This is a genomic window from Intrasporangium oryzae NRRL B-24470 (genome assembly GCF_000576595.1).
GTDB lineage: Bacteria > Actinomycetota > Actinomycetes > Actinomycetales > Dermatophilaceae > Intrasporangium_C > Intrasporangium_C oryzae.
In genome coordinates, this window is the sequence record NZ_AWSA01000019.1 from 1 (window position 1) to 81245 (window position 81245).

The window sequence follows — 81245 nt, forward strand, 5'->3', positions numbered from 1 at the left end:
GGTAGGAGTGGGTGGCAGTGGGGGAGGCTTGCGCAGGCAACGTGGTGCCGTCGCCGAAGTCGAAGGCGTAGGTCAGCGCCTGGCCCTGCGGGTCGCTGGAGGCGCCGGCGTCCGCGGTGACGGCCAGCGGGGTGAGCCCGGCGGACGGGGACACTCCCAAGCTGGCCACCGGCGCCAGCACCGGCACGGACGCGGTGACGGTCTGCTGTGCGGTCGCGCTCAGCCCGGAGGTGTTCGTGACGGTGGCGCTGACGGTGTAGGCGCCGGCCGTGGCGTAGGTGTGGGTCGCGGTGGGGGAGGCCTGGGCAGGCACGGTCGTGCCGTCGCCGAAGTCGAACGCGTAGGTCAGGGTCTGGCCCTGCGGGTCGCTGGAGGCGCCGGCGTCCGCGGTCACGGCGAGAGGTGCGGTGCCGGAGACGGGCGTCACGCTCAGCGCGGCGGCCGGCGCCTGGATCACTGGCGGGTCGGACACGGCAAGGGTGCTGGCAGCGCTGTCGGACAGGCCCGAGGTGTTCGTGACGGTGACGGTGACGGTGTAGGCGCCGGCCGTCGTGAAGGTGTGGGTGGCTGTGGGGAAGGCCTGAGCGGGCAGCGTCGTTCCGTCGCCGAAGTCGAACGCGTAGCTCAGCACCTGGCCCTGCGGGTCGGTGGAGGCGCCGGCGTCCGCGGTCACGGCGAGGGGAGCGGTGCCGCCCGTGGGGGTCACACTGAGCGCTGCGGCGGGCGGCTGGACCACCGGCGCGTTCGCGGCTGTGACGGTGGCGCTGGTGGAGCTGCTGAGGCCGGTGCTGCTCGAGACCGTCACCGTGACCGTGAACGTGCCGGCGCTCGGGTAGACGTGGTTCGCGGTCGCCGACGCCTGCGCCGGGAGAACGGTGCCGTCACCGAAGTCGAACGCGTAGGCGAGGGTCCCACCCTGCGGATCCGTGGAGGCCGAGGCGTCCGCCGTCACCGACAGGGGTGCGATCCCGTTGCTGGGCGTCACGGTGAGCGCTGCGCTCGGTGGTTGGACGACCGGCGGCGGAGCCGTGACGGTGACGGAGCTGCTGGCCACCCCGCTCACACCGGACGTGTTCCGCGCGGTGACCGTCACGGTGAAGGTACCCGCGCTCTGGTACGTGTGCGTTGCGGTCGGGCTGCTCTGGGCGGGCAGGGTCGTCCCGTCGCCGAAGTCGAAGGCGTAGGTCAGGGTCTGGCCCTGTGGGTCGGTGGACGCGGAGGCATCCGCCGTGACGGCGAGCGGCGCCGTCCCCTGCGTGGGTGTCAGGGCCAGGGCGGCCGTCGGGGGCTGGATGGGCGCCGGCAGGACCTCCGGCTGGAACTCGTAGGCCCCGAGGTCGTCATAGAGCCGTGGTCCCGCAGCGAAGGCGTTGCTCACGTTGGGGTCGCGCACCCGCGGGTAGCCGAGGATGTCGGTCGCCTGCTCGCCCGGTATGCCGCTGTCCGCGCGGTCCAGTGCGGGTGACCCCTCCTTGAGCTGCAGCGCCCAGCTGGCGGGCGAGACGAACTTCGGGTCGGCCTGGACCCCGGACGCCTCCTGGCCTGATGCCTTCTGCATCGCAGCCAGCGACGTGAAGGTCGTGCCCCAGGCATACATGACTCCGGACTTGGTCAGGTAGACGAGATTGTGGTCGACGAGGGTCGTGTTCTGGGCGCCGTCCCAGACCCCGATGTTCCCCGCCCGGCGGGCGCAGGCGATGCCGGCATACGCCGGATAGACGGCGTTGTCGACCGCGATGTTGTTGCCGATGCGATAGCTGCCCGACGTGGACCCCTCGAGGTTGACCCCCGTGGTGCAGTTGTGGAACACGGTGTTGCCGACGATCGTCCCCCCGGTCACGTTGAGGTTGTCGATGCCGTGGTCCCCGTTGTTGTAGGTGACGTTGAGCGTCACGAGGTTGTTGTTGGCCCCGGTGTAGAGCTGGATCCCGGAGTCCTCGTTGTCGTGGGTGACGTTGCGGATCACCGTGTTGCCCGGACTGGTGACGTTGATGCCGTTGGCGTTGCGCTGCCAGCCCTGCGCGTTGAAGCTCGACTGGTTGTCGCTCACCAGTGCCCCCGTGGAGGTGTTGGTGATGTAGATGCCCGTGTCGCTGTTGTGGTTCGTGTCGTTGTCGGACACGACCGCGTAGTTCGTCGCCCGGATGCTGATCCCCGGCGCGGTCGCGCCCTGGGCCTGCCGTCCGGCGTTGGTGACCGTGTTGCCCGTGACCGTGATGTGGTCGCTCTTCGTGACGTAGATCCCGTCACCCGTCGTCGCGGTGAAGGTGAGGTTGGCCAGGGTGATGTAGCTCTTGGCCGAGATGTACGCGCCGTTCGTGACCCCGGTGCCGATGACGGGGCTGCGACCGGGCCAGCTCGTGATCGTGATCGGAGCGCTCGCGGTGCCGGACGCCGAGGGCTTGATCGTCTCCGCGTAGGTGCCGTTGCCGATGTAGAGGGCGTTACCCGCCTGCAGGCGCGCAACGCCCTTGGTCAGGGTGCAGAAGGGCGCGTCGCTCGACCCCGTCCCCGAGTCGCTGCACGTCGGGCTCGTCCGGTCGACGTAGAAGTCGGTGGCGACGGGCAGCGCGGGAGGGGTGCCGATCACGTATTCGTCGATGACGCTCCCGGCGCTGCACGTCAGGTCCTCCCCGGACGTCGACTGGTCGCAGATCGCCTGGAGCCTGAGGCCGGTGTCGCCCACGTCCACCCGCAGGTGCGAGAGGTGCATCGTCCGCAGCGCCGTCCGGACATCGGTGCTGGTCCAGGGCTGCTCGAGGGACGACGGTGCGCCGACCGTGACGTGGGTGACGCCCTGGATCGGCTGGAACCGCTCGTAGTCGTGGGAGTGACCGTTGATGTTGAGCACGTACTTGCTGTAGGAGTCGCCGAACCCCCCGAGGATGGAGGCGAGCTGTGCCTCGCCGGCGTGGTAGCCCGTCGAGTACGCCGGGCGGTGCCCGTACGTCACGATGTACTTGATGGTCGGGTCGTCCTGCGCCTGCCGCATGAGCGGGCCGGCCTTGGACTGCCAGTCGCTCCAGGCGCCGGTCCAGGGCTCGGGGTAGGAGATGAACCGGACCGGCCCCGAGTCGAACCAGCCCCAGTCGTTGCCGCAGCACGAGATCGCCGGCGAGCCGGGCGAGGCCGCTGCATGTGGCATGAGCAGGCGACCCTTGTAGTTGCGCAGGTCGTCCGACCCGGCCACGTCGTACTCATGGTTGCCCCAGGCGGGCATGTAGGCGGACCGGTTGCTCCAACGCATGACGTCGTTGAAGTGCTGGTCGACTGCCGTGATGTTGCTGCTCGACCCGTTGGCGTACGTCAGGTCGCCGACCATCAGTACGAACGACGGGTCGTCGGCGCTGATGTTGTCGAGGGTCGTCGCGAGCTTGCTGAAGTGCGCCGTGTCCCCGACATCCCCGATGGCGTCGAACCGGAATGTCGACGTCGGCGGCGCGTGGAACGTGTAGTCGGGACCGCCCCCGATCGAGTAGTGGTAGGTGGCGCCGGCTGACAGGCCGCCGAGCTCCAGCTGCCAGAAGGGGCCGGAGGACGACCACGGGGTCCACGCAGGGGCGACGCCGGTCGCGGTCTGTCCGTACTCGGTCGTCGTCCCCCAGCGCACGTCGTTGGCGGCACCGCGCCAGTCGATGGCGACGGAGCTGGAGCCGGTGAAGGTGTAGTGGACCTCATCGACCCCTGTCGCCGCCGAGCTCACGGCCGGGCGAGCGCCGAGGGCGAGCAGCAGGACGGCCACGAGGCACAGCGCGAGGCGCAAACCTGGGTGGGCGCGATGGTCGGAGCCGGCTCCTGCCGCGCGCGGGCGCGCACTGTGCATGAGGATGACGGTAGGGCCGGCCGTCGACCGGGGGATCGGCCCGACGATCGAGCGGCCCTACGCCGATTAGGGGAGGAGCGGTCCGAGGTCAACCCGACGGACAGCGAGTGCCATGTCGCGGGGCGCTTCCCCTCAGAGCATGACCGCAGGACGTTGGGGCTCGAACGTGCGGATCTCATCCGCGCCTGGCTGGATGATGCCGACTGACGACTCCGGCACCTCACGCCACGCTCCGGGGAGGTCCCGGAGCGGCTCGGAGACCACGAAACGTGTGTCGACTCCCAGCCTCTGGAGCATCTCCACCTCGGGGTGCAGCTCGCGCAGGCGCGTCAGGGCGGTCGAGTGGAAGAGGCTGCGGCTCTGGTGCTGCGTCGAGTAGCGGAAGCACCAGACCGACTCGCCGTTCGTCGTCGCCATCGTCGCTTGGACGGCGTTGGGGATGCCGCGCCGCTCGGCGCGTTCTTCCACGAAGCCGACGGCCTTGGCGACCCCCTCGACCGGGTCCTCCTCGAGCCCGAAGGTGAGGGCGAGGAAGAAGAGCACCTCGGAGTCCGTCGAGCCCTCGATCTCGGGGTAGAGCGACGGATCGACGGCGAAGACGAGCTCGCGCCTCAGGTCGTGGAAGCCGTTGAGCACGCCGTTGTGCATCCACAGCCAGCCGTCGTGCCGAAACGGGTGGCAGTTGCTCCGCTGCACCTCTGTGCCCGTCGACGCGCGCACGTGGGCGAAGAGGAGCGGGGTCCGCACCTGGCTCGTCAGCTCGCGCAGGTTGCGGTCGTTCCACGCCGGGTCGACGCTCTTGAAGATCGCCGGGGTCGAGCCTTCGCCGTACCACCCGATCCCGAAACCGTCGCCGTTCGTCGTCGTCGCGCCCATCTTCGAGTGGAGGCTCTGCTCGATGAGCGAGTGCTCCGGCTTGAAGAGGAGGTCCTCCGCGAGGACCGGGTCACCTGAGTACACCATCCATCTGCACATCCCTCCACGGAACCAGCGGTGGCCGTCCCGGTCATCGTCCGCTGCGCATGAGTCGCGATGCCGGCCAAATCTCTGGTCCCGCGGGTCGGCTGCCGCGGATGCGTGCCATGGATGCACGTCCGTGGCCGATGCGCGATGGCTCCCTCGTCTTCCGCGAAGCGAGGGACGGCGACATCGAGCGTCTGCTGTCGCTCCGCAACGACCCCGTCGTCAATCGCTTCATGGTGCGCACCCACGTGGACCCCGAGATGTTCCGGAGGGAGTGGCTCGACGTGCCGGCGAGTGACACCGATTTCTCTTGCGTCGTCGAGGGTGCCGGCATGCGCCGTGAGCAGCATGCCGTCGAAGGCCTCTGGCACGCAGAGCTGGGGTGGATCGACGAGTATCAGTACGCGCTCCTGGGTCGCGAGTGGCGCGCTCTGGAGCCCAGCAGGCGCGCCCGCCCCGGAAGCCGATGGTGACGGTCCCGGAACCACCACCCGGTGGACCTCGTGCCGCGAACCGTGCCTCGGCGCGGGACGACCGTCTGCGGGTCCGCACGTCCTCACCGACGAGCCGCCCGCGTCGACCAGACTGAGAACCCGTCCACACCGTTCCACGGAGGAGAGCACTCATGATCTTCATCACCGCGAAGTTCCCGATCAAGCCCGAGCACGCCGACGACTGGCCCGAGATCTCCCGGGCCTTCACCGAGGCCACGCGAGCCGAGGACGGATGCCTGTGGTTCGACTGGTCCCGAAGCCTCGACGACCCCACCGAGTACGTCCTCGTCGAGGCGTTCCGTGACGACGCAGCCGGTGGCGCGCACGTCCAGAGCGAGCACTTCCGGACGGCGACCGCGGAGCTGCCCGCATACCTCGTGCGCACCCCGGCGATCATCAACGTCACCGTCCCCGGGACCGAGTGGTCGGAGCTGGGGGAGATGGCGGTTGCCGCGGACTGACCCCTTGCGGGCCGGGCCGGTCGCAGCCTGCGACAGTGGCCGGGCCGGCCCCCGAGCCCGCCGAGCGGCATACGGGATCGATGGAGGGGTAGGCCGCCACGAGGGACCGAACGGCCGTGACGCCAGCGGGTTTCGCGGATTCGTGCCTCATCCGCTAACGTCTCCCACGCACCGCGCGGAGAGCGCTCCGGTCGGTGCCCCGCGGACGTAGCTCAGTTGGTAGAGCGCAATCTTGCCAAGGTTGAGGTCGCCGGTTCGAGCCCGGTCGTCCGCTCTCGGGTCCCTGGTCGACAGGGGCACCCGGGCGATTGGCGCAGCGGTAGCGCGCTTCCTTGACACGGAAGAGGTCACTGGTTCAAACCCAGTATCGCCCACCACGCAGGAGCCAGGTCAGCCGGTCCCCTGCCGGCCTGGCGTTCTCGATGTCGGGCGACCGGCCGCGTGGGTATGCCGCGGCTCGGGATCAGGACCTTGGACCCGTGCGCGTGGCCCGGCGCACTCGCAGCATGAGGGTGAGCCCAGCGTCGCCCCGGCGAGACCGGCCATCGTGAACCGTCGAGGGGGAGGCGCGCCACACGGAGGAGTCACCATGGAGACCATCAAGCAGGCTGCGACCCACTTCCTGGGCCATCACCGCATCGCCGTCACCGGGGTATCCCGAACGCCGGCCGACCACGGCAGCAACGTCGTCTACAAGCGGCTCAAGGAGCGCGGTTACGAGGTCTTCGCCGTCAACCCGAACGCGGAGCAGGTCGAGGGCGACCAGTGCTACCCGGACCTGACGTCGATCCCGGGTGGGGTCGAGGCGGTGGTCATCGGCACCCGTCCCGAGCGCGCCCAGGGCACGGTCGAGGAGTGCGAGAGGCTCGGCATCAGCGAGGTCTGGATGCATCGCGCCTTCGGCATGGGGAGCGTGTCGCCCGAGGCCACGGCCTACGCCCGCGAGCACGGCATGACGGTGATCGACGGCGGCTGCCCGCTCATGTTCGACCCCACCGCGGACTCGGGCCACAAGATGATGAAGTGGGCCCTCACGATGAACCACCACGTCCCGCGGAGCGTGTGAAACCCACTGCCCGAGACACCGTCCGGGCGAGGCACCGTCCCGCCAGGCCATGAGTTCATGCTCGCCCCCTGTCAGCCTCCGGGGTCGAGTGGTGTCGGGGAGCCATGGACCCACGGCTCGGCGCGGTTAGCCTGATCGGGAGAGGTCGGGAGCCGACCGCTGCGACGGAGGAGAGGGCCATGGGAGTGCGCGAGACCTTCGGCACGGACGTGCTGCTGACCGGCTGGGGCCACTCCCGGTTCGGCAAGCTTGCGGACGAGACGTTGGAGTCCCTGATCGTCAGCGTCTCGCGGGAGGCCATCTCCAACGCCGGCATCGAGCCGGCCCGGGTCGACGAGATCTACCTCGGCCAGTACAACTCGGGGATGGTGCCGCTCGGCTTCGCCTCCTCGCTCGCCCTGCAGGTCTCCGACGACCTCGCGAACACGCCCGCGACGCGGGTCGAGAACGCCTGTGCCTCGGGCTCGGCCGCCGTCCAGCAGGGCGTGAAGTCCCTCCTCGCGGGAACGGCACGCACGGTGCTCGTCATCGGCGCCGAGAAGATGACGCACGCCCCGGCCGACCTCGTCGGGGCGGCGCTCCTCGGCGCGGACTACGAGCTGGCCGGCAGGGCCTCGAGCACGGGGTTCGCCGGCCTCTTCGCCGAGGTGGCCAGGCACTACGAGAAGCGGCACGGCCCGGTCGGCGACGCTCTCGGGCTCATCGCCGCGAAGAACCACCGCAACGGCGTGGACAACCCGTACGCCCAGCTGCGCAAGGACCTCGGCGCGCAGTTCTGCCAGACCGTGTCCGACCAGAACCCCATCGTGGCGGACCCGCTCCGCCGCACCGACTGCTCACCGGTCTCCGACGGCGCGGCCGCCGTGGTCCTGTCCACCGCACCCACCTCGGGTGCGGCCACGGAGCCGGTGCGCCTGACGGGCTTCGGCCACGCCAATGACTTCCTCCCGGCGGCCAAGCGCGACCCGCTCGAGTTCGCGGGCAGCGTCGCCGCCTGGCGGCGCGCACTCGACATGGCCGGGACCGCCCTCGACGGCCTCGACCTCGTCGAGGTGCACGACTGCTTCACCATCGCCGAGCTCGTGCTCTACGAGGTCATCGGCCTCACGCCCCGCGGCCAGGGACGTCGGGCCGTCGAGGAGGGCTGGGTCGACCGGGACGGCAGGCTGCCGGTCAACCTCTCGGGCGGCCTCAAGGCGAAGGGCCACCCGGTGGGCGCCACCGGCGTGTCGCAGCACGTCCTGGCCGCCATGCAGCTCTCCGGCACGGCGGGGGCGATGCAGCTGGGCGGTGCTCGTCGCGCCGCAGTACACAACATGGGCGGCCTGGCCGTCGCGAACTACGTCAGCGTGCTCGAGGCCGTCTGAGGCGCGGGTGCGCGCCTCGTCGGGGCCAGCCGCGCCCAGATGGCTCGGCCCCCTGGCCGAACGGTCGTGTCAGGCGCGGTCGCCCGACCGCATCCCGACGAGCTCGGCGGAGACGTCCCAGAGCCGAGCCGTGGCAGAGGCGTCCTGCGAGGCTCGGGACGAGCTCCTCGCCTTCCTGTTCGCGAAGTAGTGGCCGGTGACGCCCTCCACGTCGGGGGAGGACGCCAGGTAGATCGATGTCTCGGCGCCCCGGGCGGGGCTCTTCATCAAGGGCCGCATGACCGGCAGCATAACCCGCATCCAGGGGGCTGAGTCCTCCTGCCCGAAGCCGGTCCGGACGACGCCGGGGTGGAGGGCGTTGGCGGTGACGCCGGAGCCCTGCAGGCGCCGCGCGAGCTCGTACGTGAACATGACGTTGGCGAGCTTGGACTGGCTGTAGGCGCGTTGCCCGCTGTAGCGCCGCTCGCCCTGCAGGTCGTCGAAGTCGATGCGGCCCATGGCGTGTGCGCCGGACGACACGGTGACCACGCGCGCCGGTGCGCTCGCGCGCAGCGGGTCGAGCAGCAGGTTCGTCAGGAGGAAGGGCGCGAGGTGGTTCACCGCGAAGGTGCGCTCGAGGCCGTCCTCGGTGGTGTGCCGGCTCGCCCAGGATCCGCCGACATTGTTGACCAGGACGTCGAGACGCGCGTATGCCGCTCGCACCCGTTCCGCGAGCTGGCGCACCTCGCGCTGCGACGACAGGTCGGCCAGGAAGACGTCGACCTCACCCCCTCCGGCGCGCAGCCGCTGGCCGGCGGCCTCGGCCCGTGCGACATCCCGCCCGACGACTCCTACGCGGGCTCCGAGGGAGACAAGACCCTCGGCCGTGGCGAGGCCGATCCCGCCGGTGGCGCCCGTGACGAGAACGGTCTTGCCGGACATCGAGCCCATCGCGGTCCTCCGCCAGTCCTCTGAGTAGACAGATCTGTCTATCTGTCAGTGACCCACCCTACGGACGGGTTCGCGCCCCGGCAAGGGGGTGCCCCGGCAAGGGGCACGCAACGAGACCCCCGGGGCCACCCGAGGTGGTCCGGGGGTCTCGCTCCTGGACGGCGACGCGGGCACGGGGGTCACGCGCCGACGGGTCGTTCCGGCCCGGACTGGCGCCACCATCGGCCCGAGGCCAGGCCGGCACGTCGCGTGCTGTCGGAGCGCTCGGACCGCATCTCCGCGGCGAGCGACAGGCGGCGCTGCTCGGCCATCCACAACATGGTCGGGTCATACATCGTGTTCTCTCCCTGTCTCTGGTGTCGAGCTGACACCGGAACCGTCCCGTGGCCGCCTTCCGCGAGCCTTCCCGGGCGACAGCGCGCTCATCCGCGCCGCAGGGCGCTGCGGGAAGGCCGGGGAAGGCCGAGGGAAGGCGGCCTTCCTACGTTCCGGTCATCCAGCAGCGGCCGGGACCGTCCCGGCCTCCAGACAAGGAGAACGGCATGACCATCACCGCAGGCGCTCACCTCAACGGCGTCGACACCCCGACCCTCTTCGCGACGCTCGACGCCGTGAAGGCCCAGCCCGAGATCGCGAAGTTCCAGTTCCGCGCCGAGAACACCTGGCAGTCCGGCACCCACAGCCGCTCGACGATCTCCGGCTTCTTCGGGGCCGGGCAGGAGCTCGCCCACGAGAACCCGACGGTCGTCGAGGCGGACCACCCGGCCGTCCTCGTGGGCCGTGACCGGGGGCCGACTCCCGTCGAGTACCTCCTTCCGGCCCTGGCCGCGTGCCTGACCTCCGGTGTGGCCAACATCGCGGCCGCACGCGGTGTCGCGCTGACCAAGGTCACGTCCGTCGTCGAGGGCGACATCGACCTGCTCGGCATCCTCGGCCTCGGCGGTGGAGCGGTCCGCAACGGCTACGAGGGGATCCGCGTCACCTTCCACATCGAGGGCGACGCCGACGACGAGACCCTCCGCGGCATCGTCGAGCAGTCCCGCCGGCGCTCCGCGGTCTTCGACGCACTCACCAACCCGACGCCCGTCTCCATCGACGTGGTGACCGGCTGAGGCGCGACGGTCACGGACGCCCAGCCGGGTCCGGACGGTATACGGCCGACCGGACCCGGCGGGGCGAAGGAGGAGAGCAATGCACATCATCGACACCGTCGTCATCGGCGCCGGCCACGCGGGTCTCGCCGTCAGCCGCCTGCTGGCCCGGGAGGGCCGCGACCACGTCGTCCTCGAGCGGGGGCGCGTCGCGGAGAGCTGGCTGTCCGCCCGGTGGGACTCGCTCCACCTGCTGACACCCACCTGGATGACTCGACTTCCCGACTGGTCCGAGCCGGTGGGGGACCCGGACGGGTTCATGAGCGCGGGAGCGCTGGCCCAGCACCTCGAGGCGTATGCCGCGTCGTTCGGGTCGCCGGTCGCGCGCGGGACCGCCGTGGAGGAGGTCGCACACCGGGGCGGGCGCTACGTGGTGTGCACCGACCGAGGCTCGTGGGCGGCGAGCCACGTCGTCATCGCGACGGGACCGGGGAGCCGGCCCCACCTGCCACCCGCCCTCGAGCCGTTGGCCGGTGAGCTGCACGTCGTCGCCGCCTGCGACTACCGCAACCCCGACCTGCTCCCAGCCGGCGGGGTGCTGGTGGTCGGCGCTTCGGCCTCCGGCGTCCAGATCGCCGACGAGCTTCGTCGGGCCGGCCGCGAGGTCGTCCTGTCCGTCGGACGCCACACCCGACTGCCCCGGTCGTACCGGGGACTGGACGTCTACCGCTGGATCGAGCGGACCGGCCGGTCGAGCCGCACCATCGAGCAGGTCCGCGACCCGCGAGCGGCCCGGCGCGAGCCGTCGGCCCAGCTCGTCGGTCGCGGGCCGGGCGACGCGGGGGCAACCGAGGTGGACCTACCTGCCCTCCGTGCTCGCGGCGTCCGGCTCGTCGGGAGGCTGAGCGACTCCGACGGACGGCGCGTGTGCTTCGCCGACGACCTGGAGACGACGACCACCGACGCGGACCGGCGGATGAATCGTTTCCTTGACAGCGTGGACCGACAGGTCGACGCGGGCCTCCTTGGGCGGCGGGGCCGTCCGGCCGAACGCCCACGCCCCCTCGGCCAGGTCCGTACCGCCACGGCCCTCCACGTACGGGCCGAGCGGATCCGCACGGTCGTCGTCGCCGCCGGCTACCGGCAGGACCTTCCGTGGCTGAGGCTGTCGATCACGACGCCCGAGGGCGACATCCGGCACCGACGTGGCGTGACCCCGGCCCCCGGCGTCTATGTCGTCGGCCAGCGGTTCCAGCATCGTCGCGACTCGGCCATGATCGACGGCGCGCGGCACGACGCGGCGATGGTCGTCGCGCATCTCGTCGGGAGTTCCGGGCGAGGACCCGGATGGTTCAGAGCCGACGGCCCGGACCCGAGAGGCGGTGACCGACGTGAGCTCGCATGACGTCGTCGTCGTCGGCGGCCGGGCGGCCGGTGCTTCGACCGCGATGCTCCTCGCGCGCGCCGGCGCCCGAGTCCTTCTGCTCGAGAAGTCGGCCCACGGGTCGGACACGGTCTCGACGCACGGGCTGATGCGCGCCGGGGTGCTGCAGCTCTCGCGCTGGGGGCTGCTCGACACGATCGTCGCGGCGCAGACCCCACCCGTGCGGCGAACGGTCTTCCACTACGCGGGACGCGAGCCCGTACAGGTCACCCTCCGGGCCGGCCGAGGCGTCCCGGCGCTCTTCGCCCCACGGCGGCACCTGCTGGACCGGGTCCTCGCCGACGCCGCGGCAGCCGCCGGCGCCGACGTCCGCCACCGGGTGACCGTGACCGGGCTGACCCGTGATGCTCGCGGCCGGGTGTCGGGGGTGCGTGCGGTCGGCCCGGACGGTCGGTCGCTCGCAGCGACGGCCCGCCTCGTCATCGGTGCCGACGGCCTGCGCTCGACGGTGGCCGACCTCGTGTCGGCGCCGGTCGTACGGCGGGGGCGCGCGGGGGGCGCCATCCTCTACAGCTACTACGAGGGGGTGCCCGTGACCGGGTACGAGTGGGCCTACGGCGACGGCGCAGCGGCCGGACTCGTCCCCACGAACGAGGGTCTGACATGCATCTTCGTCGGCACGACACCGGACCGTCTGAGAGACGCCCGGCGGCACGACGGACCTGCGGCGTTCTCCCGCCTCTTCGCGGCGGCCGCCCCGGGCCTGACCGAACGCCTCGCCTCGGGCCGTCGGGCGGAGCGGCTCAGAGGGTGGTCGGGTGTGCCCGGGCAGATGCGCCGCTCCTGGGGCGACGGCTGGGCGCTCGTCGGGGATGCCGGGTACTTCCGCGACCCGATCACCTCGCACGGCATCACCGACGCCCTGCGCGACTCCGAGCTGCTCGCCCGGGCGGTCCTCGCCGGGCTCGACGACCCTGCGGCCGAGGCCCCCGCGCTCGCTCGCTACCAGTCGCGGAGGGACACCCTGTCCCTCGCGCTGTTCGAGGTGAGCGACCGGATCGCCGCGTACGACTGGGACCTGGACACGGTCCAGGTCCTGCTGAGACAGGTCAGCTCCGCCATGGGCGACGAGCTGAGCCTGCTCGAGGGCCTCCCCGGTGTCGAACCCCAGATGGCGAGCCGCCAGTCCGTCGGCTGACACCTGACACCTGACGCCGCAGGAGTCGCCCCCTACCGTGGCGTGACACCGTGGGGCGGGGGAGGGGTGTTGCCACGTGTCGTGACCTCGTCGTCCTCGGGCCCTGGGGAGTCGATCTCGCGCCAGGACACCGCGTTTCGCGGGAGGCCACCTCATCCGCTAAGGTCGTCCACGCACCGAGCGGCACTGCTTCCGGCGGTGTCATGCGGACGTAGCTCAGTTGGTAGAGCGCAACCTTGCCAAGGTTGAGGTCGCCGGTTCGAGCCCGGTCGTCCGCTCTCGATGAGGACCCCGGTCGCCGAGCGACCGGGGTCCTCGCACGCCCCGGCACACGTCACCTGGCGCCGCCTCATCCCCCGTGGATGATCAGCGCCGGACGCTCAGGCGTCGCGCTGCCCGGTTCCCTCACCTGCGGGGCCGAGGCGACGGATGTCCAGCAGGACGAGACCCCGGGCACGGAGCATCGCGGCGATCTCGAGGACGCCCAGCTCGGCGGGCAGGTCGACGACGAAGCGGCTGGTCGAGTGCAGGTGCTGGACGCCGGGGCCGGCGACGGCCGCAAGCTGGGCGGGACCGAGTCGCCCGGCCAGGGCGACCTGGTAGCTGCCGACGGCGGGCGTGGTGGGGCTACTCATCGCGATGCACCTTCCCGGGTCCTTCGACGTCGTCCATCTCTGCGATCTCGCCGACCTCGCCCACCCGCCTGACCTCGACCACGTCGATGCCGAGGCCCCGCAGCCTGGTGAGCAGCCCGAAGAGCGCGGCCTGGTCGGCCACGCCGTAGAGGACGGTGTCGACCGGGTCGGACTCGATGCGGACGGCCCGCATGTCATCCAGATCCTCGGCGGGCACCGTGCCGGCGACGCGGACCTCATACCTCGACTGCGCCATGATCCATCTCCTCCGGACGTCCGTGGCTTCGAGACTCGCAAGGTCCCCACGCGTGGTCGTCATCCCGGGTGGGTGATCGCGCCCACATCCACCGGCCTGCGACCGACCGCCGCGGCCGGTGTCTGTCGCACCTGACCCGGCCGTGGTTGCCGAGAACTCGTCAGCACCGCGGTCGCTGAAGCCGGGTCCCGGGCCGGCGCGGATCACCCCCCACGGACGAGGACATGGCGGGCCCGTGGAACGAGGCTTGCAGCGTCAGACCACGCGGTAGAGACAGGAGCTCACCATGTCGGACATCAGGTCAACACCAACCCCGGTTCCGTCCACCTCGCCGGACGGCAGGCCGGTAGCCACCCCACCGCAGGCCGAGTGGGCCCCCGAGCCGAGCGGCTGGGTCGGCTGGATCGCCTTCGGCGGCGTCATGATGATCATGCTCGGCGTCTTCCACGCCATCCAGGGCCTCGTCGCCATCTTCCAGGACACGTACTACCTGGTCGGCACGAACAAGCTCGTCGTCCACGTGGACTACACCGCGTGGGGCTGGATCCACATGATCATCGGCCTCATCGTCCTGTTCGCCGGCATCGGCCTGCTCGTCGGGCAGATGTGGGCCCGCGTCGTCGGTGTGATCGCCGCGATGGTCAGTGCGGTCGTCAACATCGGGTTCCTCGCGGCCTACCCCATCTGGTCGACGATCATGATCGCCATCGATGTTCTCGTGATCTGGGCCATCATGGTCCACGGCCGCGAGGTACGCCCGCCGGCCGAGTCACGCTGAGGTGATCGACGTGGCCGTCACCGACCAGGCCGACGAGCTCGAGCGACTCCGCCGCAGGGTGGCCGAGCTCGAGGCGGAGCGCGCGACGCCACCGACTCCGGAGGAGGGCCGGAGCCGGTGGCGTTCCATCGTGTCCTCGATCCTCATCGTCCTGTCCTGCCTTCTTGCACCTCTCGCGGTGACGGCCGTCTGGGCCCACAACCAGGTCTCCGACACGAACCAGTACGTCGAGACCGTCGCGCCTCTGGCGAGCGACCCGGCGGTCCAGGACGCCCTGGCCAACCGGGTGACGGCCGAGATCTTCGCGCGCGTCGACATCGAGTCGATCACGGCACAGACCCTCGCCGCGCTCGGCAGGCTCGACCTGCCTCCGGTGGCCGCGAGCGCCCTGCAGGGGCTCCAGGCGCCGATCGTCAACGGCATCGAGAGCTTCACCCGCACCCAGGTCGACAAGGCCCTTGCGAGTCCGCAGTTCGCCGCGGTGTGGGAGCAGGCGAACCGCGTCGCACACGCGGAGCTCGTGCGTCTGCTCTCGGGGGAGCAGGGCGGCGCGCTCAGCGCCCAGAACGGCACGGTGACCCTCAACCTCGCGCCGATCGTCGCGCAGGTCAAGCAGCAGCTGGTCGCGAACGGCTATGGCTTCGCGAGCAACATCCCGACGGTCAACACGTCGTTCACCCTCGTCCAGTCCAACGCCGTCACCAAGGCCCAGGGCCTCTTCAACCTGCTCAACACCCTCGGCGTGTGGCTGCCGATCATCACCCTGATCCTCTTCGGCCTCGGCGTGTACCTCGCGCGGGACCATCGGCGGGCCCTCATGCTCGGGTCCCTCGGGATCGTGGCCGCCGTGCTCGCCATCGGGGTCCTGCTCGCCGTCGCCAGGCCGCTCTACCTCGACGCACTTCCCTCGACCACGCCCCGCGAGGCCGCGGGGGACGTCTTCGACACGCTCGTCCGCTTCCTGCGGACCGGGCTGCGCACGACGGCCCTCACCTTCCTCGTCATCGCCCTCGGCGCGTTCTTCACCGGCCCCTCGACCTCGGCGGTCCGAACCCGGGAGGCGCTCGGCAAGGGCATCGCCTCTCTGCGCGGGGGCGCCGAGTCGAAGGGACTGCGCACCGGGCGCGTCGGAGCCTTCGCGTTCGCGCACAAGCGGGCGCTCGACCTCTCCGTCGCCATCCTCGGCGGACTGACCCTGGTCTTCTGGGACCGTCCCGACGGGAAGGTCGTCCTCGTGACGGCTCTCGTCGTGCTCGTCCTCGTGGGACTGATCGAGTTCATCGCTCGTCCGCCGGCCGTCGCCCTGTCGGTGGCGCCGAGCGGAGGAGACCCGCGGACTCCCGTCGCGTGACGGGCGGCCCGCTGGTCCCGCCGCCGGCTGCCCTCCCCAGAGGGTTCGCCGCGAGCAGACGCCACGAGCAGACGCCACCGTATGCCGCTCAGCTGGGCTGAGCGGCATACGGCCTGCCGGGTGCCCGGCGGACGACCGGGCTCAGACCGACGCAGCGGCCGGGAGCCGGCCGGACCCGATCGCGTCGACGAACGCGGCGTGGTCGCGCTCCGTCTGGTCGGCATACGTCTCTGCGAACCTGGCCATGGCCGTTGCGAACCCGTCGTCGTCACCGAGGTAGGCGGCGATCGCGATGTCGTCCCCGGACCGCGCGTGGGCCCGCGCCAGGGTCCAGGCGCAGTACTGGCCGTAGAGCGTCATCGTCGGCGGGTTCATCTGGTCTATGAGGGCCGAGCCCTTCATGTCGCGCAGCTGGCGGACATAGAAGTCCCGGCCCACACCGTCGATGCCCTGGTCGACGCGCTGCCAGCCGAGGAAGATGTCGCTCGCGGCCTGCATGAGCCGCTGGCCTTTGACGACACGCTCGCCCTGGTTGCCGAACGGTTCCGCGGGCCGCATCGCCGCCGGGATCGCTGCCTCGAGGACCGACGCCTCGGCCTCCTTGACCTGGAGGAAGAGGGGATCCTGGTCGTCGCGACCGCGGAGCAGGACGACCCAGCAGCGCGTCCCGACGCTGCCGACACCGACGACCTTGCGTGCGATGTCGAGGAACTCGAAGCGGTCGAAGAGCATCCTCCTGTCGCTCGGGAGGGTGCCGCGGTAGTGCTGCAGGAGGCCCAGCATGCGCGCGACGAGGTCGGCGCGGTCGTCCTCCGGGAGCAGCTCGCCGAGGGGCACCATGAGGGGCGGGTCGCTGCGCAGACGCAGCTCTCCATCGACGAGCTCCGTCAGCTTCGCGAGGGCCTTGAGGTTGCCGCTGCTGCGTGCCTTGCCGAGGTTCTTCTCCATGGTCTGCCGACGCTTCGCGCTCAGCTTGGGCAGGACTTCCCCTCGTAGCTCGTCCACGTCGGCGTGGGAGTACCAGACATCGAGGAAGCGCATGCCCGCGAACTGCGCCATGGCCTCCCGGTAGCGCTCGGCCGTGCCGAGCACGCAGGCCCGGCGCTGCTTGCCCGAGAACCCGTTCGCCCGGCCGGCGACGGCGATGCTCGCGACGAGCCGCATGACGTCCCACTCCCACGGGCCCGGGTGGGTCTCGTCGAAGTCGTTCACGTCGAAGAGGAGGTGGCGTTCGGGGGAGGCGAAGACCCCGAAGTTCGACAGGTGGGCGTCGCCGCAGAGCTGGACGCTGATCCCGGAGACGGGCCCGGGCGCGAGGTCGATCGCCATCCCCTTCGCGTGCCCGCGGAAGAAGGTGAACGGCGACACCGCCATCCTGGCATGCCGGATCGGGACGAGCTCGGGCACGCGAGTCCTCGCCTGGTCGGCGAGGACGTCGGCGACGCCGGGGCGGTCAGCTGCCGGCTCGAAGTCGCCCAGCTCTCCGGGCGGCACCGCGGACCGTGCGGCCAGGCCGCGGGCGACCCGCTCCTCCGGTCCGGGGTGGTCGTCGGGGCGCGGCGCGTGACCCGCCCCGCCGCCCGGTCGGTTCAACTGCTCCGTGGCCCCGGCCGTCCCGCTCTTGCCGCCTCGTGCGCCCATGTGCCTCACATCCTCGACTGCGTCCCGGGCGTCCTCGGGGAGAGGTCGTCCGCCCCCAGCGAACGCCCCCCGTGGCGCCGGGGCATCACCCGTGTCGGATGAGGCGGCAGGGCGCGCGAGCCAGGCCGGCCGTGGCGAGGACGGGACACCCCGCCGCGCGGGCGCGGTCTCACCAACAGCGGGGGAGGCCTCGACACCGCAGCTGCGCCATCGTCGGTACGTCGTCCGACGGCCTTCCCCGTCGAACCGCCACGTCATCGATGGCATCCATCGCCACGGCCGCACGGGCCGGCGACGTGGATGCCTGGCCAAGGAGCGCCATGGGCCCGAATACGTTCCTCGTCGTCGCGGCCCTCGTCTTCGCCTGGGGGATGGTTTCGGCGCGGCTGGAGCGGGCCGACCTGACCGCCCCCATCGTCTTCCTCGGAGCGGGCGCCATCCTCGGCCGCACGCTGGTGAGCGACCCCGCCTCGACGGCGACCAGCCTGCGTCCCGTCGTGGAGCTCACCCTCGTCCTCGTCCTCTTCGCCGACGCCGCGCGGGTCCGCCCCCAGGACCTCAGGGTCGAACTGGCGAACATCGCGCGACTCCTCGGCATCGGGCTGCCCCTGACGATCCTCGCCGGCTGGGGCCTGGCCGCCTGGCTCCTGCCCGGACTCGGCCCGTGGCCGGCGCTCCTCGTCGCCGCGGCGCTCGCGCCCACCGACGCCGCACTCGGGATCCCCGTGGTCACGAACCCGCGCGTCCCGGCCCGGGTCCGGCGCCTCATCACGGTCGAGAGCGGGCTCAACGACGGGATCGCCACGCCGGTCGTCCTCGTCGCCATCGCGGGAGCCGCGTCGGCGGAGGGGCTGGCCGACGCCGGTGGGCTGGGCGAGGCCCTGCTCGAGATCGTCGTCGGGGCGCTCGTCGGGAGCGCGGTCGGCGTCGCCGGAGGCTGGATCCTGCGGCGGGCCCGGCAGGCCGGGTGGGTGGCCGAGGACTTCGCCGGGATCGCGGTCCTGTCCCTCTCCGTCGCCGCCTACACCGCTGCCGTCACCCTCGGCGGCAACGGCTTCATCGCCGCCTTCATCGGCGGCCTCGCGTTCGGGGCGGTGGCCGGGAGGCGCGGCCTGGCCGAGCTCGTCCTCGTCGAACAGGTGAGCGGGCTCGCCTCGTTGCTCGTCTGGCTCGTCTTCGGTGCGATCGGGGTCTCGGCGGCGCTCTCGCACACGAGCCTCGCCACCCTCTGCTACGCCGTGCTCAGCCTCACGGCCGTCCGCATGGTCCCCGTCGCGCTGGCCTGCGTCGGGAGCGGCCTCGGCCGTGACACGGTCCTCTTCGTCGGGTGGTTCGGGCCGCGCGGACTCGCCTCGCTCGTCTTCGCCCTCATCGCCTTCGAGGAGCTCGGCCCCGACGCCCAGCAGCCCCTCGCCGTCATCCTGCTCACCGTCGTGCTCAGCGTCATCGTCCACGGCCTCTCTGCGGCCCCGCTCGCCGACCGCTTCGGCCGCGCCTCCGCCCGGGCCGGCGATCGCCGGGCACCGGCAGCGCCGGGCGCGGCCGAGCCCGGAGACCTGCCCGTCCGCGGGCTGCCCCGCCGGGCTCCCAGGCGGACCCGTCCATCGGCCGCGCCACCGGGCGCGAAGCGCACCGGTTGATGCTGCGGGGCACGAACCCGGCAGGGCGCGCAGTCCCGGCCCGGCGGCATACGGCCCCTAGAGTTGGTCCATGGCTGCGGCGTCGAGCAAGGCCCCGTCCGTCGAGCTCGAGGTGGGCGACCGCACGGTGCGCCTCTCGAGCCCCGACCGCGTCTACTTCTCCGAGCGCGGCGAGACCAAGCTCGACCTCGCGCAGTACTACCTCTCCGTCGGGCCCGGGATCGTCAACGCCCTGCGCGAGCGGCCGTGCATGCTCCACCGGTTCCCCAAGGGCGTCGACGGGCCGAAGGTCCACCAGAAGCGGCTGCCCGCCGGCGCGCCCCCCTGGGTCGAGACGGTGCGCCTGCACTTCCCGCGCTACGGGCTGCACGCCGACGAGCTCTGCGTCACCGAGCTCGCGAGCGTCATCTGGGCGGTGCAGATGTCGACCGTCGAGTTCCACCCCTGGAACTCCCGCCGCGCCGACACCGAGAAGCCCGACGAGTGGCGGATCGACCTCGACCCCATGCCCGAGTGCCCCTTCGACCGCGTGCGCCGGGCCGCGCTGACGACACGAGAGATCCTCGACGAGCTGGGCGCGGTCGGCTGGCCGAAGACGTCCGGGGGATCGGGCCTGCACGTCTACGTCCGGGTCAAGCCGGAGTGGGGATTCCAGGACGTGCGCCGGGCCGCGCTGGCCTTCGCCCGCGAGGTCGAGCGCCGGCTCCCCGACGACGTGACGACGACGTGGTGGCGCCGCGACCGGTCGCCGTCCGACCTCTTCGTCGACTACAACCAGAACGCCCGCGACCACACGATTGCCGCCGCCTACAGCGTCCGCGGCAACCCCCGCGGCACCGTCTCGGCCCCGATCACGTGGGACGAGGTCAGCGACGTCGAGCCGCAGGACCTCACCATCGCGACGATGCCCGACCGGTTCGCCCGCCTCGGGGACCTCCACGCGGGGATCGACGACGCCGTCTTCGACCTGGCGCCCCTTCTCGAGTGGGCCGAGCGCGACGAGCACGAGGGCGCCGTCGTGCCGCCCGAGTCGGAGGCCGACGCCTCCGCGTGACCGGAGGTCCAGGGTCCGTGGCGTCGCCCGACCGTATGCCGTCGAGCCAGGTGTGCGACGATGCGAGCCACCCCGACCTCGGCGTCCGACGACGCCGACGAGCCCCACCCAGGAGGAACCCATGGCCGTTCTCGGCGACTTCACGGCAACGACGCTCACCGGCGAGGAGCAGGCCCTCTCCGCCTATGCAGGCGACGTCGTCCTCGTCGTCAACACGGCGAGCGAGTGCGGCTTCACGCCGCAGTACGCCGGGCTCGAGGAGCTGTGGCGGACCTACCGAGACCGGGGCTTCACCGTCCTCGGCTTCCCGTGCAACCAGTTCGGCGCCCAGGAGCCGGGCACCGCTGACCAGATCAGCGCCTTCTGCTCCGCGAAGTACGACGTGACGTTCCCGATGTTCGACAAGGTCGACGTCAACGGCGACGACGCGCACCCTCTCTGGGAGTGGCTGAAGAGCGAGAAGGGCGGCGTCCTCGGCTCGAGGATCAAGTGGAACTTCACGAAGTTCCTCATCGGGCGCGACGGCGCGGTCATCGAGCGCTACGCCCCGAACGTCGAGCCGGCCGACATCGCCACCGACATCGAGAAGGCCCTCACCGACTGAGCGCGGTCGGAGGGGGCGGGCTCGTGCGAGTGGCCGTCCCACCTAGGATCAGGCCGTGGACCATGCCCGCTTCGCCGACCGGCAGGCCCGCGGAGTCATCGACGTGCGCCGCGGGCGCGACGCCCTCTCCGCGATCTCGGAGTCGGGGTTCTGGGCCGTCGTCGCGACGTTCGAAGGCGCGGTCACGGCCGTCCGGTTCGCCGACGTCGAGCCGCTCCCCTTGGTCCCCGGAGATCCAGTGCTGCTCGAGGGGGTCGACTGGGACCCGCTCGACCGCCACTGGCACAGCTCGCTCGACCGGGCGGCATACGTCTCGGCCGTCGAGGAGATCCGGCGGCGCATCGCCGCGGGGGCGGTCTACCAGGTCAACGTGTGCCGGGTCCTTCGCCACGAGCTCGACGCCGGCGCGGACCTCGACGGGCTCGACGCCCTGTTGCGACGAGGCAACCCCGCGCCCCACGCGGCGCGGATCCGATGCCGCGAAGGCGGGCTCGACGTCGTCGGCGCGTCACCGGAGCTCTACCTGTCCCGTCGCGACGGACGCCTCGTGACGAAGCCGATCAAGGGCACCGCTCCGACGGCCGAGCAGATGCTGCCCAAGGACCACGCCGAGAACGTCATGATCGTCGACCTCATGCGCAACGACATCTCGGCGGTCTGTGAGCCGGGCAGCGTGCGGGTCGACGAGCTGTGCGCCATCGAGGAGCACCCCGGCCTGGTCCACCTCGTGTCGACCGTCAGCGGGACGCTTCGCGAACGCGTCGGCTGGGACGCGATCTTCGACGCGGCCTTCCCTCCGGGGTCCGTGTCCGGAGCCCCGAAGTCGAGCGCGCTGCGGACGATCCACGATCTCGAGGTCGGTGAGCGGGGGCCGTACTGCGGCGCGATCGGGTGGGTCGACGCCGATCGCGGCGAAGCCGACCTGTCGGTGGGCATCCGGACCTTCTGGGCCGAGCACGATGAGGAAGGCCGGCGGTGGTTGCGCTTCGGCACGGGAGCCGGCATCACGTGGGCCTCCGACCCGGCGGGGGAGTGGGCCGAGACCGAGCTCAAGGCGTCCCGGCTCATCGGGCTCGCCGCCGGCACTGTGACACCATGACCACCCGGTTCGTCGCCGGACCCCAAGCTGCACGAAAGAGGCACCAGCAGGCATGAGCGAGATCACCCCCCGCGTCTGGGTCGACGGGGCCCTCGTCGGACCCACCGCGCCCGCCATCTCGGCGCTCGACCACGCGGTCACGGTCGGGGACGGCGTCTTCGAGACGGCCAAGATCATCCACGGTCGCCCCTTCGCCCTGAGCCGGCACCATCGCCGGCTCGAGCGCTCGGCTGCCGGGCTCGGCCTGCCCCCGCTCGACCTCGACCACCTCGGCCAGGGGATCGCCGCCGTCCTCGACGGCCCCACGATCGACTTCGGGCGGCTGCGCTACAGCGTCACGGGAGGCGTCGGCCCGCTCGGCTCGGACCGCCACGACGCCTCCCTCTCCTACATCGTCCTGGCCGCGCCGCAGCCCCTGCCGCCCGCGTCCGGGACTCTCACCGTGGTGCCCTGGACACGCAACGAGCGCTCGGCGGTGGCCGGTCTCAAGACCACGTCGTATGCCGAGAACGTCGTCGCGCTCGCCCGAGCCAAGCAGGTCGGCGCGATCGAGGCCGTCTTCGGCAACACGCGCGGCGAGCTCTGCGAGTGCACCGGCAGCAACGTCTTCGTCGTCGTCGACGGCGTGGTGCTCACCCCGCCCGCGGACTCCGGCCTGCTGCCCGGGATCACGCGGGAGCTCGTCCTCGAGTGGGGTCGGGCCGCCGGCGTCGAGATCCGCGAGGAGGCGCTGCCGCTCGACGTCATCACCCGGGCCGACGAGGTGTTCATCACGAGCTCGACGAAGGATGTCCTGCCCATCAGCGCGGTCGACGATCACGTCCTCCCGTCCGAGCGGCCGGTCACGGCCATGCTCCAGGAGGTCTTCCACACCAACGCAGCGCGGGATCTCGACCCGTGAGCCCGCGCTCGGGGGAGTGCGACGCCGGCAGGAGGGGCGGCGAGGTCGACTACTCGGATCCCGACGTCCTGCTCGACGCCGACGAGGACCGGTGGGCCTGGCGTGCCCGGCTGCGCCGCAACCGGGTCACGGCCGTCGTCTGGCGGGCCGCCATCGGCCTGGTCGGGACGCTCGTCACCGTCGTCGGGTTGATCATGGTGCCGGCGCCGGGGCCCGGCTGGCTCGTCGTCTTCCTCGGCCTGCTCATCCTCGCGAGCGAGTTCGAGTTCGCCCAGCGGTGGCTCGACTTCGCCCGCCACCACGTCGCCCGGTGGAACGACTGGATCATGGCCCAGGCGCTGTGGATGCGTGGCCTCGTGGCCCTCGGCACGCTGCTCTGCCTCTGGGCCGTGGTCTGGGCCTACCTCGCCTGGCAGGGGGTCCCTGCGTTCCTCCCGCAGTGGGCCGAGGAGCTTCTCGGGCGCCTCCCGGGCATCGACTGACCAGGGGTTCTCGGGGTCTTAATGAGCAGGACGCGGCTGCGGCGTCCACCCGGGGACGACACGCTCGGGGGCGATTACCGCGTTCGCGCGGGGGGCGCTATTGTTTCCCTCCGTCGCCCGCTTCATCTCGTCGCCGGCGCCCGGACGTGTAGCTCAGTTGGTTAGAGCGTTCGCTTCACACGCGAGAGGTCAGGGGTTCGAGTCCCTTCACGTCCACGAGATCACGAAGGCCCCCCCTGCGGAGACGCAGACCGGGGGCCTTCGTCGGCCCTGATCCGTGGTGTCTCACAGGAGGGGCTGGGACGGAACGTTGTACGGCGTGATGATGTTGATCTGGGACGGGATCGACTCGATCGGCCCGTCGAGCGCCCCGCTGGCTTGCATGATCACGCGGCACGCACGGCGCATGTCATGGCGCAGGTCGTGGTGAAGGACCGCGGTGATCTTCCGGTCCTGGATCAGCGACAGGTTGTCTCGGTCGAGATCGTGCGCGATGAACACTCGGCACGGCCTGCCCATGAGCTCGAACGCCTCGAGGATGGCCTTGTTGCCTCCACCGATGGAGTACACCGCGGTGATCCCGGGATGGTCGCGGAGAAGTGAGATGGTCTGGTCGCGGACGGCCGTGTCGATGCCGTCCGTATCGGTGGCCTCGATCAGGGTGCGTCCACCTGCTCGCTCGCGCATCGTGGCTCGGAAGCCCATCTCGCGCTCCTCCTCACCGCGAAACGCGCTCCGGCTCAAGGCCATCAGGACGGCGTCGTCGCCTGCGGTGAGCCACTGGTCGATGAGGTAGGCCGCGGTCGCGCCGGCGGCCCGGTTGTCCATGCCCACATACGCAACCCTCGGGCTCAAGGGGATGTCGGTGACCAGCGTGACCACCGGAATCCCACTGTCGTGCAGCCGTCCGATCGCGTCACTGATCTCGGGCTCGTCGGGTGCCTTGAGAATGACCCCCATCGAGCCACGGCGGCGAATGTCGTCGAGCGTCCTCACGAGCTCGCCCGGCTGTGCCGTCTCCCGGAAGTCGAACCTCGATCTCACGACTGCCGGCCGCAGCATGGGCAGCTCGAGCTCCAGGGCGGACCGGACGGCAGAGGAGAACCGGTCGGGAGTCTGCATGACGAGGTCGACGAGGAACGTCCGCCCGCTGAGACGCAGCTGGCTGCGCTGCCTGTCGAGATCGGCGATCGCCTGGGCGACGTTTGCGGCGGTGCTGGGCCGCACCCCGGGTCGCTTGTTCAGCACGCGGTCGACCGTCGCCTCGCTCAGTCCGGACTGACGAGCGATCTCACGGATCGGATACGGGTGAGGCATCTGCCCATTCTGATGGATTGCTGATGGCTCTGCAAGATTGCCCACGTGAGGAAGCTTGGCTGGCTGGAGCGATTCCGCGCAGGTTCCGCGCGGTGCAGTCGGCCGCGCGTGGCGGGAGATATGGATCTTGTCCGTGATGGGTTTTTGATGGATCCGTTTGCTTGACCCTTTGGACTCGTGACCGTCACGCTGAGGGGAACAGACCGCAGGTTGCGCGAGTGAACCCCCGCGGTCCGACATCAGTGTCGATGGACGGAGCTCAACGTGGAGATGTTGGTCGGTGGCCAGTGGGTCGGGGCCGTTTCGGGGCGTCGTGAGGATGTGACCTCGCCCTTCGACGGGGCGGTCGTCGGCTCGGTGTGCGTGGCGGGGCGCGACGATGTGGAGGTCGCTCTCGCCGCGGCCACCGAGGGGGCCCGGGTCTGGCGGCGAACCCCAGCCCACCAGCGGATGCGGATCCTGCTGGAGGCGGCCGCGCTGGCGGACGAGCGGGCAGAGCTAATCGCGCAGACCATCAGCGCAGAGGCCGGCAAGGCCATCACGGAAGCCCGTGGCGAGGCGTCCCGGTCCGGTGAGCTGATCCGGCTGGCGGCGTTCGAGGGAACGCAGCTCTACGGCGACTCGCTGCCGCTCGACGCCAACCCCGGGACGGGCTTCGACAAGGTCGGCTTCACGGTCCGCCAGCCGGTCGGTGTGGTGGTGGCCATCACGCCGTTCAACTACCCCTCACTCCTGGTGCTCCACAAGGTCGCACCGGCGCTGGCCGCAGGCAATGCAGTGGTGCTCAAACCGGCTCGCACCACACCGTTGACCGCCCTCGCGCTCGCCGCGTGCTTCGTCGACGCGGGCCTCCCAGAGGGGGTCCTGTCGGTCCTGACCGGCCCTGGCGGGGAACTCGGCGACGCACTCGTGGCCGACCCTCGCGTGAACAAGGTCTCGTTCACCGGCTCGACCCTCACCGGCACCCGCATCACCCAGAGGGCCGGGGTGAAGAGGCTGTCGCTCGAGCTGGGCGCGTCCTGCCCCGTGGTCGTGCTGCCCGACGCGGACATCGAGGCTGCGGCGCGGGCCGTCGCTCTCGGAGGTTTCGTGAACGCAGGACAGGTGTGCATCTCGGTGCAACGGGTGATCACCCACCCAAAGATCGCCGGTGACTTCCTCGACGCCCTCGTGCCTCGGGTGCAGAAGATCGGCACCGGGGACCCCGGTTCGGTCGATACGACCATGGGCACCCTGATCACCGAGCAGGAGGCGGAGCGGGTCGAGCGGTCGATCCGCGCGGCTGTCCAGGACGGCGCCACGGTGCTGACGGGTGGGGAACGGGATGGCGCCATCATCTCGCCGGCCGTGGTCTCCGATGTCGACCCTCGGTCACCATTCAGCCAGGACGAGCTCTTCGGACCCGCCGTCGCCGTATCCACCGCGGTGGACTGGCAGGCCGCGATCGCGCAGGCCAACGGGACGGCATACGGACTCGGCGCCGGGATCTTCACCTCGGACGTCTCGGGTGCGGTGCGGGCCATCCGTGAGCTCGACGCCGGCACCATCCACATCAACTGGACCCCGCTGTGGCGCGCCGACCTCATGCCCTACGGCGGTCTGAAGGGCAGCGGGATCGGCAAGGAGGGCCCGCGGAGCGCGGTCGCCGAGATGACCGATGTGAAGACCGTCATCCTGCACGGCCGGCCCTGGTAGAGCCCGGCCCCCTCCCGTTCTCCCTTGACCTCATTCCTTCCCCCAGAAAGAGCCCGGACGATGACCACGACGCCCACCATTCGACTGACCGTCGCCCAGGCGGTGGTGACCTACCTGTCCCGTCAGCACTCCGTCGCCGACGGGGAACGCCGCAGGCTGATCCCTGCCACCCTGGGCATCTTCGGGCACGGCAACGTCGCCGGTCTGGGCCAGGCCCTCGACCAGCTGAGTGAGACGATGCCCTTCGTCCAGGGTCGCAACGAGCAGGCGCTGGTCCATGCGGCGGTCGGCTTCGCCAAGCACTCGCGACGTCGGGCGACCCTCGCCGTGACCGCCTCGATCGGCCCCGGTGCGATGAACATGGTCACCGGCGCCGCGCTGGCGACGGTCAACCGGCTGCCCGTCCTCCTCCTGCCGGGCGACACCTACGCCACCCGCCACCAGGGCCCGGTCCTGCAGCAGCTGCAGCACCCCATCGATGCCGACCTGACCGTGAACGACGCCTTCCGGCCGGTCAGCCGGTTCTTCGACCGGATCACCCGCCCCGAGCAGCTGCTCACCGCGCTGCCGGCGGCAATACGGACCCTCGTCGACCCGGTCGAGACCGGTGCCGTCGTGCTGTCCCTGCCGCAGGACGTCCAGTCGCACGCCTACGACTTCCCCGCCGAGTTCTTCGCCGAGCGTGACTGGGTGATCCGCCGGCCCGCTCCCGACGCCGACGAGGTCGAGGCCGTCGCAGCACTTCTCGCCGGCGCCAAGCGGCCGATCATCATCGCCGGGGGCGGCGTGATCTACTCGGACGCCACCGGCGAGCTCGAGGTGCTCGCCGCCGCCATCGGGGCGCCCGTCGCGGAGACCTTCGGCGGCAAGGGAGCCGTGCAGACCCGTGCTTGGTGGCAGGTCGGCGGCATCGGCCTCGAAGGCACCCCGGCCACCAACACGCTGGCCAACGAGGCCGACGTCGTGCTCACGGTGGGCTCGCGGCTGACCGACTTCGCCACCGGGTCGCACTCGATCTTCGCCAACCCCGACGTGCGGTTCGCCAGCATCAACGTCAACGTGCACGACGCAGACCGGTTGGGCGCCCTCGGCGTCATCGGCGATGCCAAGCGCAGCCTGGCCGCGCTCGCCGAGGCGGTCTCCGAGCGCGGCAAGAGCCCCGAGCCGGCGTGGAGGAACCGGGTCGAGGAGCTCGCCGACGCCTGGGCGATCGAGCGGTCGGATGCGCTCGACCCGGACCAGCTCTTCGACAAGTCCGCGGTCTCGGCCGACTCCGACGTCGTCACCACCACCGACGCGGTTCTCACCCAGGGACAGGTCATCGGCATCCTGCAGGAGCAGGCCCGCGCGGGCGACGTCATCGTCGCTGCGGCCGGCGGTCCTCCCGGTGACCTGCAGAAGGTGTGGGATGCCACGGACGGGCGGACCTGCCACCTGGAGTTCGGCTTCTCGTGCATGGGGTTCGAGATCCCGGCCGCGATGGGGATCCGGATGGCGCACCGCGACCCATCGGCCCGCGTGACGGCGCTCCTCGGCGACGGGACCTTCCTGATGGCACCCACCGAGCTGGTCACGGCCGCGCAGGAGGGCCTGCCCATCACCGTGGTGATCCCCGAGAACCACGGCTACCAGGTGATCCACCGCCTCCAGATGTTCCGCAGCGGCCGGGAGTTCGGCAACGAGTTCCGCTACCGCACCGAGCCGCTCGAGCTCGCGGACGCCACGGAGGTCGAGAAGGCGGCGCGCCTGGGCGGCGAGTACCTGTCCGTCGACCTCGTTCAGATCGCGTCCGGGCTAGGGGCGAAGGCCCGGCGCGCCACCACCGCGGCCGAGCTGCGCGGCGCACTCGACGAGACCCGCGGGCACCGAGGAACCGTCATCATCGTCGTACCGGTGATCCCGCATGCTGACCTCCCCCCGGCGGGGGTGTGGTGGGACGTCGCCCCGGCGGAGGTCTCCGAGGTCCCGACAGTGCCCGCGCTCCGCGCGGAGTACGAGCAGGACCGTCAGACCCAGCGGTGGTTCGGATGACCGCCGACGCCTCCGGCCCGCTCAACCACGGAGCCCTGGCCCGGGCGGTCCGCAACGGGCAGGCCACGGTGGGAACCTTCCTGGGCACTGCCTCCGCCGTCACCGCCGAGGTGTGCGCCGCTGCCGGGTTCGACTGGCTGCTGCTCGATCTGGAGCACGGTGCCGGCGGCGAGGAGCAGGTCCGCGACGTCGTCCCGGTGGCCGGCGCCTACGGGGTGCCGACCGTGGTCCGGGTCGAGACCGATGCCAGGATCCGGATGGGTCGTGTGCTCGACAACGGGGCTGCGGGGATCATGCTGCCCCGGATGGACGATGCGCGTCAGGTCGGCGACGCCATGACCCACCTCCGGTTTCCTCCGCGGGGGGACCGCGGCGTCGCGACCTACAACCGGGCCTGCCGGTTCGGGCTCGACCCGGGCGCCCTGGACCGTGCCGACGAGGAGATCCTCGTCGTCGTCCAGATCGAGTCCGCAGCCGCGGTTGCCGCGGCCGACGAGATCGCCGCCATCGACGGTGTCGACGTGTTGTTCATCGGCCCCCGGGACCTCAGCCACGACCTCGGTGTCCCCGGCGACACCAGCGCCCCAGCCTTCGTCGAAGCGCTCCAGGCGGTTCTCTCCGCGGCCCAACGGCACGGCAAGGCCTGCGGCCTGCTCGTCAACGACGGGGCCGCCGCGGCTCAGCGTCTCGACCAGGGCTGGACCTTCGTGGCGATCGGCTCCGACTCGACGCTGCTCGCGGCTGCGTCCCGATCGGCGCTGCACCTCGCCGGGCGGCGCGACCGCGACTGAGGCGGGCCGCCCGACGGCCGGCTCACCCCCTCATCTACTTCCCTTCTCCTCAGAAAGCGACATCGACATGGCTGGACACATCACCGACAAGGGCATCACCGAGCTGGGAGTGGGACTGATCAGCGTCGGCTGGATGGGCAAGCTGCACAGCCGTGCTTATCAGGCCGTTCCCGTGGTCTACCCGGAGCTCAACATCCGGCCCCGGCTGGTGCACGCCGCGGACACGGCGCCCGATCGGGTCGAGTACGCCCGCAACGTCCTCGGCTACGCGAAGGGCACCACCGACTACCGGGACGTGCTCGCGGACCCCGAGGTCGACGTCGTCTCGATCTGCGCGCCGAACCTGCTGCACCGCGAGATCGGCGTCGCCGCGGCCGAGGCCGGCAAGTCGTTCTGGATCGAGAAGCCCGTCGGTCGGGATGCCGTCGACACCGCCGCCGTCGCCGCTGCCGCGGCCGCAGCGGGTGTCACGACCTCGATCGGCTACAACTACCGGCACGCCCCCGCGGTCGAACGCATCCGTGAGCTCATCGCGAACGGCGAGCTGGGACGGATCACGAACGTTCGCGCCGTCTTCTTCAACGGCTACGCCTCCGAGCCCAACGGGGCGCTGTCCTGGCGTTTCAAGAAGGACCTCGCGGGCAGCGGCGCGCTGGGGGACCTGCTCAGCCATGTCGTAGATCTGATGCAGTACGTCGTCGGCCCGATCAGTGACGTCAACGGGCTGCTCTCCACCGTGCACCGGCAGAGACCCATCCTGCCGATGGGCCAGGCCACCCACTTCGCCGTGATCGAGGACGGCGAGCTCGGCGAGGTGGAGAACGACGACTATGCAGCCGCTCTCGTCCGCTTCGCCGCGGACTCACCCGCAGCCGGCGCCGTCGGCACCCTGGAGGCGTCGAGAGTCATCGTCGGGCCCCAGTGCGGGCTGGGGTTCGAGGTGTACGGCACCGAGGGCTCAGCGTCGTGGAACTTCGAGCAGATGAACGAGCTCAAGCTGGCCCTCGGACGCACCGGTCCCAACCAGGGCTACACCACCATCCTGGGCAACGCGTCCCAGGGCGAGTACGCGGCGTTCCAACCGGGGCCGGGCAACAGCCTGGGCTACGACGACCTCAAGGTGGTCGAGGCCAAGAAGTTCCTCGTCGCCGTCACCGGGGGCGAGCAGCGCAACTCGACCATCGAGGAGGCCCTCGCCGACGCCGAGGTCATCGCCGCTGCGGCAGCGTCGGCGGTCGACGGGCAGTGGCACCACGTCCCGACGGTCCCGGGCGCCACCTTCGGTCACCGACGCGAGACGGTCGGCAGCAATGCCTGAGACCGCGGAGCTGCCGGTCGTCGTCGGCCTCGGACGAGTCGACCCGCACCTCGTGACCCCGGTACTCGGTGGCCAGTGCCGGTTCGTTCCGGAGCCGACCGGCACGGACCTGGCGCAGGCAGAGGGCGCCATCGCCCGCGCGGATGCGCGCGTGGACGCCGAGCTGCTGGACCGTATGCCGCGTCTTCGGGTCGTCGCGCGCACCGGGGTGGGCGTCGAGCGAGTGGACCTCGCCGCGGCCACGGCCAGGGGCATCGCGGTCGTGGTCACGCCGGGCGCCGGGACCACGGCGGTCGCCGAGGGTGCGATCGCCATGGCGATGCATCTCGTGAAGCGGTTCGGGCGGCTCACCACCCTCGTCAGATCCGGCCGCTGGTCGGAGCGCGACTCCGTTCCGGTGGGGGACCTCGCCGGGTCGGTGCTCGGTGTGGTCGGCTACGGCCGCATCGGGCGGCGGGCCGCGACCCTCGGCGCCGCCCTGGGCATGACGGTTCTGGCCTACGACCCCGTCAGTGAGCCACCGGCCGATGTCCGCTGTGCGGACCTGAACGACCTCGTGAGCCGCAGCGACGTCATCACGCTGCACCTCCCGCTGCTCGAGTCCACCCGTCACCTCGTCGGATCCCAGCTGCTCCGTCACGTCAAGACGGGAGCCGTGCTGGTCAACTGCAGCCGCGGCGCGCTCACCGATCTCGACGCGGTCCACGCTGCACTGCAGGACGGGCGGCTCGGCGGCGTCGGCCTCGACGTCTTCGACCCTGAGCCCCCGCAGCACCACCCGCTCTTCGACCACCCCGACGTCGTCCTCACCCCCCACCTGATGGGGCTGAGCCGGAAGGCCAGCGCAGCCACGTTCGTCGAGGCGGCGCAAGGAGTCCTCGACGTGCTGACCGGCCACCAGCCGGCCGCGGTGGCCAATCCGGGTTGGGAACCGGCGGCAGACGCGGCGACCACCCCCGTGGAGTCGACATGAAGGACCTGCTGACAGGCAAGGTGCTGCTGATCAGTGGCGGCACCCAGGGTCTCGGCGCCGGCATCGCACGGGCCGCCGCTCGGGAAGGTGCCCGCCTAGTGCTGGCCGGCCGCAACACCGAACGCGGTGAGCAGGTCGCTGCTGAGCTCCGGAGCACCGGGGCCGACGCCGTCTTCGTTCGCGCCGACATCGGCGATGTGCCGCAGGCGCGGGCCGCGGTCGTGGCGACGGTCGAGCGACACGGGCGGATCGACTGCCTCGTCAACGCGGCCGGACTGACGACCCGGGGCACCATTCTCGACACGACGCCAGAGCTGTTCGACCAGCACATCGCGGTGAATCTCAGGGCTCCCTTCTTCCTCATGCAGGCAGCGATCGCCGACATGGTGCGGCGGGGCGAACCCGGCACCATCGTCAACGTCATCTCCATCGACTCACACGGTGGACAGGCATTCCTCGCGCCGTACGTTGCGGCGAAGGCAGGACTGGCGGGGTTGACGAAGAACGCTGCCCACGCCCACCGCTGGGACCGCATCAGGATCAACGGCCTGAACATGGGGTGGTCGGCCACCGACGGCGAGGACGTCACCCAACGGCATGCGCACGATGCCGGCCCGGACTGGCAGCGGGAAGCGGCTGCCCGCCTGCCGATGGGCAAGCTCGGGCAGGTCGACGAGATCGCGGACTTCGTGGTCTTCCTGCTCTCCGAACGGAGCGGCGTCGTCACCGGCTCGGTCATCGACTGGGACCAGAACGTCATCGGCGGCCTCGGGTGACCGGGCTCGTCATCATCGTCAACCTCCAACTCGCATCGAGGAGAGAACCATGCGCCTTGGCTTGATCGGTCTCGGCAGGATCGGCTCGTTTCACGCCGACACCCTGTCCCGGCTTCCCGCCGTCGACTCCCTGGTCGTCACCGACGTCGTTCCCGAAACCACGAAGGCCGTCGCGGAACGGGTCGGTGCGGCGGTGGCCGACTCTCCGGAGGCCCTGATCCGTGGCGGGGTCGATGCCATCGTCATCGCTGCGGCCACCAACGCGCACACCGAGCTGATCAGGGCCGGGGTGGACGCCGGCATACCCGTGTTCTGCGAGAAGCCGCTGTCGGGCGACCTCTCGGAGGCCGCCGCGATCGCCCGGTACGTCAACGACAGCGGCATACCGGTGCAGGTCGGCTACCCACGCCGCTTCGACCCCGCCTTCAGTGCGGCTCGGGCGGCAGTGGAGTCCGGCGAGCTCGGATGGGTCCACACCGTGAGGTCCACCACCCTCGACCCCGCGCCAGCCCCGCGGGGGTACATCGAGACGTCCGGTGGGATTTTCCGCGACTGCAGCGTGCACGACTTCGACACCGTCCGCTGGGTCACCGGTCGCGAGGTCGTCGAGGTCTATGCCACCGGCAGCGCCAAGGGTGACGCCTTCTTCGCCGAGTTCGGCGACGTCGCCACGGCGGCCACGGTCCTGACCTTCGACGACGGTGCCACCGCGGTCGTGTCCAACACGCGCTACAACCCGCGCGGCTACGACGTCCGGCTGGAGCTGCACGGCACCGGCGACAGCGTCGCCGCCGGCTGGAGCGATGCCACGCCGCTTCGCAACCTCGAACCCGATGCCACCTGGCCCGCCGGGCCGCCGGCCACCTTCTTCATGGACCGGCTGGCCAGTGCCTTCCACGCCGAGCTCGACGCGTTCACCGCGGTCGTCGCCGGGCAACGGACGTCACCGTGCACCGTCGACGATGCCCTGGCCGTTGCCGTCATCGCAGAAGCCGCCACCCTCTCCCTCCAACAGCACCGCCCGGTGCAGATCAACGAGGTCCGACCGTCATGACCGATCCCAACCTGCACGCAGGTGCTCCTGCATCCGAAGCCGCCCTGAGCAGGATCGCCGGCGCACCCATCTCCTGGGGAGTCTGCGAGGTCCCGAACTGGGGCTATCAGCTCACCCCGGAGCGCGTGCTCGCCGAGATGCACGACGTCGGGCTCGCTGCGACCGAGCTCGGCCCCGAGGGGTTCCTTCCGAGCGATCCGCAGGAGATGGCCGCCGTGCTCGAGAGCCATCACCTGACCGCGGTGGGGGGCTTCACCCCCCTCCTGATGCACCAGGAGGGCCACGACCCACTCCCCGAGATCAGTCGGATCCTCACGGGCTACGACGCCACCGGCGCCGAGGTCCTCGTGCTCTCCGCGGTGTCCGGACTCGACGGCTACGACGCGCGGCCCATCCTCGATGATGCCGGCTGGACGCGGCTGCTGGACAACCTCGACCGCATCGCGCACCTGGCCGCTGAGCACGGTGTGCGGGCGGTGCTGCACCCGCACGTGGGCACGATGATCGAGTCCGGTCCCGAGGTGGAGCGGGTGCTCGAGGGATCCTCCATCGCCCTGTGCCTCGATACCGGTCACCTGCTGATCGGCGGGACCGATCCGGCCGAGCTGACCCGTCAGTCAGCGGACCGCATCGCACACACCCACCTCAAGGACGTGGACAGCACCATCGCGGACAAGGTGCGCGCCGGCCGCCTCACCTATACCGAAGGCGTCGTGAGAGGGATGTACCGCCCGCTGGGCACCGGGGACGTCGACATCGCAGCCATCGTCAACACCCTTCAGGGCGCCGGTTACACCGGGTGGTACACGCTCGAACAGGACACCATCCTCACCGAGGAGCCGCGCGGCGAGGGCCCCGTGCACGACGTCCGCATCAGTGCCGACCACGTTCGCGACGTGCTCAACGCCTCGTCGACTCCGATGCCGCGGTGAGCGGCATGGAACCGCTGAGGCTGGGCATCCTCGGAGCCGCCCGCATCACCGACCTCGCCGTCGTCAAGCCGGCCGCGATCACCGGTGCCCGACTGGTGGCGGTCGCTGCGCGCGACCCCGCGCGCGCCGCGGCCTACGCCGAGGCCCACGGCATCGAGAGAGTCCACGAGTCCTACCTCGACGTCATCAACGATCCCGAAGTCGAGGCGGTCTACAACCCACTGGCCAACAGCCTGCACGCGCCGTGGAACAAGGCCGCCCTTGCCGCAGGGAAGCACGTCTTCACGGAGAAGCCCTCTGCCAGCAACGCCGCCGAGGCCGAGGAGGTCGCGGCGGTGGCGAGCAGATCCGATCGCCAGTTCTTCGAAGGCTTCCATTACCTCTGGCACCCGCTCGTCGCGCGACTGCACGCCATCCTCGCCAGCGGCGAGCTCGGTGAGCTGCGGCACGTCGAGACCGTCATGGACATGCCGGCGCCGGCCGACAGCGATCCGCGATGGTCACTGGAGCTCGCAGGTGGTGCCCTCATGGACCTCGGCTGCTACAGCCTGCACTCGTTGCGCATGCTCGCCCCGTTCGTGGGCGGCGAGCCGGCCCTGGTCAGCGCGACCGGCGGCGAACGGCAGGGGCACCCCGGGGTCGACGAGTGGCTCACCGCCGAGCTGCGGTTCCCGAACGGCGTCACCGGAACCGCGGGGTGCAACATGGCCAGCGACCACCACCAGATGAGCCATCGCCTGATCGGCACCGCGGGGGAGGCGGTGATCGCCGACTTCGTCAATCCGCACAACGACGACCGGCTCATCGTCACGACGAGCAAGGGCAGCCGCACCGAGCACCTCGGCACCCGATCGTCCTACACCTACCAGCTCGAGGCCTTCACGACCGCGGTTCGCACGGGCGTGCCCGCCCCCACGGACGCGGCCGATGCGGTCAGGACGATGCGCCTGATCGACCAGTGCTACGAAGCGGTCGGTCTGCAGCCGCGGCCGGCCCACGCGGCCTTGGAGGGTGGTCTCCGATGAGCGCGTCGACGCATCCCACTCGCGACAGCGTGAGGTCGCACGGGGGTCCCAGCGACACCTCCGACGAGCTGCTCGCCACCTGCTGGACGACCGCAGGCGACGCCGCGTCGGACCGACCGGACCTGCGCAGCCCGCTGACCCTTCGCGACCGCATCGAGGCCGCCTCGAGGGCTGGCTTCCGAGGCTTCGGCCTGCTGTCCGACGACCTGCCCGCCGCCGTGGCGGCCTACGGGCTGGCCGGAATCCGCACCATGCTCTCCGACAACGGCATGGTGCACCTCGAGCTCGAGGGAATCCCGTACTGGTGGGACGCCGGAGCCCACCGTCAGGAGTCCGACCGGGTCCGCCACGATCTGCTCGCTGCGGCCGAGGCGCTCGGCGCCAGGCACATCAAGGTCACGCCAGACGGCGACGACGGCCCGTGGGACCCGGGCCTCTGGGCCGCGAGGTTCGCTGAGCTCGCGGCCCAGGCCGAGGGGGTCGGCACGAGGCTCGGGATCGAGTTCTTCCCCTGGTCGAACATCAAGACGCTGCACGACGGGCTGCGGCTCGTCGAGGACGCCGGACACGAGTCGGGGGGCGTGGTCATCGATACCTGGCACATCGCCCGGGGACACACGCCACCCTCTGATCTCGCGACCGTGCCGCTGCACCGCATCGTAGGCGTCGAGCTGAACGACGCCGACGAGCAGGTCATGGGCACGCTCTTCGAGGACACGGTCCATCGTCGCCGCTACTGCGGTGAGGGCACGTTCGACCTCACGGCCATGATCACGGCCCTGCGGACCGCCGGCTGGAACGGACCGTGGGGTGTCGAGATCCTGTCCGACGAACACCGGTCGCAGCCTCTGGACGAGTCTCTCCACCGGGCGACCGTGACCGCCTGGAGCGTGTTGGACCGCGCGCGGAGAGAGGCCGACGACGGGCGGTGACGCGCCGCGGGGCCGTCCCGTCGCCGCCCTCCGCGTCGCTGCCACGGCTCGGTTCGCGTCCGCTGACCAGGCACCCAGTAGCGTCCGGGCGGCTAGCGTGTGGTTCATGAACGCCACCGTCTCGAGCCTCTTCATCTATCCCGACTCCGACTCGCCGGGGCAGGAGCTCGACTCGGTCGACGTGACCCCGACAGGGCCGCAGGGCAACCGTGCCAAGAAGCACGCCGTGCACCTCGTGGCCGTCGAGGAGTTCGTCGAGACCCACCCGAAGGCCAACCTCGTCCTCGACATCGACCCGGCCGTGCTCGAGGGCCTCGTCGGTCGGGTCGTGCGGGTCGGCGACTGCGTGCTCACGATCACCCGCAAACCGGCCCAGTGCGCCGGTGTGTACGCCGACGTGCTCGAGCCGGGCCGCGTGTCGGTCGACGACATGGTCCTGGTCGCCCAGCCGGACAGCGCGTGACGATCCACTCCGAGCACCCGTTCCTGCCCTCCGACGACGACCGTGACCCGGTGCGCCGACTCCGGGGCCGCATCGGTGGGACGGTCTCGCTCTGGACGGCGGGGGAGGGGATCGAGCGGGTCGGGCTCACGGTGTCGTCCTACCTCGTCGCCGGGGGGAACCCTGGTCACATCGTGGGTCTGCTCCACCCCGACGCTGACCTTCTCGAACGCCTCGAGGAGACGGGGACGGCCGTCGTGTCGCTCCTCGAGTGGCGCCATCGGGACCTCGCCGACGCCTTCGCGGGGGTGCGGCCCGCCCCGGGCGGTCCGTTCCGGCTCGGCACGTGGGTGCAGACCCCGTGGGGACCGCGCCTCGAGCCCGCCGGCACCTGGGCGGGCGTCCGCCTCGACCGCGCCTCTCGCAGGCAGGTCGGCTGGTCCGTCCTCGTCGAGACGATGATCGAGCACGTCGAGGTGGCCGACACCGAGCAGCCGCTCGTCCACCGCCGCGGGCGCTACCAACGCCCCACAGCCTGACGACGACCGCGCCTAGGGAGCGTCGCCGACCCAGGGGGAGAGGCCCCGCCAGGCCAGCTCGGTGAGCAGCTCGACGAGCTCCTCGCGGGGCCGGCGGTCCGGCGACGCAAGCCAGTCGTCGGCAACGGCACGGACGGACCCGACGAGGGCGACCGCCCACAGCCGGGCTCGTCCCGAGTCGACCTCGGTGCCGCGCAGCGACTGCTCGAGGAGACGGGTCAGCCGGTCGGTGACCTCCCCGACCGTGCCCCCGACCGGGTCGTCGGGGAGGGGCTGGTCCACGAGAGGACGGTTGACGACGAAGCGGTAGACCTCGGTGTCGGACTCGACGAGCGACAGGTAGGCCTCGACCGTCGAGGCGATCAGGTGGCGCAGATCGTCGTCGGACGCCCGGGCCCGCGCCATCGCGTCGCCGACGTCGCCGACGACCCGCTGGTCGATCCGAGCCGCGACGGCCCGGTACAGGCCCGCCTTGTCGTCGAAGTGGCGATAGACCACCGTCTTGCTCGTGCCGGCCTCGGCGGCGATGTCGTCCATCCCCACCGCGGCCCCGTGCCTGCGGACGGCGCGGATCGTCGCGTCGACGATGGCGGCCCTGCGCTCCGAGCGGTGCTGCTCCCAGCGCGCGTCGCGACCGTCCCGAGCGGGCGCGACCCGCGGGGCGGGGCTGCCGCGGCGGGAGTCGTCGCGGGTGGTGTCGTCCATGTCCACGAAACTAACAGGTACTCCCCGTACCGACTACTGGCGGTATCGGTTATCTTGGAGCGAGATCGAGCTCGTGCAGGGACGGGTTCCGCACCCGCGATCTGCCCGCACCCGGCCTGCCCGGCCTGCACCCGGCCTGCCCGGCCTGCACCCGGCCTCGACCCACGGCTTCGACGACGAACTCAGGAGAGATCCATGGCCTCCCAGCCCCGTCCCCGGGCGCCGCGGCGCGCCGCCGTCCTCGGCGGCAACCGCATTCCCTTCGCCCGCGCCAACGGCCCCTACGCCAAGGCCTCCAACCAGGACATGCTGACGGCCGCCGTCGACGGCCTCGTGGCCCGCTTCGGACTCGCGGGGGAGCGGCTCGGCGAGGTCGTCGCCGGAGCCGTCCTCAAGCACAGCCGCGACTTCAACCTGACCCGTGAGACCGTCCTCGGCACCCGCCTCGACCCACGCACGCCGGCCTACGACGTCCAGCAGGCCTGCGGCACCGGCCTCGAGGCGGCGATCCTCGTCGCGAACAAGATCGCCCTCGGCCAGATCGACGCGGGCATCGCCGGTGGCGTCGACAGCGCGAGCGACGCGCCGATCGCCGTGAGCGAGGGCCTGCGCCAGACGATGCTTGCGGCCAACCGCGCCAAGACGCCGGCCCAGCGGGCGAAGGCGCTCGCAGGCCTGCGGCCCGGACACTTCGTCCCGTCCGTCCCCGAGAACCTCGAGCCGCGGACCGGGCTGTCGATGGGCGAGCACATGGCCCTCACCGCCGCCCAGTGGGGGGTCATCCGCGAGGCGCAGGACGAGCTCGCCGCCGCAAGCCACCGCAACCTCGCCTCGGCCTGGGACCGGGGCTTCTTCGACGACCTCGTCACGCCCTATCTCGGCGTCACGAAGGACACCAACCTTCGTCCCGACTCCACCGTCGAGAAGCTCTCCACCCTCAAGCCGGTGTTCGGCCGCGGCGAGGGCGCGACGATGACCGCCGGGAACTCGACCCCGCTCACCGACGGCGCCTCGGCCGTGCTGCTCGCCAGCGAGGAGTGGGCCGCCGAGCACCGGCTCACCCCACTCGCCTGGCTCGTCGACGCCGAGACCGCGGCCGTCGACTACGTCCACGGAGACGAGGGCCTGCTCATGGCTCCCGTCTATGCCGTGCCCCGGCTGCTCGCTCGCAACGGCCTCACGCTGCAGGACTTCGACCTCTACGAGATCCACGAGGCCTTCGCGGCAACGGTCCTGACGACGCTCAAGGCCTGGGAGGACCCCGACTTCTGCCGCGAGCGGCTCGGACTCGACGCGCCCCTCGGCGCCATCGACCGCGCCCGGCTCAACGTCAACGGTTCCTCCCTCGCCGCCGGGCACCCGTTCGCCGCAACCGGGGGGCGCATCGTCGCCTCGCTCGCCAAGCAGCTCAAGGACAACGGCGGCGGCCGCGGCCTCATCTCCATCTGCGCCGCAGGCGGCCAGGGCGTCGTCGCGATCCTGGAGGCATGATGAGCGACTTTCTCTCCACGCTGATCGGCTCGCCTGTCGCCAAGCGTGTCGGGGTCCCGCAGCCGACCCGCCTGCGCCGCTACGAGCCGGGCACCCCGCTCTGCGACAGCCCGGTGCTCGTCGCCGGCGAGGGTCGCTTCGCCGCGAGCCTCTCCGAGTCACTGCGGGCCGCCGGACTCGTGACCGTCGGATCCGTCGAGGAGGCGATCGACACGATCGGGGCCGTCGTCCTCGACCTCAGCTCGGCGACCGACCCTGAGGACCTCGACGCCCTCCGCGTCCTCGGCGCCCCGGCCGTCAAGCGCCTGCGGACCAACGGGCGGGTCGTCGTGATCGGCACCGACCCGGCGACCCTCACCGACGTCACCGAGGTCGCGACCCAGCGGGCGCTCGAGGGGGTCGTGCGCTCGCTCGGCAAGGAGCTGCGCCGGGGCGCCACGGCCAACCTCGTCCTGGCTCGCGGCGACGCCTCGGCCGGCGCGTGGTCGGCCGTCGGCTTCTTCCTCTCCGGCCGTTCGGCCTACGTCGACGGCCAGGTGGTGCGCGTCGACGCGGGGGCCGGCGTCGACGACGACCCGGTCAAGCCGCTCGACGGCAGGGTCGCGGTCGTCACCGGTGCGGCCCGCGGCATCGGTGCCGACATCGCACGCGTCCTCGCGCGGGACGGGGCGACCGTCGTCGCCGTCGACGTGCCCTCAGCGGGTGACGCCCTCGCCCGCGTCGCCAACGAGGTCGGGGGCACGGCCCTGCAGCTCGACGTGACGGCGCCCGACACCGGGACCCGCATCGTCGAGCATGCGGTCTCCCGCCACGGGGGCCTCGACATCGTCGTGCACAACGCGGGCATCACCCGCGACAAGCTCTTCGTCAACATGGACGAGGCCCGCTGGTCGAGTGTCATCGACGTCAACCTCCGCTCGATCCTGCGGATGAACGAGGCGCTCCTCGGCGAGGGCGCCCTCAGCGAAGGCGGACGCATCGTCTGTGTCGCCTCGATCGCGGGGATCGCGGGCAACCGCGGCCAGACCAACTACGGCGCGAGCAAGGCGGGGGTCATCGGACTCGTCACGGCCCTCGCAGACCAGGTGCGCGACCGGGGGATCACCGTCAACGCCGTCGCCCCGGGCTTCATCGAGACCGAGATGACCGCCCGGATTCCCTTCGCCACGAGGGAGATCGGGCGCCGCATGAACTCCCTCCAGCAGGGCGGCAAGCCCAAGGACGTTGCCGAGGCGATCGCCTGGCTCAGCCAACCCGGGGCCGCGGCCGTCACGGGCCAGGTCCTGCGGGTCTGCGGCCAGAGCCTCCTCGGTGCCTGAAGGAGGCGTGATGACGACGACCCTCTCCTTCGACACCGCCCCGGACCTCAGGCGCATCTACGCGACCGGCGCCCTACGCCGGGGGAGCGACAGCGAGACGCTCCCCGACGTGCGGGCGGTGCGTGACGGCATACGAGTGGACCTCGACGCTCTCGCCGCATACGTGCGCGTCTGCCGCTTCCCGCTCTCGAGCACCCTGCCGCTGACGTACCCGCACCTGCTCGCCTTCCCCCTGCAGATGGCGGTCATGAGCCACGAGGGCTTTCCCCTGCCTCTCCTCGGCGCAGTCCACGTGACGAACGCCATCACCCTCCTGCGCCCCCTCCTGGTGACGGACGAGCTCGCCCTCACCGTCTGGGCACAGGACCTTCGGCCGCACCGCCGCGGCCGGCAGGTCGACCTCGTCTCCGAGGCGCGCATCGAGGGCGAGCTCGTCTGGCGCGGCGTGAGCACCTACCTCTCGCGCGGGGCCGGCCACCCCGAGGCCCAGGTGTCCGACCCGCCGGGACTCGAGCCGCTCGCCGACGTCCCCGCCGGCCCCGTCTGGCGCCTCGCGGAGGGCACGGGACGGTCGTATGCCGCTGTCTCCGGCGACTGGAACCCGATCCACGTGCACGCCCTCGCCGCGCGACCCTTCGGCTTCCCGACCGCGATCGCCCACGGGATGTACCACTACGCGCGGGCGCTCGCGGCGCTCGGCCCGCGGCTGCCCGAGGCCGGGCTCACGAGCCGGGTGTGGTTCCGCAAGCCGGTGCGCCTGCCATCGACCGTTCGGCTGCGTTCCGCCTTCGAGCCGAGCCGCACCCTCTCGCGCCTCGAGAACCTCACGGGAGAGGTCGAGCACGCCGTCATCGAGAACACGTGGTGACCCGGCACGACAACGAGCCCGGCCCGACCGAATGCCCGTCGCAGCCGGTCGCGCGCTCTCGATAGGCTGAGACCGCCGCAACCCTGCGGCATACGACTCGATCCGGCCGGAAGAGGTCGGGTCCGCACTCCGAGGAGCACCAACCGTGTCTGCACAGATCACCGTCACCGTCGCCGGAAGCGAGCGATCGGTCGCGGAGCAGACGACGGCGGGTGAGCTCTTCGAGGGTGACCGCGCCGTCGTCGTCGCGCGGGTCAACGGCGAGCTGCGTGACCTCTTCCACGTCGTCGCCGACGGCGACGTCGTCGAGCCGGTCGCCATCGACAGCCCCGACGGCCTCGCCGTCCTGCGCCACTCCACCGCGCACGTCCTCGCACAGGCCGTCCAGTCCGTCAACCCCGAGGCCAAGCTGGGCATCGGTCCGCCCGTCCGGGACGGTTTCTACTACGACTTCGACGTCGAGAAGCCGTTCCACCCCGACGACCTCAAGGCCCTCGAGAAGGCCATGCAGCGGATCATCAACGAGGGCCAGACCTTCTCGCGCCGCGTCGTCACCGACGCTGACGCGCTCGTCGAGCTCGCGCACGAGCCGTACAAGTGCGAGCTCGTCGGTCTCAAGGGCGGCAACGCCGACGACGCCGCGGAGGGTGCAGGAGTCGAGGTCGGCGGCGGCGAGCTGACGATCTACGACAACATCCGCAAGGACGGCACCCGCGCCTGGGGCGACCTCTGCCGCGGCCCGCACATCCCCGACACCAAGCTCATCGGCAACGCGTTCAAGCTCATGCGCGTCGCGGCGGCCTACTGGCGCGGCTCCGAGAAGAACCCCCAGCTGCAGCGCATCTACGGCACCGCGTGGCCGACCAAGGACGACCTCAAGGCCTACCTCGACCGCCTCGCAGAGGCCGAGCGCCGCGACCACCGGCGCATCGGCGCCGAGATGGACCTCTTCTCCTTCCCCGACGAGCTCGGCTCGGGCCTGCCCGTGTTCCACCCGAAGGGCGGCGTCATCAAGCGCGAGATGGAGGACTACGTCCGTCGGCGGCACGTCGAGGAGGGCTTCTCCTACGTCGGCACCCCGCACATCAGCAAGGACGGACTGTTCCACACGAGCGGCCACCTGCCGTACTACGCCGACACGATGTTCCCGCCGATGGAGCTCGAGGGTGCGAAGTACCAGCTCAAGGCGATGAGCTGCCCGATGCACAACCTCATCTACCAGTCGCGGGGCCGGTCCTACCGCGAGCTGCCGCTGCGCTTCTTCGAGTTCGGGACGGTCTACCGCTACGAGAAGTCGGGCGTGGTCCACGGCCTGACCCGCGTGCGCGGTCTCACCCAGGACGACTCGCACAGCTACGTCACCCCCGAGCAGGCCCCGGGCGAGGTCAAGCACCTGCTCGACTTCGTGCTCGGGCTGCTCAAGGACTTCGGTCTCGACGACTTCTACCTTGAGCTGTCGACCCGCGACACCGAGGGCGAGAAGTCCTCGAAGTTCATCGGCTCCGACGAGCAGTGGGAGGTCGCGACCAAGGTTCTCGAGGACGTGGCGACGGCCTCCGGCCTCGAGCTCGTCCCCGACCCGGGTGGCGCGGCGTTCTACGGCCCGAAGATCTCGGTCCAGGCCCGCGACGCGATCGGGCGCACGTGGCAGATGTCGACGATCCAGTACGACTTCAACCAGCCCGAGGGCTTCGGTCTCGAGTACCAGGCTGCCGACGGGTCCCGCCAGCAGCCGGTCATGATCCACTCGGCGAAGTTCGGCTCGATCGAGCGCTTCCTCGGGGTCCTCGTCGAGCACTACGCCGGCGCGTTCCCCGTGTGGCTCGCGCCGGTGCAGGTCCTCGGAGTGCCCGTCGCGGAGGACTACGCCGACTACCTCCAGGACGTCCTCGACCAGCTGAAGCGCAAGGGTGTCCGCGTCGAGCTCGACGCGAGCGACGACCGCTTCCCGAAGAAGATCCGCAACGCGAGCAAGTCGAAGGCGCCCTACGTCCTCATCGCGGGGGAGGAGGACCGCGCCAACGGCGCCGTGTCCTTCCGCTACCGCGACGGCACCCAGAAGAACGGCGTCCCGGTCGCCGACGCGATCGCCGAGATCCTCGCCGCGATCGAGTCGCGCGCGCAGGTCTGACCTCGAGCGGTCTTCCAGAGCCGCCAGACGGCCGGAGTCGTATGCCGCTGGGCCGGGCTCGGAGCGCGCGCTCCGACCCCGCCCAGCGTGCGTCACGGGCGACACGCCGACGATTCGGCCCGACACGCCGTCGGCCGGGAAACAGCCGAGAATCGGCCGGCTGAACCCCTTGCGCCGGACGCCCCGTAGGCATACAAAGGAAGTACCGAATCGCTTCGGCGAAACGGTTTCTGATTCGCTTCGGCGAAGAAGAAAGAAGCCCCGGGAACTCATACTTCCCGGGGCTTCACCCTTCCGACCCGCCAGCTGCCGAGCAGCAGACGCGCTTCGGTGGGGAACGCCCCGGCCCTGCGGCTCTCACACCCGCGGGGCCGTTCCCTGTCCTGGGAGCGCGGGCAGCGGAAAGGGCCCTGCGATCTCACACACCGCAGGGCCCGTCTCCATTGAACCGGGTCGAGGGCCGATTCGGCCAATCGACACGCGTCCGGAGCACCCGGACGGGCGAGGGCCGACCGCTCCGATGCGGCGACCACACCCTAGGATTCCGACATGATCGAGACGCCCGAGCCGGAGTCGGCGCACGCCTTCGCCCACGTCGACGACGGCTTCGAGCGTCTCTGGACCCCGCACCGGATGGCCTACATCCTCGGTGATCGGCCGACCGACGAGCCGGGCCAGGGCTGTCCGTTCTGCGCGGCCCCAGGCAAGGCAGACTCCGAGGGTCTCATCGTCCACCGAGGCACGCACTGCTACGTGGTTATGAACCTCTTCCCGTACAACCCCGGGCACCTGCTCGTCTGCCCCTACCGCCACGTCTCGCTCTACATCGACCTCGACGAGGACGAGACGGCGGAGTTCTCGGCGCTCACCAAGACCGCCGTCCGTGCTCTCCAGGCGGCCTCGGGGCCACACGGCTTCAACCTCGGGATGAACCAGGGAGCGGTCGCCGGCGCCGGCGTCGCTGCCCACCTGCACCAGCACGTCGTGCCCCGCTGGAGCGGCGACTCCAACTTCCTGCCCATCATCGGGCAGACGAAGGCCCTGCCGGACCTGCTCGAGGACACCCGCGCGCGGATCGTCGCGAGCTGGCCGACCGCCTGACGCCGGCCGGCCGGCGCATCGGCCGCCCGCCAGGTTCCGGTCGCTCGTGCCTCACTGCGGCAACCGATCAGTAGGCTGTCCCCACCATGCTCAACAGACTGCTCCGTGCGACGATGACCACGATCCTCGCCCCGATCGCCCACCTGTTCCTCCGGCTGGGCATCAGTCCCGACATCGTCACCATCGTCGGCACCCTCGGTGTCAGCGCCGGTGCTCTCGTCTTCTTCCCGCGTGGTGACCTGTGGATCGGCGTCCTCGTCATCACGGCCTTCGTCTTCTCCGACACGGTCGACGGGATCATGGCGCGCGAGTCCGGCCGGTCGAGCAAGTGGGGCGCCTACCTCGACTCGACCCTCGACCGCATCGGCGACGCGGCGATCTTCGGCGGCCTCGTCATCTACTACGCAGGCAAGGGCAGCAACCAGGTGATGGCCGGTCTGGCCCTGGCGTGCCTCATCCTCGGCAGTGTCGTCTCCTACGCCAAGGCGCGGGCCGAGGGGCTCGGCTTCACCGCCAACGTCGGCATCGCGGAGCGGGCCGACCGGCTGGTCGCCGTCCTCGTCGCGGCGTTCTTCGCCGACCTGCTCGACTCGACGATCCTGCTCGGGGTCGTCCTCGCGCTGCTCGCCGTCGCCAGCTTCGTGACGGTGCTGCAGCGCATGCTGACCGTCCGGCGCCAGGCCCTCGCGAAGGGCGAGGTCGCCAGTTGAGCACCCCGTCGCCGCTGGCGCGCGCCGCCGACACCGTCAGCGTGCTGGGGTTCCGGCTCGGGTGGTCCACCGTCCGAGCGCTCCCGGAGCCGGCGGCATACGGCCTGTTCAACCGGATCGCCGACCTCGCCGTCCTGCGCAACGGCAAGGGGGTGCAGCGCCTGCGCTCCAACTACGCGCGGGTGCGCCCCGAGCTGACCGAGGCCCAGCTCGACGACCTCGTCCACGACGGGATGCGCTCCTACATGCGCTACTACTGCGAGGCGTTCCGCCTCCCGTCGCTCCGGCGCGACCAGATCGACCGCGCGGTCGTCGCGTACGGCGCCGAGGAGCCCACGGCCATCGCGGCCTCGGGGCAGAGCCCCGTGGTCTTCGTCGGGCACCTCGGCAACTTCGACCTCGCGGCCGCCTGGTCCGCCGACCACATCGCGCCCGTGACGACCGTGGCGGAGCGGCTGGAGCCGGAGGAGGTCTTCCAGGAGTTCGTCGCCTTCCGCAACGCCATCGACATGGACATCATCCCGCTCACCGGCGGGGAGGACCCCTTCGCGTCGCTCCTCGCACGCGCCCGTGCCGGGGGGCGCGTCATCGCCCTGGCGAGCGACCGCGACCTGACGAGGAACGGCGTCGAGGTCGACCTGCTCGGGCACCGCGCCCGGATGGCCAAGGGTCCGGCCGTCCTCGCACTCATGACCGGGGCGCCGCTCTACTGCGCCGCGATCCACTACGAGCCCGCTCCACGCGGCGAGGGCCTCGGGGGTCACCGGACCGTGATCGAGTTCAGCGAGCAGCTGGCGCCGCGTGTCGGCGGGACGACGGGTGACAAGGTCGCCGACCTCATCCAGCAGTGCGCCGACCACCTGTCCGGCACCATCCGCGAGCACACGCACAGCTGGCACATGCTCCAGCGCGTCTTCGTCGAGGACCTCGACCCGGCACGGGTGGGCGCCACCGAGGGCGTCTCATGAGGATCGGGATCGTCTGCCCCTACTCGTTCGACGTGCCCGGCGGGGTCCAGTTCCACGTCCGCGACCTGGCCGAGTACCTCATCGATGCCGGCCACGAGGTGTCGGTCCTCGCGCCCGCCGACAGCGACACCGAGCTGCCCGACTACGTCGTGTCCGCAGGGCGGGCGACCGCGGTTCGCTACAACGGGTCGGTGGCGCGGCTCAACTTCGGCCCGGTCACGGCGAGCAAGGTGGGTCGCTGGCTCGAGCACGGCGACTTCGACGTCCTCCACCTGCACGAGCCGGTCACGCCGAGCGTCAGCGTCCTCGCCCTCATGGCGGCCGACGGGCCCATCGTCGCGACGTTCCACACCTCGATGATCCGGTCGCGGACGATGCAGGCGGCCTACCCGATCTTCCGGTCGAGCCTCGAGAAGATCGCCGGCCGCATTGCCGTGAGCGAGGACGCCCGCCGGACCGTGACGACCCACATCGGCGGCGACGCCGTGGTCATCCCCAACGGCGTCAACGTCGACCGGTTCTCCAGCGCGCCGCACCGACCCGACTGGACGGGGACCCCCGAGCGCCCGACCATCGCCTTCCTCGGCCGGATGGAGGAGCCGCGCAAAGGCCTGCCCGTCCTCGCCGCCGCCCTTCCGGCGGTCCTCGCCGAGGTCCCCGGCCTGCGGGTGCTCGTCGCCGGCCCCGGCGACCCGAAGGAGGTCACCTCGGGGCTCCCCGAGCACGTCGCTGCGGCGTTCGAGTTCCTCGGGGCGGTGAGCGACGAGGAGAAGGCCTCGCTCCTCGCGTCCGTCGACGTCTACGTGGCTCCCAACACGGGTGGGGAGAGCTTCGGGATCATCCTCATCGAGGCCATGTCCGCCGGAGCCTGCGTCCTCGCGAGCGACATCTCGGCGTTCTCCCGGGTCCTCGACGGCGGCGCGACGGGGGAGCTGTTCCACAACGAGGACCCGGACGACCTCGCCAAGCACCTCCTCGCGCTCCTGCGCGACGGCGAACGTCGAGCCGACCTCGCGGCTGCCGGTCGCACGCGCGCCCGGCTCTTCGACTGGTCGGTCGTCGCCGACCGGATCATCGCCGTCTACGAGACGGTGATCGAGGGACGCATGGCCGCCCGCCCGGAGCACCACACGGGGTGGAACCGGTTCCTGCGCGGCGGGATCGGCCGATGAGCGGGGTCCTGACGTGGGTCTTCGCGGGCCTCTTCGTCCTCGTGATCATCGCGTGGTACCTCAGCTACACGGCAGCCCGGCTCGACCGTCTCCACGTCCGGCTGAGCGGCACGCTCGCCGCGCTCGACGCGCAGCTCGTGCGCCGGGCGGAGGCGGCCCTCGAGCTCGCGACGAGCGGCCTGCTCGACGGGGCCACCTCGCTCATCCTCGCCAACGCTGCCGCGGGGTCGCTCGAGGTGCCCGAGGAGCACGGCGAGAGCCGTGAGCTCGCCGAGAGCGACCTGACCGAGGCCCTCCAGCTCTCCCTCACGCCCCACGCCGTCGAGCTCGTCCGCGACGCGGGGGAGGCCGGCACCGACCAGCTGGGACGGCTCGGGTCCGCGTGCACCCGGGTCCAGCTCGCACGGCGGTTCCACAACGACGCTGTCACGGACGTCCGGCGCGTCCGACGCAAGTGGGCCATCCGCATCTTCCATCTGGCCGGCCACACGCCGATGCCGCACACGATCGAGTTCGACGACGAGATCCCCGAGCACCTCGCGGCCTGAGGACGATCCATCGGGGCGGTGAGGCCTTCCGTACGGTCCGCCGACTCCCGCCGCCTTCTCGCGCCCATTCGCGCCCGTCGCGCGCTGCCCGTTCGACCGTCGTCGCCTACTCCCAGGTCGCGGACCGGGTCGGAGCCGTCCAGCCGGGGGGCCTACCCTGTGAACAACCCACCACGAGAAAGCAGGACATCGTGAGCACTACCGAGACCACGGGCACCCCGTCCGCGGCCGACACCGCGGCCCACTCGTCCGCCTCGACCGGCACGGGGACGACCCGTGTCAAGCGAGGCATGGCCGAGATGCTCAAGGGTGGCGTCATCATGGACGTCGTCACCCCCGAGCAGGCGAAGATCGCCGAGGACGCCGGCGCCGTCGCCGTCATGGCCCTCGAGCGCGTCCCCGCCGACATCCGCGCCCAGGGTGGCGTCTCCCGGATGAGCGACCCCGACATGATCGACGGCATCATCGAGGCCGTCTCGATCCCCGTCATGGCCAAGGCCCGCATCGGCCACTTCGTGGAGGCGCAGGTCCTCCAAAGCCTCGGCGTCGACTACATCGACGAGTCCGAGGTCCTCACCCCGGCCGACTACGCCAACCACATCGACAAGTGGCAGTTCACGGTGCCCTTCGTCTGTGGCGCGACCAACCTCGGCGAGGCCCTTCGCCGCATCACCGAGGGCGCGGCGATGATCCGCTCCAAGGGCGAGGCCGGGACCGGCGACGTGTCCAACGCGACGACGCACATGCGCCAGATCCGCCAGGAGATCCGCCGCCTCCAGAACCTCCCCGAGGACGAGCTCTACGTCGCGGCCAAGGAGCTCCAGGCACCCTACGAGCTCGTCGCAGAGGTCGCCCGCGCCGGCAAGCTGCCCGTCGTGCTCTTCACCGCGGGCGGCATCGCGACGCCCGCCGACGCCGCGATGATGATGCAGCTCGGGGCCGAGGGCGTCTTCGTCGGCTCCGGCATCTTCAAGTCCGGCAACCCGGCCCAGCGCGCCGAGGCGATCGTCAAGGCGACGACGTTCTTCGACGACCCCGACGTCATCGCGAAGGTCTCGCGCGGGCTCGGCGAGGCCATGGTCGGCATCAACGTCGACGAGATCCCGCAGCCGCACCGGCTCGCCGAGCGCGGTTGGTGACCTCCGCCCGGCCAGCCACACGCTGACGTATGCCGCCGTGCCCGACCGGGCCCGGCGGCATACGTGCGTCTCGCCCCGCAACACACCGAGAAGCCGTCATCACCACGGTGGTGTGCCCGGCGACGTTGACGACTGCTCGGTGTGTTGCTTAGGCGTGGCAGCATCGGTCCCACGCGATGTCGCGCGACCACGACTGGGGCCTTCGCCTCACGGTCCTCGTGCCCGCCGACCTCGTGGCCGAGGTCGACGCGTACCTCGCGCGGTGGTTGCCCGACACCGTCGAGGGTCGGCCGACCCGCTTCGCCACCACCTGGGATCGGCAGGTCCGTCACCGCGTCGAGGTGTCCGACGTGGCCACGTTCGCGCGGTCGCGTCTCGGTGTCGACGCCACCCGGGACCTGACCGTCGCGGAGTGGCTTTCCCTCACGGGGCAGGCCGTCCTGGAGGTCACCGGCGGGGAGGTGTTCGTCGACCGGGTGGGTGAGCTGAGCGGCATACGCGAGCGGCTCGAGTGGTACCCCGACGACGTGCGGCGCCATGTCGTCGCCACGGACTGGGCGCGGCTGGCCCAGGAGCTGCCCTTCGTCGGGCGCACCGCTGAGCGCGGCGACGACCTCGGCTCCCGCGTCGTGTCCGGCCGCCTGAGCGGGGCGGCCATGCACCTCGGCCACCTGCTCGAACGACGGTGGCCCCCTACGCCAAGTGGCTCGGCACGGCTTCGCGCGCCTCCCGCGTGCCCGGGAGGCGCTCGGACCGCTGGAGGCCGCGCTGGCGGCGACGCGGTGGCCGGAGCGCGAGTCGGGCCTCGTCGACGCGCTCCGCGTACTCGGCCGCCTGCAGGCCGAGGTGGGCCTCCCGATGGTCGACGACCCGGTCGAGCCGTTCTGGGACCGGCCCTACCGCGGGGTGCGCGCCGCCTGCGTCACCCTCATCGAGGACAGCGTCACCGACCCCGTCGTGCGGGCCCTCCCGCGCGGGGTCGGGAGCGTCGAGCAGTGGAGCGACAACGTCGACGTGCTCATGCGCCCCGCATCGGCAACACACCGGGAAGCCGTCAACCGGGCGTGATGTGCCCGACGAGGACGACCGCTTCCCGGTGTGTTGGACGGGCGGTGTTGGACCGGCGCAGGCGCGTCAGGTGACGGCCCCGCGCTCGGCGAACTCGGGGCGCTCGTACTCGCGGCCGTCGAGCACGGCCTGGACGTGGGCGGCCGCGTTGACCGCGTCGACGTGCGTCACGTAGAGCGGGGCGAAACCGAGCCGGATGATGTCGGGCTCGCGGAAGTCGCCGATGACGCCACGGGCGATGAGCGCCTGGACGACCGCGAACGCCTGCGGATGGCGAAGCGAGACCTGCGACCCCCGTCGGTCCGGGTCACGCGGCGTCGCGAGGGGCAGGTCGACGCCGAGCGCGTCGAGCGCGCCGATGAAGGCCTCCGTCACGGAGAGGGACTGGGCGCGCACCTGGGCCGGCTCGAGCCCGTCGTATGCCGTCAGGGCCGCCTCGAGCGCGAGCATCGAGATCAGTGGGGGCGTGCCGACCCGACCGCGCGCGATCCCCTCGGCCGGCGCGTAGCTCGGGCCCATCTCGAACGGCCGGGCGTGGCCGTGCCAGCCGGTGAGCGGCTGGTCGAAGTCGGCGAGGTGGCGCTGGGCGACGTAGAGGAACGCCGGCGCGCCGGGGCCGCCGTTGAGGTACTTGTAGCCGCAGCCCACGGCGAGGTCGGCCCCGCCGGCGTCGAGATCGACCTCCATGGCGCCGGCTGAGTGGCAGAGGTCCCAGCAGGCGAGGGCCCCCACGGCGTGGGCGGCCTCGGTGATCGAGACGAGGTCCCACTTCTCACCGGTTCGGTAGTCGACCTGCGAGTAGGACGCGAGCGCGAGGCTGTCGCCGGCCTCGTGGATCGCCCGGACGGCGTCGCGCGGGTGCACGCGTCGGACCTCGAGCCCGGCGAGCCGTGCCGCGGAGTCGGTCATGTAGAGGTCCGTCGGGAAGGAGTCGGGGTCCGTCAGCACCACGGTGCGGCCCGGCCGCAGTCGCGCAGCACCCATGAGGGCCTTGAAGAGGTTGACCGACGTGGAGTCGGTGACGACGATCTGGCCGGTTGCGGCGCCGACGAGGCGTCCCAGGGCGTCGCCGATGCGGGTCGGGGCGCCCCACCAGTCGGCCTCGTTCCACGACCGGATGAGACGCTCACCCCACTGGCGCTCGAGCACGTCGTGGACGACCTCCGTGACGGCCGTCGGCAGCGCGCCGAGCGAGTTGCCGTCGAGGTAGATGACACCCTCGGGCAGCGTGAACCGGTCGCGGATCCCGGAGAGCGGCGCGTTCGCGTCGAGGTCGGCGGCCCGGGACAGGAGGTCGTCGAGGACGTGGCCGCCGGGCTGCTCCGGTGAGTGGCCGGGTGAGTGGTCGAACGTGTGGTCGAGGGTGTGGTCGCGGGCGTCGGTGCTCATGGTCCGGACCGTATCGCGACCCGATTCGGCCTCGTCAGTGCTTGGACGACACGCCATCGCGGCTCATCGATGCTTGCTGGGCATGGTTCCGACGGGGTCACGGTGAGGGCTCGCGTGGCCCCCGCCTAGGCTGTGGCGCGTGATGAGCAGTCCCCGCATCGGCGTCCTCGCCGTTCAGGGCGACGTGCGCGAGCACGTCGCCGCACTTCGTGACCTCGGCGCCGAGGCGACGACCGTCCGCCGCCCGGAGGAGGTCGAGTCGATCGACGGTCTCGTCATCCCGGGAGGGGAGTCGACGGTCATGGACAAGCTCGTCCGGGCGTTCGACCTCCAGGAGCCGCTCAAGCGCAGGCTCGCCGAGGGCATGCCCGCCTACGGGTCGTGCGCCGGGATGATCATGCTCGCCGACCGGATCGCCGATGCCCGCCCCGACCAGCAGACCCTCGGCGGCCTCGACATCACGGTGCGCCGCAACGCCTTCGGGCGCCAGGTCGACTCCTTCGAGCAGGACCTCGACTACGTCGGACTCGAGGGCACCGTGCACGCCGTGTTCATCCGCGCCCCGTGGGTCGAGGAGGCGGGGGAGTGCGTCGAGGTGCTCGCTCGGGTGAGCGAGGGTCCGGCCGCCGGTAGGATCGTCGCGGTTCGGCAGGGCAGCATCATGGCGACGTCGTTCCACCCCGAGGTGGTGGGAGGCGACCGCAGGATCCACGCCGAGTTCGTCAAGATCGTCAGTCAGCACCGCCGGTGACGCGCCGACGGAAACCGGAACGCGAGGGAACCTGAATGAGCGGCCACTCCAAATGGGCCACCACGAAGCACAAGAAGGCTGCCATCGACGCCAAACGCGGCAAGCTCTTCGCCAAGCTCATCAAGAACATCGAGGTCGCGGCCCGTTCGGGCGGCGGTGACCCCGCCGGTAACCCCACGCTCTACGACGCGATCCAGAAGGCCAAGAAGACGTCGGTCCCCAACGACAACATCGACCGAGCCGTCAAGCGCGGCTCCGGGGCCGAGGCCGGTGGCGCCGACTGGCAGACGATCATGTACGAGGGCTACGCGCCCAACGGCGTCGCCCTGCTCATCGAGTGCCTCACCGACAACCGCAACCGGGCCGCGGCCGAGGTCCGCACGGCCCTGACCCGCAACGGCGGTCAGCTGGCCGACCCGGGGTCGGTCGCCTACGTCTTCAACCGCAAGGGCGTCGTCATCGTGCCCAAGGGCGACCAGAGCGAGGACGACATCCTCGAGGTCGTCCTCGACGCGGGCGCCGAGGAGGTCAACGACAACGGCGACACGTGGGAGATCGTCTCCGAGGCGAGCGACTTCGTCGCGGTCCGAAAGGCCGTCCAGGAGGCCGGCATCGACTACGAGTCGGCCGAGGCCTCGTTCGTGCCCAACCTGCAGGTGCCGCTCGACCTCGACGGCGCCAAGAAGATGATCCGGGTCATCGAGGCCCTCGAGGACAGCGACGACGTCCAGAACGTCTACGCCAACGGCGACATCCCCGACGACGTCCTCGCCCAGCTCGAGGACGAGGACTGACCGACGGGTCGCGCCGTCCGGGCTCACGGGAGGCACGCCGCGTGACGGCGTGCCTCCCTGCCTTTGCCTGGAGGGCGGATACGGTGGAGCCGAACACCTGTTCGGATCCACGTTCGCCGACCCAGGAGGTATGCCGTGCGCGTCCTCGCCGTTGACCCCGGCCTCACGCGCTGCGGCGTCGGCGTCGTCGACGGCGTCCCGGGCCGCCGGCTCACCCTCGTCGACGTCGGCGTGATCCGGACCCCTTCGGGGGACCCGACCCCCAAACGGCTCGTCGCCGTCGAGGACGAGATGCGCCAGTGGTTCGCCCGGCACCGGCCCGAGGCCGTCGCGATCGAGCGTGTCTTCGCCGACACCAACGTCTCGACCGTGATGGGCACCGCCCAGGTCACGGGCATCGTCATGATCATCGCCGAGCGGCTCGGCCTCCCGGTCACCCTCCACACGCCGACCGAGGTCAAGGCCGCCGTCAGCGGGAGCGGGCGAGCCGGCAAGGCCCAGGTGACGGCGATGGTGACCCACCTGCTCGGGCTCGAGCACGCCCCCAAACCCGCCGACGCGGCCGACGCCCTCGCGCTCGCCATCTGCCACGTCTGGCGCGGCGGCACCCAGAACCGGTTCGCGGAGGCGGCGGCCGCTCTCGGCAGCCCGCCGAGCGGCATACCCTCGAGGGCCCCGCGCCACGGCGCGACCGGCCGTCCCGTCCCGAACCGCGCCAACCCTGGAGCCTTCCCGCGATGATCGCCTCGCTCTCCGGAACCGTCCTCAAGGCCGGCCTCGACTCCGTCGTCCTCGGCGTCGGGGGAGTCGGCCTGCTCGTCCACACGACTCCGGCCACAGCGGCCTCCGTCCGCCCCGGCCAACCCGCCGACCTGGCGACGTCTCTCGTCGTCCGCGAGGACTCCCTCACGCTCTATGGCTTCGCCACCGACGACGAGAAGCACGTCTTCGAGACCGTCCAGACCGTCTCGGGTGTCGGCCCGCGCCTCGCCCTCGCGCTCCTCGCCGTCCACTCACCCGAGGCGGTGCGCGCGGCCCTCGGCGGCGGCGATATCGCAGCCCTGACCAAGGTCCCGGGCATCGGCCGGAAGGGCGCCGAGCGCCTCGTGCTCGAGCTGCGCGACAAGCTGGGCGTCCTGCCGGGCGCGCCCGGACAGCCGGCCCCGAGCGTCGAGTCGGACGGAGAGGTCTGGCGCGAGCAGGTCCGCGAGGCCCTCGTCGGCCTCGGCTGGACCGTCCGGCAGGCCGACGACGCCCTCGACAAGGTCGCGCCCAAGGCCGCCGAGGGCGCTGGCGTCTCCGCGCTGCTCCGGGCAGCGCTCCAGGAGCTCGGGCGATGACGGCCGGCTGGTCCGACGCCGGGGCCGGGCGAGACGAGGGGTGGGCGGACGGCTCCTTCGACGCCACGGCGCGCATCGTCGACGCGGGCAGCGACACCGACGAGCGGCAGGTCGAGGCGGCCCTGCGGCCCAAGCGCCTCGAGGACTTCCCGGGCCAGACCAGGGTCCGTGAGCAGCTGGGGCTCGTCCTCAAGGCGGCGCGGCGCCGGGGCACCCCGCCCGACCACGTCCTCCTCTCGGGCCCGCCGGGGCTCGGCAAGACGACGCTCGCGATGATCGTCGCGAGCGAGCTCGAGCAGCCGATCCGCATCACGTCCGGGCCGGCGATCCAGCACGCGGGCGACCTTGCCTCGGTCCTCTCGTCCCTGGCAGAGGGCGAGGTCCTCTTCCTCGACGAGATCCACCGCATGTCCCGGTCCGCCGAGGAGATGCTCTACCTCGCCATGGAGGACTTCCGAGTCGATGTCATCATCGGCAAGGGCCCGGGCGCCACGGCCATCCCGCTCGAGCTACCGCCGTTCACCGTCGTCGGGGCGACGACCCGAGCCGGCCTGCTGCCCGCCCCGCTCCGCGACCGGTTCGGCTTCACCGGGCACCTCGACTACTACGCCGCCGCCGACCTCGTCACGATCCTCCATCGGTCCGCACGCCTGCTCGGGCTCGAGGCGGACGAGGACGGCATCGCCGAGATCGCCCTGCGCAGCCGCGGCACCCCCCGCATCGCCAACCGGCTGCTGCGCCGCGTGCGGGACTGGGCCCAGGTCCACGGCGAGGACCGCGTGACCCACATCGCCGCCCGCCGCGCGCTCGAGCTCTTCGACGTCGACGAGCGTGGGCTCGACCGGCTCGACCGCGCCGTCCTCGAAGCGCTCTGCCGGCGGTTCAACGGTGGCCCGGTCGGCCTCTCGACGCTGGCCGTCGCGGTGGGGGAGGAGCCCGACACCGTCGAGACGGTCGCCGAGCCCTACCTCGTCCGGGAGGGCTTCATGATCCGGACGCCGCGCGGCCGTGCAGCCTCGGGCCTGGCCTGGGAACACCTCGGCCTCACCCCGCCCCTCGACGCCCAGTCGATGTGGTCGGCCACCCTGCCGATCGACGACGCGGGTGGTGGACGGTTCGAGGGCTGACGGCCCGGACCCGACGATCGCCCAACTGCGGCCAAAACGTGACCCAGCCGTGCGGCATACGGCGTTGTCTTGGTCTGACAAACGTCCGCACCGCACGTAGACTCCTGCGGGCACCACCGCCGCTGCCGCGGCACTTTCCGGTGCCACCGGTCGTTGACGCGACATCCACAACCCTGTGCTGGGTCGCGCGCTGCCCGGAACGAAGACCGAAGGACTGAATTGTTGATGGGAACGATCGGGACCCTGGCCCCCGCGGCGACCTCCTCGTCGGGAGCGGGCGGGCTGCTCATCCTCGCTCTGCCGCTGCTCCTCATCGGGTGGCTCTTCTGGACCAACAGCCGTCGCGTCAGGCAGATGCGCTCCTTCAGCGAGTCGCTCAACGTCGGTGACCAGGTCGTGACCTCCTCGGGCATCTTCGGCACGATCCGCCAGCTCGACGCCTCGACCGCCTGGCTCGAGGTCTCCGAGGGCACCATCATCCGGTTCGACCGGCGCGCCCTCGCCATGAAGCAGGCCGAGGTCGCCTCGAGCCCGGCCACGAGCGAGGGGTCGACCGAGGCCCCCGAGACCGGTCAGTGAGTCGACACGTGGCACGCAGCAGCACCCGCACGTCAGCAGTCCGCAGCCTTCTCGCGCTCCTCGTCATCATCCTCGGGCTCGGCGCCCTCGCCGGCGGCCTCAAGGTCTGGAGCGACGGGCAGCTGACGCCGCGCCTCGGCCTCGACCTCCAGGGCGGCACGGAGATGGTCCTCGAGCCCTCCCTCGTCGGCAACGAGCAGGTCACGCCGGGCCAGGTCAACCAGGCCGTCGACATCATCCGCCAGCGCATCGACGCCAACGGCGTCTCCGAGGCGGAGATCGCGACCCAGGGCGGCCGCAACATCGTCGTCTCGATCCCCGGCACGCCCTCGCAGGAGCAGCTCGACGCGATCCGCAAGCCCTCCCAGCTGCGGTTCCGCGCCGTCTTCGTCCAGGCGCTCGGCAGCTCGCCGGCTGCGGCCCAGCCCTCCGGCACGCCTACGACGACCCCGACCGGCACCCCGACCGGCACGGCCACGGGAACCGCGACCGGCACCCCGTCGGCGACGACCCCGGCGCCCAGCACGACGGCCGCCAACGGTGTCGTGCCCGACGCCTTCAGCGCGGCGACGACCCCGGCGCCGACCCCGACCGCCTCCGGCGCCGCGACTCCGGCGACCGGCGCCACGCCGACCGCCACGCCGACGGCACCGACGTCCGCCGAGCAGGAGGCCGCCATCAAGGCCCAGGCCCTGCAGGGCCTGACCGGCCTCGGCTGGGACAAGGCCAAGGCAGAGGCCGCCGCTGCGAAGGTCGCCAAGGACTACGTCGCCCTCGACTGCAGCGTCCCCGGCGCCGTCGACAAGATCGTCGACGACCCCGCCCAGCCGTTGGCCACGTGCAGCGACGACCGCACCACGAAGTACGTCCTCGGCCCGGTCGAGATCGACGGCAGCCAGATCGCCGACGCCACGAGCGGATTCCAGCCCGGCCCCAACGGCCAGCCCACCTCCATCGTCGAGGTCGCCCTCTCGTTCAAGGACGCCGGGAAGGCCAAGTTCGCCGAGGTCACCAAGCGCCTCTACGGCATGCAGGGCCAGCCCCCGATGGACCAGTTCGCCGTCGTGCTCGACAAGTCCGTCATCACGGCCCCGCAGGCCCGCGCCGTCATCACCGACGGCCGCGCCTCGATCACCGGCTCGTTCACGATCGACTCGGCGAAGGCCCTCGCGCAGCAGCTGAAGTTCGGTGCCCTGCCGATCTCGTTCAAGCTGCAGACGCAGGACAACATCACGCCCCAGCTCGGTGAGGAGCAGCTCAAGCTCGGCCTGCTCGCCGGCCTCATCGGCCTGATCCTCGTCGTCATCTACTCGATGTTCCAGTACCGCGCCCTCGGGTTCGTCACCGTCGTCTCGCTCCTCGTCGCGTCGCTGATGACCTACCTCGCCGTGACGGTGCTCGGGACGACGCACGGCTTCCGCCTGACCATGGCCGGTGTCACCGGTCTCATCGTCGCCATCGGTGTCACCGCCGACAGCTTCATCGTCTACTTCGAGCGCATCCGCGACGAGGTCCGTGACGGGCGACCCCTCGTCGCCGCCGTCGAGACCGGCTGGAAGCGCGCCCGACGCACGATCATCGCCGCCGACACGGTCAACTTCATCGCGGCCCTCGTGCTCTACCTGCTCGCGTCGAGCAACGTCCGTGGCTTCGCGTTCACCCTCGGGCTCACGACGATCATCGACCTCGTGGTCGTCATCCTCTTCACCCACCCGACGGTCCAGCTGCTGGCCCGCACGGAGTTCTTCGGTGGCGGCCACAAGTGGTCGGGTCTCGACCCCGAGCGCCTCGGCGCCAAGGAGAGCCCCCGCTACCGCGGCCGCGGCCAGTTCGGCAATCCGGCGCCGGTTGCGACGCGTTCGGCCCGTCTCGCCGAGGGGAAGGCCCAGGCATGATCAACTTCGCTCAGTTCGGCAACGACCTCTACACGGGCCGTCGCTCGATCGAATTCATCAAGCGGCAGAAGACGTGGTACGCCATCTCCGGCGTGCTCGTCGTCCTCGCCCTCGTCGGGATCTTCGTCAAGGGCCTCAACTTCGGCATCGAGTTCAGCGGCGGGTCGGAGTTCCGAGTCCAGGGCGTGAGCAACAGCCAGGGCTACGAGCAGAAGGCACAGACCGCCGTCAACGAGGCCGGCATCGGCGGCAACGTCGTCGCGACGATCGTCGGCCAGGACACCGTCCGGGTGCAGACCGAGGCCGCCTCGGAGAAGACCAACGAGGCCAAGACGGCCCTTGCGGAGGCGTTCGGCGTACCGGCCGGGCAGGTCAGCTCCTCGCTCATCGGCCCGAGCTGGGGTGAGACCGTCAGCCAGCAGGCGATCCGTGGCCTCATCGTCTTCCTCATCCTCGTCACCCTCGTCATGGCGCTCTACTTCCGGACCTGGAAGATGGCGGTCGCAGGCCTGGTGGCGCTGCTCCACGACCTCGTCATCACGGTCGGCATCTATGCCCTGTTCGGCTTCGAGATCACGCCCTCGTCGATGATCGGCTTCCTGACGATCCTCGGCTACTCGCTCTACGACACCGTCGTCGTCTTCGACAAGGTGCGCGAGAACACGGCCGAGGCCTTCAGGACCAAGCGGATGACCTACTCCGCCGCGGCCAACCTCGCCGTCAACCAGACCCTCGTCCGGTCGATCAACACGACGGTCGTCGCGCTGCTGCCCATCGCCGCGATCCTCGTCGTCGGGTTCACCGCGCTCGGCCCGGGCACGCTGCTCGACCTCGCCCTCGCGCTCTTCATCGGTATCGGGGTCGGCGCCTACTCGTCGATCTTCATCGCGACACCGCTCCTCGTCGACCTGCGTCGCAACGAGCCGGCCGTCAAGGCGCTCGACAAGTACGTCGCCCGCCACGCGAAGGAGGCCGCCGTCGCCGGCGTCGACACCCGCGAGCCGGCGATCGTCGGCGCGGACGGCGCCGCGGTGGTCGAGGGTCAGCAGGCTGTCAGCCCGGCCGAGGCCGGCTACCGCCCGGTGCACAAGTACGCCCAGGCCGGTCCCCGCAACCAGCCCAAGCGGGCACCGAAGTCGAAGCGGTGACCGGCGTGGCCGAACTCCACGCGGACGAGTCCGTCGCCGAGCTCGTCGCGAGCCGACTGCGTGACATCCCCGACTTCCCCAAGCCGGGGGTCCTCTTCAAGGACTTCACCCCGCTGATCGCGGACGGACCGGCCCTGGGTGCTCTCGTCAGGGACATCGCTGATCGCTACCGCGACCGCGTCGACGTCATCGTCGGGATCGAGGCGCGCGGCTTCATCCTCGGTGCAGCGGTCGCCTACGAGCTCGGGCTCGGGATGGTCCCCGTCCGGAAGGCGGGCAAGCTGCCGGGCGAGACGCTCCGCGAGTCCTACGCCCTCGAGTACGGCACGGCCGAGATCGAGGTGCACAACGACGCCTTCGAGGTGGGCCAGCGCGTACTCGTCATCGACGACGTCCTCGCCACCGGGGGGACCGCCGAGGCGGCCTGCTCGCTCGTCGAGCGGGCCGGAGCCGAGGTCGCCGCGATCGAGGTCGTCCTCGAGCTCGCCTTCCTCGACGGGCGGTCCCGTCTCGGTGACCGGACCGTCAACGCGATCCTCACGGTGTGATCTCAGGGCGACCCCCTAGACTCTGTTCATGAGTGAGGATGTCCGCGGCGAGCTGAGCACCCCGTCCCGGGTGCGCGCTCGGTTCGCCCGGTTCGGCGCGACGCGCCCGACCGGCAACCCGGTCCTCGAGCCGCTCATGACCGTCGTCCGGCACAACCACCCGAAGGCCGACGTCTCGGTCATCGAGCGGGCGTATGCCGTGGCCGAGCGGGCCCACGAGGGCCAGATGCGCAAGAGCGGCGACGCCTACATCACGCATCCTCTCGCCGTCACGACGATCCTCGCCGAACTCGGCATGACACCCCCGACCCTCGCCGCGGCGCTGCTGCACGACACCGTCGAGGACACCGACTACAGCCTCGACGAGCTGAAGCGCGACTTCGGCGACGAGATCGCCATGCTCGTCGACGGCGTGACCAAGCTCGACAAGGTGACCTACGGTGAGGCGGCCCAGGCCGAGACCGTGCGCAAGATGGTCATCGCGATGGCCCGCGACATCCGCGTCCTCGTCATCAAGCTCGCCGACCGGCTCCACAACGCCCGCACGTGGCGCTACGTCTCGCCCGAGTCGGCCCGGCGCAAGGCCAACGAGACGCTCGAGATCTACGCGCCGCTCGCACACCGCCTCGGCATGAACACCATCAAGTGGGAGCTCGAGGACCTTGCGTTCGCCACGCTCTACCCCAAGGTGTACGACGAGATCGTCCGCCTCGTCGCGGAGCGGGCTCCCGCCCGGGAGGAGTATCTCGCCGGCGTCCGCACCCAGGTCATGGAGGACCTGACGGCGGCGAAGATCAAGGCGACGGTGACGGGCCGGCCCAAGCACTACTACTCCGTCTACCAGAAGATGATCGTGCGGGGCCGCGACTTCGAGGAGATCTACGACCTCGTCGCCGTCCGCGTCCTGGTCGACACCGTGCGCGACTGCTACGCCGCGCTGGGCGCCCTCCACTCGCGATGGAACCCGGTCCCGGGCCGGTTCAAGGACTACATCGCGATGCCGAAGTTCAACATGTACCAGTCGCTCCACACGACGGTCATCGGCCCGCAGGGCAAGCCGGTCGAGATCCAGATCCGGACGCACACGATGCACCGTCGCGCCGAGTACGGCGTCGCGGCCCACTGGAAGTACAAGGACCAGGCGGCCAACGGCGGGGGAGCGCGCCCCGGTGAGATCACCCCCCAGAACGACATGGCGTGGCTGCGCCAGCTGCTCGACTGGCAGCGCGAGACCGAGGACCCGGGCGAGTTCCTCGACTCGCTGCGCTTCGAGATGGGCTCGAGCGAGGTCTACGTCTTCACCCCGAAGGGTTCGGTCGTCGCCCTGCCGGCGGGCGGCACGCCGGTCGACTTCGCGTATGCCGTCCACACCGAGGTCGGGCACCACTGCATCGGTGCCCGGGTCAACGGGCGCCTCGTGCCGCTCGAGTCGACGCTCGAGAACGGCGACGTCGTCGAGGTGCTCACCTCCAAGGCCGACGGCGCCGGCCCCAGCCGCGACTGGCTCCAGTTCGTCAAGAGCCCCCGCGCCCGCAACAAGATCAAGGCCTGGTTCTCCAAGGAGCGCCGCGAGGAAGCCATCGAGGCGGGCAAGGAGAGCATCGCCAAGGCCCTGCGCAAGCAGAACCTCCCGCTCCAGCGCCTCATGAGCCACGAGTCGATGACCGCCGTGGCGACCGACCTGCGCTACCAGGACATCGAGGCGCTCTACGCGGCTGTCGGAGAAGGGCACGTCTCGGCGCAGCACGTCGTCGGCAAGGTCGTCGCCTCGATGGGCGGCGTGGAGGGAGCGACCGAGGACCTCGCGGAGGCGACCGTTCCAACGCGGGCGGCCTCACGTCGCCGGCCTGGCGATCCCGGCGTCGTCGTCGTCGACACCCCCGACGTCTGGGTCAAGCTGGCCAAGTGCTGCACGCCCGTGCCGGGCGACCCGATCCTCGGCTTCGTCACGCGGGGCAGCGGCGTCTCGGTCCACCGGGTGGACTGCACCAACGCCGCCCAGCTCACGGCCAACCCGGACCGGCTCATCGACGTCGAGTGGGCTCCGTCCTCGGCGAGCGTCTTCCTCGTGCAGCTCCAGGTCGAGGCGCTCGACCGCAGCCGACTGCTCTCGGACGTCACCCGCGTGCTCTCCGACCAGCACGTCAACATCCTCTCGGCGTCCGTGCAGACCTCGCGCGACCGGGTCGCGATCTCCCGCTTCACCTTCGAGATGGGCGACCCCACCCATCTCGACCACGTCATCAAGGCCGTCCGCCGCATCGACGGCGTCTTCGACGTCTACCGCGTCAACGGCGGCAAGTCGACCGCCTGACCACACGGGCCCAGCACGTATGCCGCTGGGTAGCGGTCCGCGGCCGACGTGCCCTGCCAGCCCGGCGGCATACCCCGTGGTCCTCGGTCGGGACGCGAACGGCCACCCGACTCAGGGAGCCGGGTGGCCGTTCATGACGTGTGGTCGCTCAGCCGCCGAACTCGGCGACCCCCGCGCGGGCCTGGTCGAGCCACGCCTGACGCGCCTCGAGGGCCTCGCGGGCCTTCTTGATGCGGCTCGCATTGCCCGAGGCCTCGGCCTTGGCGAGGTCGGCCTCGAGGTCGGCGACGGCACGCTCGAGCTGGTCGACCATGGCCCGGGCCCGGGCGGCAACCTCGGGGTTGCTCGACTTCCAGCGGTGGTCCTCGGCGTCGCGGACCGTCTGCTCGATCCGGCGCATGGCCTTCTCGACCCGGTCCATGTCGGCCCGCGGAACCTTGCCGGCGGCATCCCACCGGTCCTGGATGCTGCGCAGCTGGGCCTTGGCCTTCTCGAGGTCGGTGACGGGCAGGATGGCCTCGGCCTCCACGAGGAGGGCCTCCTTGACCGCGAGGTTGCCGCGGTACTGCTCCTCCTCGGCGGCGACGACCTCGTCCTTGGCCGAGAAGAACGCGTCCTGGGCGGCCTTGAAGCGACCCCAGAGCCGGTCGTCGTCGGACCTCGAGGCCCGGCCGGCGTGGCGCCACTCGTCCATGAGGCGCTTGAAGGCACCCGCCGTCGCGGCCCAGTCGGTGCTCGTTGCGAGCTTCTCGGCCTCGTCAACGAGGCGCTCCTTCGCGGCCTTCGCCTCCGCGTGGGCGGCGTCGAGGCCCGCGAAGTGGCTGCGCCGGGCCTTGTCGAAGCCGTTGCGGGCCGCGCTGAAGCGCTGCCACAGGGCCGACTCGGTGTCGCGGTCCAGCCGGGTGGCGGCGCGCTGGTGCTGCTTCCACTCGTCGAGCAGCTCGCGCATGCGCGCCCCGCTCGTCTTCCACTGGATCTTGTTCTCGGGCTGCGCCGCGATCGACTCGGCCTCCGCGACGATCCGCTCACGCTCGGCGGTCGCTGCCGCGCGGGCCTCGGCCCGGTGCTGCTGCTCGACGGTGCGCTTCGCGGCGATACCGGACTGGATCTCGTCGAGCTTGCTGGCGAGCGCGTCGAGGTCGCCCACGACGGCCGCGTCAGCGACCTGGGCGGTCAGCGTCTTGAGGCCGTCTTGCACGTCCTTGGACGGCACCTCAGGCTGCGCGAGGCGCTGCTCGAGCAGGACCGCGGAGGCGAAGAGCTCGTCGTACTTGCGGGCGAAGTACGTGAGGGCCTGCTCGTCGCTCGCGCCGGGGTAGGAGCCGACCTCCTTCTCGCCGTCGGTCGTCCGGACGTAGACGACGCCGTTCTCGTCGACCCGGCCGAAGGCGGCCGAGGCCGAGTGGTCGGTCGTGATGAGCGCGGGGGCCGCCGGCGTCGGCGGGTGCGGGACCGCCTTGGCGATGGCCGCCGGGGTCGGGATGGCGCTCGGCTTGGGGATCGAGGCCGGCGTGGGGGCAGCGGGAGCCGCCGCAGCCGGCGCCTCCTCGGATGACGGGGCCTCCTCGGATGAAGGGGCCTCCTCGGCCGGGGCCTCCTCGGACGAAGGGGCCTCCGGAGCGGACTCGGCCGTCGACGGCGCATCCGACTCCGCGGCCGGAACCTCCGCGGCCGGAACCTCCGCGACGGGCGCCTGGCCGTCCTCCGTGGTCGCCTCCGTGGTCGCCTCCGGGGCCTCCACCGGGGCCTCCACCGGGTTCTCCACCGGGGTGGTCTCGTCGGGCTCGGGCTGGATGATGTCCGTCATGCCTTCTTCTCCGTGACGTCGACGCTGAGGATGCTGATGGGCGAGACCGGGGTGCCGTCGGTCGGGTTGGGGGCGAGCGCCTTGTTGGCCGCGATCTTGTCGACGATGTCGAGCCCGCCGGTCACCTTGCCGAAGATCGTGTAGCCGCCGCCCGCGGTGGGCAGCTTGGTGTCCTTGTAGGTGATGAAGAACTGGCCGCCGTTGCTGTTGGGGTCCGAGGTGCGGGCCATGGCGAGCGTGCCTGCAGGGTACGTGCCGTCCTTCGGGGCGTTCTCGATGCCGAACGTGTAGCCGGGACCGCCGGAACCGGTGCCGGTCGGGTCGCCGCACTGGAGGACGTAGATGCCCTCGGTCGTGACGCGGTGGCAGGGGCTCGGCGCCCAGTACTGCTCCTTGGCGAGGTTGAGGAAGGACGCGACCGTCTGGGGGGCCTTCGTCCCGTCGAGCTCGAAGGTCAGGGTGCCGCACGTCGTCTTGATGGTCGCGATGAAGGTCTTGCCGGCCGCGGTGGCCTTGTCGGGCACCTTGGTCAGCGACTTCGGGTTGGCCTGGGGCGCGGGGGGAGCAGTGCAGCCGGCTGCGAGCTTCTGACCTGCGGCGAGTCCGCCGGTGCTCGTCGCCGACGCCGTCGACGTAGCCGTCGACGTGGCCGCCGCGGTCGGGGTCGCGTTGTCCTGGTTGCCGATGATCTTGGGCACGGCGATGAGGGCCGCGATGACGAGGATGACCGCGAGGATCACACCGAAGACCTGCTTGTCGCGTGTCGCGTCGCTCACCGGCGGCTTGACGGTCTTCTGCTTCTCCTCGTGGCGGCGACGCGCACGCGCGCGTTCCTGCTGCTTGGTCACAAACCTCTCCTCGAACGGGCCGTGCGGGTTGTCCCCGGGCGTCCGGTCATTTTAGGGACACGTCGAACTCGAGACACAGTGGGTTGGTCACGAGTCAGTGAAACCCACTCTTCCATGCGCACGAACGCGGCGCGCCCAAGTCTCTCCCGCGCACTAGGCTCGCGCCGTGCTGACGATCGCGTTCCCTGCCCAGGCGTTCGACACCAACTGCTACGTCCTCGCGCCGAGCGCGGGGGAGGAGTGCGTCATCGTCGACCCGGGCATCGGCGTCGTGGAGACGCTCCGGGAGGTTCTCGCGGAGCACCGGCTGCGGCCGGCCGCCGTCCTGCTCACTCATGGCCACGTCGACCACGTCTACTCTGTGACCCCGGTCTGCGGGACCGACACGGCGGCCTACATCCATGCCGACGACCGATACCGGCTCACCGATCTGCTGGGGCGCAGCAACCCGGGCCTGCTCGCGATGCTCGAGCAGCAGTTCGGCAGCCGCGCCACGTGGACCGAACCGAGCACCGTCGTCGAGATCCGCGACCGCGCGCGTCTCACCCTGGCCGGCATGGAGTTCGACGTGCACCACGCGCCCGGGCACACCGAGGGCTCCGTCATGTTCGGTATCGACCGCGTCCCCAACGGCATCCGCGACCAGGTCGACGTCGACCGGACGATGATCACGGGCGACGTCCTCTTCGCCGGCTCGATCGGCCGGACCGACCTCCCCGGCGGTGACGACGCGGCGATGCGCCGCAGCCTGCGGGACGTCGTGCTGCCCCTCCCGGACACGACCCTCGTCCTGCCCGGGCACTACCAGGCCACGACCATGGCCCACGAACGGGCCACCAACCCCTACCTGAAAGACTTGTCCGCGTGAGCACCCCCCAGGCCAAAGTGACCCCGATCAGCGGCTTCCCGGAGTTCCTCCCCGCGGAGCGCATCGTCGAGCAGCGCTTCCTCGACGTCATCCGCGAGACGTTCGAGCTCCACGGGTTCTCCTCGATCGAGACACGTTCCATCGAGCCGATCGAGCGCCTGAGCTCGCAGGGTGAGGACGCCGACAAGGAGATCTATGCCGTCTCCCGGCTCGCGGGCGGTGGCGACGAGGAGGCCCGCTGGGGTCTGCACTTCGACATGACCGTGCCGTTCGCGCGCTACGTCCTCGAGAACTCCGGCAAGCTCGCCTTTCCCTTCCGGCGCTACCAGATCCAGAAGGCGTGGCGGGGCGAGCGTCCCCAGGAGGGCCGCTACCGCGAGTTCACCCAGGCCGACATCGACGTCGTCGACGTGGGCCAGCTCTCGCCGCACTTCGAGGCGGAGATGCCGCTCGTCATCGCCGACGTCTTCAGCAAGTTCCCGGTCGGCGAGTTCGTCATCCAGGTCAACAACCGCAAGATCCCCAACGGCTTCTACCAGGGGATCGGCCTGACGGATGTCATCGGGACGCTGCGCATCGTCGACAAGCTCGACAAGATCGGCCCCGAGAAGGTCAAGGCGCTCCTCGTCGAGTCGGGTGCCACCCCGGAGCAGGCCGACCAGTGCCTAGCCCTCGCGGCGATCCGGACCGACGACCTGTCGTTCGTCGACCGGGTCCGCGCCCTCGGGGTCGAGCACCCCCTCCTCGACGAGGGTCTCGAGTCCCTCACGGAGGTCATCCGCACCGGGATGGCGCACGCCCCGGGCAAGCTCGTCGCCGACCTGCGGATCGCGCGCGGCCTCGACTACTACACGGGCACGGTCTACGAGACCCAGTTCATCGGCCACGAGTCGTGGGGCTCGTTCTGTTCGGGCGGCCGCTATGACGCCCTCGCGTCGGACGGCCGCAACACCTACCCCGGCGTCGGCATCTCCATCGGGGTCACCCGCATCCTCGGCCTGCTCATCGGGAGCGGTCTCGTGACGGCCTCCCGGTCGACACCGGCGGCCGTCCTCGTGGCCCTCAAGGACGACGCGTCCCGCGAGGAGGCGGTGGCGGTGGCGACGGAGCTGCGCCGTCGTCGGATCGCCTGCGAGGTCGCGCCCTCGGCCGCGAAGTTCGGCAAGCAGATCCGCTACGCCGAGCGTCGCGGCATCCCCTTCGTGTGGTTTCCGGGCGCGGGCGGGTCGGGCGACGAGGTCAAGGACATCCGCTCGGGCGAGCAGGTCCCGGCCGACGCGTCGTCGTGGCTGCCAGACCCGGCCGACCTCGTGCCTGCGGTCACGCGTATCGGCTGAGCCCCACGCCGGAAGCCCGCGGCCACCGGCTCACCCCGCCGGTGGCCGCAGCCCCTGGTCACGCAGCTCGAGCGTGGCGAGGGCCCGGATGACGTCGGCATCCCGGCGCCGCCACGCCCCTGCAGGGTCGTCGGAGATACGGGCGAGCGCCGTCATCGGCTGGTTCGCCATGGCCCGCAGGGCGAAGAGGTCGAGGTCCTCGGTCGCGTCGATGAAGCGCTGTGCGCTCGTGGCGCGGCGCACGAAGCGCCACCGGAGCACGCCCCAGCAGCCGACGACGAGGACGATGGGCAGCAGGGCCGTCAGCCAACCGAGCAGGGTCGCGAGGGTGTCGATCGTCGACGACATGGACAGCCCGGCGTTCTTCAGCGTCGTGCCGGAGCCCGCCGCCTGGTCCAGCCACCCCTGGAGGTCGTCGCCGACGGCCGGGATCCGCCCGGCCTGCCGGCCGGCTCCCGTGAGCGCGTCCTGGACCGACTGCCCGGCCGAGGTGATCGAGTCCGCAGGTGCTCCGAGGCGGGCCACCGTGTCGTGGACCTGGCGTCCGGCCCAGACCCACAGACCGATCCACAGCAGGACGAGCACGTCGGCGACCAGCTGCCGCGTCCGGCGGGCGGTGGTGTCGGCGTAGAGCTTCACGAGGTGCCTCCCAGGGTGCTCAGCTGGTGCCACATGGCCGCCGCCGCGACGGCCAGCAGCGCGAGAAGGTAGACGAGGACGAGCCGGGTGTCGCCGAGCAGGCAGCGCGAGCGGAGCAGCCCGGCCCGACGGGCGCGCCAGTAGCCGGCGAACCCGAGACCGGCGAAGACGGCGAGCGCCCACGGCCCGGCCAGCCACGAGAGGAGCGAGACCGTCGCGAAGACGCAGAGGCGCAGCGGGTCGTATGCCGCTGAGCCGCGATCCGCTGTCGGCTCGGGTGCCGTCGGGGTCAGGTCCACGGCGCTTCCGTACCCGGCGGGGTGAGGGGGTCCAACCTCGGGACGGGGGTGAGGGCCCTGGGCTTCCTGGTCGGTCATCGGCCGCTCAGACGGTCGAGCTGACATAGGCGATGAGCCCGATGCAGGCGCCCCCGCCGACGACGATGACCGCGGCGAGCCCGAGGAGGAACCCGGCGGCATACGGCCGCATCTCCTCGATCGCCATCAGGACGGTGCCGGCGAGGACGCCGAACAGGACGCCCCCGACGAGGAGGGTGGCCCCACTGGACCACCCCAGCGACGTGCCAAGCAGGGCGGCGAGGTAGACGACGGCCGCGAGGGCGCCGAGGAGCCGCTTGCGTCCGTGGCGCCGGGGCGTCGGCTGCTCCCACGGGCGGTCGTCGGTTCCCGGTGGTCCGGGTCGCGGAGCGTCGGGGTCCGGCGACTCGTTCTGTGGGTCGTCGGGCGGCGGGATCGTCATCGTGCTCCTTCGGCGGAGGGGCGAGGTCGTCGGGGCGGTGGGGGGTGGACGAGGTCGCGGAGGGAGTCCCTTCGCGGGCCAGTGCACGGGGTCAGTGCACGAGAGGCAGCTGTCGCTCGGACCGGGTCGACAGCCGCTGCCGGGCGAGGCGGGGCCACGCCTGGACCGCGCAGAACGGCGCGCACTGGTCGGCGGAGTCGGGGCCGCGGGTCCCGACGTGGACGCAGCACTGGGTGAGGCGCTCCTCGATCATCGTCGACACGTCCATGAACGGCTTGACGGTGATCCGGACGACGCGCTCGGCGAGGAGGCGGCGCAGCCGCTTCTGGTGGCCCGGGAGTCTCGAGCCCGCCAGCGTGGCGAGGGTCCCGACCCCGATGTCGCAGCTGTCGCAGATGCCCCGCCAGAGGTCGCCCACCTGAGGGTGTGACAGCGAGGACTGTTCGCTGAGCAGGCCGAGGACCGACTCCTTGACGACGGCCCGCAGCTCGGCAGACACGGCCTGGTCCACGACACGGTTGGCCACGAGGTCGGGGGCCAGCTCGAGCCACTCGAGCAGCCGCTCGTGCCCGACCGCGCGGGTCAGCGACGTCCACGAGCCGGCGTCGTCGCGCAGGAGGTAGCCGACCGACGCGCAGTGCGGGTGCGAGCACGGGAGGGCGGTGAGGTCACGCCAGGTGACGAGCCCACCCGTCTGGGGCCCGAGCCGCGCGAGGACGCCCGTGTGCGTGAGCCGGTCGAGCGGGTCGAGCGGGCCGCTCCGTCCGCTGCCGAACTGGGGCTGGATCGAGATGCCCCCGACGTACGGCGTCTCGAGGGCGCGCAGGACGACGTGCCCGATCTCGCCGTCGTTGACCCCGAGGGCGGCCGTCATCGTCAGGGTCATGAAGACCTCGGCGGCGGCGAGACGCTCGATGGCGAGGTCCTTGAAGCGCCGGATGTCGGCGCCGCGGTGGTGCCGGGAGGACTCGGCGCTCTCGCCGTCGTACTGGAGATAGACCTCGACCCGGTCGCGGTGGCGGTGGAGCAGGTCGACGAGGGCGTCGTCGCGGGCGATCGTCAGCCCGTTGGTGTTGACGAGGATCCGCACGATCGGCCGTTCGACGAGCGCGGCGAGCAGCTCGGGCAGGTCGGGGTGGAGGGTCGGCTCGCCGCCCGAGAGCATGAGGACGTCGAGCCGTCCGTCCTCACGGGCGATCCGGGCGTCGACGTTGGCGAGGACGTCGGCGATCGAGGCGACCCCGCGCAGCGAGGGCGCGGAGTCGGCGAAGCAGGTCGGACATCGCAGGTTGCAGTGCTCCGTCAGGTCCTCGAGGAGGATGCAGGTGTGCTGCGTCTGCATCGCCGGCAGGCCGTACTCGTAGGCCTCGGGGACCGGAAGGAGGTTGCCGACGCGGTCGGGCACGTGGGACTTCGTCGGGGCCGTCCACTGCTCGAGGTAGGTGAGGATCTCGGGCGACTCGTCGTAGAGCGTCCGCACGAGGCCGTGCTCACGGCAGGCCCGCTCGAGCCAGATCCGCCCGTCGCGCTCGGCGAGCCACCCGCTGAGGCGCGGGACGTCGGCGAGCTCGCGCTCCGGGCGGTCGTGGTGACAGCGGGGGCAGAAGGCATTGACGTAGCGGTGGATCCGGTCGCCCCGCAGTCCGCGCCCCGGTCCGGTTGGGACCGCCATCAGCGGCGCGCCGGCCAGGTCGCGAGGGCGTGGGGCAGGTTCGGCGTCATGCCACCTCCTGGGTGATCGGGGGGACCGGTGCGATCGGGGCGGTGTGGCGTGCGGGGCGCAGGACTCGGGCGGCGCGCCACAGCACGAGGGGTCCCAGGGCGAGGAGGAAGAGCTGGGGCCGGGTCAGCCCCAGCCACGCGACCTCGTTGCCCCGGACGAACTCGACGAGGAAGCGGAACACGGCATACGCCGCGAGGTAGACCGTGAGCAGGCCCGCGGGCTCCTCGAGCCGGTCGCGGTGGCGGACGACGAGCGCGAGCGCCAGGAGGTGGAACGCGATCTCGTAGAGGAACGACGGGTGGAGGGGCACACCAGCGACTGCGCCGGTCCGGGCCGCTGCCGCCGGGTCGAGGACGATGCCCCAGTCGTGGCCGGTCGGCGAGCCCGGGTCCTCGGTCAGGAGGCACCCGACCCGGCCGATGGCGAGGCCCGCCGCGACGGCCGGCGCGAAGAGGGCGCCGGTGCGGCCGCGGTACCCGGTCAGGCGCTTGCCCGCCAGCGCCCCGGCATACGCGCCGGCCAGGCCACCGAGCACGCTGCGGTTGCCGTAGAGGAACTGCGCCACGAACCCGGCGTTCGCGCTCGGGTCCAGGTGCTGGAACCACGTCCCGGCATACATGAAGACGCCACCCCACGAGAGCGCCACGGCGACGACGGCCCAGAGCCTCGGGTCGGCCATGCGCCGACGGCGCATCTCGGCGCCGAAGACGAGCGTCGCGACGAGCAGACCGAGCGCGACGAAGGCCTCGTGGGCCGGGATCCCGACCCCCAGGACCTCTCCGAGGACGGGGTGCATGGGGGAACTCTGGCACGGCGCGTGCCGCAAGCGTGGGAGCACACGTGATGCGCGTCAGAGGCCCGTGTCGGCGTGGCTACAGTTGTGGTGCCGGCCCCCTCAGGACCGGCCGGCCCGGTGCCCCTCGCGGGGCCGCGGAGCAGATCAACGACGATCAGACACAAGGATGTGCAGAGCAATGAAGGTCGGTATTCCCCGCGAGGTGAAGAACCACGAGTACCGGGTGGCGATCACGCCCGCCGGTGTCCACGAGCTCGTCCGCAACGGCCACGACGTCTTCGTCGAGCGCGACGCCGGCGTCGGCTCGTCGATCCTCAACGAGGACTACGAGGCGGCCGGGGCGAAGATCCTCGACGGCCCCGACGAGGTCTGGGCCACGGGTGACCTGATCCTCAAGGTCAAGGAGCCGATCGCGCAGGAGTACGACCGGATGCGCGAGGGCCAGACCCTCTTCACCTACCTCCACCTCGCCGCCGACCGGCCGCTCACGGAGGAGCTCTGCAAGCGCAAGGTCACGGGCATCGCCTACGAGACGGTGGAGCTGCCCGACCGGAGCCTGCCGCTCCTCGCCCCGATGTCCGAGGTCGCGGGCCGGCTCGCCCCGCAGGTGGGCGCCCAGGCCCTGATGCGCGCCCAGGGCGGCCGCGGTGTCCTCATGGGCGGCGTGTCAGGCGTCTACGCGGCGAAGGTCGTCGTCATCGGCGCCGGCGTGTCCGGCATGAACGCCGCCGCCATCGCCCTCGGCATGCAGGCTGAGGTGCTCCTCCTCGACCGCGACGTCAGCCGCCTGCGCAACGCCGACTTCGTCTACCAGGGCCACTGCCAGACGGTCGCATCCAACGCCTACGAGATCGAGCGTGCGATCTCCGACGCCGACATGGTCATCGGCGCGGTCCTCGTTCCCGGTGCCAAGGCGCCCAAGCTCGTCACCAACGAGCAGGTCGCCCGCATGAAGCCGGGCTCGGTGCTCGTCGACATCGCGATCGACCAGGGCGGCTGCTTCGAGGACTCCCGCCCCACCACGCACGCAGACCCGACCTACAAGGTCCACGACTCGGTCTTCTACTGCGTCGCCAACATGCCGGGTGCCGTGCCCCACACGAGCACCTACGCGCTGACCAACGTCACCCTCCCGTATGCCGTCGAGCTGGCCAACCGGGGCTGGCGCGACGCGCTGCGCGCCGACCGTGCGCTCGGCCTCGGCCTCAACACGCACGACGGCCATGTGACGTATGCCGGTGTCGCCGAGGCCCATGGCCTCGACGCGATCACCCTGGAGGAGGCCCTCTCCTGACGGAGGTCACGCCTGCGCCGCCCCGGACGACTCGCCTCGAGCGGGACGTCCGGGGGTGGCTCGACCACGTCCGTGTCGAGCGGGGAGCCTCCGAGAACACCCTCAGCTCCTACGAGCGTGACCTGCGCAAGTACCGCGAGTACCTCGCCGACCGCGGGGTCGACGACGCGGCCCGCGTGACCGAGGCGGACGTCTCGGACTTCCTCGCCTCCCTGCGCGAGCGGGGCCTCGCCGCGTCCTCCGCCGCGCGGACCCTCGTCGCCGTGCGCGGGTTCCACCGCTTCCTCGCGCTCGAGGGCACCGTCCCGACCGACCCGGCCGGCAACGTCGCGCCGCCGAGGCCACCATCGCGCCTGCCCAAGGCGATCTCCGTCGAGTCCGTCGAGCGCCTCCTCGCCGCGGCCTCGGTCGGCGACACGCCCGAGTCGCTTCGCGACCGCGCCCTCCTCGAAGTGCTCTACGGCGTCGGCGCGCGGATCAGCGAGGCGGTCGGCATCGACGTCGACGACATCGACTCCGACCCGGTCGGGCAGGGAGGCGCCTCGGTCGGTGCCGTGCGGCTCCGCGGCAAGGGGGGCAAGGAGCGCATCGTCCCGGTCGGGCACTACGCCCTCGACGCCGTGTCCGCCTACGTCGTCCGGGGCCGTCCGGCGCTCGCGGCCCGCGGCAGAGGCGGACCCGCGCTCTTCCTCAACCAGCGCGGGGCTCGGCTCTCGCGGCAGTCGGCCTGGGCCGTCATCCAGCGAGCGGCCGAGCGGGCCGGGCTGTCGGGGATCTCGCCGCACACCCTGCGGCACTCGTTCGCGACCCACCTGCTCGACGGCGGGGCCGACGTCCGAGTCGTCCAGGAGCTCCTCGGCCACGCCTCGGTCACGACGACACAGATCTACACGATGGTCTCCGTGACCCGACTCCGCGAGGTCTATGCGGGGGCTCACCCCCGTGCCCGCTGATATGGTCACTCGTGATCGGCGAGAGGCCGACCGAGTGCACAGGACGGGCACGACCGAGCGGAGCGGAACACCCGGTGAACGAGGAGTCACACGAGACCATGCAGTCCGAGCACCTCGACCGGCCCGACACGGCCGGCGACGGCGGGGCCACGTCGTGGCCCGGAGCCGGGGGTGCGCCGCGGAGGCCCGGTGCCGAGTCCTCCAACGGTTCGGCACGCAGGTCGGACGACGGCCTCACCGACGGACTGAGCGACGGGCTCACCAACGGCGGTGAGCTGGGTCCGACCGGCCGGCCCGAGCCGCACTTCCCCGAGCCGCCCCCGCTGACGAGCCACGGCCCTGCCCGCGTCATCGCCATGTGCAACCAGAAGGGTGGCGTCGGCAAGACGACGACCGCGATCAACCTCGGCGCCGCGCTGGCCGAGCTGGGCCGCAAGGTTCTCGTCATCGACTTCGATCCCCAGGGGGCGCTCTCGGTCGGCCTCGGCGTCAACGCCCAGGAGCTCGACCTGACGATCTACAACCTCCTCATCGAGCGGGGCCACGAGATTCACGAGGTGATCGTGCCCACCCGGACCCCCAACCTCGATGTCGTGCCGGCCAACATCGACCTCTCGGCCGCCGAGGTCCAGCTCGTCGGCGAGGTGGCCCGCGAGCAGATCCTCGCCCGGGCCCTGCGCCCCGCCCTCGACGAGTACGACGTGATCCTCATCGACTGCCAGCCCTCGCTCGGCCTGCTCACGGTCAACGCCCTGACGGCCTCGCACGGGGTCATCATCCCGCTCGAGTGCGAGTTCTTCGCCATGCGTGGCGTGGCCCTGCTCATCGACACGATCGACAAGATCACCGACCGCCTCAACCCGCGCCTGCAGGTCGACGGCATCCTCGCCACGATGTACGACAGCCGGACCCTGCACAGCCGCGAGGTCGTCCGCTCCGTCGTCGACCACTTCGGCGACCAGGTCTTCCACACGGTGATCAGCCGGACGGTCAAGTTCCCCGACGCGACGCTCGCCGCCGAGCCGATCACGACGTACTCCTCGGACCACTCCGGCGCAGGGGCCTACCGCCAGCTCGCACGAGAGCTCATCGCGCGTGGCGGCGCGGCCTGACGCGGCGAAGGATGCGATGACCGAGCACGACACCGTCGACCGCGCGCCGGTCGACGAGACCCCCGCGCTGCCTCCCGCGGGTGCGGGAGACGACCTCGTGCCGGGTGGCGTCATCACGCGACGGGCGGCTGCGCCCTTCGAGGTGCACCTCGACGTCTTCAGCGGGCCCTTCGACCTGCTCCTCGGACTCATCAGCAAGCACAAGCTCGACATCACCGAGGTCGCTCTTGCGCAGGTCACCGACGAGTTCGTCGCGCACATCAAGGCCGCCCAGGCAGCCGACGGCGACTGGGACCTCAGCCAGGCGTCCGAGTTCCTCCTCATCGCGGCGACCCTGCTCGACATCAAGGCCGCCCGCCTGCTCCCGCAGTCCGGCCCGCAGGACGACGAGGACCTCGCGCTCATCGAGGCCCGCGACCTGCTCTTCGCCAGGCTGCTCCAGTACCGCGCCTACAAGCAGATCGCTGCGACGTTCCAGGAGCGGATGGCGACAGCCGGCCGGATGACACCACGCCAGGCGGGCCTCGAGCCGGAGTTCGCGAGCCTGCTTCCCGAGCTCGTCATCGCGGTCACCCCCGAGCAGTTCGCCATGATCGCCGCCCGGGCCATGACCCCCCGGATCCCGCCCACGGTCGGCCTCGACCACCTCCACGCGCCGCAGGTGAGCGTCCGCGAGCAGGCCGCGATCATCGTCGAGCGGATCCGGTCGAGGGGGCAGGTGTCCTTCCGCGCTCTCGTCGCCGACGCCGACAGCACGCTCGTCATCGTCGCGCGGTTCCTCGCCCTGCTCGAGCTCTTCAAGGAGGCCGCCGTGGCCTTCGAGCAGGCGGAGGCCCTCGGCGAGCTCGACGTACGATGGACGGGCGCCGAGCAGGGCGACGTCTCCATCGACGACGAGTTCGACGAGCTCGACGACGAGGATGGCAGGGAAGGCGGAGAAGATGGCGACCGTCGAGACCCCGAGACGGTCGCGCGGCGACCCGGCGTCCGCGACGCCCTTCCCGACGCCCCCGAGTCGGAGACCGACGACCGCACGGCCCGGCCGGCAGGAGCAGACGAATGAGTGACCAGGCGGCAGCGGCCCGCGAGCCCGTCGAGCCGGCCGAAGGCGGCGACGAGCAGATCGCCTTCGACATCAACGACTTCCCGGGCGGCGCCAGGTCGGCCCTCGAGGCCGTCCTCATGGTCGTCGACGAACCGGTGAGCGAGGTCGCCCTCGCCTCCGCCCTCGAGCTGCCCGTCGAGGACGTCACGGCTCACCTCCACGCCCTCGAGGAGGAGTATGCCGCGGCGCAGCGCGGTTTCACCCTGCGCAACGTGGCCGGCGGGTGGCGGGTCTACAGCCGGGCCGACTTCGCGCCCGTCGTCGAGAAGTTCGTCCTGGACGGCCAGCAGGCCAGGCTGACCCAGGCGTCGCTGGAGACCCTGGCCGTCATCGCGTACCGTCAACCCGTGTCCCGGGCCCGCGTCAGCGCGGTCCGCGGCGTCAATGTCGACGGCGTCGTGCGCACCCTGCTCTCGCGAGGCCTCATCGAGGAGCTCGATGACACCGGTGAGAGCGGTGCCGTGCTCTACCGGACCACCTCCTACTTCCTCCAGCGCATGGGCCTGACGTCCCTCGACGACCTCCCCGCGCTGGCCCCCTACCTACCCGATGCCGATGTCATCGACGAGCTCATCGAGGAAGGACACGCATGAGCGAACACTCGAGGTCCCCCCGCCAGCCCCGCAAGAAGGCCTCCGGGTCGGGCGCAGGATCGGGCGGGCGGTCCGGCGCACCCGGCGGGCGAGGCAAGGCCGGCAGCGGCCGGTCGAGCGGCAAGCCTGGCGCGGCGTCGGGCGGACGGTCCGGGACGAGGTCCGGCGGCAAGAGCGGGGCCCGGTTCGCGGGATCCACCAAGCCGAGCCAGCCGACCAAGCTCCCCCCGCGCCAGAGCGCCCCGACGATCGACGTCCACGACCCCGACGGCGTCCGGCTCCAGAAGCTCATGGCCGCCGGCGGCGTCGGGTCCCGACGGGTCTGCGAGAACCTCATCGCGCAGGGCCGGGTCGAGGTCGACGGCCAGGTCGTCACCGAGCTCGGGGTCCGCATCGACCCCAAGCGCCAGACCGTCCACGTCGACGGCGTCCGTGTCAACCTCGACGAGGACCGCGTCTACCTCGCCTTCAACAAGCCCAAGGGCGTCGTCACGACGATGAGCGACGAGCTCGGACGCGTCTCGCTCGCCGACTATGTCGGCAACCGCGAGGAGCGGCTCTTCCACGTCGGCCGGCTCGACGCCGACACCGAGGGCCTGCTCCTGCTCACCAACGACGGCGACCTTGCGCACCGGCTCCAGCACCCGGCATACGGCGTGCTCAAGACCTACCTCGCGACGATCCGCGGGCCCGTCCAGCGCGACGTCGGCAAGCGCCTCCGGGAGGGCATCGAGCTCGAGGACGGCCCGGTCGCCGTCGACTCGTTCCGGGTCGTCGACTCGCAACCCGGCAAGGCGCTCGTCGAGATCGTCCTGCACGAGGGGCGCAAGCACGTCGTGCGGCGCATGCTCGACGCCGTCGGGCACCCGGTCCTCGAGCTCGTCCGAACCGAGGTCGGCCCGATCCGGCTCGCCGACCTGAAGTCGGGGCGCACGCGCCGGCTCAACAAGGCCGAGATCGGCGCCCTCTACAAGGCGGCCGGCCTCTGACGCGGACCGCCGCTCCGTGCGGCGGCCGGGTCGTTACGCTGACCGCGTGAGCACGAGCGTCCGCATCATCGGGACCGGGCTGATCGGCACCAGCCTGGGGATCGCCCTGTCGTCGGCCGGCTTCGCGGTCACCCTCGAGGACCCGTCGCCGACGGCCGTCCGGCTCGCCCGGGACCTCCGTGCCGGGTCGCTTGCGACCGAGACTGACGCTGACCCCGACATCGTCGTGGTCGGCGCGCCCCCGGACGTCACGGCGCAGGTCGTCGTCGACGCGCTCTCCCGGTGGCCGCACGCCGTCGTCACCGACGTCGCCTCGGTCAAGGAGTCGGTCCTGCGGGACGTGCTCGCCTCGGGCGTCGACGCGACCCGCTACGTCGGCTCGCACCCCATGGCCGGACGTGAGCGCTCTGGTGCAGCAGCGGCCCGCGGAGACCTCTTCGACGGGCGGGCCTGGGTCGTCGTGCCGCATCCCGACACGACGGAGGAGTCCGTGCGCCGCGTCCGCGAGCTGGCCCTCGCTGTCGGCGCGGCCGTCCGCGTCATGCCCGCGCACGAGCACGACGAGGCCGTCGCGGCGGTCTCGCACGTCCCGCAGCTCGCCGCCAGCATCGTCGCCTCCTGCCTGCGTGAGCTCCCCGAGTCGGCCGTGGGCCTCGCCGGCCAGGGCCTGCGCGACGTCACGCGCATCGCCGCCAGCGACCCGCGGCTGTGGACCCAGATCCTCGCCGGCAACGCGGCCGCAGTGCGCGACGTGCTGCGGCACGTCCGCGACCAGGTCGACGACGTGGTCACGGCCCTCGACGGGATCGTCGAGCGCGACGGCGCGGGCTCGCTCGGCACCCTGAGCCACGTGCTCGAGGCGGGCAACCTCGGCCACGCGCGGATCCCGGGCAAGCACGGAGCTGCACCAGCGGCATACGTCGTCGTCTCGGTCGTCGTGCCCGACGAGCCGGGAGCGCTGGCTCGACTCCTCGGCGACATCGGCAGCGCCGGGATCAACCTCGAGGACCTGCACCTCGAGCACGGGCTCGGACAGGCGGTCGGCGTCGCCGAGGTCTCGGTCGTGCCCGCGTCGGTGGAGCCGCTCCGCACCGAGCTGGCCCGCCTGGGCTGGCGCGTCCACGACTGAGCAGCGCCCGGACGCGGTCCGGCCCGCTCCCCGCCGCGCACTAGGCTCTGGCGCATGTCTGAACGCCCCGTGACCCAGCCCGACGCCCAGCTCTCCGGTTTCGTCGTCGCCATCGACGGGCCCTCGGGCTCCGGCAAGTCGAGCGTCTCGAAGCAGGTCGCCCGAACCCTCGACTTCGGCTACCTCGACACGGGCGCCATGTACCGCGCCCTCACGTGGTGGTGTCTCGAGGAGGGCGTCGACCTGGCGGACGAGGCTGCGGTCATCGACGCGGCCGAGGCGTTCCCCCTCACGATCGGCACCGACCCCGACGCTCCGACCGTCGAGGTCGCCGGACACGACGTGGCGGCAGACATCCGGGAGACCCGGATCTCCACCCAGGTGTCGGCCGTCGCCGGCGTCATCCCCGTCCGCGAGATCATGCGCCGGCTCCAGCGTCGGCTCATCTCCGAGGCGGGCGCGTCCCGGGGCGGGGTCGTCGCCGAGGGGCGAGACATCACGACCGTCGTCGCGCCGGACGCCCCAGTGCGCATCCTCCTCACGGCCTCCGAGGAGGCCCGTCTCGCCCGACGGTCGAAGGAACTGCACGGCCACGACGGCGCCGAGGCCGTGGCGGCCACACGCTCGCAGATCGTCGACCGCGACAAGGCCGACTCGGCCGTCTCCCAGTTCACCGTCGCCGCCGACGGCGTGACGACGGTCGACACCTCCGACCTCGACTTCGACGGCTCGGTCGCTGCGGTCCTGCAGGTCGTCGCGGCCGCACGCGCATGAAGGCCGTCGTCGCGCCCGACCCACGGCGCGCCAGGGCGGGGCGCCGGGTCGGCCAGGCGATCTTCCACACCCTCTACCGGGGCGTCCACCACCACGCCGAGCGGGTGCCGATGGACGGGCCCGTCATCCTCGTCGCCAACCACGCCGCCTTCCTCGACGGCCCCCTCGTCTTCTCGCTCGCCCCTCGGCCGGTCAACTTCCTCGTCAAGCAGGAGGCCTTCCACGGTCCGTTCGGGTGGGTCATCAGTCAGGTCGGCCAGATCCCGATCGACCGTTCCGTGGGCGACCGGACGGCCCTCGCGACGGCGAGCGCCGTGCTCGAGCGCGGGGGAGCGGTCGGCATCTTCCCGGAGGGCACGCGCAACGAGGGGCACGTCGAGGAGGTCAACCAGGGTGCCGCCTGGATCGCCCTGCGCACCCGCGCGCGCATCGTTCCCGTGGCCGTGCTCGGGACGCGGGTCGAGGGTGCGTCTCCCGACGCCTGGCCGCGCCCACGAGCCACGCTCGTCGTCGACTTCGGCGAGCCCTTCGCGCTCGAGGCCGACCCGTCGGTGCCCGGCCGTGACCGGCTGCGGAGCGCCAGCGACCAGCTGCGCGACGCACTCGCGTCACACGTACGTCGTGCGCGGGTGGAGAATGGTGCCTCAACTGAACTTCTGTGATTCGAGGAAACCGTGACTGACGAGACCGCCCGCCCCGCCGAGGACGAGGGTGCTCCGATCGCGACCGAGGACGACGCCGCCGTCGAGCGGGCCCTGCGCGCCGGCCTCTCCGACTTCGAGCTGAGCCCCGAGGACGAGGCGCTTCTCGCCGCCCAGGGCCCGTATGCCGCTGACGAGCTCGCGCAGGGACCGCTCCCCGTCGTCGCCGTCGTCGGCCGTCCCAACGTCGGCAAGTCGAGCCTGGTCAACCGCATCCTCCGGCGGCGCGAGGCCGTCGTCGAGGACGTCCCCGGCGTCACCCGCGACCGCGTCTCCTACGAGGCGGAGTGGGGTGGCCGCCGCTTCACCCTCGTCGACACGGGCGGGTGGGAGGCCGACGCGAGCGGCATCCACCTGCGCGTCGCCGAGCAGGCCGAGATCGCAATCGACCTCGCCGACGTCGTCATGTTCGTCGTCGACGCGACGGTCGGCGCGACCGACGACGACGAGGCCGTCGTCAAGCTGCTGCGAAAGTCGGGCAAGCCGGTCGTCCTCATCGCCAACAAGGTCGACGACGAGCGGGGAGAGGCCGACGCCGCCGCGCTCTGGAACCTCGGTCTCGGGCAGCCCTACCCGGTCTCGGCCCTGCACGGGCGCGGGAGTGGCGACGCCCTCGACGCGGTCCTCGAGGTGCTCCCCGAGTTCTCGGCGCACGGCGCCTACGCCCAGGGCGGTCCGCGACGGGTCGCCCTGATCGGTCGCCCCAACGTCGGCAAGTCGAGCCTGCTCAACCGGCTCGCCGGCTCCGAGCGGGTCGTCGTCGACAACATTGCCGGGACGACGCGTGACCCGGTCGACGAGCTCATCGAGCTCGGCGGCACGACGTGGCGCTTCGTCGACACTGCGGGGATCCGGCGCCGCGTCCACCAGACGCGCGGAGCCGACTTCTACGCCTCCCTGCGCACGCAGACGGCCCTCGAGAAGGCCGAGGTCGCGGTCGTCCTCATCGACGCGGAGCAGCCGATCGCCGAGCAGGACATCCGCGTCATCCAGCAGGTCATCGACGCCGGCCGTGCCCTCGTCATCGCCTACAACAAGTGGGACACCCTCGACGAGGAGCGCCGCTACTACCTCGAGCGCGAGATCGAGAAGGAGCTCGTCCAGGTGCCGTGGGCTCCCCGGGCCAACATCTCCGCACGGACCGGCCGCCACATGGACCGGCTCGTGCCAGCGATCGAGACCGCGCTCGAGTCGTGGGACACCCGCATCCCGACGGCGAGGCTCAACGCCTTCCTCGGCGAGATCGTCGCGGCCCACCCCCACCCCGTCCGAGGGGGAAAGCAGCCGCGCATCCTCTTCGCGACCCAGGCCTCGACCCGCCCGCCCCGGTTCGTCATCTTCGCCTCGGGCTTCATCGAGGCGGGCTACCGCCGGTTCCTCGAGCGGCGCCTGCGCGAGCAGTTCGGCTTCGAGGGCACCCCGATCGAGGTGTCGGTCCGGGTCCGGGAGAAGCGTCGGAGGTGAGCCTCACCCAGCCCCTGCGGGCGCGGCGGCCCGTGTCGGCCCCCGATTCGGTTGCAGGGCAGCAGGTGCGCTATGGTTTCGTTCGCCCCGAGGGGCACACGGGCTGTGGCGCAGCTTGGTAGCGCACTTGACTGGGGGTCAAGGGGTCGCAGGTTCAAATCCTGTCAGCCCGACCGTGTGTGATGTCCCGAGACACCGTTGACAGG

The 81245-nt window shown here is 71.4% G+C and carries 77 protein-coding genes, 5 tRNA genes and 1 pseudogene; 66 read left to right on the plus strand and 17 right to left on the minus strand.

Annotation, left to right across the window (positions count from 1 at the left end):
* A partial coding sequence (locus tag N865_RS10275) for a PKD domain-containing protein (RefSeq protein ID WP_157557651.1) occupies positions 1-3823 on the minus strand: 3823 nt, incomplete at its 3' end.
* Between the two features lie 132 nt (positions 3824-3955).
* Positions 3956-4786, minus strand: a complete 831-nt coding sequence (locus tag N865_RS10280; RefSeq protein ID WP_034805157.1) for a class II glutamine amidotransferase — start codon at positions 4784-4786, stop codon at positions 3956-3958.
* Between the two features lie 110 nt (positions 4787-4896).
* Here N865_RS10280 and N865_RS10285 point away from each other — a divergent pair, with 110 nt between their 5' ends.
* From N865_RS10285 to N865_RS10310, 6 genes are all read left to right on the plus strand, one after another.
* Positions 4897-5259 (plus strand): hypothetical protein, encoded by a 363-nt coding sequence (locus N865_RS10285; protein ID WP_245603722.1) that lies wholly within the window; start codon positions 4897-4899, stop codon positions 5257-5259.
* A 152-nt stretch (positions 5260-5411) separates the two neighbouring features.
* On the plus strand, positions 5412-5741 hold the full coding sequence (locus N865_RS10290) for a putative quinol monooxygenase (protein ID WP_034805163.1): 330 nt from the start codon (positions 5412-5414) through the stop codon (positions 5739-5741).
* Between the two features lie 201 nt (positions 5742-5942).
* A tRNA-Gly gene (locus N865_RS10295) sits at positions 5943-6015 on the plus strand.
* Between the two features lie 28 nt (positions 6016-6043).
* Positions 6044-6118 (plus strand) — tRNA-Val (locus tag N865_RS10300).
* A 212-nt stretch (positions 6119-6330) separates the two neighbouring features.
* Positions 6331-6807, plus strand: coding sequence for a CoA-binding protein (locus N865_RS10305; RefSeq protein ID WP_034805165.1), 477 nt, complete (start codon positions 6331-6333; stop codon positions 6805-6807).
* A 179-nt stretch (positions 6808-6986) separates the two neighbouring features.
* On the plus strand, positions 6987-8174 hold the full coding sequence (locus tag N865_RS10310; RefSeq protein WP_034805168.1) for an acetyl-CoA acetyltransferase: 1188 nt from the start codon (positions 6987-6989) through the stop codon (positions 8172-8174).
* 69 nt (positions 8175-8243) lie between these two features.
* Here the strand turns inward: N865_RS10310 and N865_RS10315 are convergent, their stop codons facing one another.
* Both N865_RS10315 and N865_RS23035 read right to left on the minus strand, forming a co-directional pair.
* On the minus strand, positions 8244-9104 hold the full coding sequence (locus N865_RS10315) for an SDR family oxidoreductase (protein WP_034805170.1): 861 nt from the start codon (positions 9102-9104) through the stop codon (positions 8244-8246).
* Positions 9105-9283: 179 nt separating this feature from the next.
* Positions 9284-9439: a hypothetical protein gene (locus tag N865_RS23035; RefSeq protein WP_169735734.1), complete on the minus strand. Its 156-nt coding sequence runs from the start codon at positions 9437-9439 to the stop codon at positions 9284-9286.
* A gap of 207 nt (positions 9440-9646) precedes the next feature.
* On the opposite strand from N865_RS23035, the gene N865_RS10320 reads away from it, so the two are divergent.
* The 4 genes from N865_RS10320 to N865_RS10335 all read left to right on the plus strand — a co-directional run bounded on the left by N865_RS10320 (position 9647) and on the right by N865_RS10335 (position 13055).
* Positions 9647-10216, plus strand: a complete 570-nt coding sequence (locus N865_RS10320) for an OsmC family protein (RefSeq protein ID WP_034805172.1) — start codon at positions 9647-9649, stop codon at positions 10214-10216.
* Positions 10217-10295: 79 nt separating this feature from the next.
* Positions 10296-11600, plus strand: a complete 1305-nt coding sequence (locus N865_RS10325; RefSeq protein WP_084328129.1) for a flavin-containing monooxygenase — start codon at positions 10296-10298, stop codon at positions 11598-11600.
* The gene (locus N865_RS10330) at positions 11587-12777 is read left to right on the plus strand and encodes an FAD-dependent oxidoreductase (protein ID WP_034805325.1); all 1191 of its coding nucleotides are present in this window, start codon (positions 11587-11589) and stop codon (positions 12775-12777) included. The genes N865_RS10325 and N865_RS10330 overlap by 14 nt, the downstream gene beginning before the upstream one ends.
* Positions 12778-12982: 205 nt before the next feature.
* Positions 12983-13055, plus strand: a tRNA-Gly gene (locus N865_RS10335).
* Positions 13056-13157: 102 nt separating this feature from the next.
* On the opposite strand, the gene N865_RS10340 is transcribed toward N865_RS10335, so the two are convergent.
* Together N865_RS10340 and N865_RS10345 are read right to left on the minus strand one after the other, a co-directional pair.
* Positions 13158-13412 (minus strand): hypothetical protein, encoded by a 255-nt coding sequence (locus N865_RS10340; RefSeq protein ID WP_034805174.1) that lies wholly within the window; start codon positions 13410-13412, stop codon positions 13158-13160.
* The gene (locus tag N865_RS10345) at positions 13405-13668 is read right to left on the minus strand and encodes a hypothetical protein (RefSeq protein ID WP_051510440.1); all 264 of its coding nucleotides are present in this window, start codon (positions 13666-13668) and stop codon (positions 13405-13407) included. The genes N865_RS10340 and N865_RS10345 overlap by 8 nt, the downstream gene beginning before the upstream one ends.
* Before the next feature lie 286 nt (positions 13669-13954).
* On the opposite strand from N865_RS10345, the gene N865_RS10350 reads away from it, so the two are divergent.
* Together N865_RS10350 and N865_RS10355 are read left to right on the plus strand one after the other, a co-directional pair.
* Entirely contained in the window at positions 13955-14446 is a 492-nt protein-coding gene (locus tag N865_RS10350; RefSeq protein ID WP_034805177.1) for a DUF7144 family membrane protein, read from the plus strand.
* Positions 14447-14456: 10 nt separating this feature from the next.
* Positions 14457-15797 (plus strand): hypothetical protein, encoded by a 1341-nt coding sequence (locus N865_RS10355; protein WP_157557652.1) that lies wholly within the window; start codon positions 14457-14459, stop codon positions 15795-15797.
* A 141-nt stretch (positions 15798-15938) separates the two neighbouring features.
* On the opposite strand, the gene N865_RS10360 is transcribed toward N865_RS10355, so the two are convergent.
* A complete protein-coding gene (locus tag N865_RS10360) occupies positions 15939-17438 on the minus strand; it encodes a DUF2252 domain-containing protein (protein WP_084328130.1) in 1500 nt (499 codons plus the stop codon).
* Positions 17439-17758: 320 nt separating this feature from the next.
* Between N865_RS10360 and N865_RS10365 the strand changes: the two genes are divergently transcribed.
* From N865_RS10365 to N865_RS10395, 7 genes are all read left to right on the plus strand, one after another.
* Entirely contained in the window at positions 17759-19078 is a 1320-nt protein-coding gene (locus N865_RS10365) for a cation:proton antiporter domain-containing protein (RefSeq protein ID WP_034805180.1), read from the plus strand.
* A gap of 70 nt (positions 19079-19148) precedes the next feature.
* Positions 19149-20132, plus strand: a complete 984-nt coding sequence (gene ligD / locus N865_RS10370) for a non-homologous end-joining DNA ligase (RefSeq protein ID WP_034805183.1) — start codon at positions 19149-19151, stop codon at positions 20130-20132.
* Positions 20133-20253: 121 nt separating this feature from the next.
* A complete protein-coding gene (locus tag N865_RS10375; RefSeq protein ID WP_034805187.1) occupies positions 20254-20736 on the plus strand; it encodes a glutathione peroxidase in 483 nt (160 codons plus the stop codon).
* A 55-nt stretch (positions 20737-20791) separates the two neighbouring features.
* A complete protein-coding gene (locus N865_RS10380) occupies positions 20792-21835 on the plus strand; it encodes a chorismate-binding protein (protein ID WP_034805192.1) in 1044 nt (347 codons plus the stop codon).
* Between the two features lie 52 nt (positions 21836-21887).
* Positions 21888-22736: an aminotransferase class IV gene (locus tag N865_RS10385; RefSeq protein WP_034805195.1), complete on the plus strand. Its 849-nt coding sequence runs from the start codon at positions 21888-21890 to the stop codon at positions 22734-22736.
* A complete protein-coding gene (locus N865_RS10390; RefSeq protein WP_034805197.1) occupies positions 22733-23218 on the plus strand; it encodes a TIGR02611 family protein in 486 nt (161 codons plus the stop codon). The genes N865_RS10385 and N865_RS10390 overlap by 4 nt, the downstream gene beginning before the upstream one ends.
* A 142-nt stretch (positions 23219-23360) precedes the next feature.
* Positions 23361-23434 (plus strand) — tRNA-Val (locus tag N865_RS10395).
* 69 nt (positions 23435-23503) lie between these two features.
* Here N865_RS10395 and N865_RS10400 read toward each other — a convergent pair.
* On the minus strand, positions 23504-24775 hold the full coding sequence (locus N865_RS10400) for a LacI family DNA-binding transcriptional regulator (RefSeq protein WP_245603723.1): 1272 nt from the start codon (positions 24773-24775) through the stop codon (positions 23504-23506).
* Positions 24776-24805: 30 nt separating this feature from the next.
* Between N865_RS10400 and N865_RS10405 the strand changes: the two genes are divergently transcribed.
* From N865_RS10405 to N865_RS10460, 12 genes are all read left to right on the plus strand, one after another.
* Positions 24806-26230, plus strand: coding sequence for an aldehyde dehydrogenase family protein (locus tag N865_RS10405; RefSeq protein ID WP_245603726.1), 1425 nt, complete (start codon positions 24806-24808; stop codon positions 26228-26230).
* Between the two features lie 60 nt (positions 26231-26290).
* Entirely contained in the window at positions 26291-28261 is a 1971-nt protein-coding gene (iolD, locus tag N865_RS10410) for a 3D-(3,5/4)-trihydroxycyclohexane-1,2-dione acylhydrolase (decyclizing) (protein WP_034805203.1), read from the plus strand.
* Positions 28258-29052, plus strand: a complete 795-nt coding sequence (locus N865_RS10415; RefSeq protein ID WP_034805205.1) for an HpcH/HpaI aldolase family protein — start codon at positions 28258-28260, stop codon at positions 29050-29052. Before iolD ends, N865_RS10415 begins: the two co-directional genes overlap by 4 nt.
* A gap of 67 nt (positions 29053-29119) precedes the next feature.
* Entirely contained in the window at positions 29120-30370 is a 1251-nt protein-coding gene (locus N865_RS10420; RefSeq protein WP_051510442.1) for a Gfo/Idh/MocA family protein, read from the plus strand.
* Positions 30363-31343 carry an NAD(P)-dependent oxidoreductase gene (locus N865_RS10425; RefSeq protein WP_034805209.1) on the plus strand — a complete coding sequence of 327 codons (981 nt, stop codon included), beginning with the start codon at positions 30363-30365 and terminating at the stop codon, positions 31341-31343. The genes N865_RS10420 and N865_RS10425 overlap by 8 nt, the downstream gene beginning before the upstream one ends.
* A complete protein-coding gene (locus N865_RS10430; protein WP_034805212.1) occupies positions 31340-32119 on the plus strand; it encodes an SDR family oxidoreductase in 780 nt (259 codons plus the stop codon). The genes N865_RS10425 and N865_RS10430 overlap by 4 nt, the downstream gene beginning before the upstream one ends.
* A gap of 49 nt (positions 32120-32168) precedes the next feature.
* Positions 32169-33173, plus strand: coding sequence for a Gfo/Idh/MocA family protein (locus tag N865_RS10435; protein ID WP_034805215.1), 1005 nt, complete (start codon positions 32169-32171; stop codon positions 33171-33173).
* Positions 33170-34105: a sugar phosphate isomerase/epimerase family protein gene (locus tag N865_RS10440; protein ID WP_051510443.1), complete on the plus strand. Its 936-nt coding sequence runs from the start codon at positions 33170-33172 to the stop codon at positions 34103-34105. The genes N865_RS10435 and N865_RS10440 overlap by 4 nt, the downstream gene beginning before the upstream one ends.
* 5 nt (positions 34106-34110) lie before the next feature.
* Entirely contained in the window at positions 34111-35130 is a 1020-nt protein-coding gene (locus tag N865_RS10445) for a Gfo/Idh/MocA family protein (RefSeq protein WP_034805219.1), read from the plus strand.
* Entirely contained in the window at positions 35127-36062 is a 936-nt protein-coding gene (locus tag N865_RS10450) for a sugar phosphate isomerase/epimerase family protein (protein WP_051510444.1), read from the plus strand. The genes N865_RS10445 and N865_RS10450 overlap by 4 nt, the downstream gene beginning before the upstream one ends.
* 106 nt (positions 36063-36168) lie before the next feature.
* On the plus strand, positions 36169-36525 hold the full coding sequence (locus N865_RS10455; RefSeq protein ID WP_034805222.1) for a hypothetical protein: 357 nt from the start codon (positions 36169-36171) through the stop codon (positions 36523-36525).
* Complete coding sequence (locus tag N865_RS10460) at positions 36522-37043, plus strand: flavin reductase family protein (RefSeq protein WP_034805225.1); 522 nt, start codon at positions 36522-36524, stop codon at positions 37041-37043. Before N865_RS10455 ends, N865_RS10460 begins: the two co-directional genes overlap by 4 nt.
* 12 nt (positions 37044-37055) lie before the next feature.
* On the opposite strand, the gene N865_RS10465 is transcribed toward N865_RS10460, so the two are convergent.
* Positions 37056-37748 carry a TetR/AcrR family transcriptional regulator gene (locus N865_RS10465; protein WP_051510445.1) on the minus strand — a complete coding sequence of 231 codons (693 nt, stop codon included), beginning with the start codon at positions 37746-37748 and terminating at the stop codon, positions 37056-37058.
* Between the two features lie 195 nt (positions 37749-37943).
* Between N865_RS10465 and N865_RS10470 the strand changes: the two genes are divergently transcribed.
* The 12 genes and pseudogenes from N865_RS10470 (at position 37944) to N865_RS23520 (ending at position 50263) form a co-directional block, all read left to right on the plus strand.
* Positions 37944-39239, plus strand: coding sequence for an acetyl-CoA C-acetyltransferase (locus N865_RS10470; RefSeq protein WP_034805228.1), 1296 nt, complete (start codon positions 37944-37946; stop codon positions 39237-39239).
* Positions 39239-40558: a 3-oxoacyl-ACP reductase gene (locus N865_RS10475; RefSeq protein WP_034805231.1), complete on the plus strand. Its 1320-nt coding sequence runs from the start codon at positions 39239-39241 to the stop codon at positions 40556-40558. The genes N865_RS10470 and N865_RS10475 overlap by 1 nt, the downstream gene beginning before the upstream one ends.
* Positions 40559-40568: 10 nt before the next feature.
* On the plus strand, positions 40569-41426 hold the full coding sequence (locus N865_RS10480; protein WP_034805233.1) for a MaoC/PaaZ C-terminal domain-containing protein: 858 nt from the start codon (positions 40569-40571) through the stop codon (positions 41424-41426).
* Between the two features lie 145 nt (positions 41427-41571).
* Positions 41572-43557: a threonine--tRNA ligase gene (gene thrS / locus N865_RS10485; protein WP_034805236.1), complete on the plus strand. Its 1986-nt coding sequence runs from the start codon at positions 41572-41574 to the stop codon at positions 43555-43557.
* Positions 43558-44106: 549 nt separating this feature from the next.
* Entirely contained in the window at positions 44107-44658 is a 552-nt protein-coding gene (locus N865_RS10490; RefSeq protein WP_034805238.1) for an HIT family protein, read from the plus strand.
* An 86-nt stretch (positions 44659-44744) separates the two neighbouring features.
* Positions 44745-45368, plus strand: a complete 624-nt coding sequence (pgsA, locus tag N865_RS10495; RefSeq protein WP_034805241.1) for a phosphatidylinositol phosphate synthase — start codon at positions 44745-44747, stop codon at positions 45366-45368.
* Complete coding sequence (locus tag N865_RS10500) at positions 45365-46336, plus strand: phosphatidylinositol mannoside acyltransferase (RefSeq protein WP_245603724.1); 972 nt, start codon at positions 45365-45367, stop codon at positions 46334-46336. Before pgsA ends, N865_RS10500 begins: the two co-directional genes overlap by 4 nt.
* Positions 46333-47508 carry a glycosyltransferase family 4 protein gene (locus N865_RS10505; RefSeq protein ID WP_034805244.1) on the plus strand — a complete coding sequence of 392 codons (1176 nt, stop codon included), beginning with the start codon at positions 46333-46335 and terminating at the stop codon, positions 47506-47508. The genes N865_RS10500 and N865_RS10505 overlap by 4 nt, the downstream gene beginning before the upstream one ends.
* A complete protein-coding gene (locus N865_RS10510) occupies positions 47505-48056 on the plus strand; it encodes a hypothetical protein (protein ID WP_034805247.1) in 552 nt (183 codons plus the stop codon). Before N865_RS10505 ends, N865_RS10510 begins: the two co-directional genes overlap by 4 nt.
* A 191-nt stretch (positions 48057-48247) precedes the next feature.
* On the plus strand, positions 48248-49195 hold the full coding sequence (gene pdxS, locus N865_RS10515) for a pyridoxal 5'-phosphate synthase lyase subunit PdxS (RefSeq protein ID WP_051510446.1): 948 nt from the start codon (positions 48248-48250) through the stop codon (positions 49193-49195).
* Between the two features lie 176 nt (positions 49196-49371).
* A pseudogene (locus tag N865_RS23920) lies at positions 49372-49830 on the plus strand (DUF4037 domain-containing protein); the annotation flags it as partial.
* A 67-nt stretch (positions 49831-49897) separates the two neighbouring features.
* Positions 49898-50263 (plus strand): hypothetical protein, encoded by a 366-nt coding sequence (locus tag N865_RS23520; RefSeq protein WP_051510447.1) that lies wholly within the window; start codon positions 49898-49900, stop codon positions 50261-50263.
* A 66-nt stretch (positions 50264-50329) separates the two neighbouring features.
* Here the strand turns inward: N865_RS23520 and kynU are convergent, their stop codons facing one another.
* The gene (gene kynU, locus N865_RS10525; protein WP_084328132.1) at positions 50330-51652 is read right to left on the minus strand and encodes a kynureninase; all 1323 of its coding nucleotides are present in this window, start codon (positions 51650-51652) and stop codon (positions 50330-50332) included.
* A 142-nt stretch (positions 51653-51794) separates the two neighbouring features.
* On the opposite strand from kynU, the gene pdxT reads away from it, so the two are divergent.
* From pdxT to N865_RS10575, 10 genes are all read left to right on the plus strand, one after another.
* Complete coding sequence (gene pdxT, locus N865_RS10530; RefSeq protein ID WP_034805250.1) at positions 51795-52403, plus strand: pyridoxal 5'-phosphate synthase glutaminase subunit PdxT; 609 nt, start codon at positions 51795-51797, stop codon at positions 52401-52403.
* A gap of 35 nt (positions 52404-52438) precedes the next feature.
* Positions 52439-53197, plus strand: coding sequence for a YebC/PmpR family DNA-binding transcriptional regulator (locus N865_RS10535; RefSeq protein ID WP_034805253.1), 759 nt, complete (start codon positions 52439-52441; stop codon positions 53195-53197).
* A gap of 135 nt (positions 53198-53332) precedes the next feature.
* The gene (gene ruvC / locus N865_RS10540; protein ID WP_034805256.1) at positions 53333-53938 is read left to right on the plus strand and encodes a crossover junction endodeoxyribonuclease RuvC; all 606 of its coding nucleotides are present in this window, start codon (positions 53333-53335) and stop codon (positions 53936-53938) included.
* On the plus strand, positions 53935-54537 hold the full coding sequence (ruvA, locus tag N865_RS10545; RefSeq protein ID WP_034805260.1) for a Holliday junction branch migration protein RuvA: 603 nt from the start codon (positions 53935-53937) through the stop codon (positions 54535-54537). Before ruvC ends, ruvA begins: the two co-directional genes overlap by 4 nt.
* Entirely contained in the window at positions 54534-55664 is a 1131-nt protein-coding gene (ruvB, locus tag N865_RS10550) for a Holliday junction branch migration DNA helicase RuvB (protein ID WP_034805263.1), read from the plus strand. The genes ruvA and ruvB overlap by 4 nt, the downstream gene beginning before the upstream one ends.
* A gap of 225 nt (positions 55665-55889) precedes the next feature.
* Complete coding sequence (locus N865_RS10555; RefSeq protein ID WP_051510448.1) at positions 55890-56243, plus strand: preprotein translocase subunit YajC; 354 nt, start codon at positions 55890-55892, stop codon at positions 56241-56243.
* 8 nt (positions 56244-56251) lie between these two features.
* Entirely contained in the window at positions 56252-58138 is a 1887-nt protein-coding gene (gene secD, locus N865_RS10560) for a protein translocase subunit SecD (RefSeq protein WP_034805266.1), read from the plus strand.
* The gene (gene secF / locus N865_RS10565; RefSeq protein ID WP_034805269.1) at positions 58135-59286 is read left to right on the plus strand and encodes a protein translocase subunit SecF; all 1152 of its coding nucleotides are present in this window, start codon (positions 58135-58137) and stop codon (positions 59284-59286) included. Before secD ends, secF begins: the two co-directional genes overlap by 4 nt.
* Before the next feature lie 5 nt (positions 59287-59291).
* On the plus strand, positions 59292-59834 hold the full coding sequence (locus N865_RS10570; protein ID WP_034805359.1) for an adenine phosphoribosyltransferase: 543 nt from the start codon (positions 59292-59294) through the stop codon (positions 59832-59834).
* Between the two features lie 28 nt (positions 59835-59862).
* Positions 59863-62148: a RelA/SpoT family protein gene (locus N865_RS10575; RefSeq protein WP_034805272.1), complete on the plus strand. Its 2286-nt coding sequence runs from the start codon at positions 59863-59865 to the stop codon at positions 62146-62148.
* Positions 62149-62296: 148 nt separating this feature from the next.
* Here the strand turns inward: N865_RS10575 and N865_RS10580 are convergent, their stop codons facing one another.
* Both N865_RS10580 and N865_RS10590 read right to left on the minus strand, forming a co-directional pair.
* Entirely contained in the window at positions 62297-63955 is a 1659-nt protein-coding gene (locus N865_RS10580; RefSeq protein ID WP_245603725.1) for a DUF349 domain-containing protein, read from the minus strand.
* Positions 63952-64803: a peptidylprolyl isomerase gene (locus N865_RS10590; RefSeq protein ID WP_034805276.1), complete on the minus strand. Its 852-nt coding sequence runs from the start codon at positions 64801-64803 to the stop codon at positions 63952-63954. The genes N865_RS10580 and N865_RS10590 overlap by 4 nt, the downstream gene beginning before the upstream one ends.
* A gap of 166 nt (positions 64804-64969) precedes the next feature.
* Between N865_RS10590 and N865_RS10595 the strand changes: the two genes are divergently transcribed.
* Complete coding sequence (locus N865_RS10595; protein WP_034805280.1) at positions 64970-65671, plus strand: MBL fold metallo-hydrolase; 702 nt, start codon at positions 64970-64972, stop codon at positions 65669-65671.
* Positions 65668-67008: a histidine--tRNA ligase gene (gene hisS / locus N865_RS10600; RefSeq protein WP_034805284.1), complete on the plus strand. Its 1341-nt coding sequence runs from the start codon at positions 65668-65670 to the stop codon at positions 67006-67008. Before N865_RS10595 ends, hisS begins: the two co-directional genes overlap by 4 nt.
* Before the next feature lie 30 nt (positions 67009-67038).
* On the opposite strand, the gene N865_RS10605 is transcribed toward hisS, so the two are convergent.
* The 5 genes from N865_RS10605 to N865_RS10625 form a co-directional block, all read right to left on the minus strand.
* Positions 67039-67647, minus strand: a complete 609-nt coding sequence (locus N865_RS10605) for a membrane protein (protein ID WP_034805288.1) — start codon at positions 67645-67647, stop codon at positions 67039-67041.
* The gene (locus N865_RS10610) at positions 67644-67946 is read right to left on the minus strand and encodes a hypothetical protein (RefSeq protein ID WP_211244890.1); all 303 of its coding nucleotides are present in this window, start codon (positions 67944-67946) and stop codon (positions 67644-67646) included. The genes N865_RS10605 and N865_RS10610 overlap by 4 nt, the downstream gene beginning before the upstream one ends.
* A gap of 85 nt (positions 67947-68031) precedes the next feature.
* Positions 68032-68406 carry a hypothetical protein gene (locus tag N865_RS10615; RefSeq protein ID WP_034805292.1) on the minus strand — a complete coding sequence of 125 codons (375 nt, stop codon included), beginning with the start codon at positions 68404-68406 and terminating at the stop codon, positions 68032-68034.
* Positions 68407-68497: 91 nt separating this feature from the next.
* Positions 68498-70078, minus strand: a complete 1581-nt coding sequence (locus N865_RS10620) for a radical SAM protein (RefSeq protein WP_034805295.1) — start codon at positions 70076-70078, stop codon at positions 68498-68500.
* Positions 70079-70124: 46 nt separating this feature from the next.
* Positions 70125-70925 carry a prolipoprotein diacylglyceryl transferase gene (locus tag N865_RS10625; protein ID WP_034805300.1) on the minus strand — a complete coding sequence of 267 codons (801 nt, stop codon included), beginning with the start codon at positions 70923-70925 and terminating at the stop codon, positions 70125-70127.
* 178 nt (positions 70926-71103) lie between these two features.
* On the opposite strand from N865_RS10625, the gene ald reads away from it, so the two are divergent.
* The 11 genes from ald (at position 71104) to N865_RS10680 (ending at position 81212) form a co-directional block, all read left to right on the plus strand.
* The gene (ald, locus tag N865_RS10630) at positions 71104-72219 is read left to right on the plus strand and encodes an alanine dehydrogenase (RefSeq protein ID WP_034805302.1); all 1116 of its coding nucleotides are present in this window, start codon (positions 71104-71106) and stop codon (positions 72217-72219) included.
* Positions 72216-73172: a site-specific tyrosine recombinase XerD gene (gene xerD, locus N865_RS10635; protein ID WP_034805305.1), complete on the plus strand. Its 957-nt coding sequence runs from the start codon at positions 72216-72218 to the stop codon at positions 73170-73172. Before ald ends, xerD begins: the two co-directional genes overlap by 4 nt.
* Positions 73173-73246: 74 nt before the next feature.
* Entirely contained in the window at positions 73247-74284 is a 1038-nt protein-coding gene (locus N865_RS10640) for a ParA family protein (protein ID WP_034805308.1), read from the plus strand.
* Between the two features lie 16 nt (positions 74285-74300).
* On the plus strand, positions 74301-75347 hold the full coding sequence (locus N865_RS10645) for a segregation and condensation protein A (RefSeq protein WP_034805367.1): 1047 nt from the start codon (positions 74301-74303) through the stop codon (positions 75345-75347).
* Entirely contained in the window at positions 75344-75982 is a 639-nt protein-coding gene (gene scpB, locus N865_RS10650) for an SMC-Scp complex subunit ScpB (RefSeq protein WP_034805311.1), read from the plus strand. Before N865_RS10645 ends, scpB begins: the two co-directional genes overlap by 4 nt.
* Complete coding sequence (locus tag N865_RS10655) at positions 75979-76971, plus strand: pseudouridine synthase (protein ID WP_034805313.1); 993 nt, start codon at positions 75979-75981, stop codon at positions 76969-76971. The genes scpB and N865_RS10655 overlap by 4 nt, the downstream gene beginning before the upstream one ends.
* Positions 76972-77017: 46 nt before the next feature.
* A complete protein-coding gene (locus tag N865_RS10660; protein WP_034805315.1) occupies positions 77018-78100 on the plus strand; it encodes a prephenate dehydrogenase in 1083 nt (360 codons plus the stop codon).
* Between the two features lie 54 nt (positions 78101-78154).
* Positions 78155-78874: a (d)CMP kinase gene (gene cmk, locus N865_RS10665; protein ID WP_034805317.1), complete on the plus strand. Its 720-nt coding sequence runs from the start codon at positions 78155-78157 to the stop codon at positions 78872-78874.
* Complete coding sequence (locus N865_RS10670) at positions 78871-79536, plus strand: lysophospholipid acyltransferase family protein (protein WP_034805318.1); 666 nt, start codon at positions 78871-78873, stop codon at positions 79534-79536. The genes cmk and N865_RS10670 overlap by 4 nt, the downstream gene beginning before the upstream one ends.
* A 12-nt stretch (positions 79537-79548) precedes the next feature.
* Entirely contained in the window at positions 79549-81039 is a 1491-nt protein-coding gene (gene der, locus N865_RS10675; protein WP_034805323.1) for a ribosome biogenesis GTPase Der, read from the plus strand.
* 99 nt (positions 81040-81138) lie between these two features.
* Positions 81139-81212: transfer RNA gene (locus N865_RS10680), tRNA-Pro, on the plus strand.
* Positions 81213-81245 lie beyond the last annotated feature (33 nt).

Bases quoted from the DNA above. Each gene is read 5' to 3' on its own strand.
- ald (WP_034805302.1), top strand. From the start codon at position 71,104: ATGAAGGTCGGTATTCCCCGCGAGGTGAAGAACCACGAGTACCGGGTG.
- scpB (WP_034805311.1), top strand. From the start codon at position 75,344: ATGAGTGACCAGGCGGCAGCGGCCCGCGAGCCCGTCGAGCCGGCCGAA.
- N865_RS10350 (WP_034805177.1), top strand. From the start codon at position 13,955: ATGTCGGACATCAGGTCAACACCAACCCCGGTTCCGTCCACCTCGCCG.
- N865_RS10620 (WP_034805295.1), bottom strand. From the start codon at position 70,078: ATGGCGGTCCCAACCGGACCGGGGCGCGGACTGCGGGGCGACCGGATC.
- N865_RS10340 (WP_034805174.1), bottom strand. From the start codon at position 13,412: ATGAGTAGCCCCACCACGCCCGCCGTCGGCAGCTACCAGGTCGCCCTG.
- N865_RS10360 (WP_084328130.1), bottom strand. From the start codon at position 17,438: ATGGGCGCACGAGGCGGCAAGAGCGGGACGGCCGGGGCCACGGAGCAG.
- N865_RS10285 (WP_245603722.1), top strand. From the start codon at position 4,897: ATGCGTGCCATGGATGCACGTCCGTGGCCGATGCGCGATGGCTCCCTC.
- N865_RS10670 (WP_034805318.1), top strand. From the start codon at position 78,871: ATGAAGGCCGTCGTCGCGCCCGACCCACGGCGCGCCAGGGCGGGGCGC.
- N865_RS10415 (WP_034805205.1), top strand. From the start codon at position 28,258: ATGACCGCCGACGCCTCCGGCCCGCTCAACCACGGAGCCCTGGCCCGG.
- N865_RS10310 (WP_034805168.1), top strand. From the start codon at position 6,987: ATGGGAGTGCGCGAGACCTTCGGCACGGACGTGCTGCTGACCGGCTGG.
- N865_RS10480 (WP_034805233.1), top strand. From the start codon at position 40,569: ATGACGACGACCCTCTCCTTCGACACCGCCCCGGACCTCAGGCGCATC.
- N865_RS10555 (WP_051510448.1), top strand. From the start codon at position 55,890: ATGGGAACGATCGGGACCCTGGCCCCCGCGGCGACCTCCTCGTCGGGA.
- ruvA (WP_034805260.1), top strand. From the start codon at position 53,935: ATGATCGCCTCGCTCTCCGGAACCGTCCTCAAGGCCGGCCTCGACTCC.
- N865_RS10645 (WP_034805367.1), top strand. From the start codon at position 74,301: ATGACCGAGCACGACACCGTCGACCGCGCGCCGGTCGACGAGACCCCC.
- iolD (WP_034805203.1), top strand. From the start codon at position 26,291: ATGACCACGACGCCCACCATTCGACTGACCGTCGCCCAGGCGGTGGTG.
- N865_RS10655 (WP_034805313.1), top strand. From the start codon at position 75,979: ATGAGCGAACACTCGAGGTCCCCCCGCCAGCCCCGCAAGAAGGCCTCC.
- ruvB (WP_034805263.1), top strand. From the start codon at position 54,534: ATGACGGCCGGCTGGTCCGACGCCGGGGCCGGGCGAGACGAGGGGTGG.
- N865_RS10405 (WP_245603726.1), top strand. From the start codon at position 24,806: ATGTTGGTCGGTGGCCAGTGGGTCGGGGCCGTTTCGGGGCGTCGTGAG.
- N865_RS10440 (WP_051510443.1), top strand. From the start codon at position 33,170: ATGACCGATCCCAACCTGCACGCAGGTGCTCCTGCATCCGAAGCCGCC.
- N865_RS23035 (WP_169735734.1), bottom strand. From the start codon at position 9,439: ATGTATGACCCGACCATGTTGTGGATGGCCGAGCAGCGCCGCCTGTCG.
- N865_RS10280 (WP_034805157.1), bottom strand. From the start codon at position 4,786: ATGGTGTACTCAGGTGACCCGGTCCTCGCGGAGGACCTCCTCTTCAAG.
- pgsA (WP_034805241.1), top strand. From the start codon at position 44,745: ATGCTCAACAGACTGCTCCGTGCGACGATGACCACGATCCTCGCCCCG.
- N865_RS10385 (WP_034805195.1), top strand. From the start codon at position 21,888: ATGAGCGAGATCACCCCCCGCGTCTGGGTCGACGGGGCCCTCGTCGGA.
- N865_RS10470 (WP_034805228.1), top strand. From the start codon at position 37,944: ATGGCCTCCCAGCCCCGTCCCCGGGCGCCGCGGCGCGCCGCCGTCCTC.
- N865_RS10505 (WP_034805244.1), top strand. From the start codon at position 46,333: ATGAGGATCGGGATCGTCTGCCCCTACTCGTTCGACGTGCCCGGCGGG.
- N865_RS10365 (WP_034805180.1), top strand. From the start codon at position 17,759: ATGGGCCCGAATACGTTCCTCGTCGTCGCGGCCCTCGTCTTCGCCTGG.
- N865_RS10290 (WP_034805163.1), top strand. From the start codon at position 5,412: ATGATCTTCATCACCGCGAAGTTCCCGATCAAGCCCGAGCACGCCGAC.
- N865_RS10450 (WP_051510444.1), top strand. From the start codon at position 35,127: ATGAGCGCGTCGACGCATCCCACTCGCGACAGCGTGAGGTCGCACGGG.
- N865_RS10325 (WP_084328129.1), top strand. From the start codon at position 10,296: ATGCACATCATCGACACCGTCGTCATCGGCGCCGGCCACGCGGGTCTC.
- N865_RS10400 (WP_245603723.1), bottom strand. From the start codon at position 24,775: ATGTCGGACCGCGGGGGTTCACTCGCGCAACCTGCGGTCTGTTCCCCT.
- ligD (WP_034805183.1), top strand. From the start codon at position 19,149: ATGGCTGCGGCGTCGAGCAAGGCCCCGTCCGTCGAGCTCGAGGTGGGC.
- N865_RS10435 (WP_034805215.1), top strand. From the start codon at position 32,169: ATGCGCCTTGGCTTGATCGGTCTCGGCAGGATCGGCTCGTTTCACGCC.
- cmk (WP_034805317.1), top strand. From the start codon at position 78,155: ATGTCTGAACGCCCCGTGACCCAGCCCGACGCCCAGCTCTCCGGTTTC.
- N865_RS10455 (WP_034805222.1), top strand. From the start codon at position 36,169: ATGAACGCCACCGTCTCGAGCCTCTTCATCTATCCCGACTCCGACTCG.
- N865_RS10345 (WP_051510440.1), bottom strand. From the start codon at position 13,668: ATGGCGCAGTCGAGGTATGAGGTCCGCGTCGCCGGCACGGTGCCCGCC.
- secF (WP_034805269.1), top strand. From the start codon at position 58,135: ATGATCAACTTCGCTCAGTTCGGCAACGACCTCTACACGGGCCGTCGC.
- N865_RS10420 (WP_051510442.1), top strand. From the start codon at position 29,120: ATGGCTGGACACATCACCGACAAGGGCATCACCGAGCTGGGAGTGGGA.
- N865_RS10375 (WP_034805187.1), top strand. From the start codon at position 20,254: ATGGCCGTTCTCGGCGACTTCACGGCAACGACGCTCACCGGCGAGGAG.
- N865_RS10465 (WP_051510445.1), bottom strand. From the start codon at position 37,748: ATGGACGACACCACCCGCGACGACTCCCGCCGCGGCAGCCCCGCCCCG.
- N865_RS10425 (WP_034805209.1), top strand. From the start codon at position 30,363: ATGCCTGAGACCGCGGAGCTGCCGGTCGTCGTCGGCCTCGGACGAGTC.
- N865_RS10315 (WP_034805170.1), bottom strand. From the start codon at position 9,104: ATGGGCTCGATGTCCGGCAAGACCGTTCTCGTCACGGGCGCCACCGGC.
- N865_RS10320 (WP_034805172.1), top strand. From the start codon at position 9,647: ATGACCATCACCGCAGGCGCTCACCTCAACGGCGTCGACACCCCGACC.
- N865_RS10430 (WP_034805212.1), top strand. From the start codon at position 31,340: ATGAAGGACCTGCTGACAGGCAAGGTGCTGCTGATCAGTGGCGGCACC.
- N865_RS10535 (WP_034805253.1), top strand. From the start codon at position 52,439: ATGAGCGGCCACTCCAAATGGGCCACCACGAAGCACAAGAAGGCTGCC.
- N865_RS10445 (WP_034805219.1), top strand. From the start codon at position 34,111: ATGGAACCGCTGAGGCTGGGCATCCTCGGAGCCGCCCGCATCACCGAC.
- N865_RS10580 (WP_245603725.1), bottom strand. From the start codon at position 63,955: ATGACGGACATCATCCAGCCCGAGCCCGACGAGACCACCCCGGTGGAG.
- N865_RS10475 (WP_034805231.1), top strand. From the start codon at position 39,239: ATGAGCGACTTTCTCTCCACGCTGATCGGCTCGCCTGTCGCCAAGCGT.
- N865_RS10615 (WP_034805292.1), bottom strand. From the start codon at position 68,406: ATGACGATCCCGCCGCCCGACGACCCACAGAACGAGTCGCCGGACCCC.
- N865_RS10510 (WP_034805247.1), top strand. From the start codon at position 47,505: ATGAGCGGGGTCCTGACGTGGGTCTTCGCGGGCCTCTTCGTCCTCGTG.
- kynU (WP_084328132.1), bottom strand. From the start codon at position 51,652: ATGAGCACCGACGCCCGCGACCACACCCTCGACCACACGTTCGACCAC.
- N865_RS10625 (WP_034805300.1), bottom strand. From the start codon at position 70,925: ATGCACCCCGTCCTCGGAGAGGTCCTGGGGGTCGGGATCCCGGCCCAC.
- pdxT (WP_034805250.1), top strand. From the start codon at position 51,795: ATGAGCAGTCCCCGCATCGGCGTCCTCGCCGTTCAGGGCGACGTGCGC.
- N865_RS10305 (WP_034805165.1), top strand. From the start codon at position 6,331: ATGGAGACCATCAAGCAGGCTGCGACCCACTTCCTGGGCCATCACCGC.
- N865_RS10490 (WP_034805238.1), top strand. From the start codon at position 44,107: ATGATCGAGACGCCCGAGCCGGAGTCGGCGCACGCCTTCGCCCACGTC.
- N865_RS10575 (WP_034805272.1), top strand. From the start codon at position 59,863: ATGAGTGAGGATGTCCGCGGCGAGCTGAGCACCCCGTCCCGGGTGCGC.